This window comes from Staphylococcus casei (genome assembly GCF_030294405.1).
Classification (GTDB): Bacteria; Bacillota; Bacilli; order Staphylococcales; family Staphylococcaceae; genus Staphylococcus; species Staphylococcus succinus.
In genome coordinates this window covers 2,595,215-2,710,557 of record NZ_CP125718.1, presented here as the reverse complement: position 1 = coordinate 2,710,557, position 115,343 = coordinate 2,595,215, and the positions used below count along the sequence as shown (strand labels likewise).

At 33.9% G+C, this 115,343-nt stretch carries 99 protein-coding genes and 1 other annotated feature (2 of these 100 running past the window's edge); of the genes, 69 read left to right on the top strand and 30 right to left on the bottom strand.

What is annotated here, in order from left to right; translation table 11 throughout:
* Positions 1 to 203: the 3' portion of a MerR family transcriptional regulator gene (locus QMO72_RS13055; protein WP_083248575.1), read on the top strand. It extends 172 nt beyond the left edge of the window; 203 of the gene's 375 nt are visible here — the last part of the coding sequence; its start codon lies off the left edge, out of view; its stop codon occupies positions 201 to 203.
* Between the two features lie 42 nt (positions 204 to 245).
* Here the strand turns inward: QMO72_RS13055 and QMO72_RS13050 are convergent, their stop codons facing one another.
* Positions 246 to 1,007, bottom strand: coding sequence for an SDR family oxidoreductase (locus tag QMO72_RS13050; protein ID WP_103266897.1), 762 nt, complete (start codon positions 1,005 to 1,007; stop codon positions 246 to 248).
* Between the two features lie 208 nt (positions 1,008 to 1,215).
* Here QMO72_RS13050 and QMO72_RS13045 point away from each other — a divergent pair, with 208 nt between their 5' ends.
* Positions 1,216 to 2,028: a MerR family transcriptional regulator gene (locus QMO72_RS13045; protein ID WP_103266899.1), complete on the top strand. Its 813-nt coding sequence runs from the start codon at positions 1,216 to 1,218 to the stop codon at positions 2,026 to 2,028.
* Positions 2,029 to 2,100: 72 nt separating this feature from the next.
* Positions 2,101 to 3,591: an MFS transporter gene (locus tag QMO72_RS13040; protein ID WP_103266901.1), complete on the top strand. Its 1,491-nt coding sequence runs from the start codon at positions 2,101 to 2,103 to the stop codon at positions 3,589 to 3,591.
* Between the two features lie 120 nt (positions 3,592 to 3,711).
* On the opposite strand, the gene lepB is transcribed toward QMO72_RS13040, so the two are convergent.
* A complete protein-coding gene (gene lepB, locus QMO72_RS13035; RefSeq protein WP_103266902.1) occupies positions 3,712 to 4,296 on the bottom strand; it encodes a signal peptidase I in 585 nt (194 codons plus the stop codon).
* 687 nt (positions 4,297 to 4,983) lie between these two features.
* Between lepB and QMO72_RS13030 the strand changes: the two genes are divergently transcribed.
* Together QMO72_RS13030 and QMO72_RS13025 are read left to right on the top strand one after the other, a co-directional pair.
* Complete coding sequence (locus QMO72_RS13030; RefSeq protein WP_103266904.1) at positions 4,984 to 6,291, top strand: NtaA/DmoA family FMN-dependent monooxygenase; 1,308 nt, start codon at positions 4,984 to 4,986, stop codon at positions 6,289 to 6,291.
* 1 nt (position 6,292) lies between these two features.
* On the top strand, positions 6,293 to 7,846 hold the full coding sequence (locus QMO72_RS13025; RefSeq protein WP_103266906.1) for a BCCT family transporter: 1,554 nt from the start codon (positions 6,293 to 6,295) through the stop codon (positions 7,844 to 7,846).
* Between the two features lie 128 nt (positions 7,847 to 7,974).
* Here QMO72_RS13025 and ldmS read toward each other — a convergent pair whose 3' ends face one another.
* Positions 7,975 to 9,183 carry an L-aspartate--L-methionine ligase LdmS gene (ldmS, locus tag QMO72_RS13020; protein ID WP_103266908.1) on the bottom strand — a complete coding sequence of 403 codons (1,209 nt, stop codon included), beginning with the start codon at positions 9,181 to 9,183 and terminating at the stop codon, positions 7,975 to 7,977.
* 919 nt (positions 9,184 to 10,102) lie between these two features.
* Between ldmS and QMO72_RS13015 the strand changes: the two genes are divergently transcribed.
* The 10 genes from QMO72_RS13015 (at position 10,103) to QMO72_RS12970 (ending at position 20,744) form a co-directional block, all read left to right on the top strand.
* Entirely contained in the window at positions 10,103 to 10,897 is a 795-nt protein-coding gene (locus QMO72_RS13015) for an SDR family oxidoreductase (RefSeq protein ID WP_103266241.1), read from the top strand.
* A gap of 23 nt (positions 10,898 to 10,920) precedes the next feature.
* The gene (locus QMO72_RS13010; RefSeq protein ID WP_103266240.1) at positions 10,921 to 12,804 is read left to right on the top strand and encodes a BglG family transcription antiterminator; all 1,884 of its coding nucleotides are present in this window, start codon (positions 10,921 to 10,923) and stop codon (positions 12,802 to 12,804) included.
* A gap of 3 nt (positions 12,805 to 12,807) precedes the next feature.
* Complete coding sequence (locus tag QMO72_RS13005; protein ID WP_103266239.1) at positions 12,808 to 13,281, top strand: transcriptional regulator GutM; 474 nt, start codon at positions 12,808 to 12,810, stop codon at positions 13,279 to 13,281.
* Positions 13,265 to 13,816 (top strand): PTS glucitol/sorbitol transporter subunit IIC, encoded by a 552-nt coding sequence (gene srlA / locus QMO72_RS13000; RefSeq protein ID WP_103266238.1) that lies wholly within the window; start codon positions 13,265 to 13,267, stop codon positions 13,814 to 13,816. The genes QMO72_RS13005 and srlA overlap by 17 nt, the downstream gene beginning before the upstream one ends.
* Before the next feature lie 10 nt (positions 13,817 to 13,826).
* Positions 13,827 to 14,837, top strand: a complete 1,011-nt coding sequence (gene srlE, locus QMO72_RS12995) for a PTS glucitol/sorbitol transporter subunit IIB (protein WP_103266237.1) — start codon at positions 13,827 to 13,829, stop codon at positions 14,835 to 14,837.
* Positions 14,838 to 14,849: 12 nt separating this feature from the next.
* Complete coding sequence (locus QMO72_RS12990) at positions 14,850 to 15,200, top strand: PTS glucitol/sorbitol transporter subunit IIA (RefSeq protein ID WP_103266236.1); 351 nt, start codon at positions 14,850 to 14,852, stop codon at positions 15,198 to 15,200.
* A 353-nt stretch (positions 15,201 to 15,553) separates the two neighbouring features.
* On the top strand, positions 15,554 to 16,981 hold the full coding sequence (locus tag QMO72_RS12985) for a sugar porter family MFS transporter (RefSeq protein WP_069824600.1): 1,428 nt from the start codon (positions 15,554 to 15,556) through the stop codon (positions 16,979 to 16,981).
* A 108-nt stretch (positions 16,982 to 17,089) separates the two neighbouring features.
* Positions 17,090 to 19,003: a 3D-(3,5/4)-trihydroxycyclohexane-1,2-dione acylhydrolase (decyclizing) gene (gene iolD, locus QMO72_RS12980; RefSeq protein ID WP_103266235.1), complete on the top strand. Its 1,914-nt coding sequence runs from the start codon at positions 17,090 to 17,092 to the stop codon at positions 19,001 to 19,003.
* A gap of 20 nt (positions 19,004 to 19,023) precedes the next feature.
* Positions 19,024 to 19,881, top strand: a complete 858-nt coding sequence (locus QMO72_RS12975; RefSeq protein ID WP_069824602.1) for a sugar phosphate isomerase/epimerase family protein — start codon at positions 19,024 to 19,026, stop codon at positions 19,879 to 19,881.
* Between the two features lie 26 nt (positions 19,882 to 19,907).
* Complete coding sequence (locus QMO72_RS12970) at positions 19,908 to 20,744, top strand: sugar phosphate isomerase/epimerase family protein (RefSeq protein ID WP_069824603.1); 837 nt, start codon at positions 19,908 to 19,910, stop codon at positions 20,742 to 20,744.
* A 33-nt stretch (positions 20,745 to 20,777) separates the two neighbouring features.
* Here QMO72_RS12970 and QMO72_RS12965 read toward each other — a convergent pair whose 3' ends face one another.
* Positions 20,778 to 21,536 carry a DeoR/GlpR family DNA-binding transcription regulator gene (locus QMO72_RS12965; RefSeq protein WP_103266234.1) on the bottom strand — a complete coding sequence of 253 codons (759 nt, stop codon included), beginning with the start codon at positions 21,534 to 21,536 and terminating at the stop codon, positions 20,778 to 20,780.
* Positions 21,537 to 21,713: 177 nt separating this feature from the next.
* Here QMO72_RS12965 and QMO72_RS12960 point away from each other — a divergent pair, with 177 nt between their 5' ends.
* The 7 genes from QMO72_RS12960 to QMO72_RS12930 are packed head-to-tail and all read left to right on the top strand — an operon-like array spanning position 21,714 to position 28,789.
* Positions 21,714 to 23,168, top strand: coding sequence for a CoA-acylating methylmalonate-semialdehyde dehydrogenase (locus QMO72_RS12960; RefSeq protein ID WP_103266233.1), 1,455 nt, complete (start codon positions 21,714 to 21,716; stop codon positions 23,166 to 23,168).
* A gap of 15 nt (positions 23,169 to 23,183) precedes the next feature.
* Complete coding sequence (gene iolB / locus QMO72_RS12955; protein ID WP_103266232.1) at positions 23,184 to 24,002, top strand: 5-deoxy-glucuronate isomerase; 819 nt, start codon at positions 23,184 to 23,186, stop codon at positions 24,000 to 24,002.
* An 8-nt stretch (positions 24,003 to 24,010) separates the two neighbouring features.
* Positions 24,011 to 24,973, top strand: a complete 963-nt coding sequence (iolC, locus tag QMO72_RS12950) for a 5-dehydro-2-deoxygluconokinase (protein ID WP_103266231.1) — start codon at positions 24,011 to 24,013, stop codon at positions 24,971 to 24,973.
* Between the two features lie 47 nt (positions 24,974 to 25,020).
* Complete coding sequence (iolE, locus tag QMO72_RS12945; RefSeq protein ID WP_103266230.1) at positions 25,021 to 25,932, top strand: myo-inosose-2 dehydratase; 912 nt, start codon at positions 25,021 to 25,023, stop codon at positions 25,930 to 25,932.
* Between the two features lie 13 nt (positions 25,933 to 25,945).
* Entirely contained in the window at positions 25,946 to 26,806 is an 861-nt protein-coding gene (locus QMO72_RS12940) for a ketose-bisphosphate aldolase (RefSeq protein ID WP_241965975.1), read from the top strand.
* A 21-nt stretch (positions 26,807 to 26,827) separates the two neighbouring features.
* The gene (locus QMO72_RS12935; protein ID WP_103266229.1) at positions 26,828 to 27,835 is read left to right on the top strand and encodes a Gfo/Idh/MocA family protein; all 1,008 of its coding nucleotides are present in this window, start codon (positions 26,828 to 26,830) and stop codon (positions 27,833 to 27,835) included.
* A 15-nt stretch (positions 27,836 to 27,850) separates the two neighbouring features.
* A complete protein-coding gene (locus tag QMO72_RS12930; protein ID WP_103266228.1) occupies positions 27,851 to 28,789 on the top strand; it encodes a sugar phosphate isomerase/epimerase family protein in 939 nt (312 codons plus the stop codon).
* 118 nt (positions 28,790 to 28,907) lie between these two features.
* Here the strand turns inward: QMO72_RS12930 and QMO72_RS12925 are convergent, their stop codons facing one another.
* Positions 28,908 to 29,429, bottom strand: a complete 522-nt coding sequence (locus QMO72_RS12925) for a hypothetical protein (protein ID WP_103266227.1) — start codon at positions 29,427 to 29,429, stop codon at positions 28,908 to 28,910.
* Positions 29,430 to 29,529: 100 nt separating this feature from the next.
* On the bottom strand, positions 29,530 to 31,455 hold the full coding sequence (locus QMO72_RS12920; protein ID WP_103266226.1) for a coiled-coil domain-containing protein: 1,926 nt from the start codon (positions 31,453 to 31,455) through the stop codon (positions 29,530 to 29,532).
* Between the two features lie 685 nt (positions 31,456 to 32,140).
* Between QMO72_RS12920 and QMO72_RS12915 the strand changes: the two genes are divergently transcribed.
* Together QMO72_RS12915 and QMO72_RS12910 are read left to right on the top strand one after the other, a co-directional pair.
* A complete protein-coding gene (locus tag QMO72_RS12915; protein ID WP_046836983.1) occupies positions 32,141 to 32,440 on the top strand; it encodes a hypothetical protein in 300 nt (99 codons plus the stop codon).
* A gap of 284 nt (positions 32,441 to 32,724) precedes the next feature.
* Entirely contained in the window at positions 32,725 to 33,624 is a 900-nt protein-coding gene (locus QMO72_RS12910) for an ABC transporter substrate-binding protein (protein ID WP_103267082.1), read from the top strand.
* A gap of 66 nt (positions 33,625 to 33,690) precedes the next feature.
* Here QMO72_RS12910 and QMO72_RS12905 read toward each other — a convergent pair whose 3' ends face one another.
* Complete coding sequence (locus QMO72_RS12905) at positions 33,691 to 34,524, bottom strand: aldo/keto reductase (RefSeq protein WP_103267083.1); 834 nt, start codon at positions 34,522 to 34,524, stop codon at positions 33,691 to 33,693.
* Positions 34,525 to 34,854: 330 nt separating this feature from the next.
* Here QMO72_RS12905 and QMO72_RS12900 point away from each other — a divergent pair, with 330 nt between their 5' ends.
* From QMO72_RS12900 to QMO72_RS12840, 13 genes are all read left to right on the top strand, one after another.
* Positions 34,855 to 36,276 carry an APC family permease gene (locus QMO72_RS12900; RefSeq protein WP_103267084.1) on the top strand — a complete coding sequence of 474 codons (1,422 nt, stop codon included), beginning with the start codon at positions 34,855 to 34,857 and terminating at the stop codon, positions 36,274 to 36,276.
* A 121-nt stretch (positions 36,277 to 36,397) separates the two neighbouring features.
* Positions 36,398 to 36,850 (top strand): MarR family winged helix-turn-helix transcriptional regulator, encoded by a 453-nt coding sequence (locus QMO72_RS12895; protein WP_103267085.1) that lies wholly within the window; start codon positions 36,398 to 36,400, stop codon positions 36,848 to 36,850.
* A gap of 44 nt (positions 36,851 to 36,894) precedes the next feature.
* Positions 36,895 to 37,509 (top strand): FMN-binding negative transcriptional regulator, encoded by a 615-nt coding sequence (locus QMO72_RS12890; RefSeq protein ID WP_103267086.1) that lies wholly within the window; start codon positions 36,895 to 36,897, stop codon positions 37,507 to 37,509.
* 121 nt (positions 37,510 to 37,630) lie between these two features.
* The gene (locus QMO72_RS12885) at positions 37,631 to 37,990 is read left to right on the top strand and encodes a DUF1304 domain-containing protein (protein WP_103267087.1); all 360 of its coding nucleotides are present in this window, start codon (positions 37,631 to 37,633) and stop codon (positions 37,988 to 37,990) included.
* A 133-nt stretch (positions 37,991 to 38,123) separates the two neighbouring features.
* On the top strand, positions 38,124 to 38,498 hold the full coding sequence (locus tag QMO72_RS12880) for a nuclear transport factor 2 family protein (protein ID WP_199196677.1): 375 nt from the start codon (positions 38,124 to 38,126) through the stop codon (positions 38,496 to 38,498).
* 319 nt (positions 38,499 to 38,817) lie between these two features.
* Entirely contained in the window at positions 38,818 to 40,191 is a 1,374-nt protein-coding gene (locus tag QMO72_RS12875; protein WP_103267089.1) for an MFS transporter, read from the top strand.
* A gap of 214 nt (positions 40,192 to 40,405) precedes the next feature.
* Positions 40,406 to 40,789, top strand: coding sequence for a hypothetical protein (locus QMO72_RS12870; protein WP_103267090.1), 384 nt, complete (start codon positions 40,406 to 40,408; stop codon positions 40,787 to 40,789).
* A complete protein-coding gene (locus QMO72_RS12865; RefSeq protein ID WP_103267091.1) occupies positions 40,782 to 41,342 on the top strand; it encodes a hypothetical protein in 561 nt (186 codons plus the stop codon). The genes QMO72_RS12870 and QMO72_RS12865 overlap by 8 nt, the downstream gene beginning before the upstream one ends.
* A gap of 243 nt (positions 41,343 to 41,585) precedes the next feature.
* Entirely contained in the window at positions 41,586 to 43,160 is a 1,575-nt protein-coding gene (gene fadX / locus QMO72_RS12860) for a fatty acid degradation protein FadX (RefSeq protein WP_103267092.1), read from the top strand.
* A 17-nt stretch (positions 43,161 to 43,177) separates the two neighbouring features.
* Positions 43,178 to 44,704 (top strand): long-chain-fatty-acid--CoA ligase FadD, encoded by a 1,527-nt coding sequence (gene fadD / locus QMO72_RS12855; protein ID WP_103267093.1) that lies wholly within the window; start codon positions 43,178 to 43,180, stop codon positions 44,702 to 44,704.
* An 81-nt stretch (positions 44,705 to 44,785) separates the two neighbouring features.
* Positions 44,786 to 45,994 carry an acyl-CoA dehydrogenase FadE gene (gene fadE / locus QMO72_RS12850; protein WP_103267094.1) on the top strand — a complete coding sequence of 403 codons (1,209 nt, stop codon included), beginning with the start codon at positions 44,786 to 44,788 and terminating at the stop codon, positions 45,992 to 45,994.
* Between the two features lie 54 nt (positions 45,995 to 46,048).
* Positions 46,049 to 48,307: a 3-hydroxyacyl-CoA dehydrogenase/crotonase FadB gene (fadB, locus tag QMO72_RS12845; RefSeq protein WP_103267095.1), complete on the top strand. Its 2,259-nt coding sequence runs from the start codon at positions 46,049 to 46,051 to the stop codon at positions 48,305 to 48,307.
* Positions 48,308 to 48,341: 34 nt separating this feature from the next.
* Positions 48,342 to 49,532, top strand: a complete 1,191-nt coding sequence (locus QMO72_RS12840; protein WP_103267096.1) for a thiolase family protein — start codon at positions 48,342 to 48,344, stop codon at positions 49,530 to 49,532.
* A gap of 154 nt (positions 49,533 to 49,686) precedes the next feature.
* On the opposite strand, the gene QMO72_RS12835 is transcribed toward QMO72_RS12840, so the two are convergent.
* The 6 genes from QMO72_RS12835 to QMO72_RS12810 all read right to left on the bottom strand — a co-directional run bounded on the left by QMO72_RS12835 (position 49,687) and on the right by QMO72_RS12810 (position 58,933).
* Positions 49,687 to 51,528: an assimilatory sulfite reductase (NADPH) flavoprotein subunit gene (locus tag QMO72_RS12835; protein WP_103267097.1), complete on the bottom strand. Its 1,842-nt coding sequence runs from the start codon at positions 51,526 to 51,528 to the stop codon at positions 49,687 to 49,689.
* Positions 51,529 to 51,856: 328 nt separating this feature from the next.
* A complete protein-coding gene (locus tag QMO72_RS12830; protein WP_103267098.1) occupies positions 51,857 to 52,597 on the bottom strand; it encodes a cyclase family protein in 741 nt (246 codons plus the stop codon).
* Positions 52,598 to 52,619: 22 nt separating this feature from the next.
* Entirely contained in the window at positions 52,620 to 54,869 is a 2,250-nt protein-coding gene (metE, locus tag QMO72_RS12825) for a 5-methyltetrahydropteroyltriglutamate--homocysteine S-methyltransferase (protein ID WP_103267099.1), read from the bottom strand.
* On the bottom strand, positions 54,863 to 56,704 hold the full coding sequence (locus tag QMO72_RS12820) for a bifunctional homocysteine S-methyltransferase/methylenetetrahydrofolate reductase (protein WP_103267100.1): 1,842 nt from the start codon (positions 56,702 to 56,704) through the stop codon (positions 54,863 to 54,865). The genes metE and QMO72_RS12820 overlap by 7 nt, the downstream gene beginning before the upstream one ends.
* A complete protein-coding gene (gene metC, locus QMO72_RS12815) occupies positions 56,658 to 57,833 on the bottom strand; it encodes a cystathionine beta-lyase MetC (protein ID WP_103267101.1) in 1,176 nt (391 codons plus the stop codon). Before metC ends, QMO72_RS12820 begins: the two co-directional genes overlap by 47 nt.
* Positions 57,830 to 58,933 (bottom strand): PLP-dependent transferase, encoded by a 1,104-nt coding sequence (locus tag QMO72_RS12810; protein WP_103267102.1) that lies wholly within the window; start codon positions 58,931 to 58,933, stop codon positions 57,830 to 57,832. The genes metC and QMO72_RS12810 overlap by 4 nt, the downstream gene beginning before the upstream one ends.
* 63 nt (positions 58,934 to 58,996) lie before the next feature.
* Positions 58,997 to 59,374: a binding site (T-box leader), on the bottom strand.
* A gap of 191 nt (positions 59,375 to 59,565) precedes the next feature.
* On the opposite strand from QMO72_RS12810, the gene QMO72_RS12805 reads away from it, so the two are divergent.
* The 13 genes from QMO72_RS12805 to add all read left to right on the top strand — a co-directional run bounded on the left by QMO72_RS12805 (position 59,566) and on the right by add (position 73,093).
* Positions 59,566 to 60,402, top strand: coding sequence for a ParB/RepB/Spo0J family partition protein (locus tag QMO72_RS12805; RefSeq protein WP_103267123.1), 837 nt, complete (start codon positions 59,566 to 59,568; stop codon positions 60,400 to 60,402).
* 276 nt (positions 60,403 to 60,678) lie between these two features.
* Positions 60,679 to 61,824 carry a globin domain-containing protein gene (locus tag QMO72_RS12800; protein WP_103267103.1) on the top strand — a complete coding sequence of 382 codons (1,146 nt, stop codon included), beginning with the start codon at positions 60,679 to 60,681 and terminating at the stop codon, positions 61,822 to 61,824.
* 416 nt (positions 61,825 to 62,240) lie between these two features.
* The gene (locus QMO72_RS12795) at positions 62,241 to 62,966 is read left to right on the top strand and encodes a phosphoadenylyl-sulfate reductase (protein ID WP_046836960.1); all 726 of its coding nucleotides are present in this window, start codon (positions 62,241 to 62,243) and stop codon (positions 62,964 to 62,966) included.
* A gap of 192 nt (positions 62,967 to 63,158) precedes the next feature.
* Positions 63,159 to 64,982: an assimilatory sulfite reductase (NADPH) flavoprotein subunit gene (locus QMO72_RS12790; protein ID WP_103267104.1), complete on the top strand. Its 1,824-nt coding sequence runs from the start codon at positions 63,159 to 63,161 to the stop codon at positions 64,980 to 64,982.
* A 17-nt stretch (positions 64,983 to 64,999) separates the two neighbouring features.
* Positions 65,000 to 66,706, top strand: a complete 1,707-nt coding sequence (locus QMO72_RS12785; protein WP_103267105.1) for an NADPH-dependent assimilatory sulfite reductase hemoprotein subunit — start codon at positions 65,000 to 65,002, stop codon at positions 66,704 to 66,706.
* 22 nt (positions 66,707 to 66,728) lie between these two features.
* Positions 66,729 to 67,502, top strand: a complete 774-nt coding sequence (cobA, locus tag QMO72_RS12780) for a uroporphyrinogen-III C-methyltransferase (protein ID WP_103267106.1) — start codon at positions 66,729 to 66,731, stop codon at positions 67,500 to 67,502.
* A 14-nt stretch (positions 67,503 to 67,516) separates the two neighbouring features.
* Entirely contained in the window at positions 67,517 to 68,254 is a 738-nt protein-coding gene (locus tag QMO72_RS12775; RefSeq protein ID WP_103267107.1) for a sirohydrochlorin chelatase, read from the top strand.
* Positions 68,255 to 68,290: 36 nt separating this feature from the next.
* On the top strand, positions 68,291 to 68,902 hold the full coding sequence (locus QMO72_RS12770) for an NAD(P)-binding protein (protein WP_103267108.1): 612 nt from the start codon (positions 68,291 to 68,293) through the stop codon (positions 68,900 to 68,902).
* A gap of 23 nt (positions 68,903 to 68,925) precedes the next feature.
* Positions 68,926 to 69,837 carry a sulfite exporter TauE/SafE family protein gene (locus tag QMO72_RS12765; RefSeq protein WP_069824639.1) on the top strand — a complete coding sequence of 304 codons (912 nt, stop codon included), beginning with the start codon at positions 68,926 to 68,928 and terminating at the stop codon, positions 69,835 to 69,837.
* Positions 69,838 to 69,860: 23 nt separating this feature from the next.
* Entirely contained in the window at positions 69,861 to 71,039 is a 1,179-nt protein-coding gene (gene sat / locus QMO72_RS12760; protein WP_103267109.1) for a sulfate adenylyltransferase, read from the top strand.
* A gap of 18 nt (positions 71,040 to 71,057) precedes the next feature.
* A complete protein-coding gene (gene cysC / locus QMO72_RS12755) occupies positions 71,058 to 71,666 on the top strand; it encodes an adenylyl-sulfate kinase (RefSeq protein WP_103267110.1) in 609 nt (202 codons plus the stop codon).
* Positions 71,667 to 71,772: 106 nt separating this feature from the next.
* Positions 71,773 to 71,967: a hypothetical protein gene (locus QMO72_RS12750; RefSeq protein WP_103267111.1), complete on the top strand. Its 195-nt coding sequence runs from the start codon at positions 71,773 to 71,775 to the stop codon at positions 71,965 to 71,967.
* A gap of 148 nt (positions 71,968 to 72,115) precedes the next feature.
* The gene (add, locus tag QMO72_RS12745) at positions 72,116 to 73,093 is read left to right on the top strand and encodes an adenosine deaminase (RefSeq protein ID WP_103267112.1); all 978 of its coding nucleotides are present in this window, start codon (positions 72,116 to 72,118) and stop codon (positions 73,091 to 73,093) included.
* An 81-nt stretch (positions 73,094 to 73,174) separates the two neighbouring features.
* Here the strand turns inward: add and QMO72_RS12740 are convergent, their stop codons facing one another.
* Positions 73,175 to 73,795, bottom strand: coding sequence for a class I SAM-dependent methyltransferase (locus QMO72_RS12740; protein ID WP_103267113.1), 621 nt, complete (start codon positions 73,793 to 73,795; stop codon positions 73,175 to 73,177).
* 426 nt (positions 73,796 to 74,221) lie between these two features.
* Here QMO72_RS12740 and QMO72_RS12735 point away from each other — a divergent pair, with 426 nt between their 5' ends.
* Positions 74,222 to 74,818 carry a phosphatase PAP2 family protein gene (locus tag QMO72_RS12735; protein WP_241966264.1) on the top strand — a complete coding sequence of 199 codons (597 nt, stop codon included), beginning with the start codon at positions 74,222 to 74,224 and terminating at the stop codon, positions 74,816 to 74,818.
* Positions 74,819 to 74,985: 167 nt separating this feature from the next.
* Positions 74,986 to 76,341, top strand: coding sequence for a glucose transporter GlcP (gene glcP, locus QMO72_RS12730; protein WP_103267114.1), 1,356 nt, complete (start codon positions 74,986 to 74,988; stop codon positions 76,339 to 76,341).
* 96 nt (positions 76,342 to 76,437) lie between these two features.
* Here the strand turns inward: glcP and QMO72_RS12725 are convergent, their stop codons facing one another.
* From QMO72_RS12725 to bioD, 9 genes are all read right to left on the bottom strand, one after another.
* Complete coding sequence (locus QMO72_RS12725; RefSeq protein ID WP_103267115.1) at positions 76,438 to 76,908, bottom strand: DMT family transporter; 471 nt, start codon at positions 76,906 to 76,908, stop codon at positions 76,438 to 76,440.
* An 11-nt stretch (positions 76,909 to 76,919) separates the two neighbouring features.
* Entirely contained in the window at positions 76,920 to 77,351 is a 432-nt protein-coding gene (locus tag QMO72_RS12720; protein ID WP_069824646.1) for a DMT family transporter, read from the bottom strand.
* A gap of 68 nt (positions 77,352 to 77,419) precedes the next feature.
* Positions 77,420 to 77,737, bottom strand: a complete 318-nt coding sequence (locus tag QMO72_RS12715) for an ArsR/SmtB family transcription factor (RefSeq protein ID WP_046836945.1) — start codon at positions 77,735 to 77,737, stop codon at positions 77,420 to 77,422.
* Between the two features lie 87 nt (positions 77,738 to 77,824).
* Positions 77,825 to 78,181 (bottom strand): MmcQ/YjbR family DNA-binding protein, encoded by a 357-nt coding sequence (locus tag QMO72_RS12710; protein WP_103267116.1) that lies wholly within the window; start codon positions 78,179 to 78,181, stop codon positions 77,825 to 77,827.
* Positions 78,182 to 78,415: 234 nt separating this feature from the next.
* Positions 78,416 to 79,825, bottom strand: coding sequence for an amino acid permease (locus QMO72_RS12705; RefSeq protein ID WP_103267117.1), 1,410 nt, complete (start codon positions 79,823 to 79,825; stop codon positions 78,416 to 78,418).
* 628 nt (positions 79,826 to 80,453) lie between these two features.
* Complete coding sequence (locus tag QMO72_RS12700; protein WP_286093195.1) at positions 80,454 to 81,134, bottom strand: 6-carboxyhexanoate--CoA ligase; 681 nt, start codon at positions 81,132 to 81,134, stop codon at positions 80,454 to 80,456.
* A complete protein-coding gene (locus QMO72_RS12695) occupies positions 81,135 to 82,259 on the bottom strand; it encodes an aminotransferase class I/II-fold pyridoxal phosphate-dependent enzyme (RefSeq protein ID WP_107553791.1) in 1,125 nt (374 codons plus the stop codon).
* Between the two features lie 6 nt (positions 82,260 to 82,265).
* Positions 82,266 to 83,639, bottom strand: coding sequence for an adenosylmethionine--8-amino-7-oxononanoate transaminase (bioA, locus tag QMO72_RS12690; protein ID WP_103267118.1), 1,374 nt, complete (start codon positions 83,637 to 83,639; stop codon positions 82,266 to 82,268).
* Positions 83,614 to 84,306: a dethiobiotin synthase gene (gene bioD, locus QMO72_RS12685; protein WP_103267119.1), complete on the bottom strand. Its 693-nt coding sequence runs from the start codon at positions 84,304 to 84,306 to the stop codon at positions 83,614 to 83,616. The genes bioA and bioD overlap by 26 nt, the downstream gene beginning before the upstream one ends.
* 230 nt (positions 84,307 to 84,536) lie before the next feature.
* On the opposite strand from bioD, the gene QMO72_RS12680 reads away from it, so the two are divergent.
* A complete protein-coding gene (locus QMO72_RS12680) occupies positions 84,537 to 84,884 on the top strand; it encodes a VOC family protein (RefSeq protein WP_103267120.1) in 348 nt (115 codons plus the stop codon).
* Positions 84,885 to 85,132: 248 nt separating this feature from the next.
* Here the strand turns inward: QMO72_RS12680 and QMO72_RS12675 are convergent, their stop codons facing one another.
* Both QMO72_RS12675 and QMO72_RS12670 read right to left on the bottom strand, forming a co-directional pair.
* Positions 85,133 to 85,957: an acyl-CoA thioesterase gene (locus tag QMO72_RS12675; protein WP_103267121.1), complete on the bottom strand. Its 825-nt coding sequence runs from the start codon at positions 85,955 to 85,957 to the stop codon at positions 85,133 to 85,135.
* A gap of 364 nt (positions 85,958 to 86,321) precedes the next feature.
* Positions 86,322 to 86,696 carry a winged helix-turn-helix transcriptional regulator gene (locus QMO72_RS12670; protein WP_069824656.1) on the bottom strand — a complete coding sequence of 125 codons (375 nt, stop codon included), beginning with the start codon at positions 86,694 to 86,696 and terminating at the stop codon, positions 86,322 to 86,324.
* 119 nt (positions 86,697 to 86,815) lie between these two features.
* On the opposite strand from QMO72_RS12670, the gene QMO72_RS12665 reads away from it, so the two are divergent.
* Complete coding sequence (locus QMO72_RS12665) at positions 86,816 to 88,003, top strand: MFS transporter (protein WP_103267122.1); 1,188 nt, start codon at positions 86,816 to 86,818, stop codon at positions 88,001 to 88,003.
* A 176-nt stretch (positions 88,004 to 88,179) separates the two neighbouring features.
* Positions 88,180 to 89,376: an amidohydrolase gene (locus QMO72_RS12660; protein ID WP_103267125.1), complete on the top strand. Its 1,197-nt coding sequence runs from the start codon at positions 88,180 to 88,182 to the stop codon at positions 89,374 to 89,376.
* A 138-nt stretch (positions 89,377 to 89,514) separates the two neighbouring features.
* Here the strand turns inward: QMO72_RS12660 and QMO72_RS12655 are convergent, their stop codons facing one another.
* On the bottom strand, positions 89,515 to 91,176 hold the full coding sequence (locus tag QMO72_RS12655) for an MDR family MFS transporter (RefSeq protein ID WP_433963170.1): 1,662 nt from the start codon (positions 91,174 to 91,176) through the stop codon (positions 89,515 to 89,517).
* Positions 91,177 to 91,676: 500 nt separating this feature from the next.
* Between QMO72_RS12655 and mbcS the strand changes: the two genes are divergently transcribed.
* The 3 genes from mbcS to QMO72_RS12640 all read left to right on the top strand — a co-directional run bounded on the left by mbcS (position 91,677) and on the right by QMO72_RS12640 (position 95,715).
* Complete coding sequence (mbcS, locus tag QMO72_RS12650; protein WP_103267727.1) at positions 91,677 to 93,254, top strand: acyl-CoA synthetase MbcS; 1,578 nt, start codon at positions 91,677 to 91,679, stop codon at positions 93,252 to 93,254.
* A 310-nt stretch (positions 93,255 to 93,564) separates the two neighbouring features.
* A complete protein-coding gene (locus tag QMO72_RS12645; protein WP_103267726.1) occupies positions 93,565 to 94,746 on the top strand; it encodes an FtsW/RodA/SpoVE family cell cycle protein in 1,182 nt (393 codons plus the stop codon).
* 54 nt (positions 94,747 to 94,800) lie between these two features.
* Positions 94,801 to 95,715 (top strand): LCP family protein, encoded by a 915-nt coding sequence (locus tag QMO72_RS12640; RefSeq protein WP_103267725.1) that lies wholly within the window; start codon positions 94,801 to 94,803, stop codon positions 95,713 to 95,715.
* Between the two features lie 81 nt (positions 95,716 to 95,796).
* Here the strand turns inward: QMO72_RS12640 and melB are convergent, their stop codons facing one another.
* The 3 genes from melB to QMO72_RS12625 all read right to left on the bottom strand — a co-directional run bounded on the left by melB (position 95,797) and on the right by QMO72_RS12625 (position 99,764).
* Positions 95,797 to 97,167, bottom strand: a complete 1,371-nt coding sequence (gene melB / locus QMO72_RS12635) for a melibiose:sodium transporter MelB (protein ID WP_103267724.1) — start codon at positions 97,165 to 97,167, stop codon at positions 95,797 to 95,799.
* Between the two features lie 235 nt (positions 97,168 to 97,402).
* Entirely contained in the window at positions 97,403 to 98,701 is a 1,299-nt protein-coding gene (locus QMO72_RS12630) for an alpha-glucosidase/alpha-galactosidase (RefSeq protein WP_103267723.1), read from the bottom strand.
* Positions 98,702 to 98,879: 178 nt separating this feature from the next.
* The gene (locus tag QMO72_RS12625) at positions 98,880 to 99,764 is read right to left on the bottom strand and encodes an AraC family transcriptional regulator (protein ID WP_286093194.1); all 885 of its coding nucleotides are present in this window, start codon (positions 99,762 to 99,764) and stop codon (positions 98,880 to 98,882) included.
* Positions 99,765 to 99,986: 222 nt separating this feature from the next.
* On the opposite strand from QMO72_RS12625, the gene QMO72_RS12620 reads away from it, so the two are divergent.
* The 8 genes from QMO72_RS12620 to ychF all read left to right on the top strand — a co-directional run bounded on the left by QMO72_RS12620 (position 99,987) and on the right by ychF (position 110,712).
* A complete protein-coding gene (locus QMO72_RS12620) occupies positions 99,987 to 100,970 on the top strand; it encodes a choloylglycine hydrolase family protein (RefSeq protein WP_103267721.1) in 984 nt (327 codons plus the stop codon).
* Between the two features lie 131 nt (positions 100,971 to 101,101).
* The gene (locus QMO72_RS12615; protein WP_103267720.1) at positions 101,102 to 102,199 is read left to right on the top strand and encodes a low temperature requirement protein A; all 1,098 of its coding nucleotides are present in this window, start codon (positions 101,102 to 101,104) and stop codon (positions 102,197 to 102,199) included.
* Between the two features lie 465 nt (positions 102,200 to 102,664).
* Positions 102,665 to 104,194, top strand: coding sequence for an NADH dehydrogenase subunit 5 (locus QMO72_RS12610; protein ID WP_103267719.1), 1,530 nt, complete (start codon positions 102,665 to 102,667; stop codon positions 104,192 to 104,194).
* A gap of 1 nt (position 104,195) precedes the next feature.
* A complete protein-coding gene (locus QMO72_RS12605) occupies positions 104,196 to 106,802 on the top strand; it encodes a DUF2309 domain-containing protein (protein WP_103267718.1) in 2,607 nt (868 codons plus the stop codon).
* A 183-nt stretch (positions 106,803 to 106,985) separates the two neighbouring features.
* Positions 106,986 to 107,369 carry a Na-translocating system protein MpsC family protein gene (locus tag QMO72_RS12600; RefSeq protein ID WP_069824668.1) on the top strand — a complete coding sequence of 128 codons (384 nt, stop codon included), beginning with the start codon at positions 106,986 to 106,988 and terminating at the stop codon, positions 107,367 to 107,369.
* Between the two features lie 1,124 nt (positions 107,370 to 108,493).
* Positions 108,494 to 109,378: a mechanosensitive ion channel family protein gene (locus QMO72_RS12595; protein WP_103267717.1), complete on the top strand. Its 885-nt coding sequence runs from the start codon at positions 108,494 to 108,496 to the stop codon at positions 109,376 to 109,378.
* A 20-nt stretch (positions 109,379 to 109,398) separates the two neighbouring features.
* Positions 109,399 to 109,614 carry a DUF951 domain-containing protein gene (locus QMO72_RS12590; RefSeq protein ID WP_046836920.1) on the top strand — a complete coding sequence of 72 codons (216 nt, stop codon included), beginning with the start codon at positions 109,399 to 109,401 and terminating at the stop codon, positions 109,612 to 109,614.
* On the top strand, positions 109,615 to 110,712 hold the full coding sequence (ychF, locus tag QMO72_RS12585) for a redox-regulated ATPase YchF (RefSeq protein WP_069824670.1): 1,098 nt from the start codon (positions 109,615 to 109,617) through the stop codon (positions 110,710 to 110,712).
* A gap of 146 nt (positions 110,713 to 110,858) precedes the next feature.
* Here ychF and QMO72_RS12580 read toward each other — a convergent pair whose 3' ends face one another.
* The gene (locus QMO72_RS12580) at positions 110,859 to 111,665 is read right to left on the bottom strand and encodes a GH25 family lysozyme (RefSeq protein WP_103267716.1); all 807 of its coding nucleotides are present in this window, start codon (positions 111,663 to 111,665) and stop codon (positions 110,859 to 110,861) included.
* 430 nt (positions 111,666 to 112,095) lie between these two features.
* Between QMO72_RS12580 and rpsF the strand changes: the two genes are divergently transcribed.
* The 3 genes from rpsF to QMO72_RS12565 form a co-directional block, all read left to right on the top strand.
* Entirely contained in the window at positions 112,096 to 112,401 is a 306-nt protein-coding gene (gene rpsF, locus QMO72_RS12575; RefSeq protein WP_046836917.1) for a 30S ribosomal protein S6, read from the top strand.
* Positions 112,402 to 112,419: 18 nt separating this feature from the next.
* The gene (gene ssb, locus QMO72_RS12570) at positions 112,420 to 112,941 is read left to right on the top strand and encodes a single-stranded DNA-binding protein (RefSeq protein ID WP_046836916.1); all 522 of its coding nucleotides are present in this window, start codon (positions 112,420 to 112,422) and stop codon (positions 112,939 to 112,941) included.
* A gap of 492 nt (positions 112,942 to 113,433) precedes the next feature.
* Positions 113,434 to 115,343, top strand: the 5' portion of a protein-coding gene (locus tag QMO72_RS12565; RefSeq protein WP_103266565.1) for a non-ribosomal peptide synthetase. 14,887 nt of this gene lie beyond the right edge of the window; the window shows 1,910 of its 16,797 coding nt (coding positions 1-1,910); its start codon is at positions 113,434 to 113,436; its stop codon lies beyond the right edge, outside the window.

Sequence of the window (115,343 nt, the reverse complement as noted above, 5' to 3'; positions counted from 1 at the left end):
TGGGAGCTACAATTAAAGAAATTAAAAGCCTATTATATGATCATGATGAAAATGACATAAATGATAGGATGATTGAAGATTTAATTAAGTTTTTGGGTGAACTTGATAGTAGACTCACACGAAATATTAATGAAATTGAAAATCAAAAAGTAAAGATCCAGAAAAAAGTTTCAAGACTAGAAAATGTATTGAAAAATAAATAAAGACGAACCCGTATCTTTATCATGCGGGTTCGTCTTTTTATACTACCAAGCAACGTTACCTTCTTTATTGCTAAAGGTCATGTTAATAGAATTGTCTTCACTTTTAGCTAATTCTACTGTGCGTATTACGCCTTCTTCAACAGGTCTACCGCCCATTGCTTTGGCTAATTCTGGCGTTGCGCCACCAAACTCTGTAGCCACCATGCCTGGGCATACAGCATTTACAGTAATATTTGAATCTTCCCATGTTTGTAGTTCTTTTGCTAATCGAATTGTTAGCATATTGAGTGCGGCTTTGGAAGCTTGGTAACCGACTGCACTCGCATCATAAACTTCTGAACCGACTGTGGTTGCGGCACTTAATGAACCCATTGTACTAGAAATATTAATAATTTTAGCTTGAGGGCTTTGGCGTAGCAAAGGCAGCATTGCTTGTGTCACATCGACTACCCCAAAAAAGTTTACGTCAAAATCTTTGCGCATAATATCAGTTGATAATTGGGAAGGATTTTCAAAATTATCTAAAGCTATCCCAGCATTATTAATGAGTATGGAGAGATAGCCATAGTTTGTTTCAATATATTTTACTGCTGACGCAATAGTTGTTTGATGCGTCACATCTAATAAAATATATTCGGCCTCAATGCTACTATCTTTAAGTTTATTTACAGCGAATTCTCCTTCTTCAATACTTCGAGTACCAACTAAAATATGTTGACCAGCATGACCAAGTTCTTGTGCAATTTGAAAGCCCATACCACGATTTGCTCCAGTAATGAGTGTTACTTTTTGATTTGTATCCATATATAATATACCTCCTATAATGATGATATAGCTGTAATATACTAGGTTCGTCTAGGGCGAAGTCAAAATAAGACTATAAATGTTGTGACTATAGTATGTAAAAATAATTTGTTTCAGTTTAGGAAAAAGGTAAAATATGAATGAGCATTGAATAGGAAGTTAAGTAAATTAAAATGCTTTATGACAAATAAATAGAACGAGGATAAATATGAATTTAACAGAAACACTATTTACTACAGGGGAATTTGCCAAACTATGTGACGTAAAAAAACAGACACTCTTCCATTATGATGAAGTGGGTATATTAAAACCGGAATACAGAAATGAAAAAGGGTATCGATTTTATTCGTTAAAACAAATGGAAATCTTTAATGTCATTGAAATGTTAAAGAGTTTAGAGTTATCGCTAATTGAAATTAAAGACTTTTTAGCTTCTAGGTCAATAGCTGAATCAGTACAATTGTTAAATACTAAAGAACACGAAATAGATTTGAAAATAAAACAAATGGAACAATTAAAAGCATCTATAAAAAACAAGAGAAAGTATTTGAAGGAATCATCTGAAGCGGACTTTTCTACTATTAAAATAGTTGAATTACCTCAAACTTATTATTTAATTAGTGAAGATTTGAGTCAAACTAATATTAAATCTTCTTCGCAGTTGCTGATGAATTTTATTAAAAAACATCATTTAGATTTTGGTTATCCTATTGGCGTTATCATAAGAAAAGAAGATATTAAAAATGAAAATAATGATCATTTAGCTAATTTTTATACACAAATAGAAAACAATAGATATGACCCACATTTAGTTAGAGATGCAGGACAATATGTGATTGCTTATCATGAAGGACATGATAATTTATTATATCAAACACATAGAAAAATTGACGCATATTTACAGAAGGCGGGATATGAAATAGTTGGAGATAGCTTTGAAGAATATGCCGTTGATGAGATTAGCACAGATGGTCCTGATAAATATGTAACTAAGATATCGATGGAGGTAGTAAAGTATTAAAAATTTTCAACACCTACTTGACTATATGGTTACCGTATAGTTTATATTTTTGATTAGGAAGTAGGTGACAAGATGAATATCAAAAAATACCTTATCTTAATGCTTGTTTCGAGTGCATTATTTTTAATAGTCATAGATATGACTGTTTTATATACAGCATTACCATTATTGACTCAGGATTTACAAGCAACAGCAAATCAAAAGTTATGGATCGTTAACGCATATGCATTAGTGGTAGCAGGCTTGCTACCAGGATTAGGAACATTAGGCGATTATGTGGGTTATAAAAAGATGTTTCTTTTAGGATTGACTATCTTTGGGGGCGCGTCATTATTAGCAGCCTATGCAACTACACCGAATATACTCATTTTAGCGAGAGTCTTTTTGGCGATAGGAGCCGCTTCAATGATGCCGCCGACACTCTCAATTATTAAATTGACATTCATAGATGCTCAAGAACGTACGTTAGCACTAGGTATATGGTCAGCAATCACTGCAGCAGGTGCCGGTTTAGGGCCAGTTATTGGTGGATTATTATTACGATCTTTCTCATGGCCATCAGTATTTATCATTAACATCCCTGTAGTTATTGTTGTGCTAGTTCTTTCAGTAGTGTTTATACCAAATAATCAAATGAAGAAAACAGGACGTTGGGATTTTGTAAGTTCTTTACAAATTATGATTGGCTTAATTAGTTTAGTCTACGGAATCAAAGCAGTAACACAGCAACATAGCACGGTATGGATTAGTATATTAGCATTTGTAATAGGCGTATTGGCAATAACATGGTTTATTAAGAGACAAAATAATTTAGAAAATCCTTTGATTAATTTAAAGATATTTAAAAACTTAAATTTCACAAGTGGCACACTTGTAGCCATCGTAACATCATTTGTACTTATAGGATTTGAGTATATTTTATCGCAAAGACTTCAATTGGTATTAGACTTAACCCCGTTACAATCAGGTTTGTCTATTATGGCGATGGCTGCTGCTTCACTTATAGGTGCCATTGTGGTCGGTATGATACTACCCCAATATGGGTTGTTTAAATTACAGTGCATAACGTTAATCATTTCATTTATAGGTATCTTTTTGTTCTACTGGGTTTTAGATATGAACTTGCTTATCCAAATCATCATCTTAATGATATTAGGTGGTGGCTTAGGTGGTGCGATGACTTTAGCGTCAAATGCGATTATGACTAATGTAGATGATAAAGAGTCTGGCATGGCAGCTTCTATAGAAGAAGTGTCATTCGAATTCGGAGGATCTTTAGGGATAGCGATTTTAGGAGGATTGTTTTCTGCTTTATATAGCTTATCGTTTGAATTCAGTGGGAAGGCTATAAACTTATCTAAGGCTAAAGGAAGTTTAGATGAGACGATTATGCAGGCTGAACAGCTATCACCAGAAGTAAGTAAACAATTAATTGCTGCTGGTAAGGTGGCATTCGATCACTCCTTTTCACTCATTATTATGATTGGCAGTCTGGCACTGATAGCTACAATACTTTTAATTATATTTTTAAATACAAGAGAGAAAAAAATATCACATTATTAATATATGCAGTGAACCCCCATCCTTAACAAACGAGGATAGGGGTTTTATACTGGGATGATTTACGAGTGAGGTGAAATAAGTATGTCAGTGGTATCATTTGAGGGCAACGTAATAGTAATACTATTTATTTATTTTATTAAAACTGTCAGGGTAAAAATTAAATTTAAGATTACTCAATGGCAACCATCTCAATGCGACTTTACCTACAACTTTGTCTGTAGATAATAATCCTAAAGTTCTACGGCTATCATTGCTTATAAATCGATTATCTCCTAAAACTAAATACTTTCCTTTAGGAATCACTTTTTTACCGCCAGAATACTTTGTATCTGCTACATCAAAATTTTCAGTAAGATACTTAGTCATTTTGTTTTGTTTGTTTAGTTTTAAATAAGGTTCTTTAATATATTTTCCATTAATATATAACTTATCCTTTTTACTTTCCACAGTGTCACCGGGCTTACCGATAAGTCTTTTTATGTAATCTGAATTTTTTGTTGCATGGAAAACAATGACATCCCCACGATTTATCGTATTTAGGGATTTAGACATTTTATTGATAATTAACTTGTTATCTTCCTGGAAGGTGGGTGCCATGGAGCTTCCTTTCACAGTATAACCCGTGAACATAAAGGTGGTTACAATCCAAGCAATGGCTATACCGACTATGATGGATACTATCCATTCTGTAATATTTTTCTTCATAAGAAAAAGACCTCATTTCATTTGTATTTATCAAATTTTTATATAATTAAACATTACTATTAAAAATATGATGAGTCTATATGTGTTTTTTTATTAATCTTAAAAAAATATATTGTGTTGTATTTTAGAGGGAGCACATGCCATTTTATTTTAAGTCATATTCAGTGAATGTGCTGAATATGAATAGTGTCATTGTTATATTTGAATATGTTCCTATACACCGATTTATAAAAAGAGTATATGGATGACACATACGAAAAAATTCTATCTATTAGAATAGAAGCTATTTTCACATATGATATTAATTGAAAAGAAAAGAAGCCAAAACGCTTAATAAATATGAGCATTTTGGCTATTTTTATGAATGATGCAGTGGTTTGAAAAGTAAATATGAATTTGTGAAAAGTATGTTGTTTTAAGAAAGCGAATTGCGTGCAAGGAGAAAGTGGGCTATAATCTTTACTTCAAGTGTTTTGTCAGTGACAATCGTTGTTTTCTTGTCACTCTCATCAATATCTAGCTGTTTTTGGCTATGTTCGCGCATGGTGGCAAAGCTCTATAATTTAAAATGCTATATATTTTTATGCTTAAAGCTTAAATTTTTGAAAATAAAACTTTATTTATAATTAATTTTTGATAGGCTTATAAATAAGTTTTTAATTTGGTAATAGACTCATGGAGGTTATTATGACAAAACAAATGCATTTAGCTGCGCTTATTTATAGTACTGGTTTACACCAAGCATCTTGGAGGCTCCCCCAATCTCAAATTGAAAAAATTGGAACGATTGAATATCAACAAGAAATCGCACAAATAGCTGAACGTGGATGTTTAGATGCGATATTTTTAGCAGATGGTCAGTATGTCTCGGGTGAACATACAGGGAATATATCTTATTTTTTAGAACCAATTACGACATTAACCGCCATTTCTCAAAAGACTCAGTATATTGGTCTCATTGCTACGATATCTTCCACATTTTATGATCCATATAATGCGGCACGCCTGTTAGGGAGTTTGGATCATATGAGTCATGGCAGAGCAGGTATGAATATTGTCACGTCACAATTAGATATAGAAGGTCAAAATCATTCGTTAGAAAAATTACCTGACCTTAGTGAGCGATATGATAGAGCTGATGAGTTTGTGAGTGTACTTAAGCAATTGTGGAAATCATTTGATTCAAAGGCTTTGATTCACGATAGAACAACAGGACAAGGGATAGATTTTTCATTCGTTAAAGAAATTAATCATCAGGGCAAGCATTTTCAAATCAAAGGCCCTATTAATTTACCTTCGAGTCCTCAAGTATTTCCAGTGTTATGTCAGGCGGGTACTTCACTACCTGGAAGAGACCTTGCCGCCAAACATGTAGATGTCATTTTTTCTATTGCATGGAATAAAATGGATGCCCAATCTTTTTCTGAAGATTTGAGTAAACGCACGGAGGCATATCGCAACATTGAAGAAAAACCACTTATATTACCTGGATTAACAGTTTATGTGAGTGATACTGTCGAAGAAGCACAGAGTAAAGTTGATGAATTAGATCAATTTATCAATATAGAACACAAACTGAAACAAATTGAGCGTAGTATTGGTCAAGATGTTTCACATTGGGCAATGGATAAAAAAGTACCAGAGTTATCTCCTTATGATAGCTTAACAGTAAAAGTTGGCTCAAAGGCACGCTATGAAGCGATACGTAATGCAATAGAGACGGAACATCTCACGTTGCGTGATTTAATCAAACGTGTAGATACATGGATGGGTCATAAAACGATCATTGGAGATCCTACAAGTATTGCAGATACAATGCAGGCGTGGTTTGAAGCGGATTGCTGTGATGGATTTATACTTATGCCTCCGACATATCCAGATATGTTTGAAGCATTTATAGATAAGGTCATTCCAATTTTACAAGAACGTGGATTATTTAGAACAGAGTATAAAGAATTAACTTTGAGAGAACGGTTAAAAAGAGAGGTAGAATAATATTAAAGATTCTTATTGGAAAGATAAATTAGATTGGCCTGTATTTCTTATTAGTGGTGGCATACTTGTGTTATTTGTCATTATGTCATCGCTATTCACTAAAGTAACTTCGAACTTTGTACACAAAGGTTTTGAGCTTTCGATAACTTATTTTGGAGCATTTTGGCAGGTGTTATTACTTGCGACATTTGCTGTAGGTCTATTTTTAGCTTTTTCCAAGTATGGTCGTGTAAGACTAGGTAACGTTTCTGAACCAGAAATGGGTTATTTCAGATGGGCAGCTATTGTTATTACATCAGGACTGGGCGCAGGGGCTATATTTTGGGCTGCAGCTGAACCAATGTATTACTTTATGGATGTACCGCCTACAATGGATTCAAGCATTCAAGATAAAAGCACAGCAGCGATTCCTGCTGCGATGGCACAAAGCTTTACGTCATGGGGCTTTACTGCTTGGGCAGTGTACGGTGCAGTAAGTGGTATTATTATCATGTATGCACACTATAATAAAGGCATGAAAATGAGACCAAGAACATTACTATACCCTGTGTTTGGAAAGAAAATTGAAAATAATAAAACAGGTTCAATTATAGACGTATTTTGTATTTTAGGAGCTGTAGCTGGAACGATTGGGACGATTGGATTCTTTGGATTCCAATTTAGTTACTGGTTACATAGTATTTTCGGTATACCTGATAGCTTAATTACACAAGTATTATCGGTCGGTGGACTTATGATTATTGTGACAATCTCTGCTACGACAGGTATAGATAAAGGCATTCAATTTTTAAGTAAATTAAATGTGTGGCTCGCACTTGCAGTTGCAGTATTTATTTTATTAATTGGTCCAGGACGATTTATTATTGATACATTTTTAAATTCATACGGTGTTTACCTTACACACTTTTTAGAAATTAGTACATTTAGAGGCGACGATAAATGGGCTGGATCATGGATGCTTTTCTTCTTTGGTTGGTTTATAGGTTATGGTCCTTTGATGGGTATGTTAGTAGCACGAGTATCAAGAGGGCGTACAATTAGAGAAATTTTCTTACTTGTTTCAATCGTTGCAGCTGTAGTTTCTCACTTATGGTTTTCTATCTTAGGGGGAAGCGGTCTATTTTATGAAACTAAAAATAGTGGTGCCATCAGTGGTCCATTATCTGATAATGGATTACCAGCAGCAGTTATTTCAATAGCTACAAATTTACCTTTAGGTACGATGTTAGTGGTGGCTTTATTACTTCTAACGCTAATATTTGTTATAACTACTGCAGATACGATGTCATATTCAATTTCGATGTCAGTGACAGGTGAGGGAGACCCGCCTAAAGTAATCAGATTGTTTTGGGTTGTTATTATGGCAGTCATTTCGATTATTTTAATTAATATAGGAGAAGGTAGTATTGATGCGATACAATCCTTTATTATTGTCACCGCAGTGCCTATATCGATTATTATGCTACCTGTGGTTTGGACGGCGCCTAAGATTGCGCATGAATTAGCAGTTAAACAAAACATTGTTGAGGATAAGTCTAAAGAAAAAGTAGAGTAAAATAGTGACGACTTAAAGTGAGTTTCACTAGTGTTCAAACATATTAATAACCCCTCACTCTATATAGAGTGAGGGGTTATTAATATTATAAATACATACCGAAGAATATAAATTTTAAAGGGAAAATATCAGTTATTTATTAAACTTGCATCTATTTCTTTTAAGAATTGTATTTCAGCTTTTTCTAGGTAGTCCTTGCTACCTCCATGCCAAATACCACAAAATCTTGATTTAATACCATCTTCGCTATACCAATCCCCATCATAATACGCGATTGGAAATAAAATCCCTTTTTGGACATATTTAAGAATAGTATTAAAAAACAATTTATTATCACAAGGAGAGATATAAGTGAAAAATTTATGATGACCACTTTTTAACATAGGTTCTAACATTAATAGGCTTGTTGAAGCATTTTGTCTAAAATTCAAGTCTATTGCATATATATTTTCATTTTTATCAACCAATAAATCAAAACCAGCGACGCCTAAATAGCCTTTATCAACGGCTGTTTGCATAATTTCTTTGCCGGCTTGAACAACTGCTTGAGGAACATGTTCTATTTTATGATTACCTTGATAGTGCCCGGCTGTATCAGTGAGTTGTTCAGTAGCACCTAAAAATATCAGACCTTGGGATTTTGAATAAGCATATTGAACCGAATAGTTAATTATAGCTTCTATTTTTCTTTCTATTATTATCGTTTTAGATACATTTTGAGCATTTGAAATTTTCATTTTTGCACTTTTAAGGTCATTATTATTATGACAAATCATCACGCCATTCCCGCCAGATGTTGGTAAATCATCGCCAATCTTTAATACAAAAGGAAACGACCATCTAGACATAGCACTTGAAAAGCGTTCTATATTGATGACCTCTCTATCAGGCAAGTATTTATTATTTGTCCATTCTGCAAGTCTAGATTTGTTATTTAAAGCAATAAAAAGATCTTTATCCACACCATAATGACGATTACTCAAAACGTCTTCACTGTGTGGATACTGAAACAAAATTTTATTTCCATCCTCATAAGCTAACTGTTGAATTAAACATTCGTAACTATATTTATCATCAAAGGTAAAAATATTTTCAGGGATTTCTAAACCAACGAGCTCAAACAAAGAAGTGAGTTTCTCAGTAACACTAGCCTGGTGAACAAGCATAGGTAGTTGATCAGCAATGAGAATTTCACGACCTGTTAAATAATTTGATTGATGTTCTTCATTTGATAACCATGGGTTGGAGTCATAAGAAGGTCTTGATGTGTATGCGACCCCCGTCCCGTGAAGGTTGCTCAGTGTTAGTAGTGCACTTGTATTAATTTTATTGTTCATTTTAATCACCCTTTATTATTAATACGAACCCAATTGTATTAAAAATATATCTATTAGATTTCATCTTAATATTATTTTTTTAAAATAAAGCGCTGTAAAATTATAAAGGCAACGTCATTTTAGTTATCAAGGTCATGTTGCATCCTATATAGTTTCCTTTATTAAGAAATTCAAACATATTCCAATAATTTAAAAAAAGTATACAGAATAGCCTATGAATTTTTTACAGTGTTATATTAATTAAATGAATCATTTATGAATGGAAATGTATGTTACATTGCTAAAATCCAACTTAATAGTAAGTGCTTGTATAGATTATATAAAGTAAAAAATATATGATAAATCGCTAGTTAGAAGGGAACAGGCATACGCTAAAAGATAAAGAGATTAGTAAAAATATAAATTTTAAACGAGGGCAAATATACGAGTGATACAGTAACGAATATTAAGGTATTTTGGAAGGTCTTAAGAAGTATGGTATTTCATCAGGAAAAGCTTTATTTCCGTCAATAATGAAAGAGCAATGCTGTGTTATAAAATTAAAAACTTAATTTCTTATCAAATTCCCAATCATTTGATAATCAAACGTTATTCGTAAAAAATTCATTGTAAAAGAAAGATTTAAATAGGGGAATTTATTAATGTGTATATATACATGATACAACGGATATGAAAAATAGGACAGTAAACTGATATTAGAACTCAAAACTTATTTGAAAATAGGATTTGGGTTTCTTTAAGTTTAGTGTATCGATTTAAAAATCATACTAATTATTTTGTACAGATTCTAACAGTAATAATCAATTTAAAGTCAATTATTTGTACTTTTTCCAAAACTTACATAAAACTTTGTATTAATTATGTAAGCGAATACAAATACAATGATAACAAGCTTATTACAAATTAGGAGGATTTTTAGATGACTAACTGGTTAGAAATTGAAAGTAAAGTGGTAATTGTAACAGGTGGAAGTTCTGGAATAGGAAATGAAATCGTAATTAATTTATTAGAAAATGGTGCGATTGTATATAATGCAGATTTAAAAGATAACAGTTTAAATAAAAAAAATTATCACTTCTTACAAGTGGATGTAACAAATAGAGACATTGTACAAAAAGCTGTAAATGAAGTTCATGACAAAGAGGGGAAAATCGATGTTTTAATTAACAATGCGGGTATAAATTTACCAAGACTATTACTAGATTCAGCTGGAAGCCATCCAGAATATGAAATTAATGATAAAGATTTAAATTTGATGTTTGATGTAAATTTAAAAGGACCTATATGGTTTAGCCAAGCAGTTACTAAACACTTCATTCAACAAAATTCAGGTAAAATTATCAATATTTCAAGTGAAGCAGGTCAAGAAGGTTCCGAAGGACAAAGCTTATATTCTGCTACAAAAGCGGCATTAATTGGGTTAACCAGAAGTTGGGCCAAAGAATTAGGTAAATATAATATTAATGTTGTGGCAATAGCTCCAGGGATTATTGAAGAAACGGGATTAAGAACCAAACAATATGAAAAGTCATTGGCATATAGTAGAAATATTACTGTAGATCAATTGAATGGAGATTATTCTAAATCAATTCCTTTAAGAAGAGTAGGGAAATTGAAAGAAATTTCGGATTTAGTATGTTACTTGAGTTCAAATAAATCAAGCTATATTACAGGAACTACGATTAACATTTCAGGAGGTAAATCCAGAGGATAATCCCATCAAGTTAGGGGAGTACAATGAAGTTAAATAGAAAGCATATAAAAATAATACAATTACTGCTTAATAATCATACTTCAATAGAAAGATTATCATTTCTTGTGGAAGTTTCAGAGCGCACACTATTAAATTACATTAAACAAATTAATGATTACTTTGATAATATGATTGCTATTACAAAGACTCAACAAAATTTAACGATATATATTGAAAATGAACATCAATTCTTAAATCAATTAGATGAGGTAATCGAACTTACAGAAAATGCATACTCTGAAAATGGTAATAAGATGGAAACCATATTTTTTCAAATTTTGAACAACAAAATACGCACTATAGATGATATAGCGGAATATACTTTTATGAGTAAGACGAGTGTGAGTAATTTATTGAAAGATATGAAAGCAGAGTTGGAAGTATACGAGGTTTCAATTATTGGTAAACCTAACGTAGGGTTATATATCAGCGGTAGAGAATATGATATTAGAAAACTAATTATAGAAAAATTTTCCAATAAATATTTAAATATAGAAATGGACTTACAACTGCATGAGCAATTACTCGAATTAAAAAAGGCGCTTAAATTAGATGAGCAAACTTATCAACGGTTAGTGATAGCAATTAAAGTGACAATTGATCGAATAGATGAAAAAGCATTTATGGATAGGGAGCTTACCATAGATAATAACGTCTTTGTATCTAACGATTACAAAGCCATTGATTTTGTGAAAGAATATTTAACAGAAAATTATAAAAATTTAGATATTAACAAAGAATTGATACTAGTTGTTATTCAATTAATGGGAAGAAGGGCTACCATATTGGACGAGTTAATTTCGTCTTCTGAAGCAGCTTTAATTGATGACATTATTGCGCACACGATTGATGACGTTATTAAATATTTTGGCATAGAAATAGACGATGGATTATTTACAAAAGATATCAGGTTACACATTAAATACTTAATTAATCGGATTATTTTTGATATTAGGCTACATAACGAAAGTGCAATTGAAATGAAAAAAAGATTTCCGTTTGCATTTGAGTTATCTAAAGTACTAGGTGAAAACATTACAAAAGCGTTAAAGTTAAAAGTTTCTGAAGAAGAACTAGGATATTTAACGATATATTTTAGTATCTATTTAGAAAAATTAGAACAAGAAGTTAAAGATATTTCTAAAGTAGCTATATTAACTGATTATGGGCTAAGTGTTTATAAATTATTAAAAAATAATGTGATTAAATTATTTGGTAAACAGGTTGAAATCACTATGATTGAAAAAGCGGATTTTAACGAAGAAGATCTAGATAATTATGAAATTGTAATATCAACAGTTAAAGAAAATAGATTGTTTAATCGAATTATTTATATAGAAGATGCTTTTGACGAGCAAGTACTTAAACTGAAGGTGGAACAATTTTTAATTTATAAAGATTTAAATCGTAAAAATATTTTTAATAAAAGTGTAATTGCGGACTGTATGACTGAAAATGATTTGTATTATTTGGATAATAAGTCCACATATCAAGAAATGATAGCGATGATGGCTGATGCGTTGTATGCGCAAAATAAAGTAGATAAAGATTTTAAAAAATGCATTATAAATAGAGAAAAAAGCAAGTCTACAATAAATAGAAAATTAGGGTTTCCGCATGCAAGCCATAAAAAAAGCAGTATTTGTATAAAAATCATACTTTTAGAGAATGGTTGTGCTGATTATCCAGACTTAAAAATTATAGTCCTTATCGCTACACCTGAAGAAACAATGAACGAAGCATTATTAATTCGGATATACGAAGAAGTTTTAGCATTATCAACAAACACGTTTTTAATCAGTAAATTTTCACGCAATACGAACTTTTATGAATTTAAAACACTATTAAATCAAGAAATGAAGGGATAAATTATGTTCTTTATTTTGCTAATTGTATTAGCGGCTATCGGATTTGTCGTACAACATTTACTGGGCTGGTTACAAATAAAAAATTTCACTAAAAATTATACAGAATTACGTTATAAGGGGAAAGTTGCTATTGGTAGACGTCCATCGGTATTCAAATCTGGAACGCTCGTCTTATTACAGCTAAATGGGAAAAATGAAATTGAAGATGCGCGTTACATGCAAGGGGTAACAGTGTTTAGTAAGTTCAAACCTATAGAAGGTTTAGAAAATCTAAAACTCAATAAAATCACAGGAAAAGATTTAACAAATTTCAACAAATTATTAGTCAAAGCAATCTTAGATGCTCAACACACGCTAAAAGTTGTAGAAAGCGGTGGAGAAATTGAGAAGATACCTTCACCAATGATGAAAGCAGTAAAAAAAGTAAATAATATTTTTAAAAGTGAAAGGGGTATGAAACATGGATTACGTCGTTAAATTTGCTGAAGCGTTTATAAAATTATTTCAGACTGGTGCAGATACATTTATAGATTGGATGGGTACGATTGTCCCTTTAGTACTTATGTTACTTATAGCGATGAACACACTCATTCAATTAATTGGTGAAGAGCGTATCAATTTTGTTGCACAAAAATCTGCTAAAAACCCATTAATGCGTTATTTAGTATTACCATTCTTAGGATCATTTATGTTAGCCAATCCGATGGTTCATTCATTAGGACGATTTATGCCAGAAAAATATAAACCAAGTTATTTTGCATCAGCTTCACAATTTGCACACACGAGTAATGGATTGTTTCCTCACATTAATCCAGCAGAATTATTTATTTTCTTAGGAATAGCGAATGGTATTCAAAAATTAGGACTACCAACTACGGATCTAGCTGTACGTTACCTATTGGTTGGTTTGTTAGTGAACTTTATTGGTGGTTGGGTTACAGATTTCACAACAAGCTTTGTAGAAAAACAACAAAAAGTAAAATTAAGTAAAGAGATTAAATTAGAGGGATGAGGTGAAATAAATGAATAAAAAAGTAAAAGTGGTTAAAGGTTCTGGAGGATTTGGAGGGCCGTTAACATTTGGCGTTGAAGGAGACAAGAAGAAATTAGTTTATATCACAGGTGGTCATAAACCTGAGATTGTGGATAAAATTTCTGAAATTACAGGTGCAGATCCTGTAAACGGCTTTGAAACATCAGTCCCAGAAGAAGAAATCATGGCTATCGTTATTGATTGTGGTGGAACATTAAGATGCGGTATTTATCCTAAAAAAGGTATTCCAACCATTAATATTATGGCCACCGGCAAAAGTGGTCCGCTAAGACAATATATTACGGAAGATATATATGTTTCAAACGTTGATGTCAGTCAGGTTTCAGAACTAGGTGCAGAAGAGGAAACAGCAGTGGTTAGTACTTCAACAGAGACACAAAATAAAGAAGCGACTAATAGCATGTACTCAAAAGACAAAAAACTTATGGAAACGCGAGCTGAACAAGAACATGTAGGTATTTTAACTAAAATTGGACTTGGAGCTGGTAAAATTATTAATACCTTTTATCAAGCGGCAAGGGATGCTGTAGATACAATGTTACATACAATCATTCCTTTTATGGGATTTGTAGCATTATTAATTGGTATTATTCAAGGCTCGGGTATCGGTAAACTATTTGCTCAAGTTATGTCACCACTTGCAGGTAATATATGGGGATTATTAGCTATCGGATTGATTTGTTCATTGCCATTTTTAAGTCCTTTATTAGGTCCAGGTGGAGTGATTGGTCAAGTGTTAGGTACATTGATTGGTGTGGAAATTGGAAAAGGCAATATCCCACCGCATTTGGCATTACCAGCATTATTTGCAATTAATACTCAAAATGCTGCTGATTTCATACCTGTTGGGCTCGGTTTAGCAGAAGCTGAAACTAAAACAATAGAAATTGGTGTGCCTTCAGTTCTGTACTCCAGATTTTTAAATGGTGTGCCTCGGGTTTTCATTGCGTGGCTTGCAAGTTTTGGGTTATATAAATAAAGGAGAGATAAAATGTATAAAACAATTGTAAAAGAGATAGGACAAGATGCTAAAGCATTTGAAGAAGAAAAAATGGTTATATTATTCGGTGATAATGCACCAGATGAGTTAGTTGATTATTGCTATATTATTGATATTAATGCAGTTGAAGGTACCATTACCGAAAAACAAAAATTATATATAGATCATCATGTTTTTGATATTACGAAGGTTGGCTCAGCAGTACAAGACAATTTAGCTAACCTAGGTCATATCACACTTAAATTTGATGGTAGTGATACTGCAGATCAATCAGGCACATTATATTTAGAAGACACGAAGGTACCAGAAATGACTAAAGGTACAGAATTGAAAATTCAATAAATAAATAGTTCAAATTAAAAGCAAATGATTTTAGATGTCAAGAAAGTTAACATATAAAGGTTGTTGTAATAATGGTTATTTAACGATTAAAAATAAAGCTAGTTAAATAAGTTTTTACCGCTATTATATTTTACGGATTTTTAATAATTAAATATATTGATGTAAAGCTCCTACAAACCACTTTAATTGTAGGGGTTTTTTCATATTTAGTGTAGGTGGAAATACTATTTTTGAGCATATGAAATCATAAAAATAATTGACTGTAAGCGCTAACAGTATTACTATGTTATTAAATGTTGGTAATGTTTTAGTGTTGTTTTGGGTTTATATTCCGTAAATAAGAGGTGTTTCACATGGAAAAATCAGAAGTTGACATAAAAAATGGCAAAATGAAGAAAATTACAATCATTGCAACGTTTGGGGGATTACTGTTTGGTTTTGACACTGGCGTTATAAATGGTGCTTTACCGTATATGTCATTGTCTAATCAATTGGATTTAACGCCTGCTACTGAAGGATTAGTATCAAGTTCTTTAGTATTTGGGGCCGCATTTGGAGCTATAGCTGGTGGTAGGTTATCTGATGCATTAGGAAGAAAGAAAATGATTATGGTCTTAGCCATTATTTTCTTCTTTGCAACATTAGGTTGTGGACTTGCACCTAATGTAAGTTCTATGGTGGCCTTTCGTTTAATACTAGGATTGGCGGTTGGTGGTGCATCAGTTATTGTTCCGACGTTCCTTTCTGAAATGTCTTCGAAAGAAAAGAGAGGACGAATGGTAACGCAAAATGAATTGATGATTGTTTCAGGACAATTAATGGCTTATGTTATCAATGGTATTTTAGGAAATTTAGTAGATAATCCTGGTATATGGAGAATCATGTTACTAGTCGCTACGATACCAGCAATCATACTATGGTTTGGTATGTTAAGAGTACCTGAAAGCCCAAGATGGCATGCCAGTAAAAGTAAGTATTGGCCAGCTTATACAATATTAAGAACACTTAGAGATGAAAAAACAGCAGCAGAAGAAATAAAAGAAATTAAAACAGTTATTGATAAAGAGAAATTAATAAAAGAAAAATCCAAAAATGAATTCACAAAACCGTGGGTTCGAAAAATATTATTTATTGGTATTGGACTCGGCGTGGTACAGCAAATCACTGGTGTGAATTCGATCATGTATTATGGTACAGAAATATTAAGGAATGCTGGTTTTGGGACTAAGGCAGCGTTAATTGGAAATATCGCTAATGGCGTTATATCTGTATTAGCAACCTTTGTAGGTATTTGGTTATTAGGTAAGATCGGGCGCCGTACCATGTTATTAACGGGACAAATTGGGATTGTGTTTACGCTTATTTTATTAAGTATATTTCCAATATTTTTAGCAGGGACGCCTATACTACCATTTGTGATATTGTTGCTTACTGTAACATTTTTAGCTTTTCAACAAGGGTGTGTATCTCCAGTAACATGGCTAATGCTTTCTGAGATATTTCCAATGAAAATTAGAGGTGTAGGTATGGGCGCTAGTGTATTCTTTTGTTGGATTACGAATTTCTTAGTTAGTTTATCATTCCCAGTATTACTTGGTCATTTCGGTTTAGCATCAACATTTACAGTATTTGTTGTTTTAAATATTTTAGCAATCGTCTTTGTTAAGAAAGTACTTCCAGAGACGAAAGATAAGTCGTTAGAAGAAATAGAAGAGCATTTTAAATCAGCCAAGAAAAATAGCAAGATTGTGAGTGAGAAATTGGTTGAAGAAGCTAAATAAAATAAAAAGATCAATAATATCGATTAACTGAAAGCGTTAACAATTATATTATGATAATAAGTTGATTATGTTTTGGTATTTTATCTTCATTGATGGAAGGATGGTTATATGGAAGAGAAATTAAGATTAACAACTGGACAAGCTTTGGTTAAATTTTTGAAACAACAATATATATGTGTTGATGGTGAAGAAAAGCCTTTTGTTGAAGGTGTGTTTGATATTTTTGGCCATGGCAATGTAATGGGTATTGGGCAAGCATTAGAAGAAGACCCAGGACACTTAAACATTATTCAAGGTAAAAATGAGCAAGGTATGGCTCATGCGGCAATCGGCTTTAGTAAACAACGTTTGAGACGTAACATTTATGCAGTGACTACGTCGGTCGGTCCTGGATCGGCTAATTTGACCGCGGCAGCAGGAACGGCGCTTGCGAATAACATTCCTGTATTATTACTGCCAAGTGATACATTCGCTACAAGACAACCGGATCCAGTATTACAACAGGTTGAACATGAATCTAATTTAACTACAACAACAAATGATGCTTTAAAGGCGGTTTCTAGATATTGGGACAGAGTCACACGTCCTGAACAATTAATGTCCAGTTTGATTAGGGCGTTTGAAGTCATGACGAATCCAGCACAAGCAGGCCCAGCAACGGTTTGTATTTCTCAAGATGTACAAGGTGAAGCGTTTGATTTTGACGCTACGTTCTTTAAAAAACGTGTACACTATATCGATCGTCCTGAACCGGTTGAACGAGAAATAGCATTAATGACTGAAACAATTAAACAAAGCAAACAACCTGTAATTCTTGTAGGTGGTGGTGCAAAATATGCCGGTGCACGCGAAGAATTGATTGAAATTTCTGAAAAGTACAATATTCCTTTAGTTGAGACGCAAGCTGGTAAATCCACTGTAGAGGCGACATTTAAAAATAATTTAGGTGGCATGGGTATTACTGGAACATTAGCTGCCAATAAAATTGCTTATCAAGCAGATTTAGTCATAGGGATTGGTACTAGGTATACTGATTTTGCTACATCGTCTAAAACTGCATTTAACTTTGAGAAAACGAAATTTTTGAATATAAACATTAATAGAATGCAGGCATATAAGTTAGATGCAATACAAGTTATTGCTGATGCTAAAGCCACACTTCAACAATTATTAAAGCATCTAGATAATTATAAAACAGAATATGAACATGAAATTGTTGAAGCTAAGCAAGAATGGGAAAAAGAACGAGAGCGTTTAAGTACCATTAAGTATGATAGAAATCATTTCGATCCAGAAATAAAAAATCAGTTTAACCAAGAAGTATTAAATGAATACGCCGATGCTTTGAATACCGAATTAACTCAGAGCTCAGTCGTGTTGAAAATTAATGATGTCGTTAATCCTAAAAGTAATGTAATCACCTCAGCGGGTTCACTTCCTGGTGATATGCAACGTCTGTGGAATGCAACACAACCAAACACATATGGGGTTGAATATGGATATTCATGTATGGGTTATGAAATTTCTGGTGCATTAGGTGTGAAATTAGCTGATCCGGCTAACGAAGTATATTCATTTGTAGGAGATGGAAGTTTCCTTATGTTACATTCTGAATTTATCACCTCACTGCAATACAAGAAGAAAGTGAATATATTGCTATTTGATAATTCGGGGTATGGGTGTATTAATAATTTGCAGATGGAAAATGGTGTTAATAGTTATCACACCGAATTTAGAACTTCGGACAATGAAATATTAAATATTGATTATGCAAAAGTAGCTGAAGGTTATGGTGCCAAAGTATATAAAGTGTATTCATTAGAAGCATTAGAAGAAGCACTTAAAGATGCAGAACAACAAGATATTAGTACGTTGATTGAAATAAAAGTATTGCCTAAGACAATGACAGATGGTTATGAGAGCTGGTGGCATGTAGGTATACCAGAAGTTTCTAATTCGAAAGACATACAGGCTGCACATGATTTGAAAGTGGGAAAGTTAAAGAAAGCTAAACAATACTAATTAATAGAGGAGAATATGATATGAAATTAGCATTAGACCCAGCAATGTACACAGACTTATCAATGAAAGAAGTGATAGACAAAGCAGCAAGATTAGGATATGAATATATTGAGCTTTCTCCTAGAGAAGATTTTATACCGTTTTATAAATACCCAAAAGTTGATAATAGTATGATAAAAAATGTTAAGAAATGGTGTAGTGACGCGGGGGTCCAATTATCATCGGTCTTACCAGTGATGGCTTGGTCGGGGCCTGATGAAGAAAGACGGCAAGGTGCAGTCCGTAATTGGAAACGTGCGATAGAGATAGCGAGTGATTTAAATGTAGAAGTCATGAATACAGAATTTAATGGAAATAAATATGAACCTCAGATTTGTGAGGAAAAATTTATTAAATCTATGGATGAGCTACTACCAATATTTGAAAAAGAAGGAATAAATTTAAATTTACAAGCACATCCTTATGATTTTATTGAGCGTAATGATGAAGCCTTAAGAATGATTAGAGGATTAAATAAAGAGTGGATAAATTTAGTGTATTCTACTTCACATACGTTCTTTCATGACGACGGTACAGGCGATATAGCGACAATGTTTGATGATGCAGGGGATAAATTACAGCATGTGTTATTCTCTGATACATTAAATCACACTGTTGCGAATGGCTTACGTTATATTGTGAATCCACCTGACGCTGAAGTGACTGTGCATCAGCACCTTAATATTGGTGAAGGTGAAGTAGATTTCGATACGATATTTAGAAAATTAAAAGAAATGAAATTTGATGGCATCGCTACGAATTCAGTTTTTGCTTGGGTAGATAAAGCTGATGAATCAGCCACTTTTATGTTGAATAAATTAAAGAAAGAATTATTTTAATACCATAATGATAGTTGAGGTGATTTATGAAGTTAGGATATAATGTTGCGACTACAAAAGAAAATGCTACTTTACAACAAGAGTTGGAATTATGCGAGAAGCATGGTTATGATTTTATTGAAATACAGATGGATAAGCTTCCTGAATATTTACAAGAACATTCTTTAGAAGATATGAAACAATTTTTTGATACGCATCAGATTAAACCTTTAAGTTTAAATGCGTTACAATTTTTTAATAATAGAAACGAAGCGGATTATAAAGTCGTTTTAGATACATTTAAAGAATGGTTAGAAATTGCTGAATATTTAGGTGCTCAATATATTGTAGCAGTTCCGTTAGTTACTGAAGAAAAAATATTACAAGCAGATATTCATAAAAGTTGTGTCAATGTGTTGAAACAGTTGGCTTTGTTAGCCGCAGAATATGATATTAAACTCGCTTTAGAATTTCTTGGGGCGCCATATGCAACAGTTAATACTTTTAATCAAGCGCATGCCATTATTGAGGACATTAATGATCCTAATGTAGGGATAGTATTGGATTTCTTTCATTTTCATGCTATGGGTTCACGCTTAGATGACTTAAAAAATGGAAATATTGATAATATATTTTTATTGCATATCAATGATGTCGATGACTATCCGATAGGTATTTTAACAGATGAGGATAGATGTTTCCCAGGATTAGGCGCTATTGATATTCCTGGTATATTATCTACATTGAAGGATATGGCATTTCAGGGTGAATATATATCTATAGAATTGTTCCGCCCAGAATATTATCAGATGCCTGCGGAAGATGTGATTAAAAAATCTAAAGAGACTATGATAGAAAGTGTTCAACCATATTTTACATTGTAAAAACAAAAATTCAGTAGCAAAGCTACTGAATTTTTATGTTTCAATCGTTATATTTTTAGATTTAAAGTATGCAGTAAAATCTTTGGAAGGTAATTTATCTGTGATTAATGTATCAAGTTCATCGCATTCCATGAATGTTAACAATGTTGATTTGCCCATTTTTGTATGATCTGCGAGCGCATATACAAGTCTAGATCGAGATACGATGAGTTTTTTGATGATATTTTCTTCTAGTTCTGCATTTGTTAACCCATTATGAATGTCGACACCTGTGGCAGCCATAAAAGCTTTATCGATATTGAGCTTTTCAATAAGTGTATTAGATTCAATCCCTATAAATGAACGTGTTCTATACTTATACTTCTCACCAATTACTAGTAAAGAAACATTTTCAAAAAGAGCGGCTTTATTGATGACATCTAGACTATTAGAAATGATTGTGAAAGGTAAATCTGTATCAACATAGTCTAAGATATGCACAGTTGTTGTCCCGGTATCAATATAGATGACATCGTTAGCTTGAATGTGTTTAGCAGTAGCTTTAGCAATGTGGATCTTTTCATCATAATGTTCGATATTTCTCTTAGAGTAGTCCACGGCTTGAGAAATTGAACTTTCTATAGATTTCACACCACCATAAACTTTTTTTACTTTATTTGTATCAGCTAGAACGGCTATGTCACGACGTATTGTATTGATTGAGACATTAAAATAGTCGCTGAGTTCGTCGATTGATGCTGCTTTATTCTCGTTAATGTAAGATTCAATTGCGTGTATTCTTTTGGTTTTCATATTTATACCTCCGATAATTATATAATATACAACATTCTCATATTACTCAACAGTTGATTAAAAAATGATAAAAATTTGACAAAAAATAACCATTTATATAAAATAACCAATAAGTAATCAATATGTTACCAAGATTATACTAAAAAATGGAAGCGCTTTCCAATAGGAGGAATTATAATGGCAGAAGTTTTGAAGAATTATATTAATGGTGAATGGATTGAATCAGATTCTAAGGAAACAATCGATGTTTATAACCCGGCGACAAAAGAGGTTATTGCAAAAGTTCCTGTATCTACAAGAGCAGAATTAGATCACGCAGCGGAGATTGCACATAATGCATTCCAAGAATGGAAAGAAGTCGCTGTACCTAAACGTGCACGTATATTATTTAAACTCCAACAAATTTTAATCGACAATAAAGAAGAATTAGCAGAAATCATTACTAAAGAAAATGGTAAGAGTATAGGTGAAGCATTAGGAGAAGTGCAAAGAGGTATTGAGAATGTTGAATTTGCAGCTGGTACACCGTCATTAATGATGGGAGATTCATTATCAAGTATTGCAACAAACATTGAAGGAACGAGTTATAAATATCCAGTAGGTGTCGTGGGAGGTATTACACCATTTAATTTCCCAATGATGGTACCTTGTTGGATGTTCCCGATGGCGATTTCTTTAGGAAATACATTTGTAATGAAACCTTCCGAAAAAACACCATTACTTGTTAACAAATTAGCACAATTCGTAGAAGAAGCAGGCTTTCCAAAAGGTGTATTCAACGTAGTACACGGTGCACATGATGTTGTAAACGGCATTGTAGAAAATGAATACATTAAAGCAGTTTCTTTTGTAGGATCTAAACCAGTAGGTGAATATGTATATAAAAAAGCGACTGAAAATCTAAAACGTGCACAATGTCTGACAGGAGCTAAAAATCATACCATCATTTTAAATGACGCAGATATTGATTCAGCTGTTAAGGATGTCATTGGTGCGGCATTTGGATCAGCAGGAGAACGTTGCATGGCTGCAGCAGTTGTTGCAGTGCAAGAAAATGTTTACGATGAGTTCAAAGAAAAATTAGTGAATGCAGCCAAAGACATTGTTATAGGCAATGGATTGGAAGATAATGTGTTCCTTGGACCTGTAATTAGAGAAGAAAATAAAGCGCGTACGTTAAGTTATGTTGATCAAGGTGTCGAAGAAGGTGCAACACTCGTCCTAGATGGTAGAGAAGGCAACAAAGACGAGGGATACTTTGTAAAACCGACCATCTTTGAAGATGTAACTACGGATATGAAGTTATGGCAAGATGAAATCTTTGCACCCGTATTATCACTTGTGAAAGTAACAGACTTAAAAGAAGGTATTGCACTAGCAAACCAATCAGAATTTGCTAACGGTGCATGCTTGTTTACAGATAGCGCTTCATCAATTAGACATTTTAGAGAAAATATTGACGCAGGTATGTTAGGCATCAATTTAGGCGTTCCAGCACCTATGGCTGTCTTTCCATTCTCTGGATGGAAATCATCATTCTTCGGTTCACTACATGCCAATGGTAAAGATAGTATCGATTTCTACACGCATCGTAAAGTTGTGACAGCACGTCATGGAGAACCTCAATATTAAGGAGTGGATATAAATATGGCTCAATTATTGAAAAAACCTGTACAGCATCCTTTAAATGATGCTGTACAAATCATACAAGACTTTAAACCAGAAGATGTTAACTTAAAATATACGGGGATTAAAATTTTAGACATTCAAACATCAGGCATTTACGAAGAAACAACGCAAGGATTTGAAATCTGTATTGTTGCATTGACTGGAAAAATTGATGTATCTGATGGAGAAAGTATTTACAAAGATTTAGGAACAAGAGATTCAGTATTTGAAAAAATGCCTACAGATAGTATTTATATTTCAAAGGATCATCATATTCAAATATCAGCAGTTAAAGATGCTAGGGTCATTATTTGTTATGCGCCGTGTGATGAAGGTAGACCAACAGAACTTATTCCAGCGCGTAGCAATGGTGTTGAAGATAGAGGTAAATATGCGAATCAACGTCATGTCCACAATATCTTACCAGATACGCACACAGCCAGTGAAAAATTGTTGGTTGTCGAAGTTTATACGGATCAAGGTAACTGGTCAAGTTATCCACCACATAAACACGACGAGGACAACTTGCCGGATGAATCATTTCTTGAGGAAATTTATTATCATGAAATGAACCCAGAGAAAGGATTTGTGTTCCAACGTGTTTATACGGATGATCTTTCATTAGACGAGACAATGACTGCGCAAAATGGAGATGTTGTCATAGTACCTAAAGGCTATCATCCAGTAGCTGTACCAGATGGATATAATGGTTATTACTTAAATATAATGGCTGGACCTAAAAAAGTATGGAAATTTAACAATCAAAAAGACCATGAATGGATTATTGATAGAAAGTAGGGAGAGGTATGACAACTAAAAAAGATATCGTAGCTATCGGACGTGCTGCAATTGATTTGAATGCTGTAGAAATAAATAGACCAATGGAAGAAACTGAAACATTTCGCAAATACGTAGGTGGGTCACCAGTCAATATTAGTATTGGAGCTTCTAAATTAGGATTAAATGTAGGACTTATAGCGAACGTATCAGATGACCAACATGGTCGTTATATTACGAGCTATCTGGATAAACTAGGTGTAGATACTTCACAAATTCATATCGATGAAAATGGTCATAAGACAGGTCTAACATTTACAGAAATTAAAAGCCCTTCAGAATCTAATATTTTAATGTATCGAGAAGAAGCATCAGATTTATACTTGGAACCGGAGCATGTCTCAGAAACCTATATTAAAGAAAGTGAATATCTATTAATATCAGGGACTGCATTAGCCCAATCCCCATCAAGAGAAGCTGTGTTAAAGGCATTAGCAATTGCTAAAGCGAATGCTGTTAAAGTTGTGTTTGAAATAGACTATAGACCATACACATGGAAGACTTTTGAAGAGACTTCGATTTATTATGAATTAGTCGCGCAACAAGCGGACATTGTTATTGGTACAAGAGATGAATACGATATGATTCAAAGTTATCAAGATAAAACCGATCAAGAAATTGGCGAAACTTTATTTGAAAATCATCCTGAGCTTGTTGTTATCAAACATGGTGTTCAAGGCTCAAAAGCGTACACTAAAGCAGGTGAATATTTTGAAGGGAAAGCATTCAAAGCAAAAGTGATTAAAACATTTGGCGCAGGTGATTCCTATGCAGCCGCGTTTTTATACGCGCTAGTAAAAGGTAAATCGATTGATGAAGCATTGAAATATGGTGCGGCTTCTGCAGCTATTGTCGTAAGTAGCCACAGCTCATCAGAAGCTATGCCAACAAGTGAGACTTTGGAAAACTATATTAGTGAGCACGAGAGTTAAAAAAATTACGACAAAATGTAAGCGATTTCTAAAAGGCGGATGATTTTATGATTCAAAATATACGTTATGGATGTGCACCTATCGCGTGGACGAACGATGATTTACCCGAATTAGGAAGTGCAAACACGTTTGAACAATGTATTAGTGAAATGGCTTTAGCTGGATATGAAGGCACTGAAATTGGTAATAAATATCCTAGCAATCCTTCAGTGTTACGTGAATACTTAGAACCGAGAGGGTTGAATGTAGCGAGCGCTTGGTTGAGCTTATTTCTAACGACAGAAAAATTTGAAGTGACGGAAGCGGCCTTTATTCAGCATAGAGATTTTTTATATGAAGTAGGTGCAAAAGTCATTGTCGTATGTGAACAAGGTCAAAGCATTCAAAAGGATTTGAATAAATCTATATTTACAGATAAACCTCATTTCACAAATGATGAATGGCATAAGTTACTCAGAGGTTTAGAAAAATTAGGTACATTAGCGAATGAAAAGCATATGACACTTGTTTACCACCCACACATGGGAACAGGCGTCCAAACAGATTTAGAGATACAGAGGTTAATGGATAATACAGATAAAAATAAGGTGTCGTTGCTTTATGATACAGGACACTTGGCGCTATCTGGTGAAACGGCGATAGATATTTTTAATAAATATAAAGACAGAATTCATCATATCCATTTTAAAGATATTAGGAAGCATATCGCACAAGAGGCAAAGTTACAAAATGATAGCTTTTTAGCAAGTATTAAAAAAGGCATATTTACAGTTCCAGGTGATGGCTACATAGATTTTGCACCCATTCTAAAGGCAATAGAAAATAATAACTACCAAGGATGGATTGTAGTGGAAGCCGAACAAGACCCTGAACAAGCGAATCCATTTATATATGCTAAAAAAGCAAAAGACTATTTAAATAACATTCAACAGAATCGTGAAGAAAAATACATTTCCTAAGAGGGGGAATTTTTTGGAAAATCATATGATTCATTACGCAAAAGATCAAAGTTTTGCCGTGCCACAGATGAATATAAATGGTCTGATATGGATTGAAGGTGTGTTAAGCGCAGCTGAAAAATTAAATGCGCCTATTATTATCGGTACAACAGATAAGAATATTGAATATTTAGGCGGATATGATTTTATCTATCAAACAATTAAAAATAAAATAAAAGCGATGCAGATTACAGTACCTGTCTCAATTCATTTAGACCATGGGCTAACAGTAGAAAATTGTAAAAGTGCTGTAGATGCTGGTTATGATTCGGTCATGTTTGATGGTTCAAAGTTATCAATTGAAGAAAATATCAAACTGACTAAAGAAGTAGTGGATTATGCGCACGCTAAAGGTGTCATAGTTGAGGGTGAAGTCGGCGCAGTTGGTGGTGAGGAAGACGGGTTGATTGGACAAGTGAGATATGCAGATATAGATGACTGTATTGCATTAGTTGAGCAAGCAAATATCGATACACTTGCGCCTGCACTAGGTTCTGTACATGGTAAATATCAGGGAGAACCTAATCTAGGATTTGAAGAAATGGAAATTCTAGGTCAGAAAATAGACATCCCATTGGTACTGCATGGCGCTTCAGGTATATCAAATTCAGACTTGCAACGTGCAATAGACTTAGGTCATGCAAAGATTAATTTCAATACAGAAATTAATATCTCTTGGAGCAATCAATTAAGAGACACTTTAAATGAATCGGAAGAATTGTTTAACCCGCAGAAAATTTTAAAACCCAGTATTGGAGCTATAGAAAAAACGGCTGAAAGAATTATCAATATATGTGGTGCAAATCAACAAAATAAAGTATTTACTCAAAGATAAATGACTGGAGATGAAATAGTTATGGAATTAAAAATAGGTGTAATTGGTATAGGCGCTATGGGTAGAGATCATGTTGAACGTATAAATGAACGTGTAAATGGAGCAAATGTTACGGCAATTAGTGACATCAATAAAGATGTTGCCATCGCATATGCTAAAGAAATTAATGCAACATTTTTTGAAAATGCAGAAGATTTAATTTCATCAGAAGATGTTGATGCAGTGCTTGTTACATCATGGGATCCAACACATGAAGGCTATGTGCTTGAAACGATTAAACATAATAAACACGTATTTTGTGAAAAACCCTTAGCGCTTGAGTCATCAGGTTGTACAAATATTGTAAATGCAGAAGTAGAAAAAAATAAGCGTTTTGTACAAGTAGGATTTATGCGTAGATATGATAGAGGTTACGAAGAAATTAAACGCGAATTACAAACGGGATCTCTAGGAGAAACGTTGCTCGTACATTGCACGCATAGAAATGAATCTGTTGATGAGAGTTATAATACGCCAATGGCAGTTGAAAATACTGCGGTCCATGAAGTAGATGCTTTGAGATGGTTGTTAGAAGAAGATTTTGTCACTGCCGAAGTACGTTTACCTAAAAAACAAACGACACGTACACATCCAGATTTGCACGATCCACAATTAATTTTATTAGAAACAGAATCAGGTACTGTGATTGATTTGGAAGTATTTGTAAACTGTCAATTTGGCTATGATATTAATTGTAAAGTAGTCTGTGAGCAAGGTGAAATCGGATTGACGAATCCAACATACTACAGTGTTAAAACAGAGAGAAAAGATTCTACACGTGTCCCAAGTGATTGGAAAGAAAGATTCATTTCAGCTTATGATAGAGAATTACAGTTATGGGTAGATGGTGTAAAACAAGATCATATCACAGGGCCTTCAGCTTGGGATGGTTATATGGCATCAGTTACAACAAATGCATGTTCAGAGGCAAGAGATAGCGGTAAAATCGTAGATATTAAATTTGAAAGCAAACCAGAACTCTATAAATAGAATAAGGGTGATTATATGAATTTATCATATGTTACAGATAGTCTCGCACATTTGTCACTTGAGGAAGTATTGCAGAAAATAACACGACAAGATATTTATCATATTGAACTGGCTACTGGAGGGTGGTCTCCAGCACCGCATTTGAATATAGACAACTTATTAAATGATAAGACAGAATTAAGTGCGCTTAAAGATTTATTATCGAAGTACCATGTTCAAGTTGTAGCATTAAATTGTTCAGGCAATCCATTAGATCCAGGTACATTAGGAGATGAGCATAGAAAAATCACTGAACAAACGTTTGAGCTAGCAGAACAATTAGGTGTGAAAAAGATTGTGATGATGAGTGGTTTGCCGCCAGCTTCTCCGAATGATGAGGTGCCGAATTGGATTACGACTACAGTGAGTTGGCCGCCACAGTTAAAAGATGCCCTTGAATATCAATGGAATGAAGTAGCGATACCATATTGGAAAAATTTAGTTGAAATTGCAAAAAATCATGGTGTGGAGAAAATAGCATTGGAGAATTTCAGCATGCAATTAGTGTATAATGTTGAAACGTTACTTAAATTAAGAAATGCAGTAGATCCAATCATTGGAATGAATTTAGACCCAAGTCATTTACTTTGGATGGGTGCAGATCCAATACAATGTGCACGTGCATTAGAAGGTGCAATTCATCATGTACACGGTAAAGATGTCCGCATCGAAAAAGGTTTAGCTGATATTAATACTGTGTTAGAAACTAAAGAAATAGAAGATGTTAAAAACCGATCGTGGAATTACGTAGCTGTGGGTTATGGTCAAGATTTACAATGGTGGAAGACCTTTTTCTCAGTAGTACGCATGGTGGGGTATGATGATTTTGTCTCGTTAGAAATGGAAGATTTAACAATGTCTGCAGAAGATGGTGTCGATGCATCGATTGCCGCCTTAAAGCAAGTAGTTGTTTGATAATCATGTAAAATTAAAGTATTTCAATCAGATATGCTTTATGAGGTTTCATAAAGTAACCATAAATGAATATAAAAGCCATCACTACATTATATAGTGATGGCTTTTGTATTGATTATTATTTAGTATCATTATTAATCTGTGCTTGTAATGATTGAGTATTGGATTGCGATATACTAAGCAAGTATTTCGCTTTAGCTAGTGATTGCTTACTGTCGTTATAGGATAGCTCAGTGCGTTTAGATAGTACTACGAGCACAACAGAACTGATTAATGCGATGACTGTAATGATAATAAATGGTGACACCATGCTAGTTGGATTGACAAAGAAAATGATGGAAGCGGTAAGCGTTGATATCACAGCGATTGCAATTAATATTAAGGTTGCATACATATAACGTGTCGCTTGTTTTAAATCGTTCCGAAACACTTCTTTATGTTGGTTATAGTGAAGATTATTTTTATGTAACTTTAAATCTTCGTTAGCATCAATGGCTTGTGCAAAATCTGAGACTTCTTTATTTTCATCTTGTTTCAATTGATCAATGATGGGTTGATAGCCAAATGTTAGCGCAATTTTCTTTTCTTTTTCTGTACCTTTTGCGAGATGGTTTAGTTCGTCTAATTTTTTTTGGTTCATTGTTTCTCACTCCCATATTGTTTATTTAATATTCATTTCAGTTATTAAGTTAGTGCGATATGAATGCACTTATGGTTAACAATAGGTTTTCTAAACAGTGTTATTTATCTTTTGGAGTTTCTGCTTTGTGTGAACTTTGAACACTTGTAGGTGCGTCTTCATGACTGTCTTGTGCATTAGCAACGTGACTACCAAATAAAGTGGCAGAACCTAATACTGCACATAAGAAAAGGCCACCTAACCAAGTAAAGAATGTTGGTTTTTTGCGTCTTTCATAACGTTTCGCCATATCGGCATCGTCGTCTAATAAGTTGCCAACATCCATGTTTTGCGGTGCGACTACTTGATTGAAATTTGATTGGTTTGTTTCATTGTTAGCGAAACTTAGTGCTTGTTGTTTGATTTCCATCGCACGTGCAGAAATACTTAAGCTCGTTTGGTTACTCTGTTCAAGCTGTTGATTTAAACGATCTAAATGAGTTCTATTATTTTGCAGTTCCAATTCTTTTGAACGTATAGATTCATTTTTATCAGTGTTTTCACGTTTGGCTTTTTCTAATTCGACTCTGAGATAATTAATTTCATCTGTCATTTGTGAATCTTTTAATTCATAGTCGTTTACTTTTTTATCGACTGCGAGTTCTAAGCGTTCGTTGAAGGTTTTTTCGTTGTGAATTAAGTCTTGTTCTAGCTTACTAATTTCGCTTCTTAGTTTATCGACATCTTCAGTTCTTTTCTGGATTAAGGTTGCTGCATCTTGATCCATAATATTTTTAAGCTCTGATTTCTTTGTATCAATTGTTTCTTGATGATGTTGAATAATATCATCAACGATTTTAGAAATATGCAATTCGTAATTATTTTTCACATCTGCATTTAATACTTTAATCTGGTTATGGTATACGTTATTCGCTTTATCAGTTAGTGATTTTTCATATTCACGAATACGATTATTTAGAAGTGGTCGTTCTTCTCTTTCTATTCTTTCAATCATATCTCGACGGGCTTTATCAGCACGGTCATTTTTATCTGCCTCAAAACTCTTTTCTAATTTTTGAGTATGATCTTTAACTTTATTTGGAATAACACTTAATGCATCATCTAATTTGCTTTCTATTTCTTTATAGGCTTTGTTATATTTTGAGTCTACAGATTTATAGTTGCGCATTTTATCTGCTTCAATACTTTTACTCCACAAATCAGTAACGAGTTGATTGAAGATACTATTGATAACATCTTCTCTCTTTTTTTGTAAGACAAATAGTTTGTCATTTTTCGCTTGATTGAAATCATCTTGTGTTAATTGTTCAAGTTTTTTGTATGTTGGTAGTACTTTTTCGTCATAGTCTTTATTATCAACGATACTTCTGAATTCTAACTCTTCATTATCTAAATAGACTTTATCTATAAGTGAATTAAGTGTGTTATATAAATTATCTTTTAATAGCTTAATATCGGAAAGATCCTCGCCATTATTAACTGTTTTAATAGATTTAATATGCTTTTGTTTGTTTGTAAGAGCGGTATTTTGATTAACGTCTTTTTTATCTCTTTCTTGAATCAGCTTAATAATTGCATCTTTCAGTGGCCCTAAAGTATCTAAGGATAAGCCTTTACTCATATCAGAAATACCAAAATCGGGCATGTTTGCTTCTTTTAAAATGTTATTATTAATAACTTTTAACTTGAATTGATCTTCTGAAGGTATGTAAACTCTAAGTCCAAAATTACAGTCAAGTCGTTTATTTTCCTTTATGTTGAGTAAAGAAGTTAAATCTGTAATGCAGTATTCATGATCTTCGAATATTTTGAAAGGTTCTTTCTCGTCTTTATGGTCTATAGTTACATCAAAAGATTGCACTATTTTAGAAGAACATAAGATTTGTTTAAAACATTCTACGGCATTACCTTTTGAAAATCCTTCTCTTAGTGCGGGCGCAGCGATTGGTACAATATAAATGTCCGTCTCCCCTGCGAGTACATGGTCCATATCTAAAGAACTAATATCTAAAACGTTATTGCCCATTACATGTCATCCTTCCATTCGGTTATTGTTTAAAATGCTATGAATATACTGGATTGTTTCATATTATATTTAATCGTGTTTTCAGGAAGTAAAATAATAATTGGTTTAATTATTGTTTTTGTGTGTAAATATCTATTAATAACTGATAATTCCTAATTATCAGATGTTTATAATAACATATTAATACAATATATAATATAAAAATTAGAAAGAAAACATTTATTTACATTATTAATTTTAAAATTATAATTCAAAAGTATTTTTTATTACCTTTTAACTGATTTTTAAAAAATAACATACCAAAAAATATATGAATTACAATTATGTTGTGTGGAACTATAGTTTATAATTGAAATGTAATGATTGTGTTTTACTTTGGAAAGATATAATTACAAACATGGTTACATAGTCATTATAGAGGTATAATTTCAGTGCTTATGGTTTAATATTTAGAAAAATAATGAGCAAAGAGGTTGTATTTACCTATATGTAATATTACACTTAAATCAATATCAATTCTGTGTGATTTATTATCATTACATAAAAAATTATTAATCGAATCATGATACATATGATCAAAGTCATCCAGATCATTTAATTTCAATCCATAAACTAATGACAGCTAAGCTTTATAGTTAGTAGCAGTAGGGTTTTGCATAATGCGCATAAATTAGGAGGGATTCAAATGGTTGTTCGTGATAATAAACGTATCAAAGTCAAACGACTCAATGAAACGCGTTCAAGTGGTATTTCTGTCATGATTGAAGAAGGCGGTTTAGGAGCCGATCAGTACTATCAAATTGAAAAGCAAAATGCGAAAACATCAGAAGAACACTTACATCAGTTTGAACATGAGTTAACAGAAATGACTAATGTGGGATTAATTGATTTACTGACTGTAAATGCCCAAGAAAGTACGAATAAGGACTATAGTGAAGCTTTAAAAGCAATTCAGTTAGAAGTGTTACATCGCATGGAATCATGAAGATCAATAGCAATTAGACAGAAAGTATCTGTGCTATAAATTATCCTCAATAATAGGCTGTTACTAAAGTAGATTAAGGACTTTAGTAGCAGCTTTTTTAGATTGTAATAGCGATTGAGTGCATACATGGTTAACATAATCATGTATGCATCACAGATATAATTCGATCTCAATAGTGAGGCTTAAATTGATAGATTTACTAAAAGCTATTGCTGATTAATAATAAAAAGAATAAAATATAAATGATATTGATAATCATTTTCAAAAGTAGAAGGGGCACATTTATGAAAAAATTTATAACTTTTATTATTTTAGTAACATTATTATTAGCTTCTTGTAGCCATCAGAGTAAGTCAGAGAAAAGCCAAGATACAAGGAGTTATGAATTAGATAGTGGTAAAAAAGTAGACATACCCAAAAAACCTAAACGCATTGCAGTAATAGCAAATACATATGCTGGTGGATTGAAATATTTAGGTGCGAACATTGTGGGCGTGACTAAAGATATTGACAAGAGTGACGTACTTAAAGAGAAATTTAAAAACACCGAGAAATTCAATGAAAATGATGTAGAAAAGGTTGCAAAGCTCAAACCTGACTTAATTATTGTAGATACTACAGATAAAAATATCAAAAAGTATCAAAAAATAGCATCTACAATTCCTATTGAATATGGGAAAAAGGATTATTTAGATACACAAATTGAATTAGGGAAAATGATTGGGAAAGAAGAAAAATCAAGACAATGGGTGAAGGAATGGAAAGCTCAAACCTCAAAAGATTCTAAAGAAATCAAACAACAAATTGGTGAAAATGCAACGATTTCTATTTTTGATGATTTTAGGAAAACAATTTATGCATTTGGTAAATCTTGGGGGCGCGGAGGTGAAGTGGTTTATCAAGCTTTTAATCTGAACATGCCCAATGCTTTAGAGAAAGTTGTTAAAAAAGATGGATGGAAAGAATTATCTCAAGAAAAATTACCTCAATATTCGGGAGATTATATTATTACGATGAGTGAGGGAAAATCTAAACCTGAATTTGAAAAGAATAATATTTGGAAAAATATTCCGGCTGTTAAAAATAATCGTGTAATCAATGTTAAAGCAGAGACATATTGGTTTAATGACCCTTACTCTTTAGATTATATAAGAAAAGAAGTCAAGCAACATTTAATAAAATAAATTAATCATAAATAAAAGGCATATCAGATTTTAAAAACCTGATATGCCTTAATTAGATATTAAAAATTAACCATTAAATTCTAATGGATTAGGTCCGATGCGTTTATTTTGATTCAAGGCATCGATACGTGCAATCTGTTCTTCAGTTAATGAAAAATCAAATACGTTTATATTTTCTTCTATTCGATGTGGTGTTACGGATTTTGGAATTGTTACGACACCATGTTCAATATTCCATCTAATGACTACTTGTGCAGCTGATTTCCCAACTTCTTCAGCAATAGCATTGATTGTTTCATCAGTTAAAATTTCAGCGTTCATCAGTGGAGACCAAGATTCCATGTGAATGTCTGTTGTTGCTAAATAATTTCTTAATGATTCTTGTGTAAAGTACGGGTGAAATTCAACTTGATTAATCACTGGTTTAATAGAAGTTTGATTTTTTAATGCTTCTAAATGCTCGATGTTGAAATTACTTACACCAATATTTTTTACTTTACCAGCTTCATATAATGACTCCATACCTTTCCAAGTATCAATAGTTAATGCTTCATCTGTACCTGGCCAGTGAATAAGATATAGGTCTAAATAATCAAGGCCTAAGTTATCTATAGAAGTTTGATAACCTTTGATTACATTGTCTTTACCATATTGATCCAACCAAAGTTTAGAAGTGATGAATAAATCTTCTCTTTGTATACCAGCTTCGGCCATACCCTCTTGAATGCCAAGACCTACCATTTCTTCGTTGCCATAAACTAATGCTGCATCGATACTACGATAACCATTTACGATTGCATGTTTGACTGCCGCTTTAGCTGTGTCATCATTTTCGACTCTAAATACACCTAAACCTAATTGTGGCATTGTATTGCCATTATAAAATTTGATATTTTGCATAATTACACTCCTTTGTATTAGATAGATGTACGTGCATCTAAATAAATTTCATAATTACTATTGTAAGCATTATAGAAAGGAAATGAAAGTACGCACTTTTAAGTAACCAAGAAAGCATAAGCATATTTGGGGTTTTGCATTATAAATATGACCGCTCATCACCCGTTATCATAGCTAATATCAAGCAATCATTAAAAATTTATCTAGGTATTTGAACTTGGAAAGTATAGGTATTATTTAGAAGTTAATTCAAACTAATATGTACATTATATTTAAAAATGATTATACTTAAAAACATGTTTGTTTTTAATACACAAGGAGTAATACGAAATGAATATAATGAGTAGAATATTTCGGAAAGAAGAATTATCGCGTTATCAAAATAAAGATGCGCATTTAGAACGTACACTACGAGTTAGGGACTTTTTAGCTTTAGGTGTTGGAACCATTGTTTCGACAGCAATTTTTACTTTACCGGGCGTTGTTGCAGCAGATCATACGGGACCTTCTGTGAGTTTGTCGTTTTTAGTTTCAGCGATTGTTGCTGCACTTGTAGCATTTGTCTATGCTGAAATGGCTTCGGTAATGCCATTTGCAGGATCTGCATATACATGGATTAGCATATTGTTTGGTGAGTTTTTTGGATGGATTGTAGGTTGGGCACTTATTGCAGAATATATGATTGCAGTGTCTTTCGTGGCATCTGGATTCTCAGCAAATTTACAGGGGTTATTAAAGCCCTTCGATGTTTCGTTACCGAATGCACTGGCGAACTCTTTAGGTACTCATGGTGGTGTAATGGATGTGATTGCAGCTATCGTTGTAGTTATTACAGCTTTGTTATTAGCTAGGGGCGCTTCAGAAACAGCGCGCGTTCAAAACACTTTAGTAGTATTAAAAGTATTAGCAATTTTTCTCTTTATAATAGTAGGCATAAGTGTCATCAATATTGGACACTATATACCATTTATTCCTGAATATAAAGCTACAGCTGCTGGATCATTTGGTGGCTGGCAAGGTATATACGCAGGTAGTTCTGTAATATTTATTGCCTATATTGGCTTTGATTCTATCGCTGCTAATTCAGGGGAAGCGATTAACCCACAAAAAACAATGCCATTAGGAATTCTAGGTTCATTAGGTATTGCTGTAGGATTATTTGTAGCAGTTTCTCTTGTATTAGTAGGCATGTTTGATTATACAGCATATAAAGATAATGCAGAGCCTGTGGGCTGGGCATTACGTACGAGTGGTCATGAAACTGTTGCTGTCATTGTTCAGGCTGTGTCAGTTATTGGGATGTTTACTGCTTTAATCGGTATGATGCTTGCTGGGTCACGCTTATTGTATTCGTTTGGGCGTGACGGTATTTTACCTTCTTGGTTAGGTAAACTAAACAAGAAGAACTTACCAAACCGTGCTTTATTTATATTGACAATCGTAGCTGTTATAGTAGGCTCTGTATTTCCTTTTGGCTTCTTAGCCCAACTGATTTCTGCAGGTACGCTTGTAGCATTTATGTTTGTTACTATTGGTCTATATGCTTTACGTCGTAGAGAAGGTAAAGATTTACCGAAACCCGCTTTTAAATTACCATTATATCCAGTTATGCCAATAATCATATTTATATGTGTATTTGCAGTGTTTTGGGGATTAAGTGGACAAGCGAAATTCTATACGATGCTTTGGTTCATTATAGGAATCATTTATTATTTGTTTTACATTTTAAAAAGTAGCTTTAAAAAGAGATAAAATAGTACCATTTTAAGCACCTATCACATAGATAGGTGCTTTTTATAGATTTATTAAGTGCGTAAATGAGTAATATGTTATAGTGGTATTATATTGCAAACGCAACAAAAGGAGTGTGTTGATGAAAGATATATTAAGAGATATTGGGGTTATTTCTAGAGCATTAGACTCTATAAGTAATATTGAATTTAAAGAAATAGATTTAGCAAAGGGACAGTTTGTTTATTTGGTTAGAATCTATGAAAATCCAGGAATCATACAAGAACAGTTAGTTGAAATGTTGAAAATTGATCGTGCCACAGCTTCAAGAGCGATTAGTAACTTAGAAAAAAACGGTTTAATTATTAAAAAGTCTGGTGAAAATAATAAAAAAAATAAACTACTGTTTGCTACAGACAAAGGAGAAGCGTTATATCCATTCATTATAAGAGAAAATGAATATTCTAATGCAGTTGCGTTAAAAGGTTTTTCTGAAGAAGAAATTAAAGCGTTAACGGATATGCTGAAAAGGGTTAAAGCGAACATATCTAATGATTGGTCATACGTTAAAAAAGGACACAAGAGAATTTATTAAAAAAGATAAATATCAAACAGATTATATCATTAAGGGGGAAAAATATGTATATACCAAATCATTATAAAGAAAAAGATATACAAGAAATTAAAAGATTTATGATGCAACACCAGTTTGTAACTGTCGTCTCTACAGATAATGGTAAGCCATTAGCAACACATGTGCCTATTAATATAACTGAGGACGAGGAATCTCTTTATATTTCAGGGCATTTTGCAAAATCTAATGCACAATGGAAAACCATAGAGCAAGCAGATCAAATATTAGTCATATTCCAAGGACCACATAGTTATATATCTGCTACGTGGTATGAAGAAGAAGACGTCCCTACATGGAATTATCAAAGTGTTCATGTGTATGGTAGAGGCAAAATTTTAACCGAGCAAGCATTAAAGCAAGATCTATCGTTATTATTAGATAAATACGAGAAGCATCGTTCGAATGGAATGACTTGGGATAATATGTCAGAGAAGACACGAAAACAAATCCAAGGTATTGTTGGCTTTCAAATAAAAGTTTTAGAAATTAACGCTGCGTATAAATTAAGTCAAAAACGTAGTGACCAAGATAAAAGTAATATCATTGAGGCACTAGAAAGTTCTGAAGATGACTTAAATAACAAGGTAGCTAAAGCAATGAAAAGATGTATCTTTGATTAAATTATAGAAAATAAGCTGCTTTAACATGTTTGTTGGCATATTACGATTCAACCTACTGGCAGGTACAGGGAAAGTGCAGTAAAATATGTAAAACAAATGTAATTATAAAGGGGAGTCTAAAGTGAGTGTGATTTCTATTATATTAACAGTATTAGTGGCAATTGAATTCTTCTTTATTATGTATTTAGAGACCATTGCGACGGGTTCTAAAAGAACAAGCAAGGTATTTAATATTAGTGAGGAAAAATTAAAAGATGAAAATGTTAATGTCTTATTAAAAAATCAAGGCGTATATAATGGTGTGATTGGATTATTATTGTTATATGGTGTTACCTTTGCAAGTCATCCTAAAGAGATGGTGGCTTTACTTTTAATTTACATTATAATAGTAGCAATTTATGGAGGACTAACGAGTGATAAAAGTATTATCCTCAAACAAGGTGGTCTACCAATCGTTACTTTGTTGTCATTATTAATTTAATGCACTTTGTATAGTTAACCTGACAGTAGTAGTTAAACCTTATTGTTGATTAATTATCAGGAAATCGCTCTATAGTGCGTTATGATAATCGAGCGTACATTTGAACATATGTTAATAAAGGAGGATGAAAAAAATGGATACATTAGATGCATATTTTAAATTATTTGATGAGGCAAGATATAGCGAAACTAGTTTTGATGCTTTGGTTGCATTATTTAGTGAAAATATAACATTTGTACTTAATGGTCATGCTTATCATGGTAAAGAAGCATGGGTTAACTTTGTGAAAAAAGTATTTGAAATGAATGAAGATTTAAAACATATGAGTAATGGCTGGCATCAAAAAGATGATGGCAGTTATGAAGCGAAATGGGCGATTTGTGGTAAAAGATATGCTACGGGTGTCTATACACAAGAAGGTATTGATATCGCTAAACTAGATAAAGATAACAAAATCAGTTACTTAGAAAATAAACCTTACGATGCGAACTTATTTTCATCTATATAAGTTACGATGTAATAATCACTTACATTTGAGTAGGTGGTTTTTTTATGTGCTATTTTAAATAATTATAAAATCAAGTACTATAAAATATCGCTGATGTGATAATATCTATCTAGTGCGTATTTTTCCAATAGTTACGTGCTTGTAAAGAAAAAATAAGGTGATATAAACAATTTTTTAATTGTTAAGCCTGTCACTCTATTAAGTATCAGTTCTTACGTTGACAAGATGTGTGGTAAAAGTCTACGCAATAATAGCGATACCGAGCCGTATCATATATGTTAAATTATGCGCCAATATAGATTAGGAGGCGTTATACACCATGAGTACGAAGCAACATTCAGAAAATAAATTGATTTTAGCTATAGTATTAAGTATATTAACGTATTGGCTTTTTGCCCAATCGTTTATTAATATATCGACTCAAGTTCAACAAACATACCAAACTACAACGGGTATAGTTAACTTATCTGTGAGTCTTACATCTTTTGCAACAGGCATATTTATGGTTGGTGCGGGAGACGTGTCAGATAAAATAGGTAAATTAAAAATGACCTATATAGGTATCATTTTAAGTATTATTGGATCCTTGTTGATTATCATATCTAGTGTTACTGCACTATTAATCGTAGGTCGAATCTTTCAAGGTTTATCTGCAGCAATATTATTACCAGCAACCGTAGGGGTATTAAATGATCAATTTAAAGGAAAGGCGTTGCGCAGAGCTTTTAGTTATTTAATGATTGGCAGTGTGGGTGGTGTAGGATTTGCATCTGTCATAGGTGGTCTTATAGCGACGTATATCAATTGGCAAGCTAATTTTATAGTTTCAATCATTGTAGCCATCATCGCCTTTATCCTTTTATTAGGGACGAAAGAAGAAGCAAAAGAAATTATTGATAAAAGACCGTTTGATTATATGGGGATGTTCCTTTTTGCATTGCTCATAGGTAGTATCACTTTATTTGCGACGCAAGGCTTTGAACAAGGTTGGCTAAGTTTATTTTCTATCATATGCTTGCTTGTGTTCATCATAGCGACTGTTTCATTTATTATATATGAACGACATAAAAATGCGCCATTTATTGATTTTTCCTTATTTCAGCATCGAGGTTTTGTAGGTTCATCGATGAGTAATGCGGTATTAAATTCTGGGATGGGTACGATGACAGTATTTAATATATACGCACAAACAAAAGTGGGGTTAAATGCATTTCAAACAGGATTAGTAACCGTACCTTATGTCATTATGGCTATATTAATGGTTCGTTTAGGTGAAAGGTTATCATTGCGTTATGGAGGGAAACCTATGTTACTTGTGGGTCCGCTATTTCCAGCGATAGGCATTATATTTATTAGTTTAACGATATTACCATCACATTGGTATGTAGCAGCTGCAGTATTTGGCTTTGTTATTTGTGCGATAGGAAATGGCTTATGTGCTACGCCAGGATTAACGATCGCGATATTGACCATACCTGATGAAAAAGTGGGACTTGCTTCGGGCATTTATAAAATGTTTGCAACACTTGGTAGTGCCTTTGGTATCGCACTCAGTACGACTGTTTTTGCGATATTACAAACTTCATACAATATAAGCATTGCTGCAACATGCACATTTTTAATAATGATGAGTATTATGATCTTAGGCGTAATATTGACTCAAATAATTATTCCGAAAAATATAAAAGCATAGACTCGAAAAATATGAGCTTATTACGTTAAATAGTAAACATGAATATGGACAGCGTTTGGGAAGAAATCTCCTAGACGCTTTTTTATAATATACAATTGTTTTAATGACAAACATCAAACAAAAAACGATATATTAATTTTAAAAATAAAATTCGTATCTATTAACTTTTTTTAAATAAAAATTTGCTACAATGTTATATAGAAGGAGGAATAGAATGAAATTAAAAAGCATAGTTGCATTAGTTTTGATAGGCACATTCGCACTTGCTGGATGTGAAGATGGGGAAGAGAAAACACCTAAAAAAGAGGCGCTGCATAAAAATAAGCATGAACTTGTTTATTTTGAACAGCTAGCAAATGGTGATGAAGATTATCCTAGAGTTGAAATAGCATATAAGGATAATAATGGCAAAACACATACATATACGGCGGCAGGCGATAAAGTTTATGAACATATTTTAAAAGGTAAAAACAAATCTCCTTATGTCGTTAAAGATGGTAAGAAGTACCATGTTTATAGAACACCATATATGACATATGATAATAAAGAAATAGAAGGTGAAGTTAAAGACAAAGGTGAAGTAGATAGCCATGATTAAACGATTCGGTTTAATATTGATTACGTTAGTCACCTTGAGTACTTTACTTTCACCAATAACAGAAGCCATTGGAACAAGTAGTGGGGCGAGTACATCATCTTCAAGTAGCGCTTCGAGTAGTGCATCATCCTCAGGTGCTAGAGGTAGTATGAATTCGAGTGCAGCGCGTACAAGTGTGAGAGCAAGTATGAATAATGCTAGAAGCTTATCATCACAGCGAGCAAATGCCACGTTGAGTAAATCAAGCTCACTTGCAAGGCCACATACCATATATAGCACAGGTAGTTCGTACCAAGATCAACGTCGTGCTGCTATGTATTTTAATAATTCACTATTTTATTGGATTGTTATGAATAATCATAATATAAACATGCACAAACAACAGCAACTATTGAAACAAAATATGCGCCCGAAAGAAAAGCTATATACGATTACAGTAAAAGGTAAAGATCACAAAGACCATGTATTAGTAGTTACAAAAAAAGATTACGACACTATTCAAAAAGGCGCCCATGTAAAATATAAAAATGGGGAAATTAAAGTGGTTTCGTAAATTATTGAAAAAGTAATTAAGGTGAACACAAATGAATTTATCATTTGTGTTCTTTTCTTATGCAAAAATTATCAAATTATATAAAGAGTGAATCCATTTGTTATGTTTTTGTAAAATTTTAAATTTTTGCATAATTTTCAATAATAATGGTATATTACATTTAAGGGCTTACATAATTAAAAAGGAGAGATAAAAACATAAAAATAACCTAGGTTGGATTATACAAAGATAGGAGATTACTGTATGAAAATTATTTCATTTTCTAATTTGAAAGATATCATTAATTCGGGTGATGTCATATCAATAGCAGCTTTATCATCTGGCAATTTACCAACTGAAATACTTAAAGCAATTGTTGAACAACACGATAACTGTAACACACCTCAAGACCTGACAATAATGTTAACGAATGATATTAGTGATTATCGGGGTGATAGTTATGATTTAGATTCTTTTGTGACACGAGGCATGGTAAAACGACTGATTACAAGTATTATTACTGCTGCACCTGAAACGATTCGTGCTATGCGTAATAATGAAATTGAAGCATATTATTTACCACAAGGTGTTATTGCAACACATTATCGAAGTCAGACCGATGCTTCTCCAGGGACGATAACCAAGATTGGACTCAATACAAATGTAGATCCGAGATATTCTGGAGGCAAGGTCAATGCAAAGACTACGGAGGATTTAGTATCTTTGATTGAAATTGGAAATCAAGATTATTTGAAGTATCATTTTCCAGAAGTAGATGTAGCATTACTGAGAGGAACATATGCCGATACTCAAGGTAATATTTTTATGACTCATGAATCTCATCTGGGTGAAGGATATAGTGTAGCAGCCACCACGCATAAAAATAACGGTAAGGTAATTGTTCAGGTTAAAGAAATGATTCAGAGTGGAAAATTTAATCCAAGCGAAGTATTTATTCCGGGAGAACTTGTAGATTATGTCGTAGTGAATGAAGATCCAAACTATCATCGACAGGCGATTCAATCCTATTATGATCCGGCACTTTCAGGACATTATCAAATTACTGAGATGCGAGAACCCTATCTAGATTTAAACACCCGTAAAGTTATTTTGAGACGATCTGCTCAACTATTACTTGAAGGTGATGTGGTGAGTATTGGTTTTGGCATAAATAATGAATTATCCAATGTGTTAATTGAGGAAGAGGCAGATCATTTGGTTCAACTCAATATTGATACTGGCGTCTTCGGTGGCATTATCGGAAGTAGAGATTACTTTGGAATGAATTACAATTTAAGTGCCCGCATGAGACATGACCAGACGTGGGATTTTATCTATAACGGTGGTCTTGATATTGCTTTTTTAAGCTTTGCAGAAGTCGATCAACATGGTAATGTAAACGTCTCTAAATTTGGGGATAAAATGAACGGTTGTGGAGGGTTTATCGATATCAGTCAAACAGTAAAAACGATAGTCTTTTCAGGTGCAATGGTTGTGGGGGGTCAACTTAATTATGACGATGATGGTGTGCATATAACAGCACAAGGTCATGCCACTAAATTTGTTGGAGCAGTGGGGAGTATGGACTTTAATGCTGAATATGCCCAAGAGTTAGGCCAGGAAGTGTATTTTGTCACTGAGCGCGCAGTGTTTGAATTGACAAAGCAAGGCTTAAAATTAATTGAAATTGCAGCTGGACTAGATTTAGACCGAGATATTTTAGCAAATATGGACTTTAAACCGTTAATTGCCGAAGAACTTAAGGTTATGGACAAAGCCATGTGTCACCAGCAATGGGGAGGATTGGCTCACGAGATTAAATCGGAGTATCGTCTATAAATGAGGGGGAGAAAAATATGAACTATGACTGGATAAGAACTAGGGCAGATTTTGATGAGGTAAAAGCAGCAGTCATCGATCCAATGAAAGGTACAGAATGGTCATATCAAGATATGAATGCACGTGCGGATAATCTAGCTAACTATTTACACGATCAAGGTATTGAACGTGGAGATGTAGTAGGTATATTTGCACCTAATGATGTTGCAATTCTAGATTTATTGTTTGCTTCATTTAAATTAGGTGCCGTATATTTACCAATAAATTGGAGATTAAAGCCACAAGAAATAGAAAGTGTCATAATCGATTCACAAGTGAAAATGATTTTCTATGCAGCGAAACATCTATCAAGTTTGCAAGGTATCGCAGATGATTTGGTGCATATGGATATTGATTCACAAGAATATGATGCCATAGTGGACCCAAAACAGCATAGTCCCTTTAAAGCAGCAGATTTAGAGAGCGATGATTTAGCAGTATTAATGTATACCAGTGGCACAACGGGGTTACCCAAAGGGGTTATGTTTACGTACGACTCATTTGTTAATAATCCTATTAATTTAATATTAACTTATAGAATAGATGCGGATTATAGAACGATTATCGCTACGCCCATGTTCCACGTGTTAGGGTTTAATGATTTAACCTTACCCTTATTGATGGCAGGCGGTACTGTGATTCTACAACGCTACTTCAATGGCGAGGCATTGAATAACTTGATGGAGGCATATCAACCCAACTATTTAATTTTAATACCAACAATGTATTATGCCATGCTTGTAGCGGATAATTTTAATCCTCATCATTTTGAAAACCTAGACTTTTTGATTCAAGGGGGTTCAGCTCCATTGCCTGGCGTACAGAAAAAATTTAATGCCATGGGGCACTCGATTATTAATGGATATGGGTTAACAGAAGCGCCACTTGTCATGGTCAACACACCAGAAAACGGCGTGAAAAAACCTGGTAGTATTGGTAAACCTGTAATGTTTATCGATATTCGAATATTCGATGAACATTATGAAGATGTTGAAGTTGGTGAAATTGGCGAATTAGCTGTGAGAGGTAAAAATGTAACACCAGGGTATTGGAACAAACCAGAAGAAACAGCCAAATCCTTTAAAGATGGATATTTTTTAACAGGTGATTTAGCTAAAATCGATGAAGATGGAGATGTGTTTATTGTTGACCGTCGTAAAGAGCTCATTATTACTGGTGGTGAGAATGTGCTCCCATCTGAAGTTGAAACAGTATTATCAGAACATCCATTAATTGCACAATGTGTCGTACTTGGTTATGAGAGTCCTAAATTTGGAGAATCTGTTTCCGCAGCAATCGTATTGACAGAAAATGATTCAGATTATGAACAAAAACTCGACGATCACATGAGAGAGCGATTAGCAGGTTATAAAATTCCAAGAATGTATTTAAAAGTCACACACATGCCACTTAATTCAACATCGAAACCTGATAAATTAGAGTTAAAGCAATTTATGAATAAAAAAGCGCATGATGAACATCAACAAGATGATGAATTAGTATAAATCTTCAAAAATGAAAAAGGCAGTTCAAATTTTTTTGTACAAAAATGTAAGCGATAACAAATAGAGGCGGAGGTTTTATTTATGTCAACAAAAGAAGCGCTTATTCAAACACTATATCCAGAAGATGTTTTAAGTGTGGCAAAGGATTTAACAGAAGGTGAAGTAAAGTTATTAAAACAGCTGAATGATTTACTAGAAGATAAATATCGAGATTCTATTAATGAACATTGGGTCAATGCAACTGAGCCTGAAGATTATTTCGAAGAGTTGGGTAAATTAAATTATTTTAATAACCCCTTACTGTTTGAAGGACGTGAAGATGCACGGACACCAAGTCAATTATTCCAATTCTTTATGTCTTATACAGTCGCTAAATTCGATGTATCATTAGCAACGCTTTTAGGTGTGCATCAAGGATTGGGGCATAACGCCTTCCTATTCGGAGGTAGCAAAGAACAAGTTGCATACTATATTCCTAAGTTACAGTCTCATGAGTTAAGAACATGTTTTGCTTTAACTGAACCTGAACATGGCTCAGATGTTGCCGGAGGATTAGAAACAACTGCTAAAAAAGAAGGAGATAAGTGGATTATCAATGGCGCTAAAAAGTGGATTGGTGGCGCTAATGTAGCAGATGTTATTCCGTTATTTGCAGTAGATGTTGAAACCGGAAAGCCCAAAGGTTTTATTATTGAACCCCATCAAGAAGGGGTCGATATTGATGTCATTCAACACAAAATTGCATTGCGTATTGTGCCGAATACCAATATTAAATTGAATAATGTGGTGGTCACAGAAGATAAGAGACTACAGAATATTAATAGCTTTAAAGATATAGCAAAAGTCTTGTACTCTACGCGTGCAGGTGTTGCATATATGGCTACAGGCGCAATGGCTGGAGCATTACGTGCAACAAAAGATTACGTCACTAAGCGTAAACAATTTGGTAAAGAAATTAGTAAATATCAATTAATCCAAGAAAAGCTAGCCATGATGCAAGGCAACTTAGCGCAGGCTATGGCAACATGTGGTCAACTCGCACGTATGCAAGCCAAGGGTGAATACGATGAAGTTGCAACATCTACTGCTAAAATGATGAACGCTTTAAGATTAAGGGAATCTGTAGCGATGGGACGTGGTATCACAGGGGGCAATGGTATATTAGCTGCTGAATATGATATCGCTAGATTTTTCTCAGATGCTGAAGCGGTATTCACTTATGAAGGGACACATGAAATTAATGCACTCGTGATTGGTAGATTTATCACTGGAGATTCTGCGTTTATCTAATCAGGTGAATATATAAACAATAACTATAGAAATAATCAATTTGGAGGGTTTTATATGACGATAAGAAAAGCGACAGTGCTAGGTGCAGGAACGATGGGTAGTCAAATCGCAGCACTCCTTGTCAATGCAGGCTTGAAAGTGAAGTTACTGGACATGGTGATAGATGAGAATGAGCCTAATAAAATTTCGAAAAAAGCATATGAAATAATCACTAACCCGAAACGTCCACAATTATTTGATTTATCATTTGCATCAAATTTAACATATGGCAACTTTAAAGATGACTTAAATTCACAAGATGATGCAGATATATATATTGAAGCAGTTAAAGAAGAAGTGAGTATTAAACATCATATTTGGGATGAAGTGAAAGCTATAGCAAAAGACAAAGCAATCTTTGCAACGAATACATCTGGCATACCTATTGAAGCCATTGCAAACGTATTTAACGATAGTGATAAAGAGAGATTTTTCGGTATGCATTTCTTTAATCCACCACGTATTATGAAATTGGTTGAAATTATTCCTAACGCAAAGACGTCCCCAGGAGTGTTAGAACGGGTTCAAGCATTTGCGGAAGATGTTCTAGGTAAAGGTGTGATTGTCGCAAATGATGTGCCAGGATTTGTAGCCAATCGCGTAGGGACGCAAACAATGAATGACATTATGTATAGAGGCGAAGCACAAGGTTTTTCTATTACAGAAATAGATGCTTTAACTGGACAGAGTATTGGGCGTCCGAAGATGGGCACCTATGGTTTGTCAGATTTAGTTGGATTAGATATTGCTACAGCGGTGATTAATGGTTTACAACAAGTGCCAGAAGAGCAACATTTCTTCCATGATACAAAAATTGCCGAAATATTAGTAAATCGTGGTGCTTTAGGTAATAAAACAAAACAAGGTTTTTATAAAAAAGAAAATAGAAAAAGGCTTGTGTTTGATCCTGAACAAGGTGATTATGTAAAACCACAGCCACCACAACTTGAAATTTTAAGTGCGTTTAGTAAAGATTTAGCCTCAAATTTAGAAGTCATATTTAATGCACAAGATGACGTTGGGGTGTTTTTATGGGAGACGTTGAGAAATAATTTCTATTATTCTGCAATTAACGTTCCTAAAGCTGCCGTAGATTTTAAAGATATTGATCGCGCTTTAATTTGGGGATTTAACTGGAAAAAAGGACCATTCCAATTATGGGATTTAATTGGTTTCGATCGTGTGAAAACACGTATGAAGCAAGAATTAGGGCAATTGCCAGAATGGATAGAACAGCGCAATAAACCATTCTATAGTGAAGATGAAACGATTGAACGTATTACACCTGTGTCACAATATGTGGACAGTGAAATATGGAATAGATCAGATTCTAATTTGTCTGTAGCACATAAAGACCAATTGCTATTAAAATTACAAAGTAAAAATAATGTGATTACTGGAGGATTTCTTGATGACTTATTAGAATCCATTAATAAGTTAGAAGATGAAGACTTTAGCAGTATGGTTATCTACGCAGAGGGAAATAACTTTAGTGTCGGCGCGAATTTGTACCAAATGAAAAAAGCACACGAAGAAAACCAAGTGGTATCGGAAGTAGGAGCTATGGTCGAAAAATTGCATTATATTTTCGCTAGACTCAAACATGCATTGAAACCAGTCGTTACCGCTGTTCAAGGTAGAGCACTGGGCGGGGGCTGTGAATTAGTATTACACTCTCCTTTTGTTGTAGCTGCAAGTGAATCCTATATTGGTCTTGTGGAAACAGGTGTGGGTCTACTACCAGCTGGTGGCGGCCTTGCTGAATTGACGGATCGCGTATTACGTACAAATCATAAAAATGATGATAAACAAGCACAAGTGACAAATATACTGATGAATGTAGGGTTTGCTAAAGTATCGACCAATGCGTATGAAGCAATCAGATATGGCTATTTGAGAGACACAGACACCGTGATATTAAATATGGAAAAACGGGTTGAAGTTGCTTTGGACCGCGCACGTTACGAAGCAGCAACAAACTATATTCCAACACCAAAATCACAGTATATTGCTTTAGGACGCGATTTTAAAGCATTAGCTGAAGGTCAGCTTGATGCACAACGTCAGGGCAACTTTATCAGTGACTACGATTATGAAATTACGTTAAAAGTAGCGGAGGTATTATCAGGTGGAGACATACCTCGAAACACATACGTCAACCAACGCTATTTACAAACACTTGAAAAAGAAAGATTCTTAGAACTTCTACAAAATAAAAAAACGTATGACAGAATTTCTCACATGTTAGAAAAAGGGAAGCCGCTACGTAATTAACCATAGAATGGTAAACAAGGAAGGATGAAGTGAAATGCGAGAAGCATATATAGTAGCTTATGGTCGCTCAGCAGCTGGTAAGGCGAAGTTAAATGGGGCAATGGCTCATGAAAGACCAGATGAGGTTGCCGCTAAAGTATTAAAAGGCGTATTAGAAAGAGTAGGGGGCGCATTCGATTCAAGCATGGTAGAAGATGTTATCGTTGGAAATTCGTTTCCAGAAGGGTTACAAGGGCAAAATATCGCGAGAGCAATAGCACTCTTAGCAGGAATGCCCAAAGAAGTACCTGGTCAAACAGTGAATCGTTATTGTTCATCAGGCCTTCAAACTATTGCCCATGCAGCGAATCAGATCATCGCTGACCAAGCAGATGTCCTTGTAGCAGGAGGTGTCGAATTGATGAGTGCAGTACCAATGGGAGGTAATGAACCAACAAATAATCCCATTCTGCAAGATAAAGATTCAGGTGTCTCATATCCAATGGGCCTTACTGCTGAAATGGTGGCTGACACTTATAATGTATCTAGAGAAGATCAAGATGCTTATGCTGTACAAAGTCATCAACGCGCGAAAGAAGCGCAATTAGCCGGTAAATTCACAGAGGAAATCATTCCCATTGATGTTAATAAAGTCTCTTATAATCAAAATGGCCCTGTAGTTAATAAAGCGATATTTAAAGAAGATGAATTAATTCGTCCAGATACTACTGTAGAAGCGTTAGCTCAATTGCCAACAGTGTTTAAGGCTGACGGCACAGTGACGGCAGGGTCTTCAGCCCCTTTGACAGATGGCGCTGGTTTTGTAGTAGTGATGTCGGGTGAAAAAATGAAAGCGCTAGGTGTAAAACCTATCGCACGCTTTGTTGGATTTAAAGCAGTAGGTGTCGATCCTAAATTAATGGGCATAGGACCGGCGTATGCTATTCCGGAAGTGCTGAAAGATGCAGAGTTGAATATAGATGACATGGATCTTGTAGAATTAAATGAAGCATTTGCTTCACAAACACTCGCTTCAATTAGAGAAACAGGCTTAGATATGGCTAAGACTAATGTCAATGGCGGTGCAATAGCTTTAGGTCATCCACTTGGAGCGACCGGCGCAATGCTCGTGGGTAGATTGCTTTCAGAGATGAAGAAAAGACCAGGCTCCAAGTATGGTATGGTCACGATGTGTATTGGTGTCGGTATGGGTGCCGCTGGTATTTTTGAATATGTAGGGAACTAATATAGCAATATGTTAAGTTAACAACAAGTCATAATTAGAAAACACCTTAAGGATAGAGGGAAAACCCGTTCCTTTAAGGTGTTTTTTATGATGCTTTTTAATTTAATCTAAATCATTTGGACGTAACGGAAAATATAGCATTGCAGAAATATGATTAATAAACATCACGCAGGTAACGTTGATTTTTAATTAAGTCACTTAAATAGTGCTCAGCTTCGATTTCATCATAATTTCCGTGATGGGTTAGTACATTTATTAAGGCGTTGTGTACACCCTTAGCCATTTCATCTTTATCACCGCACAGATAAATGGTTGCACCTTGCGATAACCAACGATAAAACGCTGCACCGTTTTCTTCTATACGATGCTGAACGTAAATTTTATTATCAGTATCACGTGAAAAGGCTAAATCTAATTTGCTGAGTACACCGTCCTTGAGCCAAGTCTCTAAATCACTTTGATATAAGTAATCAGCATAGTAATTTTGATTTCCAAAGATTAACCATTGAGATCCTTTCAATCCTAATTGTGCTCTTTGTTGGAGATAGGCTCTATATGGCGCAATCCCTGTACCAGCGCCTATCATAATAACCGGTGTCACTTCATCGTACGGGAATTTGAAATGTGTATTTTTCTTGATGAAGACAGGCACCGTATCTCCAGTGTTCACGCGTTCAGCAAGTTGTACAGAGCAAACACCTAAACGTTCACGGTGATGTGATTCATATCGAACTACACGTACAGTAATATGAACGCTATGAGGATGGACTTGGTTACTGCTTGCAATAGAATATTCTCTTGGCGGTAATTTTCTTAATAATTGGTTTAACATATTGGGTTCAAGTGATACGGGTGAAAAATCTTTAATTAAATCAATAAAGTCTCGACCCTCAATATAGCTTTGAACCCAATCACTTTTTTGTACATTTGCATTTAACATTGGGTTTCTAAATAATTCAGCTGCTTGATTTACCAATGAAGGTGTTAACTTTGAAATTTCAAAGTAGTGTGTTAATGCTGCTCTGACTGTCCAGGGTTGTGCGTCTTTTCCAATATGAATCATCGTATCAGGTTGCCATCTTAAAGTTTCTAGTACATGCTCAACGAGAGCGGGATGATTTTCAGGAATGATAACTAAACTATCACCAGGCTCATAAGATTCGTTGTATCCCTCGAGTGATAACTCGAGATGTCTGACCTCCCTTGTGGCATTCGGAGCTGTTAGTACAGCATTTACAAGGACTTCAGCGTGAAATGGGTTGACTTTAGAGTATGCCTCGTCAGACGCTTCAATCGCGACATGTGACTCCACCGAATCATCGATAGCAGAATGATTGGGAGCGTTTTGAGAAAGTAGGTTTACCATATCTGTCATCCATTTTTCAGCGGCATCTTCATAGTCGAAGTCACAATCTACTCTATCAGCTAAACGCTGTCCACCGAGTTTACCCAGAATTTCATCAAATTCTTTACCTGCTTGGCAAAAGTCTGGAAAATCTTGGTCTCCAAGTGCTAACACCGAGAATTTCAAATGCGCTAACATGGGTGCTTGATCACTGTGTAAGAATTCGTGAAAATCTATAGCGTTGATTGGAGGCTCTCCTACACCTTGAGTTGAACAGATAATGAAAAGATAAGTTGTATTTGGTAGCTCATTTTGTGGAAAGTCATCCATATCCCACAAGTGGACGTTGAAATGATGTGATTTTAATGTTGCTTCGAATTGATCTGCAATTTCTTCAGCATTGCCTGTTTCTGTTCCAAATAAAATGTTGATTTCTAACGGTTCATCAGAATGAGTACCCGATGCTTTGGTAGAGGTATCAGTTTCGCTAATATTTGAAGATGCAGGCATGATTGTTGTATCTTGATCATCGGAATGAAGTAAATAACTACTTAACCAATGTTGTTGATTTGTCGTAAGTGTTGGTAAAAGTTGATTTATAAGACCCAATTGTGTTTGATCAAAAGGGGTGTTTTTGTCATTAAGTTTCAAAGCAGTCACCTCGTTTTAGTTTTTCTTAAGAAAGATGGTGAAAATTTCATATCATTACTATTTGAAATTTATAAAAATTATAACATTATTGAATATGTTTATTAATTATTTGTGATTTATGTAATGTTTAAAGGTATAAGTTATCTTTATAATTTTAAGATAGAAAACCCCAAATCATTCTGAGTTAAAGAAGATTTGGGGTTCGTATATTTAGAAAGGAGATGATCATTTATAAGAAGGGCTCAACTTCTTATAAATTAATAATATTTAATGGCTAGAGTATGTTTGTTGCTGAATTGCATTTTTTGAAGTCATTCTAGAGTGACTTTTAAGGCTTAATAGCAAAAGCGCGTACCGGAAATCCAGGTGCATCTTTCGGTTTAGGGCTAATAGTGTAAATGATAGCACCTCGTGTTGGTAATAAATCTAAATGAGTGAGTAATTCAACCTGAAATGTATCTTGACCTAATACATAACGTTCGCCAACAATATCACCGTTTTTAGCTACATCTATAGAAGCATCTGTATCAAAAGTTTCATGTCCTATGGCTTTAACATGACGTTCTTCAAGGAGATATTGTAGGGCATCTAAACCCCAACCTGGTAAATGAAGGTTACCCTTGCTATCTCTATTTTCAAACTGTTCGATGTCAGGCCAACGTTTGGACCAATCGCTGCGCAAAGCAACAAAAGTACCAGGTTCTATCTTGCCATGAGCTGCTTCCCATTGTTCAACATGTTTGCGCGTTAATATGAAATCAGCATCTTTAGCTACTTCTTGTGAAAAATTTAAGACAACAAGTGGTAGGGCAAGTTCTTTTAAATCGAGTTCATGTAAATACCGTTTATGTTCTACAAAGTGGATTGGGGCATCAATATGTGTACCATATTGACTGACAATGTTCCAATTTTGTACATAAAATCCATCATCTGCTACGTTAAATAATGTTGAGACTTTCGCACGCTCAAATTCACTGAAGCATGGGATGGTTTCATCAAATGTGTGGGTCAAATCGACCCACGTTGATGATTTTAATTGTTCTAATTGATTCCATAATGGATAACTCATGTCTATCACCTGAATTCAGTTATTATTGAACAGTCGCTGAGTTTGTCGTCTTACGTAATTTATCAACTGAATTGACTAGTACAGTTAAGGCTTCTTTTACTTCGTCTTCTTTACGTGTTTTTAGACCACAGTCTGGGTTTACCCAGAAAAGGGAACGGTCAATTTCTTGTAAAGCACGGTTAATAGCTGCTGTAATTTCTTCTTCAGTCGGAATACGTGGACTGTGTATATCATAAACACCTAAACCGATACCTAAATCATATGTGATATCTTCGAAGTCTTGGATTAAGTCACCGTGACTACGCGAAGTTTCAATGGAAATTACGTCTGCGTCTAAATCATAGATAGCATGGATGATTTGTCCAAACTGAGAGTAACACATATGTGTATGAATTTGTGTTGCATCTGCCACTGAAGATGTAGCGAGTTTAAAGGAATGTACAGCTTTATCTAAATAGTCAGCATGATACTCTGAACGAAGCGGTAATCCTTCTCTTAATGCTGGTTCATCTACTTGAATAATCTGAATGCCAGCTTCTTCTAAAGCGAGCACCTCTTCATTGATTGCTAAAGCGATTTGATCTTGTACTTCTTCACGGAGTAAGTCTACGCGTTCAAATGACCAGTTTAAGATGGTTACTGGACCCGTTAACATACCTTTTACAGGTTTGTCTGTTAAACTTTGGGCATACAATGTTTCTTTGACTGTAAGTGGCTCAGTCCATTTAACATCTCCATAAATAATTGGTGGCTTAACGGCACGAGAGCCATATGATTGAACCCAACCAAACTTAGTTACTAAGAATCCTTGTAGTTTCTCACCAAAGAATTCTACCATGTCATTACGTTCGAACTCTCCGTGTACTAAGACGTCTAAGCCTATATCTTCTTGGATTTTAATCCAACGAGCAATCTCATTTTTTAAGAATGTTTTGTAATCTTCATCTGTAATACGGTTGTTCTTCCAATCTGCACGTTGTTTACGTACTTCTTGAGATTGTGGGAATGAACCAATCGTAGTTGTTGGTAAATCAGGTAAGTTTAAAAGCGCATCTTGTGCTTTTTTACGTTCAGCAAATACAGATTGTCTTGAAGTGCGGACGCTATCGAAATCATATTCAAGATTTTTGAATGATTGATTTTGGAAACGCTCATAACGTGCTTTCAGTTCATTGTATTTAGTATCATCATTTTCATTAAATAAACGTCTTAATGCATCTAATTCATCTAGTTTTTCAGTTGCGAAACTTAGACCTTCTGCAATAGATTCATCAAGTGATTCATCATCTAATGAAACTGGTACGTGTAATAATGATGAGGAAGGTTGGATGACAAGTTCATTTGTATTGTCGGATAATGTTTCAATAAGTGCTTTTTTAGCTTCAATATCAGCTGCCCAAACGTTACGTCCATCAATAATACCCGCATAAAGCGTTTTAGAGTTATCTAAATCGCCAGCTTTAATTTGTTCTAAGTTAAAGTTACGGTCATGAACAAAGTCTAGACCTAAACCTTTTACAGGTAAGCTATTTAAGAATTTTAAATTAACGCGTTCAAAATAAGTTTGAATGACAAGATGCTCGCCTAAACCAGCTTCAGCGAAATAGTCGTATACAGCTTTTGTGATACTTTCGTAATCTGAACTATCATCTTCAACAAGTACAGGTTCATCAATTTGAATATATTCTGCACCAGCATCTACTAATGATTGCAATACTTCTTTATATAAAGGTAATAATGTATTTACTTTTTCTTCGAATGATTGGTTGCCACCTTTAGATAATTTAACAAACGTAACAGGGCCAACAATTACAGGGTGTGCATTAACATTTAAAGATTTTGCATAGTTAAAACGTTCTAACAATACATTGCGATTTAATTTTGGTTCTGCCTTATCCCATTCTGGTACGATGTAGTGATAATTTGTGTTGAACCATTTTATTAAAGCACTTGCAACATGTTCTTTATTCCCTCTAGCGATATCAAACAATAAATCATCATCTATTTCTCTACCTTGGAAACGTTCAGGAATAATGTTAAATAGTAAAGAAGTATCAAGAATATGGTCATAAAGTGAGAAATCACCGACTGGGATACTTGATAAGTTATAGTTTTTTTGTAGTAATAAATTTTCTTTATGCAAATCTGTTAACTGTTGGTGTAATGTGTCTAAATCTACTTTATTTGACCAGTAACCTTCGATTGCTTTTTTCCATTCTCTTTTTCTACCTAATCTTGGGAATCCTAAATTTGATGTTTTAATTGTCATAATATTGCCTCCTGTTTATTTGAAGTAATTTGTTTAGAGTATGCTGCAAGTTCTAATGTGTATTCGACACTTTGAAATGGGGTGATTAAGTACAAACCATTAAAATATTCGTGTACAGTGTCGATTAAGTCTTTTGAAAGTTTAAGACTTAATGCTTTTGTTTTTGCTTTATCATTTTTAACGGCTTCGAATTGCTCTAAAATTTCATCTGATAACTTGATGCCAGGCACTTCGTTATGTAAAAACAGTGCATTTTTATAACTGGTTACGGGCATAATACCGATAAAGAATGGAGCATCTAAATGTTTCGTTGCTTCATAGACCTCTTTGATTTTTTCAGCACTATAGACTGGCTGTGTAATAAAATAGTGCATGCCACTTTCTAATTTCTTTTCTAATCGTCTGACTGCACCATCTAATTTTTTTACATTAGGATCGAAAGCACCTGCGATGTTGAAGTTTGTCTTCGTCTTCAGCGCATCACCATCAGTGTTGATTCCTTTATTGAAGCGTAGTGCAATTTCGGTCAACCCTTTGGAATTTACATCGTATACGTTAGATGCGCCGGGTAAATGACCAATTTTAGAAGGATCACCAGTAATGGTTAGAATTTCATTGACTCCAAGTAGTGATAACCCTAATAAATGAGATTGTAATCCGATAAGGTTGCGATCTCGACACGTAATATGTACGAGTGGCTCTATAGCGTATTGTTGTTTAATGACACTGGCTGCTGCAATATTACTGATTCTGACAGTTGCGAGTGAATTGTCGGCTAGCGTCACTGCATCAATATTAGCGTCATCAAGTTTTTTGATATTTCTGAAAAATTTATCTGTATCTAGGTGCTTCGGTGTATCCAATTCAACAATGATTGTTGGATGCTGTTTGACTTTTGATGTTAAAGTTTGTTGGTGGGAAGTTGTATTGGAACGACTACTTTGTTTGGTAATGGGTATAACTTTTTTATCTGAAACGGGTTTTAAATCTTTTACAGACGATTTGATAAATTGAATGTGTTCAGGTGTAGTACCACAACAGCCGCCGATTAAGCGTACGCCTTCGTTAATGAGTTGTTGTGCAACTTTGCCAAAGTAGGCAGCGTTATCGCTGTATCTAAACTCACTATTTTCAATATCGAGTAAACTTGCATTAGGGTAGCAAGAGAGATAAGCACCTTCAGGTAATTCAATATGTGAAAATGATTGCTGCATATGGTGTGGACCATGATGACAATTTAATCCAGTAATGTCAGCACCACTTGCGGCGACTTGCTTTAATGCAGTATTAATTTCTGATCCGTCTCTGAGATAATTGGTATTTAAAGCTGTTAGCTGTGCAATGATAGGGATATCATATTTGCGTCGTGTTGCTTTAATAATATTGGTAAGTTCTTCTAAGTCATAATAGGTTTCGAACAGCAGACCATCAACACCAGCTTCTACTAAAGTATCAACTTGTATTTCGGTATGGTATTGTATTGCAGATAAGCCTAACGCGTCTTGTTTGATTCCTCTAAAACCACCTACAGTTCCGAGTATGAATGTATCATTATTTGCAGCTTGTTTAGCAATTTGAACGGCAGCTTGATGGATATCTTTGACTTTATGTTCTAACCCAAATACTTTTAATTTTTCAAAATTCGCACCATACGTATTGGTCTGAATGATATCAGCACCAGCTTCAATATAAGATTGGTGAATGCGTTGGACTTTGTCAGGATGTGTCAGATTGTATGCTTCTGGACAAGTATCTAAACCTTCAGAATAGAGGATGGTCCCAATAGCACCGTCAGCGACGAGTATGTTGTTCTTCAGTTTGTTGAGTAGTTGACTCATTGAAAGCCTCCTTCAATGCATAATTTAAATCTGCAATTAATTCTTCAGGTTGTTCTAAGCCAACGCTAAGTCTGAATAAACCGAATGTAATGTTACGTGCTTCCCTTACTGCCTTAGGTACTGCGGCATGAGACATTGTAGCTGGATGAGAAAGTATCGTCTCTACTCCTCCAAGACTTACGGATACAAGCGGAAGAGATAATGCATCTACAAATGCTTGTGCTTTGGTTTCATCTTTTAATCTGAAACCTAAAACTGCGCCGCCATGACGCGCTTGAGATAAGTGTAACTTATCATTACCTGGGTAATATACTTCAGCAATTTCTTCGCGTTGAGATAAAAAAGTATAAAGTTTTTGTGCATTTTCAACAGATTGATTAAATCTAACAGGCAACGTTTTTAAATGTTTTGCTAATGTCCAACTATCTTGGGCTGATAATGCAGTACCTGTTCCGTTTTGTAATAAGTAAAGTGCGTTTGCAACTGTTTCATTATTTGTAATAGCTACACCAGCAATAATATCGCTGTGGCCACCTAAGAACTTCGTTGCACTATGCACAACAATATCTGCGCCAAGTGCTAAGGGTGATTGTCCCAGTGGTGTCATAAATGTATTATCAACGGCTACTAAAAGCTTATGTTGTGTGGCAATGTTTGCCACACCTTTAATATCTGTGATTTTGAACAGCGGATTAGAAGGTGTTTCAACATAAATTAATTTAGTGTTATTTTGAATGGCTTGCTCGATTTCATTTAATTCTGTTGTATCTACTGTCGTAAATTGAATGTTAAAGCGTGTTAAAATTTGCTCGGTTAACCTGAAAGTACCACCATACACATCATCGGGTAAGATAACATGATCTCCAGCATTTAAAGTAAGTAATACTGCTGAAATGGCTGCAATACCTGAAGCATAAGCGAAAGCATAATCCGCATCTTCAAGTTTGGCTAATTTCTCTTCTAGTAATGCACGGTTTGGATTACCACTTCTAGCATAATCATATGCAGCATCGCCACCTAAAACTTTTTGATGGAATGTAGAAGAATCATACAAAGGAGGATTGGCTGAATCGTAATCTTTCCCTCTATGTGCATCAAATATCAATTCGGTTTCTTTGGATAAACTCATGAAATCACTCCTTCTTTAGATTTTTCTAATGCTTGAATAATATCTTTTTCAATATCTTCATAGTTTTCTATACCGATAGATAATCTAAGTAAATGTTCGTCGATACCACGTTTATCTTTTTCTTCATCTGGCATATCAACATGTGTTTGTGTATAGGGGAAGGTGATAAATGTTTCAGTACCACCAAGACTTTCAGCGAAAATGCAGACGTCTAAGTTTTCTAAAAAGCGATTAGCTTTATAAGATTTGTTGAGGCGTAAGCTGAGCATGCCAGTACGTCCGCTATATAGGACTTGATCAATCGCCTCTAAATGCTTACATCGCTCTGCTAATAATTTGGCATTATATTCTGAACGATCCATTCTAAGATGTAATGTCTTTAAACCACGTTGTAGTAAGTAGCTATCGAAAGGCGATAGTGTAGCACCAATCATGTTGTGTAAGTCTGCAAATTGTGTTGCTAAAGCTTCATCTTTAACTGTTACAACACCTGCCAATACATCGTTATGGCCACCGATGTATTTAGTAGCTGAATGTAAGACAATGTCTGCGCCTTCTTCTAGTGGTGTTGAAAGGTAAGGTGTTAAGAATGTGTTGTCTATTATGGTTAATAAGTTGTATTCCTTACTTAAGATATAGTATGGATCTACATCGACTTCAATCATTTGCGGGTTTGAAATAGGTTCGATAAACAATGCTTTTGTATGTTCTGAAACGCTTTGTTTTACGTCTTCATAATTTAGGAAGTCTACATACTTGAATTGGATGCCATATTGTTGCTCATAGAAATCAAAGAGTCTGAATGTACCACCGTATAAATCGAAAGACACTAATATTTCGTCACCTGATTTAAACAAGTTACAAATAAGTTGAATGGCTGCCATGCCACTAGCAGTGGCAAAAGATGCGACCCCACGTTCTAATTTGGCAAATGATTCTTCAAATGCTGAGCGTGTAGGATTTTTAGTTCTTGTATAATCATAGCCTGTTGATTCACCTAAATGAGGGTGCTGGTATGCTGTTGATAAATAAATTGGATTCGCAATCGCTCCGGTATGATCTTGTGATAAAGCAATTTGCGCGAGTTCAGTATTTTTCATAATAGATAACCTCCTTGTTAAAAATAAAAAAGCTTCCGTCCTTTAAACCCGAATATATCGGATGTAAAGGACGAAAGCTTAGCTCGCGGTACCACCTTTGTTTGTTACCTTATCACTAAAGTAACCTTACCCAGTACGCCAAAATGTTAACTTTATAACGTAAACTGAATCATGCCATCGCAGCCTCGTTAAAAAATAAAACCCATCTTAAAGTGAAATAAAATGAGTACTAACGAAGTATACGACGCGTGGATAAATCCAGTACGCCATTGAACAAAATGTTAATACTGTATCGCTATAACGGGCGATCCCGTTGATACCTCATATTGGCATCAACACTCAAAGGCCATTTTCGAACTTTCTTTCCGCGTCTTCTTTCAGCGTATCAAAGACTCTCTGTGTCAGCAGTGTAAGTTTTACTTTCCTTATTACTGTGTTTCGTATTTGCAATTTCTTAATTTGATATACCTAAGATTACACACTAGAATTTATTTTGTCAATAACTTTTCAGAAAATTTAGATTTAACTAATTATTTAGCGTTTGTATTATGTGTCACAACAAGGATGATATAATAAAATCATAAAAAATTAATTTGAAAAAATATAATTAATACTGGAAGTAGGTGTCTAAAATCACAAATCCTGAAGATCAAAGATTACAATTAGAACCAAATGCGCAAGTCCAAAATATTAAAGTGAATTTAATAAAAGCCAATCCTTACCAACCACGTAAAACATTTGATGAAGCACGTTTAGAAGATTTAGCGGGTTCGATCAAAGTCCATGGTATTCTCCAGCCCATTGTTCTGCGAAAAACAATCAATGGTTATACCATTGTCGTGGGTGAGAGAAGATTTCGTGCTGCTCAAATTGCAGGATTGAAAGCAATACCTGCAATTATAAAATCATTAACAGATGAAGACATGATGGAATTAGCCATTATTGAAAATTTGCAAAGAGAAGATTTAAATGCAATAGAAGAAGCGGAAAGTTATCGCAAGCTTATGGATGATTTAAATCTAACACAACAAGAAGTGGCCCAGCGTCTGAGTAAATCGAGACCTTATATTGCGAATATGCTTCGCTTATTACATTTACCTGAAGATGTGGCAGATTTGGTCAGAGCAGGCACTATATCAGGAGCGCACGGAAGGACATTATTAACTGTAAAAGATACGCAAAAGATGCGTAACATTGCAAAGCAAACCGTCAAAGAATCTTGGAGTGTACGATACTTAGAAGCATATGTACATGAACAATTTGGAAATAAAGTTAAAAAGACGCATCCACCTGAACCTAAAGTAAAACCCAAATTGATTCAACAGCAAGAGCGTCAATTAAAAGAGCAATATGGAACAAATGTATCCATCTCTACAAATAATAAAAAGGGACAGGTTACATTTGAATTCAAATCTGAGGCTGAATTTAAGAGGTTAATCCATCAGTTAAATGATAAGTATCATAAATAATATCGACACGCAGTAAGTCCCTTGCAGTTTGATCATATTACTAAGGGGCTTATTGATTGTATGTATAGGTGATAAGGGTTCACTTACCTTTGGAATGAAGTGTTGCTCATAATCATAAAAATTTTAATTATTCTACATAATTTAAATTGTGTAGGAAAAAATATTACAATTTTGAGAAAACGTATTGTGATCATTTTGTGAAATTAAGGTGAAGTGATTGTAACTATTGGGATTGGGTACAATAATGGTGGTGAACGAGTAAATAGGAGGGGTTATATGTTAACTCAAGAAGAGATACAAACAATAAGAGAAACTGTTCCATTACTAAAAGAAAAAGGGCAAACAATTACAGCTGTTTTTTACAAGCGCTTGTTTGAACAACATCCAGAACTAAAAAATGTATTTAATCAAACGAACCAGAAAAAAGGCTTACAATCTTCGGCACTTGCTATGGCAGTACTAGCTGCAGCAGAAAATATTCAGGATTTATCACCAATTGTCCCAGCCATTATGCCAGTCGTTTATAAACATTGTGCATTACAAGTTAAGCCTGAACAATATGCAATTGTAGGTGAAAATTTAATTTGGGCGATTGAAGAAGTTACAGGGCTCAAAGATGAAGACCCAGTCATCCAAACATGGGTAAAAGCTTACGGTGAAATTGCAGACGCGTTTATTGGATTAGAACGTGAAGTCTATAACCAAATGGCGTGGGATGGTTTTAGACCATTTGAAGTGGTTGATATCACAGAAGAAACTGAAGAGATTAAATCATTTACTATCACATCAGCTGATATTGATTTGAGTCAATTTATTCCAGGTCAATATATCACTGTAGACATCGAAAGTGAAAAACTACCATACAAAGCTAAAAGACATTACTCTATTGTAGATGGAGATAAGGATTTCTTGACGTTTGGTGTTAAAAGAGATGTTACAGATGAGCATGAAGGAGAAGTATCAACCATACTACATGATGAAATAGCGATTGGAGATACCTTATATTTATCTGCCCCAGTAGGTGGATTTAAACTAGAGCACAAAGCCAACAAGCAACTATTTTTAGGTTCTGGGGTAGGCGTAACACCACTTGTATCTATGTACAAAGAAGCGGTAGATGCAGGGTTAAAAGCAACATTTATACAGTCTACAGCTAACGCTCAAAATATAGCTTTTGAAGAAAAAATTAAAGCTATAGCTAGCCAATCTTCACAAGCTGAAGTCATTAATCATTTACGTGATCAAGATGCACGCATTGATGGGGAACAGCTAAAACAATATATTGATGATGATACAGAAATATATGTCTGTGGAGGAGATACATTCCTAAAATCAATTATCGAGGAATTACGCACACTCGGTGTATCTATGGATAACGTACATTTCGAAACGTTCATTCCAAGATTAAGCTTTTCGGCTTAAAATTTTGTATATAATATAAAGCGCCGCAAACAATTAATATTGTTTGTTGGCGCTTTTTTGTTATGATTATATATAACATCATAGGCATAATTAGAATTATTATAAAAAATACAAAAATTTTAGAATTTTTTGTGAATAGCGTAACCACAGGGTTTAAAGACTTTAAAGAAATCCTAGTTTATTGTTATTATTTTTTAGAAATTATTATTAAGAACGCTTGAAAATAAGCGTTTAAAGCGCTTTAGTGATAGATTTTTGAAGCTTTTTTAAGAAGTGTTTAGTTTTAAATATGCACTTGACATAAAATTTTACAATCAGTAAAGTGTGTATCATAATTATTTTCTAATAATTCTAATAACGAAAATGTAGCGTGGGCAATTAAAGAGTACATTAAAGAGAAGGGGATGAACCCATTAATGTCACAGGGAAAAATTACGTATGAACATTTCAATGCAGAGGTTTTTGATTCATTGGATATTTCTGATGAAACAAAAGGTGCGCGAGAAGTTATAGCATGGGCCTATGAAACGTATGGAGATTCAATTATTTACTCATGTAGCTTTGGTGCAGAAGGTATGATACTCATAGATTTGATTTATAGCGTTAAAAAAGATGCGGAAATAGTATTTTTAGATACAGATCTTCATTTTCAAGAAACGTACGATTTAATAGATAGAGTAAAAGCGCGATATCCAGAATTGAATATTAAACTTAAGAAACCTGACCTTACTTTGGAAGAACAGTCAGAACAATATAACCCGGCGCTTTGGAAGAATGATCCCAACCAATGTTGCTATATTCGAAAAATTAAGCCACTTGAAGAAGTATTATCCGGTGCAACTGCTTGGGTTTCAGGCTTACGTAGAGAGCAGTCACCAAGTCGTCAAAATACAAACTTTATAAATAAAGATGAAAGATTTCAATCAGTAAAAGTGTGTCCATTAATTCACTGGACGTGGGATGATGTATGGGATTACATTAAGAAGCATGACTTACATTACAACGAATTACATGATTTTAACTATCCAAGTATTGGTTGTATTCCTTGTACAGCCGCTGTTTCAGGTTCTGGAGATTCACGTGAAGGAAGATGGAACAATTCAAGTAAAACCGAGTGTGGCTTGCATACGACGCGACCATAAAATAATACGCGCATATTTTTTTAAATACAAACCTTAGTAAACTAATCAGTTATATAGAGTTACTAATCGTTTTAATGTGCATATGATACTGCAAAGGTATGCCTTTTAACGGGAAAGGTTAAACCCGTCAATTCAGTGATTAAGTATTAAATAATTAAGAAATGAAAATAGACTATATGAGGTGAACTTGCTGTGAATTTATCTGTAACAAACAGTCCATTCAACGAAGAACAAGCAACACAACTGAATCAAATCATCCAAAATCTTACACCTGAACAACAGACATGGCTTAGTGGTTATTTAACTGCTAATCAACAAGCACTGGCTAATAGTTCAGCACCGTCACAACAAGTGGCAGAAAATGTATTGAATAATGAACCACAAGCTATGAGTGATAGACATATTACAATACTATATGGTTCTGAAACAGGAAATGCACAAAGTTTAGGCGAAATATTTGCAGATCGACTTGTAGAGCATAATTATACAGTCAAACTTAGTGCGATGGATGATTTTAAACCAAAAGACCTGAAAAAAGTAGAGGATTTATTTGTTATTTCATCTACTCACGGTGAAGGAGATCCACCTGATAATGCATTGTCTTTCCATGAATTTTTACACGGCAGAAAAGCGCCTAAATTAGAGGGCGTCAGATTCTCTGTATTGGCTTTAGGCGATGAGTCTTATGAATTCTTTTGTCAGACGGGTAAAGATTTCGATAAACGTTTAGAAGAGCTTGGTGCTGAACGTATCATAGAGCGACAAGATTGTGATATTGATTATGATGACATTGCCGAAAAATGGATGAACACAAATATAGAAAAGTTAAATAGTAGCTCAGGAGTTACGCAAACGGTGACATCTACTGAAACAGTACAATCTGCAAAAGAGAAACGTTATTCTAAATCAAATCCGTATGAGGCAGAAGTATTAGAAAATATTAACCTCAATGGTCGAGGTTCAAATAAAGAGGTTAGACATGTTGAGCTACTGCTTGATAATTACGGCGAAGAATATGAACCAGGCGATTGTTTAGTAGTATTACCACAAAATGATCCTGAAGTAGTGTCGCAGTTAATTGAAACATTAGGATTTGATGAGACAGTAGAAGTCACAATAAATGATGATGGAGATACATTGCCATTACAAAAAGCTTTGACAGAACATTTTGAAATTACTAAGTTAACCAAACCGTTATTACAAAAAGCAGTAGAATTACTAAATAATGAACAGCTAACAGCAAAAATAAACGATGCTGAATGGATTCAAGCATATATTGATGGTAGAGATTTAGTGGATTTATTCACAGATTTCCCTTCGGAGGCATTTAAACCTGAAGCGTTGCATCAACTATTGAGAAAATTGCCACCAAGAGAATATTCTATTGCGAGTAGTTACAAAGCAAACCCAGATGAAGTGCATATTACTGTAGGCGCGGTGAGATATCAAGCTCATGATAGAGATCGTAAAGGTGTTTGTTCAGTACAGCTTGCAGAGAGAGTGCAACCAGGCGATACAATTCCTATATATTTGAAGAAAAATCCAAACTTTAAATTCCCATTCGATGAAGAAACACCAGTGATTATGATTGGTCCGGGAACTGGAGTCGCACCATTTAGATCCTATCTACAAGAACGTGAGGAATTAGGATTAACAGGTCAAACTTGGCTATTCTTCGGAGAACAGCATTTTACAACCGATTTCTTATACCAAACAGAATGGCAAACGTGGCTTAAAGATGAAGTGCTTAGCAAACTAGATTTAGCCTTTTCTAGGGATACAGATGAAAAAGTATATGTGCAGCATAGAATTGCTGAACAAAGCGCAACCTTTTATGAATGGTTGATGAATGGCGCTAAATTATATGTATGTGGCGATGAAAAACAAATGGCGAAAGATGTTCACCAAACGATTCGCTATATATTGGAGCAAGAAGGCGGCATGTCTGAAGTAGACGCAGAAGCGTATCTTACAGAAATGAAAAAAGAAAAACGTTATCAACGGGATGTATATTAAGAGAAAGGAATGATAGCATGGCTGATCCGAATTTAAATTTTTCAGAAAAACTGGATGAAATGGAACGAATCAAAACGGAAAGTAACTATCTTCGAGGTACTATTGAAGAAGGTTTAGCAGATAGAATTACAGGTGCAATTGCTGAAGATGACACTAAACTTTTAAAATTCCATGGTAGTTATATGCAAGACGATAGAGATCTTCGTGATGAACGTCGTAAGCAAAAGTTAGAGCCAGCATATAGCTTTATGATAAGAGTGCGTGCTCCAGGAGGCGCTTCAACTGCAGATCAATGGATTGCGATGGATGATATTGCCAATACGTATGCGAATGAAACAATTAAATTAACAACGAGACAAGCATTTCAATTTCATGGCATTTTAAAAAGAAATTTAAAACAAACGATGTTCGATATTAACCAATCTTTATTAGATACATTGGCAGCATGCGGCGATGTTAACCGTAATGTCATGAGTAATCCTAACCCTTATCAATCAGAGGTCCACGCTGAGGTTAATCAAATTGCTAGTGATATCAGTCGACACTTGTCACCACAAACGCAAGCGTATCATGAAATTTGGCTTGATGGTGAAAAGGTATTGGATACAAGTGAAACAGAAGAACCACTTTATGGAAAAACGTATTTACCACGTAAATTTAAAATAGGTATCGCGGTGCCACCGTCAAACGATATTGATGTGTATTCTCAAGATATTGGGTTAATATCGATTCTTAAAGATGAAAAGCTTATTGGATTTAACATCACAGTCGGTGGCGGAATGGGAATGACGCATGGTAATACCAATACTTACCCACAAGTTGGGCGACTTATCGGTTACTTCCCGAAAGAACATGTGATAGATGTTTGTGAAAAAATATTAACCATTCAAAGGGATTATGGTAATCGACAAGAGCGTAAAAATGCACGCTTTAAATACACAGTTGACCGTTATGGCACGGAGTGGGTTACAAAAGAACTTAACAAGCGCTTAGGTTGGGAATTAGAAGCACCACATCCATATCACTTTGATCATAATGGAGACCGTTATGGTTGGACTGAGGGCAGTGGCAAATGGCACTATACACTATTCGTTCAAAATGGACGTGTAAAAGATACAGAAGATTATAAATTAAAAACAGCTTTAAGAAAAATTGCTGAAATACACACAGGTGATTTTAGACTAACGCCAAACCAAAATTTAGTTATTGCTAGTGTAGATGAAACGAAAAAACCTGAAATAGAAGCTATTATTGATGAATATGGTCTTACAGATGGCAAGCACTATACTGGATTAAGACGTAATTCAATGGCTTGTGTTGCATTCCCTACTTGTGGTCTAGCAATGGCTGAATCCGAACGTTATTTACCTTCACTTATTACTAAAATTGAAGAGCTATTAGACGAAGCTGGATTAAATGATGAAGAAATTACAATTCGTATGACAGGATGCCCTAATGGGTGTGCAAGACCCGCATTAGCAGAGATTGCATTTATTGGTAAAGCACCTGGAAAATATAATATGTATTTAGGAGCTAGCTTTACAGGTGATCGTTTAAATAAAATATATAAAGAAAATATTGGTGAAGAAGAAATCTTAGAAAGTTTAAGACCTATATTATTACAATATGCAAAAGAAAGAAATGAAGGAGAGCACTTTGGAGACTTTGTTGTACGTGCAGGTATCGTTGATAAAGTTACAGATGGCCAAGTGTTCCACAGTTAAAAATTGAGAAAGTGGTGACAGGATGGGCAAAGTATTTTTAGTAGGCGCAGGGCCTGGTGATCCTGATTTGATTACAGTAAAAGGCTTGAAAGCTATTGAACAAGCCGATGTTATTTTATACGATCGTTTGGTAAATAAAGCGTTATTAGATCATGCATCACCAACAACAAAGTTTATGTATTGTGGTAAAGACCCTAACCGTCATTCCTTACCTCAAGAAGATACAAATAAGTTACTTGTAAGTTTAGCGAAAAGAGGGCTTACTGTTACGCGATTAAAAGGTGGAGACCCTTTTATCTTTGGTAGAGGTGGAGAAGAAGCGGAAATATTGGCAGAAAACCATATTCCTTTTGAAATTGTACCAGGTATTACATCTGGCGTTGCAGCACCAGCTTATGCAGGAATTCCAGTTACTCATCGTGATTATAGTTCATCAGTTGCATTTGTTACAGGTGTTATTAATAAAGGCATAGACGAAGATTCGTATTGGAAACATCTTGCGCTCGGACCCGAAACACTATGTATATATATGGGCGTCAAAAAACTGCCTGAAATCAGTGCATTGTTGACTAGACATGGACGTCCTAAAGGTACACCGGTAGCTTTAGTCCATCTTGGTACATCAGAGTATCAAAAGACCGTCGTTGGCACGTTAGATAATATCGTTGAAGTTGCAAAAGATATTGAGAACCCAGCGATGATTGTGGTTGGAGAAGTCGTTAAACTTAGAGAACGTATCAGCTGGTTTGAAGAAATGCCAGTTGAAGAAGCAGTTGCTAAATTAACTTATCAATAATAGGAGGAATTAATATGAGAGGTGTCTTATATGTGAGCCATGGAAGTAGGGTCGCAGAAGCCGTTACAGAAGCCGTGTCCTTTATCGAATTAGTCAAAGCGCAAGTAGATGTCCCTTTGCAAGAAACGTGTTTCTTGGAATTGACAAGCCCCAATGTGTCTCAGGGGTTTCAACGATTGGTAGACAAAGGCGCGACTGAAATTTCGGTAATACCGGTCCTCTTGTTAAGTGCAGGGCACTATTTTAGAGATATTCCAGCTGAAATTGAAGCAAACCAATTAAAGTATCCATATGTCACTGTGACATATGGGGAGCCATTGGGTGTACAACATCGGTTAACTGAGATCCTTAAGCAGAGGATTGATGAAACCAACATAACACCGAACGAAGATGCAAAAATATTAGTCGTTGGTAGAGGAAGTTACAATCCCCAAACTCAGAAAGATTTGGCGACAATAAAGACACAGTTATACGAGATGAGTCATTTATCTGATATTGATGTTTGTTATTTAGCAGCTTGTAAACCGTCATTTGAAGATGCACTTGAAGCGGCAGTAAATGCAGGTCATTCTCAAATTTTCATCGTGCCATATCTTTGGTTCACTGGCATTTTAGAAAGACATATTGCAACAACAGTAGAGCGTTATCAAGTAGATAGTGATATCATTCTTTGTCATAAATTAGGACATCATGAACACTTGCAACAAGCATTGAAAGATCGCGTAGAAGAAACCTTTGAATATGTTACGTAATAATTAAAATCGCTATAGTTAAAGGGGAAATGACAGATGCCATTGATGCCATTAATGATTGATATATCAAAGAAGCATATTGTCGTAGTTGGTGGAGGACGGGTTGCTGAACGTAGAATAAAGACATTGATGACTTACTCAAAAGATATACATGTTATCAGCCCAACGGTGACTGAGCACTTGCAACAATTAATTGAATATTCTGATATAAAGTGGTCTGAAAAAACCTTTGAAGTTAAAGACGTAGAATATGCTGATTTGATTGTAGTAGCTACAAATGATGATGCTACAAACCAACGCGTTTTACAATCTAAACCAAGCCACGCAATGATTAATATGGCTAGTGAAGCTATGGCAGGAGATGTCATATTTCCAAGTATATTTCAACGAGGAAAATTAACGATTAGTATATCTACAAACGGAGCAAGTCCTGGTTTAACTGCGCAACTTTTAGAAGAATTTAATCAAAGGTTTGATCGTGATTATGAAACCTATGTTGATTTTTTATATGAATGCAGACAACGTATAAAGCGTAGTGAATTATCATCTTTAAAGCAAAAGCGCTTTTTAAAAGAAATTTTAGCAGATGATTATTTATCTCATCATAAACAACGTGAAGTTAGAAATTGGTTAGATTCAGTAATCTAAATTAATAGAAAGGAGTACGATGCATGCATAAATTATTTATATTTGCACTTGCTGGTTTTCTTGCACAATTGATTGATGGGTCCCTTGGTATGGGCTTTGGTGCATCATCTTCATCAATATTATTAACATTTGGTGTTGCACCAGCGATTGCTTCAGCGACAATTCATTTCTCTGAAATTGCGACAACTGCAGCCTCAGGTACATCACACTTAAAATTTGAAAATGTGCATAAGCCGACTTTAATTAAGTTAGCTATTCCGGGTGCAATAACAGCATTTATAGGCGCAGCGTTCCTAAGTAATATCCATAGCAATTTAATCAAACCATTTATTGCTGTGTTCTTATTAACTATGGGGCTTTATATCTTGTATCAATTCTTATTTAAAAGAAATGAGCAGCTTTCAGACGATATAAATCCCGACAAAGGTGGTCGTTTTTCTATGGTACCTCAAGGCGCGGTGGCCGGATTTTTAGATGCAGTTGGCGGCGGTGGCTGGGGTCCAGTTAATACACCACTCTTACTTGCTCAGAAAAAGTTAGAGCCTAGATATGCTATTGGTACTGTATCTGCAAGTGAATTCTTTGTAACGCTTTCTGCTTCTCTTGGCTTCATTATATTTTTAGGTTGGAGCCAAATTAATTGGGGACTTGTAGTGTCATTAAGTGTAGGTGGCATGCTTGCAGCACCAATAGCGGCATGGTTTGTCAAAATATTACCTATGAATATCTTAGCTGTATGTGTGAGTGGATTAATTATCTTTACTAACAGCAGTTCACTACTAAGTGTATTTAGTACAAGTACAACATTATCAGTAACGATAAAAATAGCACTTATTATCATTTGGATAGGGCTCATCACTTTTGCGCTATATCAAAATAAAAAACTACCTTTTTCATTATCTAAAAAAAAAGCTAACGTTAATGAATTAGATTAAAAACTTAAGAAGGAAGTGTAAACATGACAGTAACAAATAAAATTATTGAAAATACAATTAAACCACACGGTGGAGAATTAATTAATAGGCAAGTGGACCAATCAGAAAAAGAAGCATACATTGTAGAAGCCAAATCTTTACCTTCAATTACGTTAAATCCTTGGAGTTTATCAGATTTAGAGCTCATCGCTATTGGTGGTTTTAGTCCGTTAACAGGATTTATGAATAAAGCAGATTATACAAGCGTTGTAGAAAATGTACACCTAAGTAATGGGTTAGTATGGAGTATTCCAATTACATTACCTGTAACTGAAGATGAAGCAAACCAACTTGAAATAGGCTCACGTGTCGCTTTATATGGGGAAGATGCACATCTATATGGTGTACTTGATTTAGAAGAAAAGTATACATATGACAAAGAAAAAGAAGCAGAATTAGTATACGGAACAACAGATGTAGATCACCCAGGTGTAAAGAAAGTTTATGAAAAAGGGAATATTTATCTTGCAGGTCCTATTCATTTGCTTGATCGTCCTAAACATGATGAATTTGTTGATTACCATTTAGATCCTGCAGAAACGAGACAATTGTTTGCTGATTTAGAATGGAAAACAGTCGTAGGCTTCCAAACACGTAACCCTGTGCACCGTGCTCACGAATATATACAAAAAGCAGCATTAGAGTCAGTTGATGGTTTATTATTAAATCCTTTAGTTGGTGAAACAAAATCAGATGATATTCCTGCTTCGGTACGCATGGAGAGTTATGAAGTCATCCTTAAAAATTATTACCCAGAAAATAGAACACGATTAGTTATTTATCCAGCAGCTATGAGATATGCAGGGCCAAGAGAAGCAATATTACATGCAACTGTTAGAAAGAATTATGGTTGTACGCACTTTATAGTCGGCCGCGATCATGCTGGGGTGGGCGATTACTATGGTACTTATGAAGCACAAGAATTAATTTCAAAATATGAAGATGAATTAGGTATCCAAATATTGAAATTTGAACATGCATTTTATTGTAAAGCTTGTGAGAATATGGCAACCGCTAAGACATGTCCGCATGATGCGTCTTCACACTTGCATCTTAGTGGAACAAAAGTACGTGAAAAACTGAGAAATGGGGAACCACTACCTAAAGAATTCTCAAGACCAGAAGTTGCAGCAGTACTAATTAAAGGATTACAAGAGAAATAATAATTAAGGGGTGTAAAGATGAGTACAGTTAATAATATTACTTGGCATAATTCAGAAGTGAAAAAAGAAGAGCGACAACATCGTAATAAACATAAAAGTGCTGTTATTTGGTTTACTGGATTATCAGGTTCTGGGAAATCAACGGTTTCTGTAGAACTAGAAAAAGCGCTATTTAATCAGCAAGTCAATACGTATCGCTTAGACGGAGACAATGTTAGACATGGTCTTAATAACAATCTAGGATTCACCCCAGAAGATCGTAAAGAAAATATTCGACGTATTGGTGAAGTAAGTAAATTAATGGTGGATGCCGGACTAATAACTGTCACTGCATTTATTTCGCCATACCAAGAAGATCGTGATGCAGTTCGTGCCTTGTTAGAAGATGATGAATTTATAGAAATTTATACACAATGTAGCTTGGATGAATGTGAAGCAAGAGATCCTAAAGGGTTATATAAGAAAGCGAGAAGTGGTGAAATACCAGAATTTACTGGTATCAATGCACCTTACGAAGCACCATCTAACCCAGAAATTGTAATAGATACTGAGAATAACACGGTAGAAGAATCGGTACGTTATATTATTTCTTATTTAAAATCACATGCATATATTAAGAATAAATAATTCGTTTAAATGAGAGGTAGCAACACAAGTATCGAATACTTATGTTGCTACCTCATACTTTGTGCGATGGAATAAAAAGAAGTTATTTGTTGTGAGGGGGAGTTGTGTGGATATATTAAATCAAATTGCTTTTGTCTTTCTGATTATTTTGGTTATCAGTGTGTTCATAGGTATAATGCTCATCAATAAAGGACAACAACGTCGTCGATTTAAGGTAGAATTAAAAATCATTGTAATCTCGATGATTGTTTCATTGATAGCTATTGCTGTATTAATCGGTACATCTAACTTTTTAGCTTAAGTTAAAAAATTAGAACTATAATCACATATGATTGGTATAGATAAATAGTTTTCAAAATGTTATAGTAAAGCAATAAAATTTTGAATAAGTACTGCCATTTGTGATAAAAATTATAGATGATGGCTTTGAAGTAAGGAAGGTTTCAAACATGAAGAAGTGCATAAAAGATATATCTAAAGTGGAGCTTCATTGCCATTTAGATGGTTCTACCAGTCTAGGTTTAATAAAACAACTTGCCGACGAACAAAATATAGTGTTAGATGAACGAAATTTACTAGTGAGTGAATCATGTGATAGCTTAGATGAGTATTTGAAATGTTTTGATGAAATATTAAAAGTGTTGCAGACAAAGGATGGTTTACAAAGAGCTGTTATCGATGTTGTGCAACAAGCAAGCGAGGATAATGTAAAATATATTGAAATTCGTTTTGCACCTTTATTACATATGGAACAAGGATTGACGATAACTGATGTTTTTGATGCTGTAGAATCTGGGGTTAAGTTAGCGATAGCGAAGTTCGATATTAAAGTGAATTTGTTAGTTTGTGCCATGAGACAACAAGATACTGCGATAAACGAGCAATTATTTGATGATTTACGTCAACGTAATAGCGATGTGGTATGTGGTATAGATTTTGCAGGGCCGGAAGCGGCATTTCCACCTGAAGCGATTCACTCTACGATTCAATATGGATTAGATAAAGGTTTTAATCTTACCCTTCATGCCGGTGAATGTGGATGTATGCACAATGTAATGGAATCTATTAAATTAGGGGCCAAACGTATTGGTCATGGTGTTGCAATTAATCAAGATGAAACGGCTTTACAAGAAGTTAAGATGAACGATGTACTTTTAGAAATGTGCCCTAAAAGTAATATTCAAACAAAGGCGATTCCTGATCTTAAAGCATTAAATATTCCTTATTTAATTAAAAATGATATTCCATTCATCATAAACACAGATAATCGTACGGTTACACAGACATCATTAAATGCAGAATATGAACTACTGATGGAAAATCAAATGATTACTTTAGATCAAATTGAATATATTAATCAGAGAGCTGTGCGCTATGCATTTTTATCTGATGATGAACAACAGCAATTAAAAGTAAAAATGAAGTAATTATATTTAAAACTTATAATATAGAGAGGGCCATCCGATTTTTATCTGATGGCCCTCTTGTTTTTTATATTAAAGCGTAGCTTAGTACTGTGTTGGACTATTTTTAATTCCCGTTGCAATAAAAAGGCTAGCATCGTGATTCATAAACAAATTTTTCCCACTATAAAATATGTGTGTATCAATATCTGTTAATCCGAGTTGCGTATAAACATGTTTGATATCACTTTGATTAAACCCATTATAAACATTTGGATGAAATACCTGTTCATTTTTATTAAAATCGACAATGACTAACATGCCATTTGGATTTAAGTGAGCGTATAATTGACGCAATAAGGATTCATAATCACCACTGTGAAGCAACACAAGTGATAAAAAGATAACATCATAGGTTTGATTTAAAAGTGAGGTATCTAACAAAATATTACCAGTTTGCGTGTGAATATGGGGGATGCCAAGTTCAGCACATTTATGTTCAAAGACCTCAATCATTTTAGGAGAGGCATCCATTAAAGTGATAGAATCAAAATAATGCTCAATATTGAATGTAACTAAACCTGTGCCACCACCGTAATCCAATAGTGAATGATATTTTTTATTTTCGAATAGCTTACTCACTTCGGTCGAAATAATTTCAGCGAGATATATTCTATCAGGGCCATCATATTTTTCAGCAATTTGATCAAAACGGTCTTTGTTCACGTTAAAACTCCTTTAATATTTTAGGTTTCATCATTAAATAAAAGTGTAGCATTATTAATGAGCTATTATAGACATTTTATATCTATAATAGATATTAGCACAGGATATGAGTATAAACAATTATGATATCTTGTGTGAACTAGAACAGGGATATCTAACAAGATATATTTGTATATGTTAGATGTGAAAGCAAGCGTTTATTAGGTAGTCCTAAAGTATGATTGAGATGAAGCGAATAATTTGATTAACTAGAATTTAATGGTCGAAATTCATGATATACATATAGACGTGCATTTATTTCATAGAAAGGTAAATACAAGAATTTAAAGTTATTAAATAGGTCACTTAAACGGATATGCTTGTACATATGGGGGACAGGCTTTATCCGGACAACTAAGCGTAAATTAAGAAAGGAACATCATTCAAGTGCAAAATTATTTGAAAATGATTACTGCTAGTGTATGCTTTTTAATATTATTCATCTGTATACATTTGAGTTTAACAGAAAGTATAGACACGCTAGTATATCAAACATTACGTGATGTAATTACATCACAAGGGATTAAAATATATCTAGATGTGATTTCTAGTGTATTTTCACCATTGAATTGTTTAATCATGATATTGTTTATTTTAGCGGTATTATTCTTCTATAATAAATTCAAATTTTGGTGGTATGGTTTGTGGTGTTTTAGTGTATTTTTAATAGGAACATTTTTAAAAAATGTCATTCAACGCCCAAGACCGAGCGTGGATATAGATGGCTTTAGTTTTCCTAGCATGCATGTATTAAGTGTATGTCTTTTGGTAAGTCTAATACTTCTCTTGAAACGCAACAAAGTACTTTATATCTTTGGCTTTGTATTAATCATCTCAATCATGGTCTCTAGAATATATTTACAAGCACACTATTTTACAGATACGATAGGGAGTTTACTAGTGATGGGGACGATGATTCAAGCGATACGATTAAGTCGCCAAAGTGATTTGCGTTTTTATAAAACGGACAGTATAGCTAAATGAAAATAAAAAAGTAATAAGATTTAATATAGGAAGGATATTCATCATTCAAATGGATATCCTTTTTAATATGGATTGAACTTTAACGTGAAAAAATTTTTATTTATAATTGAAACGCTTACATATTAGGATTATAATTAACAAATAACTTTAAAGGGGTTGTAAATAATTTGAAATCTAATAAAAGTTTAATCTTTATATTGGGAGCACTGGGTGGATTATTGTATGGATATGACAACGGTGTTATCTCAGGCGCATTGCTATTTATTCATGATGATATTCCACTGAATAGCTTTACAGAAGGGCTAGTTGTGGCATCAATGTTAGTCGGTGCGATTATCGGTTCAGGTGGTAGTGGACCCTTATCCGATAAAATTGGGAGAAGACGATTAGTTTTGATTATCGCAATTATTTATATTGTGGGGTCATTGTTATTAGCTTTAGCACCTAATATGCCAGTACTGGTAATGGGACGTTTAATTATCGGATTAGCTGTCGGAGGCTCTATGGCAACGGTACCTGTATATTTATCAGAAATGGCACCTACAGAATATCGTGGTTCACTTGGATCATTAAATCAATTAATGATTACAATTGGTATTTTAGCGGCATACTTAGTCAATTACGCATTCGCAGATATAGAAGGTTGGAGATGGATGTTAGGTTTAGCAATTGTACCTTCTATTATTTTATTAGTGGGTATCGCATTTATGCCTGAAAGTCCAAGATGGTTACTTGAACATAGAAGTGAAAAGGCTGCGCGCGACGTTATGAAAATTACATTTAATAATGACGAAGAAATTAACACTGAAATTAAAGAAATGAAAGAAATTGCAGCCATTTCAGAATCTACATGGTCTATCTTAAAGTCGCCTTGGTTAAGACCAACATTAATTATAGGGTGCATATTCGCATTATTCCAACAAATAGTTGGTATTAATGCCATCATATTTTATGCGCCAACGATTTTTAGTAAAGCAGGTTTAGGTGAAGCAACATCTATTTTAGGAACAGTAGGGATAGGTACAATCAACGTACTTGTAACGATTATAGCTGTATTTATTGCGGATAAAGTAGACCGTAAAAAATTATTAGTTGTTGGTAATATTGGCATGGTTTTATCATTATTAGTAATGGCTATTTTAATATGGACGATTGGTATTGAGTCGTCAGCGGGTATTATTATTGCCTGTCTATCATTGTTTATCGTATTCTTCGGCATGACTTGGGGGCCAATTCTATGGGTAATGTTACCAGAAATGTTTCCAATGCGTGCACGTGGTGCAGCGACAGGTTTAGCAACGCTTGTATTGAACTTTGGTACATTATTAGTTGCCCAACTCTTCCCAGTTTTAAACAGTGCTTTAAGTACCGAGTGGGTATTTTTAATCTTTGCATTTATCGGCGTGTTAGCGATGATCTTTGTAATTAGATATTTACCTGAAACACGAGGACGTAGTTTAGAAGAAATAGAATATGATTTAAGAGAAAAAACAACAGGTGTTGACCCTGCAAAAATACAATAAAAATGATTAAATTAAAACACAGTAACGCATAGTAGCGTTACTGTGTTTTTAACGTTGTAGCAAATTACATATTAATGTGTGCGTTGTGTAATGAAGTTAATTGATAAGCTTTTCTTCTGCACTATTTTTTATATCTGCTTTATATATTAGACGCAATGCAATAATCATAATGATAAGTGCTATAATTCTTTTTAAATCAAAATGAATTGTCATGCCTTCAAACCAACCGAAATGGTCGATAACCATACCCATTGTTAACTGTCCGATAACTGCAGAGATATTAGCTGCTATAATGCCTATTTTAGGGATAGCTACAATAGTTAAAAATAGATATCCTACCCCAAACCACACTGCGCTTAATTGCCATTTGGGCGCATGGAAGAAATCTAAAAAGCTACCTTGTCCAAAAAATAATGTAATAATAAATAAAATAATGCCGCCAGTAACAAATGTTAAAAATGCACTTTCTAATGTGCCTGCTTTTTTACTAAATGATCCATTGACGGCTGACTGTGTACTCAGTGTAATACCTGCGATGAGTGTTATGATTACTAAAATAAACTGCATGTTTGATCCTCCTAATAAATTAATGTGAGCGCGATAATCATTAATATGATAGCTACTATTTTTTCGATTCTTAGTGGACGTTTTTCGCTACCTAATAATCCAAAATGTTCTATGATGGCACTCATAATCATTTGTCCAACAACAACACTACCCATCGCTAGTCCAACACCAATTAGGGGAATACTAATGACTAATACAGTTAAGTATATGACACCTAGTGCGCCACCTGTTAATTCCCATTTGGGTGCTTTAATAGTATAAGAAAGTGAGCCTTTGCCTAAAAATAATAAAGCGATGCCTAATATAATAGAACCAATTGAAAAATTATATAAACTACTTTCTAACTTTCCGATATGATCCCCTAAAACTGCATAAATGGCACCTTCTGTACTTAAAAATATACCTGCTATAATTGCGATAATATAAAACACAAACTTGTTCACTGAATACCCTCATTTCTTGAATTCTTTATTTCGCGAATTAACGAATTACAAAACATAAAAAAAGACTCCTAAAAGTCTTTTTTTATTAATTCGGCTAACTCATTTAAAGTAGATTCGTTTCTACGATAATATGTCCATTGACCATGTCTTTCTGATTCTAATAGACCCGCTTGTTGCATCATTTTTAAATAATGAGAGACTGTTGACGCTGACATATTTGCTTTTTCTTGAATATCTCCGACACATACGCCACCTTTTTCACTTAAATTTTTATTTAAATGCGAACTAGGTTTTTCGAAATGCTCTAATGGATTTTTAAGCCAAACTAATATATCAATCCGTGTGCGATTACTCAAAGCTTTAAAAATATCTACTAAATTTTCCATACACGTATACTATTCGATAATGTTCGAAATGTAAAATTAAAGTTTTTGAAATCTTAATTTTTTAGTTTTTTTAAACAGCAGGAGGCATTAGGAAGTTAATGCAAAACTTTCTGCTATCAGATCTTGAATTTCATGTAAGTTATCTATTTCATTTAAATTAATGCTAATCCAATTAGATTTATCCATATGATAGGCGGGATAAATACCTTTTTTCTTACGTAAAGGACCAATAAATTCTTTAGGCGCTTTTAAATTCAATATATCAATTTTTTCATTGCCAACTAAGTTTAATTTATCCTTTGAAATATCCATAATTAAGCCAAACCATTTACCATTATGATGATGTCTTAGAACGGCGTAATTTGGGTATTTTCCCCAAGGATAGTCAGGGTGTATATGATAGCTGTCTTTAGCTAAATCAAAGATTTGTGTTCTGTTTATCATTATTTTAACCACCTTAATATATTCATATTTTATGTACCCTAGAATGTCAGCAATATATACATTTCGGTTATAGTAATTTAATAAGGCCAAACTATTTTAGTGTTAGTATATATGCGCGAAAATATCGATTGAAAAGTAATCATTTATAATAAAAAAACAGCTAAAATCTGATGATTATCAAAAATTTTAGCTGTTTGCTTATATTTTAGAAAACGTATTGCGATAAGTGAATGATTAATCGCTCATTTGATTAGAAGTCAGTTCCTTATTGGCTTCTAAGGTTAAGCTTTTAAGATTGTTCTTTTTTCTTTTAAAACGTAAATACATTAAGGCAGTAGCAATGAGCCAAATAGGTAAGAAGTATACTGCTTTTCTTGTATCAGATGAAAAGAACAATAAGACAAATACAAAAAAGAAAAAGGCTAGAACAAAGTAGCCAGAATAATGGCCACCTTTTAATTTAAATTTGTTATGTTGATGTTCTTTTGGATTTGAACGTGCATATTTAATGTAAGATATAACGATTAGAACCCATACGACTAAATATAATACTGTGGAAATACTTGTGATATAAATGAATAATTGCATAGTATTAGGAAAAATAAAGTTCAACATTACTGCAATGAGCAATATAGAAGTTGAAATGAACATGGCAATATGTGGAACGCCATGTTTATTTGTTTTTTTCATGATAGATGGTGCTTGTTTATCATGAGCTAGACCATATAACATACGACTATCAGAAAAGATACCACTATTGGTAGCTGACGCCGCTGCTGTTAAGACGACAAAGTTAATAGCGCTAGCCGCAAATGGAATACCAATGAGCGCAAATACTTGTACAAATGGACTATGATCAGGAGAAATACGATTCCAAGGTGTAATCGACATGATGATAATTAATGAACCTACATAAAATAGTAATATCCTGATAGGTACACTGTTAACAGCACGTGGAATGGATTTTTGTGGGTCCTTTGTTTCACCTGCTGTAACTCCGATTAACTCAATACCAATAAATGAATAGACGGCCATTTGGAATGACATTAGAAAACCATGCGTACCATGTGTAAACACGCCATTTTCATATAAATTAGAGAAGCTAGCTGTAGTATTATCGCTTTTAATGCCTAGGAAAATAAATGCTAAACCTACGATGATTAAGAGAACAATAGTGATAATTTTAATCATTGAGAACCAAAATTCTATTTCACCAAACAATTTGGCACCTAATGAATTAAATGCCATTAATAATAGTACGATAAATAGTATCGTTAGCCAGTTGGGTATTGCTGAAGACCAATAACTCACGTAAGAGCCCATGGCAGTTAGGTCTGACATACTTGAAGTAATCCAACTCATCCAATAAGTCCAACCGATGAGAAATCCTGCATACGGTCCTAATTGGTCATTCGCAATATCTACGAAAGATTTATACCTTGTATTACTAAGTAAGAGTTCACCTAGACCACGCATGAACATAAATAACACTACACCGATAATTAAATAAGTAATGATAATAGAAGAACCAGTTAAAGCAATCGTTTGACCTGAACCTAAGAATAGTCCAGTACCAATAGCGCCCCCAATTGCAATTAACTGGATATGTCTATTACTTAATCCCCTTTGAAGTTGATTTGACATGAAATGACTCCCTTGTTTGCAAAGATGCTAATGTTTATTGTCCATATTATTTGAATTGTCAGCATATTGCAAATTTTAACTAATATTAATTTTATTGAAATGCTGTTTTAATTAATAATTATTTAAAATTAATTATTTTCATAAATTTAAGTGTAATATTACTTTTAGAGATAACTAATTGAAATAAACTTATCAATAGCGTCCTAGCTTAATATAGTTACGTTTTATACATTTAATCACTTTTAATACTAAAATGCGTTGGCACGTATATATATGTATTATTATTATTTTTGAAAATAGTGAATAAATGGGAATAATAAGGTTGATGTACGCTTGGTATACCTTCTGAATAAATATAATATATATTCTAAGAAGCTATAGCGCATGGAAGGGGATAATGTGAACGTAAAATACAACTTTGTTTTTATCATATTCATTATGTGTTGTACTTTTTTAGTAATGGACATATTATTTAAGGAATCATTGGGATTAGTTAAAATTTAATTTCTTAAATGTGCTTTAATAAATAAGAATTTTTGAAGATACCCAAGCAAGTGACAAGCTTATCTATCTCATGGTGTCACTTGATTGGGTATCGTGGTGCCTGAACCTTAAAAATAATTTTAAATCAATAAAGAATGCATTTTGGTGTACATTCTAGAAACTGTATATAGTCACTCATATTTAAATCGTCATCCACAAAGATAATTCTGCCTCCATGACGTGTACCGGTTTCCTTTATATTAAATATACGGTGATAACCTAGCTGCTTTGTTGCGTAGTAGCCAGTCGTATAATTTAGATCGTCAGAAACGCACAATTCACCATACACACCTTTAAAGTGTGTTGTACATGTCGCGATAGAAATGGCATCTTTAATTCTGTCGCTTAATTTACTGGAGTGTATAGAAGTGAAAGAAAAGTTGGTAACTCGCACACCTCTTTGCCCAGTAGTATCTAATCTTTTTCCAGATTGTGCAGATAGTATAATAGCACCTGTATATAGCACATCGTTAAAAATATAGGATAACCCTTTTTTCAAAGCTAATGAAGAGACATTGCTTTGTGCTACAACATCTTCCAATTTTGTATTGACTGCATTGTGTCTTACCAACGAGTGTAAGTGTGTTAAGGGGTGAGTGATTTTTTCTATTTTCAAATTCAGGAAATCAACTTCACCATTCTCATGATAAAATCCTTTTTCAAAAAATCTTTGAATCGTCGCCGCAATATTTTCTGCTTCACACATTGTTTCACCACCACTGATATGGTTTTGTTGATAACTAGACCTCATTTTAATGCTGTACATTCAAACCACTCCCTGGATATAATTTTTAATTAATCTTAAAAGTACATCTATATCTTTCTTACTATGGAAATAAGAAAGTGAGATACGTAGGGTTGGAACTTCAACTGTTGGGTATCTCAAAAGGCTTGTAAATAAGCCGTTATCATATAAATATGTATGTACTTTCTCTGTAGATTTAAGGCATGGTAAAATAATATTTTTTATCGGTGAAAGGGAGGCCACTTGATGATTGAAAAGCACCTGATATTGCTCATTAAAGTAACGGCTTAAATCTAACAACTTTTCCCTTCTAGTATTACAGTTAATAACATATTGAAAATTTGTCATAACATGATATAAATTGAATATTGGTAAGCCACTTGAATAAATCACAGCGCGCCCTTTGTTGATGATAAGTGTTTTAATGTCTTTAGAACTTAAAATCACCCCTCCATGCGCACCCCAAGCTTTAGACAAACTTGAAGTGAGTATATCAATACCTTGATAACTTTTAAAAAAGTTTAACCCCAATCCATGTGAGTCATCAATGATAAGTAAAGTATTACTGTATTTGTTTTTAAGATTAATTAAATGTTGTAAATCTACGATGTTACCATTGGTTGAAAAGACACTATCTGAAACGATAAGTTTTGTATGAAATGGATATTGTTGCAATTGCATTTCCAATGCAGTGTAATCTAAATGTTGATAAATCACCTTGTTTAAGTCACTGAGTTTAATCCCATCTATAATGCTCGCGTGGTTTTTTTGATCTGAAAATACGACCACATCTTCATCTTTAAAAATATTAAAGACTGCTAAGTTTGCATCATATCCACTATTAGTAATGAAACAATCTTCAAAACCAAATGACTGGCTTATAGATTTTTCTAAGTTGGAATAGACAACAGAATTACCACTAATCAATCGAGAACTAGATAAAGTATGACTAAATTGTTTCGAAAACGCTTGGAAAGACTCTAAATTTAAGTTGAATTGTCCAATTCCTAAATAATCGTTTGAAGTGAAGTTGATGTAATTTGTCTTGTTTATGGTAATGTATTTTCCAGATACTTGAGTTATATTTTTTAAAGTTCTATATGTGCCATTCGCTTTAATGTCATGTATGATTTGTTGGATATCCATGCTCAATTACCTCTGATGCTCAGGATCATTTGTTTTACCTAACGTTGATATCAGGACTTTTTTGAAAATATTGGTCATTTTTTTAATCTCTCTCTCAGACATATTGAGAACTGGCACGAAGGTAATAACGTTTTCTAGATTTCGTATCATCAAGCCCTCTGCTTTACACTGACTAATGATTTCTTCAACACGCTCTACATCTAGGGGTGTTTTATATACTTTATCTGACACCAATTCAACGCCAAACATGAGTCCTCTCCCTCTAATATCTCCCACGTGTTTATGGTCTTTTAATTCAAATAGTTTTTCAGATAGTATTTTCGATGTTTTTTGAATATGGCTAATCAGTTTTTGTTGTTCAAAGAGTTTAATGCTTTCCAAAGCCACAGAACATACGATTTGATTTCCTGTATAGGTATGACCATGGAAAAATGTTTTTTCTTCATGTTTATCACTTAAAAAAGCATTATAAATGCGTTGTGATGTTAAAGTCGCAGCTAAAGGTAAGTAGCCACCTGTAATTGCTTTGCCCAGACACATAATGTCTGGTTGAACATCTTCATGGTTACATGCAAACATTTCACCAGTTCGTCCAAATCCCACGGCTACTTCATCACAAATGAGCAAGATGTCATATTGTCTACACAAACGTTCAACTGCTTTTAAAAAACCTTGTGGATGCACAAATAGACCTGTCGCACCTTGTATGAGTGGTTCGATGACAAATCCTGCAATTTCATCAGCTCTAGATATTAAAATAGTTTCAATTTGTTTTAATATGGCTTGCATCATTTCATTTTCATTTTTATAGGTGCTTTGATATAACGAAGGACTCTCTACTTGTATATTTTCAAAGATTAGGTCCTTGAAAATTTTATGAAAACTATCAATGCCACCTACACTTACCGCACCTAATGTATCGCCATGGTAACCATTGTGCAAGGTTAAAAATTTATTTTTCTTCGCATATTTATGTTTATCTTTATTTTTCCAGTACTGGTAAGCCATTTTAATGGCGATTTCTACAGAAGCGCTCCCAGTATCGGAATAAAATACTTTGGTTAACTTTTGTGGCGTTATGTCTATCAGTTTCTCAGCTAGCTTAATAGAGGGGATATTCGATGACCCTAAAAGTGTTGAATGAGAAATTTGATTTAGTTGCTTTTGAATCGCTTTATTTAAGCGCTTATTGCGATGACCATGTGCATTAACCCAGAGAGAAGCATAGCCATCTAAATATTTATTTCCTTTTGTGTCATATAAATAGCTTCCCTTACCTTTTTCTATAATGATAGGATCAGTTTTACCATATACGCCCATTTGGGTAAATGGGTGCCAAACGTAGGCTAAATCTTTATTTACTAAATCGTGGTTCTTCATGGTTTATAGCTCCTTTTAAAGTAGTAATAAATGTTTTAGAAAAATCATTATAATTAGCGTTTTTTGAGAAAGTATAAACATCTTTCTGTGTAAGTTTTTCAATTGTATGTTTATTATCTAGTTCAACTGAACTATCGGTATATTGATTCATGATTAATATATTAGATGGTAAATGCATGTGATTTATAAAATGTTGATGGACCATGGCATCACTAATAGCACCAAGTTGAGATGGTAAAACACTCAAAATCATATCAGCAGTATCACGTATTAAATCAGCCGTCATATAAAAGTTATTTTCATTTTCATGTATAGGAACTGCTATTCCACCAGCACCTTCAATTAAGATGACATCAAATTGTTGTTCTAAAATATTAAGCTTTGATAATATTTTCGTTTTATCAAATTGTTGATCAGTTTCGCGTTTAAATGCGAGATGTGGAGAAATGGGATCTTTAAACTTATATAGTGACGTGACTTGATAAGCTAAATGACATTCCCGTTTGTATATTTCTAAATCTGGGTATGTGCCGTCCTCAAGTTCTTCGGTTTGAAGTGGTTTAAATATACAAACGTTATAACCTTCCGCTTTTAATAAATGGTATAGATGAATCGTTATGTAAGTTTTTCCGATGTCTGTATTTGTACTTGTTATAAATATTTTCATAAATGACCTCGCTAATTTAAGAATTTCTATATTTATAATAAAGCTTTTTTACCTTAAATGTAAACTTATATTTATAATAAGTTTACATTTAAGGGGTGAATGACTTTGAAATCGCTGTTTAGAAATAATATTGATATGGAATGGATTATATGTGTAGGAATTTTGAGTTGGTTGTATAATCGTTGGAAGTGCTATAATGTGAGCGATATAGATCAAAAGGAGATGTGACGATGGAACTAAAACATATTAATTTAACAGTAGATAATATAGGAGAAACACGTAAATTTTTACAGACTTATTTTGATTTTACGTTAAAGACAGAAGCGGGGAAAAATCCAGAAGTATTGCTCGGGAAAGATGGTTTTATATTAACTTTAATGCAGGGCAAAGATGTGAGCTATCCTAAGACTTTTCATATTGGGTTCCCACAAAAATTAAAAGAAGATGTCGATCATATTTATACGTCACTCAAGGTAGCTGGTTATCAAGTTCCAGAGCCTAAAGTAACACCACATGGATATACATTTTATATCAAAGCACCGGGAAACTTTATGATAGAAGTATTAGCATTTGTATAAATGCTACATTAATAAAAAATACAGAACCATAGGTTAAAAGGCTCTGTGTTAAGATTGTCAGCAAATTCTACAACTTTGTGGTTATTTTTGAGCATGTTTATCGTGGATATAGTGCTTCGGTAGAGATAGCACACAGCATTAACTTCAATCTTCAAAGTGGTATCATGGGTTGAAAAATATTTTGAAGGTTATGGATATTATTCAAAATTTATATTTAAGACTAAAGAATATGATTGATTTATGCGTCTTTATTCTTTGTAATAGACAAATTGAGATGAGGTAGCGAGTAGGTCGCCTTTAGGAGACCATATTTCTGCAGTTTGATCAAAAAAACCATTGTGAAATTGATTTGCAGTTGCATGTCCTAATATGACTTCATTGCCATATGTTTGAAGTTGCTTTGCATCAACATGGAAATAAATCGTGAGCGAAATTGTTCCAATAGGCACAATTTGTTTGCGGCGTACATAAATTCGCGGAAAAAATGCGTCACAAATAGCAGTCAGCGATAGGAAATCGATGTTGCGTTTAGGCTCATCATGAATCCATTGTAACGTCGCAGATGAGGGTACTTCGGTTTGCACATGATGTGAAAATGCTGATGGCAATCCTTGAATAATTTTAATGTCATATTGTTGTACCCAAGATGGCAGCCCTTTTGAAGAAATTGGATATGCCTCTTCAGGATTGGGCACAGCAGGGAATTTTCGCTCTGTTGAAGACCAAGTCTCTCTTCTTTTTGCAAATACTGCAGTTCCTGTAATGACAATTGCATCATCTTGAAATAGTTCAATAAACCAATGTTGGGTAGCGCGATTTGTTCGAGCTGGGGTAGCTTTGATTTCAAAACTACCATCAGAAATAGGTGCAGCATAATTGATGGTTAAAGACACAGGATCTCCAATATGTTCAGTGTGTTGTAAGACTGCGTTAAGCATCGTCGCCGCAGTGATGCCCCCAAAAGGTCCTACCATATTAGCATAATGGTCTGAAGTATGACCCAAGTAATGGTCACCCTTACGAGTTAATTGTGTTGCGATATCAAGCGGATGATTTTCTTTAATAGATTTCATAAGCATGCCTCCAGTAATTCAAACGGATATCTTCCTATTAGTTCATATATAGCCTTAATGTAAAATGTTAACCATAGGGGTTTTTGATGAACTTAAATATTAAAGTCACCATTTTATAAATTAATTTAAAAATTTAACTAAATAAGACACTAGAACCATTAAATACAGATGCAGCACATTGTGAGTTTATAGGACACATGGAGATTTTTGGGTTTTGGATGATAAACGTAGACACCACACTTATATTACAAGCGTGGTGTCTGTAGTCTTTAGTAGCCGTTTAGGCTATATAATGATTGTTTGAAGATTTACTTGAGAGGTCATGAGTTTTAACCTGAACTTTTTTATAATTTAAAGAAGTATGTTAATGCGGTATATTGATATAATCTTGTTGTGCCAAAGAAACAGATTCACCTTGTTGGTGCATCTTTTCAACATGAAACTCGCCCCAATAACAAAGCGACGAAAGAATTTTACCGAGTGATTGCCCATATTCTGATAATTCATATTCTACTTTTGGTGGTACTTGATCGTAAACAATACGATTGATGATACCATCTTTTTCTAATTCTCTTAATTGCTGTGTTAACATTTTTTGTGTGATTGTGGGAATCGCGCGTTTTAATGCAGATGTTCGCATTAGGCCATTATTTTGTAAATGACATAGGATGACGGGCTTCCATTTGCCTCCGATAACATCAATCGTTGCTTCTACACCTATATTATAAGTCTTGCTCATGACTCAACCTCCTTATGGGTACTAAATAGTACCTATAGCACTTTAAAGTGCGTACTTCCTATTATTATATGTGTAGCTTATATTAACACATATACAAAAATAAAAGGAGTAAAATTATTATGAATAAAAACAAATTTGCCATATTAGCTTTAGCAATGTCTGCTTTTGCAATTGGAATGACAGAATTTATTAGTGTTGGATTATTACCGCTTATTAAAACAGCATTTAATACAACAATTCCGCTTGCAGGATTGACTGTATCATTATACGCAGTTGGAGTCACACTTGGTGCACCATTGCTTACGCCATTAACGAACAAAATAAAAAGGAAACACTTATTAATAGGTATTATGTTGGTATTTATTATTGCTAATACATTAGCGGCATTATCTACAACTTTTACTATGTTATTAGCTATGCGTATTTTATCAGCATTAATGCATGGTGTATTCATGTCTATAGCAACTGCTATTGCCAGTGATTTAGTTACACCAGATAAACGTTCGAGTGCAATAGCGATGATGTTTACTGGGTTAACAGTAGCGACAATTACAGGAGTACCGATTGGAACATGGATTGGTCAACAATTTGGTTGGGAAATGTCATTTATTACCATTGCTGTTATAGGACTCATCAGCTTAATTGCAAATATATTTGTGGTGCCAAATGATTTGAATGAGGACGATCAAGCACCGATGTTAGAGCAATTAAAAGTGTTTAAAAATAAATCTTTAATGATGGTATACTTGATTACTGCTTTGGGATATGGTGGTACATTTGTGGTTTATACTTATTTGACGACATTGTTAACAGACGCCTTGCATTATAGTGATGATGCAGTTGTCATATTATTGGTGGTTTATGGGGGTATGGTTGCTATAGGCAATACAATGGGTGGAAAGTTAACAAATCATCATCCAACCAAAGCACTAATTAGTATATTTTCCATTCAAGCTATTGTATTACTACTTGTTGGTATAACAGCCACACATCACACATTAGGTACCATAGCCATTTTAGTCATGGGGTTATTCGCATTTATGAATGTCCCGGGGTTGCAACTCATCGTAGTATTGTTTGCTGAACGAGAAAATAAAGCTACAGTCAATTTTGCATCAAGTTTAAATATAGCCTCTTTTAATATTGGGATTACATTAGGATCTGTCATTGGAGGGTATGTACTAAATCAATTTACTATTACAATGACGCCTTACTTTGGATTCATAATGGTCATAGTAGCAAGTGCAATGATGTATGTGATTTATAAAAAAGAAAATGAAATACAATTAAAAGTATCAAATGGATAATATAGAGTTATTTTTCTTCTGTTGTATAGTTATAATATATATTTGCTTTGAAAAATCAATTATCAATTAACATGAATACCTTTTCATAATTAATTATCTTTGAATTAATTCGAGAAAAAACTTAAAATTGAAATTGAGAAATATATATTTAAAACTAATGAGAGAAGTGAATGTTTATGAACGTAAGAGATGCATTGTTTGAAAAACTAGAAAGCAAAGAGAGTGACATGGTCAAACATAGACGCTATTTGCATCAACACCCTGAGTTATCATTTGAAGAACAGCATACTGCGCAATATATTAAAGACTTTTATAAGGGCAAAGATGTGACTGTGACACAACCTGTTGCTGAAAGTAATGCTGTCATTGTAGAAATCAAAGGTGGTAAATCAGGAAAAACAATTGGTCTACGCGCTGACTTTGATGCTTTACCAATTAATGAAGAAGCTGACGTGCCATTTAAATCTTTAAATGAAGGCGTGATGCATGCATGTGGTCATGATGCACATACAGCTTATTTATTAGGTTTAGCAGATGCTTTAATTGATATTAAAGACCAACTTGCTGGTAACATAAAAATTATTCATCAACATGCTGAAGAAATGCCTCCAGGCGGTGCAAAACAAATCGTAGAATCTGGTGTATTAAGTGACGTCGATGAAATTTATGGTATCCACGTAGCTCCAATAGTAGGACCAGAAGTCATTGCTTATAATAAAGGAAATGCATTCTCAGGTAGTTCTACATTCACATTAACAATTAAAGGATTAGGTGGTCATGCTGCTAGTCCCCATAAAACACGTGATGCATTAGTTGCAGGTACCAATTTCGTTAATACATTACAAACCATTGTTTCTAGAAGAATTGATCCATTAGAAATGGGTGTCATTACAGTTGGTGCATTTGATGCTCCAGGTGGCTCAAATGTTATCCAAGATACCGTGACAATTAAAGGGACTGCACGTTATTTAAATAATGATTTAGAGCAATTTATGTATGATGAAATTGAAAAAGTGGCGAAAAGTGTAGCTGTTGGGTTTGATATCACATATGATTTAGATTATCAATTTGGCTACCCAGTACTATACAATCATCCTGAACAAACACAAAATGTTGCAGATGTGTTAAGTACAAGTACTGGTGATTATTTTGAGCATTTAGTAGAAATCCCACCAGTGACTGGATCAGAAGATTTCGCATATTATTTAAAAGAAATCCCAGGTACTTTTTATATTGTAGGCTGTAAACCAGAAGAAGTAGAAGAACCATATATGAACCATCATCCTAAATTTGAAGTGAATGAAGATGCATTGCTAGTTGCAGCAAAATCATTAGGCGAAATTGCTTTAAATCGATTAGCTGCTAGAGAATAAATCACTCGTAGATTAACAAAGGAAGTAAATTCAAACAGCTGAATTCACTTCCTTTGCTTTTAAGTAATGATATAACTCGCAATATATAAAGAAGCCTTACAACGTATATGTCGTAAGGCTTCTTTATATTTCTTATAATTATAATGTTCGACGTGCGGGTTTGGTTTCGTCTGATAGTTTAATTGATAATAATAATGCTATGACTGAAATACCTGTTGCAACCATAAATGTTACGTTAACACCATGAATAATACCCTCAATACCTTTGTTAGGAATTGCTGATACTGACATTAAAGTAATAAATACAGCTGTACCAATAGCACCTGCCATTTGTCTAAAAGTATTGTTCATTGCAGTTCCGTGCGCAATGAGATGGTTAGGTAATTGATTGATCGCTAACGTTGTCATAGGCATCATAACCATTGAAATGGATATCATACGTAAGGCATTACCTGTTGCAACCATAAATGTTACGTTAACACCATGAATAATACCCTCAATACCTTTGTTAGGAATTGCTGATACTGACATTAAAGTAATAAATACAGCTGTACCAATAGCACCTGCCATTTGTCTAAAAGTATTGTTCATTGCAGTTCCGTGCGCAATGAGATGGTTAGGTAATTGATTGATCGCTAACGTTGTCATAGGCATCATAACCATTGAAATGGATATCATACGTAAGGCATTACCTGTTGCAAGATAAGTGAAGCTCGTGTGTGTCGTAAGGAATGCGAAAGGTACTGTGGAAGCCACTAAGACGACCAAACCTATACGTGCAAGCCATTTACCACCGAATCTATCAAATAAATAACCTGTTATAGGGTTCATAGCCCCCATAATAATGGCACCTGGTAATAATACTAAACCAGATTCTAGAGCAGAAAAATGTAACATGTTTTGCATATATAACGGCAAAATAATATTTGTAGCAATTAATACGCCAAATACAAACATACTTAGTACTGTACCTAATGTATAAATACCATAGCTAAATACTCTAAATTCAAGCATTGGCTCTTTCAGTTTTAATTGACGACGAATAAATGTCACTAGTGAAATTATTCCGATTGCGAGTGGGGCGATAAAATTAATACTTGCCCATCCTGCTTCTCCAACAGTACTAAAACTGTATAAGAGACCGCCAAAACCTAATGTTGATAGGATGACTGAAGTGATATCTAATTTTGGATTTGTTGTTTCTGTAACGTTTTTCAAAAGGAAAAATGATGTGATGATAATAACGATGGCTATAGGAAGTACAACGTAGAAGACACTTCTCCATGATAGATGTTCTACTAAAACACCTGATAAAGTTGGTCCAATCGCTGGGGCAAAAGCTATGACTAATCCAAATAGTCCCATTGCTGTCCCGCGTTTTTCTACTGGAAATAGTAAGAATAAAATTGTCTGCATAAGTGGCATCATAATACCAGCACCTGCAGCTTGTAATACACGTCCAATTAACAATGTTGAGAACTCAGGTCCAACAGCACAAAGTAATGTACCTATGGAGAATATACCCATTGCGGTTAAAAATAACTGCCTCGATGTGAAGCGTTGAATTAAAAATGCAGTAACTGGAATCATTATTCCGTTAACTAACATGAAAATAGATTGTAACCATTGTACTGTACTTTCCGATACTTGAAGATCTTTCATAATTGGTGGTAACGCTGTACCAAGCAATGTTTGGTTCAAGATCGTAATAAAGGCCCCTGATAACAGTACGATAAACAAGGGAACTCTTTTTTCTACATGAAATGTTCCGTTTTCGGTCAATAGACTCACTTCTTTCATAACAAATTACACATTAGGACATTGTACCATTTAGACAGTAAATAAAAAAGTTTTCTGTTTGTGAATTTTAATATTTATATATTGAAAATCAATGATTTAATATTTTATAGACTAAAAAGCGATAAATATTTAAATTTTCTGAAACTTATTTTTTTAAGTTTGTATTTATTTTGTATAATGTCACCTTAGTAGGTTTATAGGTACATAGAGATATGAACAAATGGTTTGTTTCATCTTTATATTTATAGTTCAAGGATAAAATTGTTAAAGCAATCTTATATATACATTAGTAATTAAGAAAAGATAGTATACTGTAAATGTTATTAATAAAATAGGAAACGCTGTGAAGTCAAAATCATATCTTTTTACATATGAAAAGTTTAAAATTATCATGAAAATGTGTTGTAATATTTTGAAAAATTAAACTGAAATGTCTTTGTGGGATATAATTACAGCGAGAAAAACTGAATCAAAGATATGTGATTTAAGGAGCGTAAGAAATGGATAAAAAAGATTTGATTGCACCAGAACAATATAATATTGTTAGCGAAATTGAAAAATTTGCAGTAGATTCAACGAAAAAAGCTGTTATTTTTGAAGATGAAGCAGGTGACAAAAAAGAAGTGACATATGCATCCCTTATAAAAAATGCAAATAAAGTAGGGAATATGTTTTTAAATCATGGCTTAAAAAAAGGTGACAAGGTACTCATAATGATGCCGCGTTGCATCGAAACTTATGAAATCTATCTTGCGGCATTAAAATTAGGTATTATAATTATTCCTAGTTCTGAAATGTTACGTACTAAAGATTTACAATATAGAATTACACATGGTGAAGTCAAAGCTATTGTTGTTACAGCAGATGGTATTAATGAATTTAAAGCAGTAAAAGAATACGATGCTTTAACGAAGTTTATCGTTGGTGGTAAGCTAGAGAATTGGTTCACAGTAGAAGATGAAAAGGCTACAACAACAGATCAATTGGATATTGTTGAAACATCGCGTGATGACGTAGCATTGCTTTCATATACTTCTGGCACAACAGGCAATCCTAAAGCTGTTGTACATTCACATGGTTGGGGTTATGCCCACATGCAAATGGCACCAAAACATTGGTTGAGTATTGAAGCAGATGATCTTGTGTGGGCTACAGCTGCACCAGGTTGGCAAAAATGGGTGTGGAGCCCATTCTTATCAATAATGGGATCAGGTGCGACTGCATTTGTATATAATGGTAAGTTCAATGCTGAGAAATATTTAGAATTACTACAAGCGTACAAAATTAATGTCCTGTGTTGTACACCTACGGAATATCGCTTAATGGCCAAGTTACCTAATTTAACTGATTACAATTTAAAACATTTGCATAGTGCGGTTTCTGCGGGAGAACCTCTCAATAAAGAAGTTGTTGAGAAGTTTCAAAATAACTTTGACCTTACAGTTAGAGACGGCTACGGACAAACTGAAAGTACGTTATTAATTGGATTCTTAAAAGGTACAGAAAGTCGTCCGGGTTCAATGGGTAAAGCAATTCCAGGTAGTCATGTAACGGTGATTGACGATAACGGTAATTTTGCTGAAACTGGTGAAGTAGGTAATATTGCAGTACCCGTGGATTTACCTGCACTATTTAAAGGATATTATAAAGATCCTGAACGTACAGAAGAACCTAAAATAGGTGAATATTTTACTACGGGTGACTTAGCTAAGTTAGATGAAGATGGATACTTTTGGTTTGAAGGACGTAAAGATGATATCATCATCAGTTCAGGATACACGATTGGGCCATTTGAAGTCGAAGACTCACTTACTAAACACGCTTATGTTAAAGAATGTGCTGTAGTTGCAAGTCCACATGAAATTAGAGGAAACATTGTTAAGGCATTCGTCATTCTTCAAGATGATGTTGCAGCTGATGAAACAACGATTAAGACACTACAAAATTATGTGAAACAAGACGTCGCTCCGTATAAATATCCAAGAGCAATTGAATTTGTAGAAGACCTTCCGAAGACAAACTCTGGAAAAATTAGACGTATCGAGTTAAGAGAAGCGGAAAAAAAGAAAAAATCATAAGTGATATGAAATCACCAATGTAAGCAAGGTGAAGCTGATACGAATAGAGCGAAAAGAAGCCTGAGATGTAATGCTATTTTACATCTCAGGCTTTTATTATTGTCTAATATGCTAAGTTTTTATATTGATACAAACTGATAAAGTAAAAAACTAGGAAATTGAGATGAAATTTCGCAGGCTATTATTTATATTTTTGAAATTTTAAATGTTTTATAATCAAAAAAATATTTAGGTGAGCCTAAAGTATGATTGTGTGCAAATAACAAGTATGTTTAACTTGAATTTAGATGCTTAGAGGGGGATAAACAACATGAAAAAATTTATAAAATATTTGCAAGAAAGGAGTGGGAATTTAGATTTAAGTTTAATTATAGGCTATGCATTGCTCGGTATTATTGGCGTTATCATGGTCTATAGCGCGAGTATGGTGTCTGCTTCTAAAGGCACATTAACCAATGGAGTACCCATTGCAGCAAACTACTTTATGAAAAGACAATTTTTATTTTTTATGATGGGATTTATTATTATTTTATTTATTAGTATGTTTCTTAACATTAACATATTAAAAAAAGTGAGCGTTCAGAAATTCATAGTACTAGCCACATTAGCTTTATTAGTGTTAACGCTTTTAGTTGGTAAAGAAGTCAACGGCTCAAAAAACTGGATTAATTTAGGCATATTTAGTTTACAGTCCTCAGAATTTTTAAAACTAACTTCTATTTTTTATCTCTCTTACATTATTGATAGGTGGCTTTCGATTAAAAGAGACTATAAATTGAAAAATTTGATTCCTCCGTTAGGGATTTTAGGCATAGGGTTACTATTTGTGTTAATGCAAGGTGATTTAGGGGGAACGCTCCTTACAGTTGCCATTATTGCATCGATGTTAATGTATTCTGACATTAAAAATAAAATAAAGGTGCAAATATTCACTATAACTTCTATTCCGACAGTTTTATACATACTTTATACACTCATTTTTGATGCTAAAAATCTATATAGAATGAAACGGATCAAAGTAGTGTTAGATCCATTTAAATATGAAAATGGTGACGGATACCAACTGACCAATGCTTTGACATCTATTAGTAACGGTGGATTGTTTGGTCGAGGTTTAGGAAATGGCATTTCAAAATTAGGATATTTACCTGAGCCACATACCGATTTTATTTTTACTGTTATTTCTGAAGAAACTGGATTGATTGGAGTACTATTTATTCTAATGATTTATGGTTTTATATTATTCAAAGGCCTTACTTATGCAAATAAGACGAATAATCATTTTTATAAATTGATTTGTATAGGTGTTGTGAGTTATTTATTTATGCAAGTATTTATAAATTTAGCAGGGATTTCTGGCATGATTCCATTAACTGGAGTAACTTTACCGATGTTGAGTTACGGAGGGTCTTCTATAATGAGTATTAGTATTGCATTAGGAGCTATGATAGCAGTTATAAGAAATATAAAAAGAGAAGCTATTGTGAAATGAATAAAGCGATAGTACCACGATGATGAAATATATAAATAGCGAGGAGGAAACTCGATGAAATTATCGAAGAAAGGTAAAATCGTTTTGGCTTTATTAATAGTTGTGATAGCTATATGTGCATTTTTGACATATAAAATATTGCATTTTAATAATGCTATCCACGATTCAAGCGACAATAGCAAAGCGTTAAAGCAAGTCCAGAAAAAAATTAAAAATAAAGATCCTATTTCAATAGCGATATTTGGGGTTGATTCTGATGTTAAAAGAGCCAAAGCAAATATGGGACAAAGAACGGATACATTACTTATCGCTTCAGTGAATCCTGAAAATAAAAAAACAAAATTAATAAGTATACCTAGAGACACAAATAGTAAGATTGTTGGGTATGGCGATCGTGAAAAAATCGCTCACGCATATGCTTATGGTGGTCCTAAAACAGCGATAGATACAATTGAAAATAATTTTGATGTACCTATAGATGCTTACGTCACTGTTGATATGGATGGTTTTGAAAAGGTCATAGATATCTTAGATGGTGTAAATGTTAAAAGTAATGCAACCTTCGAGTACAACGGATCTAAGTTTCAAAAAGGTGATTCATTACATCTTAACGGCAAAGCTGCATTAGATTATGTTAGAAGTCGTAAAGAAGAAGGCGCTGGAGGCGATGAAGGTAGGACAGCGCGTCAAAGACAAGTTATCGCTGCAGTGTCTCAGTCATTGAGTGATTCGAAAAGTCTCATAAAATTAAACAAAATACTTAAAGTAAGTGAAAATAATGTTAAAACAAACTTTAATGTGGCTGATTTAAAATCGCTGTATAGTCATTATAAAGGGGCAACTCAAACGATAGATAAAATTTCTATAGATGGTGAAAATGAAGTGGAAGATGATGGTATTTGGTATTTTGAACCAGATATAAATGATAAACAGCAAAAAATAAAAGTATACAAAGATAATTTAAAGTAGCAGGGTGATGAGGAGTTGTATCTTATCCAAATTTCTCGATGCTCTGAATATAAAGACACAAGTCATGACTTGTGTCTTTATTTATCCTTTTTTGCTTTTTCTCAAATTTAAAACATTTACTACATCTTTAATATAGGCGCCCTTTAAATGATAGCTCCATCTATAAATAGCATAACTTGCTAAAATACAAATGATGGGAAGGACAATCATAATAAACCGTAGACCATTTTTCGTAAGATCACTTTGCTGACCACCAGGTTCATAACCGAATAGGGTTAGACTCCATCCAGTGACTAACCCAGAGACAGCCATAGCTGTTTTCATTAAGAATGTTTGAGTTGAAGTAATGACGCTTTCGTTTCTTTGTCCGAACTTTAATTCACTGTAGTCTATAACATCCGCAATTGAAACAGTAATAATTCCCATTATCAAACCAGAACCTATTTTGATGAATATTGTACCTAGGATTACTGGTAATATAGCTTTAGGTGCCGTATAACTCGCAATGAGCAATATGATTAATCCAAAAATAAGACTGATTGTTGCGAGAGGAAAGACGCGTTCTCTTGTAAGTAGTTTTGATACTTTAGGAAACAGGAAGAGCGCAATGATTTCCATAAATCCCATACCATTGTAAAGCGCAAATAAAAATTTTGATTCAGCCACATAGCTGAAATAATAAATAAGTACATTGCCGATAAATTGTGTGCTTAAGAAAAAAGTGACAATAATGCCGATATAAGCCAGGAGTTCTTTATTCGTAAATAAGATTCTCCATATATCTTTGAACCTAAGTGTAATACCACTTTCAATATTAGTAGGTGCTTCTTTGACGTTTTTAACAGTGATACCAATTGTTAAATTGAAAAATAATATGATAATAATAGTTAAAATAAAAAATCCAACAGACTGATTTCCATTACCGAACAATTTATCTAGGTAAAATACAGCAGATAAACCAATAGACCCAAGAATCAGGTTTGCTAAACTCGCAAAGATACGTGGTATGACTGACACTTCTTCACGTTCGGTAGGATTATTTGTGAGATTTGGTAACCAAGACCAGTAAGGCACATCCATCATAGTATACGTCATGCCCCACAAAATATACATAATAGAAATAAATACATATAAAGCAGTGCCAGTTAATTCGAAATTAGTAAATAAAATTAGTGTGATTACTGAGTTTATCAGTGTTCCAATAATTAACCATGGTCTAAATTTACCCCATTTTGTTTTGGTCTTATCTACTATCATCCCCATAATAGGGTCATTAATGGCGTCCCAAATACGAGCAACAAAATACAAAGTGCCAACAAAACTTGCTGCAATGCCTAATATATCAGTGAGATAATACATGAGATAAATACCGATCAAGTTAACCACTAGATCTTTACCAAATGCCCCAAAGCCAAATGAATATTTTTCTTTCTGTGTTAATTGCTTTTGCAATGCTATCACCTCTTGAGTCATTCCAACCAATATTATAAGTGTTTATATATGAGGGCTGGATGCCCTCATATAAATTGGTCTAGACTTAATTAAACTATCAATTTTGAGTACAGTACTTCTATGCATTTATGGATACTGGCGAACGATTTAATTTAATGTTTATAGTAATAATCGTATTTTCACCCTCCATCATTTGATAGCGTTAATCTAGTTACTGCGTATCTGAATGGAATAATTATTTATATTTTGGTAACCCATCCCCATGTGCTTCTATTAAATCATCACATAATGAGATGATGTCGTTGATAGATAATTCAGAGGCCGTGTGTGGATCTAGTAACGCTGCTTGATAGATTTTGTCTTTTTGTAATGTTAAAGCAGCTTCAATCGTCAATAATTGTGTATTTATATTGGTTCTATTAAGGGCAGCAAGTTGTTCAGGAAGTTTACCTATATAAGTTGGTGAGATGCCACTTGCATCAACTAAACAAGGCACTTCAACGACGGTGTTTTCAGGTAGATTACTAATTAAACCGCCTGTATTCAAGACATTTCCACCAATTTTAAAGGGTTTATTGGTTTCCATAGCTTCAATAATATATGAACCGTATTCATGTGAACGTTCGTGTGTGAGATGTTTATCATTAACAATATCATCGCGCATTTGTTTCCAATCCTCAATTTGCTTTACGCAACGACGTGGATATTCATCTAAAGGAATATTGAAATTTTCAATGAGTTCAGGATAGTTACTTTTAATAAAATAAGGATGATATTCTGCATTGTGTTCAGATGATTCAGTAACGTAGTAGCCAAATTTATCCATCAATTCAAAGCGTACCATGTCCTCATGTGTAGTTTGTTGTTTTGCTTGCGCACGCTTTTTAATTTCTGGATAGAGATCCTTACCGTCTCGTGTGATTTCAAGCAACCATGCCATGTGATTGATACCAGCAATTTTCCATTGAATATGATCAGTAGGCATTTCTAATGACTCAAGTAGGTCATGTGCACAGACTTGAACACTATGACATAAACCAACGGTCTTAATACCTTCTTGTAGCATGATGTTTGTTAATACCGCCATGGGATTGGTGTAATTTAAAAACCAAGCATCTGGACAAACCGCTTTGATGTCACGAGCAAAATCTTGTATGACAGGAATGGTTCTAAGATTACGGAAAATACCCCCGATGCCCAATGTATCAGCAATCGTTTGGCGTAAATGATATTGTTTAGGCACTTCGAAATCTATAATTGTAGAAGGATCATAACCTCCAACTTGAATTGCATTTATGACATATTTTGCTCCTCTCAAAGCTTCTTTACGATTGTGGTAAGCCTTGATTTTAACAGTTGAATTTAGATTTTCTTTTAGATTGTTTAACATGCGTTCTGAGTCTTTTAAACGTTCGTCATCAATATCAAATAAAGCAAATTCAAAATCTTGTAAAGATGCTACAGTCATGCAATCTCCTAAAACATTTTTTGCGAAAACTGTACTGCCAGCACCTAGAAATATAATTTTATTCATATAAGCCCCTCCTAAAATGAGATGAATGATTGTTATAAATGAAAGTGATATTTTATTCGAAAATTCAGATAAATGAATCTGCACTTTTTCGATGGCTATAGCTTATCTATAGATTAGTGGCTTTATAAGTAACATTCAATCGTAAATAAATTGAAAAAGGGTAATATATTGCTGTCCATCAGTCGATAAATATTTTGTTTACTGACATAATTGTTTTCTCTTTTCGATAACGGTTTGGTGAGACGCCAACAATTTTTTTGAAAACTTTACTAAAATAATTGCTTGAAGTGTATCCAACTTCTCGGGAAATACATTCGATATTTTTCTCATTAGATGATAATAAAAGTAGTGCCTGTTTTATTCTAGTTTTTGTTAAATAATGAATAGGTGTTTCTTTTACTATGATTCCAAATTGGCGAGTGAAGTGGTATTTCGATAAGTTTGAGACCTTTACAATATCATCTAATGAAATATCTTCATGATAATGTCTTTCAATAAATTGTATTGCTTTGACGATTGGAAGAGGGAAGTCATTGGCTTGTTGATGCCCATATTCCACATGTTCTAAGCATTTCATAATAAATGTATAGGCGCAGGACGAGGCTTCATAGCCATGATTGATGCCAATAGTCTCTAATTTTTCTAAAGTATCTATGATGTGTTTGATTGGTTCGGAATGTATAGATAATTTTAATATTTGGCCATAAGTATCCATGATATGATGGCATAATTCAGCAGCTACTTTGCCGTATATTGTAAAATACAAAAACTCCCATTCATTTGAATCTTTGGGTAAATAGTAGCAATGGTTACTTGGCACATGTACTAAGAATGCATCTTCAGGTTCTAAATGGAATGTTTCATGTTCGATTTGGATAGTCCCTTTACCTTTTAATGTGTATTGAAAAATGTATATATCTTTTTCACCACGTTTGCAACCATGCCAACGATAATCATGTGTTTTTCTCAACTCGTAACCGACGGCATTTAATCCAGCAACCTTATCTTGATAGTCTCCTTTGAATCTAAAACCGTATGAATTGTGTTTTATTAATTTTCCCAACTTAGTATCCCCCCAATAGTTATTGCTAATATTACCATGGTTTATTGTTTGAATAATAAAGAAATAGAAAGCGGTTCTCATTTTTAGCAAGTCATTGCAATCGTTATAATATTTTACTCAAAGAGTAGCTATAGTCGTATCCTATGGTGTGTGCTAAAATTCGAGATAACGTAAAATGATATTGCATGATTTAAATACAGTAAAGATATTGGAGGCAGTTTTATGTGTACAGGTTTTTCTATATTATCTCCGCAAAAAGTTAATTATTTAGCGAGGACAATGGATTTTGATTTTGAATTTAATGGGATTCCTATCGCTGTTCCCTCCCGTTATCATTGGGAATTTGATATCGCAGGAATCCATCAAATGCAATATGGCTTTATAGGTACAGGTGTAATGGTAGGTAAGTATCGATTTGGTGATGGTGTGAATGAACATGGTTTAGCAGTATCAAACCATTATTTCACTGGTGAGGCGAGTTATGCTGAAGAACTGCGTGAAGATTATTTTAATATGGCGCCAGAGGAGTTTATATTATGGGTGTTGGGTTTCAATGATTCTATAGCCATGTTGAAAGAAAAAGTTAATCAAGTCAATATAGTGGCCTTGGAAAATAAAGCGTTAGGTAAGGTCCCACCGTTGCATTTTATTATCACTGATGAAACTGGAGCGACGATTTCAATTGAACCTAATCACGGATTACTCGTAGTCAAAGATAATCCTGTACATGTACTAACTAATAATCCCAAATTAGAATGGCATTTAGAAAATTTAAGAAATCATGTGCATGTATCACCAGTCAGTGGACAACAAAAGCAATTTGGCGAAAAATTATTCAGTACGCTTGGCGTAGAAGGGGGCACACATGGTTTACCTGGTGGTTTCACTTCAGAAGAACGTTTTGTAAGAGCGGCTTATTTACGTCATCATTTAGAATTAGATACAGAGCAGGAATTTAAAAATTTAAATAACTGCTTTAAAGTTCTCGATAATGTGAGTATACCAAGAGGTGCTGTAACAGAAAATGGTGTTGCACATTATACGCAATATCAATGTGTGATGGATTGTAAACATCGTTCGTATTTCATCAAACCATATAATAGTAGTGATGTATTCCAAGTAGATTTAAATGAAACGCTATTAAATAAGAAGGAAATCACTTATTTTTCGCTAGATAAGCCATTCTCTACGCAACGTTTAAATTAAGTAGAGTGCCATTTTGAAAAGGTTAAAGTAATAATATAATTCACCCTATCATGAAGCCAAATGAGCACTTTGGATATGTAAACGATGACGTGAATTATGTTGAATATATCAATAGCGTAAGAGGTGTGTTTATGAAAAAGAAAGAAGTTAGTATGTCAGAGCTGTTCTTTGATCTTGTATTCGTATTTGTGTTTACATCTATTAATCAAACAGTAGAAGGTGTGTCTGAAAATCTTGCATCCATTGAAAGTCTTGGAAAAAACTTTATGATGTTTCTGATATTTTTTGCAATATGGGTTTATAGAACATTATTGGTGAATCGCTTTTTTGAACAAAAGTGGTATCAATATTTGTTTGTATTTATAGATATGTTTTTAATACTATTACTATCTAAATCAATTAATGAAAACTTTCAAGTTACATTTAAACCCTTCGTGATTATTTCAGCAATTATCTTTTTAAGTATTGCGATTCAATACCTCATGAACTATAAATTGAACCAGACATCAGTTACATTTAATTTGGTAAAGGTTTATGTAACGGGTCCTGTGATGATGATTTTTATATCATTAGTAGCGTTATACTTACCGAAAGGTGTCAACTTTTGGATATATTTTATTGGTATCGTTATAATGGCTGTTTTTCCAATATTATTCCTCAAAGTATCAAAAGATAATCCAGTATTCTTTGAACATTTTTCAGAACGTTTAAGCTTATTTATCATTTTGTTGTTTGGCGAGGGCATAGTTCAGATTGTTAATAATATTCATATACAACATATAGAAATATTAGATTTGGTATATTTTATTTTGGTCATTAGTCTATTTATGATTTACACATTACATTATAAAAAAAGCCTAAATCGTCAACATAAAGCTGCAACTGGATTTGCAAGTGCATACCTACACTTAGTACTTGTCTTTACATTAGATTTTATATTCTTAGTGATGAATAAAGTGTTGGCAGGGCACTCACTAAGTGAAATAGAAATTTACGTTTACACAATTGCCTTTTGTGTATTTTTGTTAGCGATATTTGTAGATACGATGTTGCATAGTTCAGTGATTAAACATAAAATCCGCTATATTGGACTCATTTTTATCGCAACAATTATTGGCTTATTAGTTACAAACATCTATTTAGTAACGATTATAGAAATTATTGGAATTTTGGCGCTTTGCTTAATCTTTTATACAGAAAAAAATCATACTAAAAAGCCATTACACTAATGTGTTAAAGTGTTTGTGGTGATGATATGTCAGAAATTTTGACGTAAATCAGCTGTGCTTTGATAAGTGAAATTCTTGACAATTACGAATATTAATTATAAGTTATAAACATTCAATAAAAATATTATAGTCAGTGAGTATTGTTTTTTATGAGTTTGGAGCTTTAGCAAAGTGTTAATAGAAATATTGGCAATTTGAAAAGGTGGACGATATAACATAGAGAATAAAAATCATACGGCTAATGATGTAAAACATAACTTTAACTATAAAGCTTAAAAGTAAATATAGGTAGCAAAGCAAAACATTTTGCATAGAAATGCGTTGTAATGAAGCCGACAATAATAATAAATCAACTGTGATTTATTATGTATTGTTGGCTTTTTTTAATGAACCTAATGCTCAAATGGACAAAATACCAGTACAAACGTAAATAAATTATCATTTCTTAGACAGGAGGAAGCCATCATGCTTACATCGTTCAATGTATCCATATTATTCATCATATTTTTTATCGCACTTTTAATGTCTATTATAAGTGGACTTGTTTTTTTAAATTCACGTATGCCACTTTCATACGTACGTATACATATTTGGTTCATAGCGCTTCCTCCATTTGTAGCATTTATTGGACTTATCTTCGCCCATAAAAATATGGCAGTCGGTCTCTGGTATTCGGATGTACTCTCTTGGTTAATGTCATTTTTTGTGTTAATTATTGGTGTCATTATCCAGCGTTATTGTGTGCGTTATTTAATGGGAGATCGTAGTTATAGAAAATATTTTACTTTATTTACTTTGACAACAAGTTTTGCAGCAACGGCTTGGTTAACAGGTGACTTACGTATCATGGTCATAAGTTGGGGGTTAACATTAGCGTGTTTAACTATACTTATTAGTTTGACAAGTGCTTGGAAAGTGACGAAGGCAGCTGCCAAAGTTACTAGAAAATTATTCTTGTTAAGTTGGATCGCTTTATTAATTGCAGTGCTATGGATAGCTAGTCTTACTGGAGAATGGCAGTATATAGACATCTTTACCAATACGAATTTAGGCCAAATAAATGGATGGGAACGATTTGGTATTAATTTACTCATCATATTGGCGGTGATGATTCCGGCAGCGCAATGGCCATTTCAAAGATGGTTGATAGAATCTGTGGCTGCACCTACGCCAGTATCAGCAATCATGCATGCAGGTATTGTAAATGCAGGTGGGATTATGCTGACGCGTTTTTCACCATTATTTAACGGTGACATTGCTACACTCATTCTATTATTTTTTGCAAGTGTTTCTGTATTGATGGGAGCAGGTATTAGTTTAGTGCATGCCGATTATAAACGTCTTTTAGTTGGGTCAACGATAGGGCAAATGGGCTTCATGTTAATCCAATGTGCATTAGGGGCATATATACCAGCAATTATCCATTTGATTTTACATGGTTTGTTTAAAGCAACGCTCTTTTTACGTTCAGGTTCAGCAGTCCGTCACTTTAGTGTGCCGAATCGAGCTAACGAAAGGATGTCTTATCTGTGGATCATATCCGGACGTGTATTAGCATTGCTCATAGGTTTAGGATTTTGGTTAAGTGCTCCAGAAGAAGGTTATCGTATCGTTAGTGGATTGATATTGGCTTGGTCACTATCTGTATCTTGGACACAACTCGTCGCATTTGGTGAAGGTAAATTTGGGCGCATCATAGGCTTGGCGCTCTTAATTGTTGTTGGTTCAGTTTATTATCTCGTGCATCATTATTTCTCAGTCGAATTGCATACGATTTCGTTCCAAAGCGTGCAACCACCGACATTTGTAATTATAGTTGTCGCAATGATCCTCTTACTTGGTAGTGTAATGAGTACTTGGGTGGCACGTCATCGTTCTTCTACTGCGTTTTCAATCATGTATCTATGGCTTGTACGCTTAGGTGATGCCAAACCAGAGACAGTCGAACGTCATCCAAATTATTTAAAAAAATATATTTCAAAAGGAGGACACTAAAATGGGAGAAGCAAGAGAAACGTCACAACAACAGGCTATTGAGGATTTTGATATGATTTCATGTGCTAGCAATGCAAGTAAGGTTATTGTGCCTTTATCGCCCATTTCGGTGTTTGCAGCACGCAGTCCTTGGTCTAAATTAGAACACAAGACCTTTGATGAAGTAGCACAAGGTTTGAAACAAGCACGTGATGTAGATATGTACCCAGCGGTGGCAACGATATTAGAAGCTAAAAAACAAGGCGAAATAGATGAAGACGTGTTAACATCTCTATTTACACAATGGTTAGAAGCGACAAATATTGTCATACCAAGAGCACAAGCAGAACAGTTTGGACGTAACGCATTAAAGTTAGAGCCTTTGATTGCGACGAAAGCAGAGCAACAACAACTTGAAGAATTATCAAGTGAGTTGAGGGAAATATTTATAGATAATAATGAGCCTGAAACTATAACCCCATTAGTAAGTAGTTATGTATTAGATGAAGATGACAAAAAAGTCATTGATACAGTAGATTATCATATTATCAAATGGTGTAAACTCTATTTTGATGATGCTCAATCAGGCTGGACGATGCCAAATAGAGAGCGGGGATTGTTCTCGGCATGGAAACGGTTGGTTAAACATGATCCAGCATTAACGAAATCGCAACGACTACGGTTAAAAAACTTGCCTAGTCATCCAGAAGCATTAATTGAGGTTGTATTATCCAAATTACAAATTACTGAAGAACAAACACAAACGTATTTTGAAAATCACTTACTGTCGTTACCAGGTTGGGCGGGGATGATATTGTGGGAAGAAGAAAATAATACGCATGTAGATGGTTTGCTATTATCATACCTAGCCATTCGTTTAGGTATGGAATGGTCCTTAGTAGAGCCATACTTACCTGTGAGTCAACCCGATACACGTTCATCGATACAAATAGAGGACTGCATTCTATCATGGTCAAGATGGGGCGGTATTTCGCTAAAAGAGTGGAGCATGCTTAACTCATATGAACAAAAGCAATATATTATATTTGCAACGCAGCTTAATCAGCGCGAATGTCGTAAACTTTGGTTAGAAGCTTGGGAAGCAACTTATAATCAGCAGATGAAAGAAATGATTGTTTCACAGCAATTAGACCAGCAACAAAAGGAACACACGAAAGTACAAATGGCATTTTGTATAGATGTGAGGTCTGAACCATTTCGTCGTCAAATTGAACACGCAGGGCCTTTTGAAACAATAGGGATAGCTGGATTCTTTGGTCTACCCATTGAAAAATGTGAGTTGGGTAACCATCATAGTCACCCGTCGCTGCCAATCATGAATCAACCGCTTCACAAAATTAAAGAGTACACTTTAAAACGAGAGCCAACCGCATTTCAACAGCGTAAACATACGCTTGAATCAGTTACTTACACATTCAAGAAAATGAAACAAAATGCATTGCCAAGTTTGCTATTACCTGAACTCAGTGGTCCTTGGCTAACATTACAAATGTTTTCACGCAGTTTTATGCCAAAGCATGCAGGTCATTTGATGCGTAAATTCTACGCTAGATGGTTACATAAACCAGATGATACAACGTTAACGCTTAACCATCAGCACCATTATGAAGACGGATTGCCTGTAGGATTTACTGAGGAAGAAAAGGTAACATATACGCGCGATGCCTTACGATTAATGGATTTAACATCCGATTTTGCGCCTTTAGTTGTATTTTGTGGGCACGGAAGTCACAGTGCAAATAACCCATATGCGGCTGCCTTAGATTGTGGCGCTTGTGGTGGAGCAGCAAGTGGCTTTAATGCGAAAGTGTTAGCACAACTATGTAACTTGCCTGAGGTGAGGTATGGCCTGGTACAAGAAGGTATTGTTATTCCTGAATCTACAGTATTTACAGCTGCAGAACATAAGACTTCTGTAGATGACTTACATTGGATTTATGTACCAGAATTAAATGAAGCGGCGCAAGCATCATTTGAAATGATACAAGCAGCTATGCCTGCTATTAGCTATACAGCAAACAAGAAACGCTTGGCAACATTACCACACAATACATCGTCACATAAGCATCCTGTAAGTGAAGTCCATAACTTAACGAATGATTGGAGTGAAGTGAGGCCAGAATGGGGTCTTGCTAAAAATGCTGCATTTATTATTGGTCAACGAGAATTAACAAAAAATAGTGATTTACAAGGACGGGTGTTTTTGCATAATTACGATTGGCAGCACGATAAAGATGGCAGTATTTTAGCTACTATTATCAGTGGACCAGCTACCGTGGCACAGTGGATCAACTTGCAATATTATGCCTCTACAGTCGCACCACATTATTATGGTAGTGGTAGCAAAGCGACACAGACTGTAACATCTGGTATAGGTGTAATGCAAGGTAATGCGAGTGACCTGATGACTGGCTTACCATGGCAATCGGTTATGTCGTCTGATAACAAAATGTATCATTCACCGATTAGATTATTGGTTGTAGTGCAAGCACCTCAGCAATGGATTGCACAGATTTTAGAAGAAAATAAAGCATTTCAACAAAAAGTTAAAAATGGATGGATCAGACTTGCGAGTGTAGATGAATTTGGCCAATGGCAAGATTGGTAATAATCAAAAAAGGGATCAACCTAGTATTAAATACATTGAAAATTAAAAAGCGCAAAATTACTTCTAAATAATTATCATAGAAGTATAGAGAAAAATATATAAAAATGATAATGTTATCTTTGTTGATAACACTTTTCTAACTTATGTAAAATTAAATTTGCTTCTACAGGAGATGCATACGATATGAAAACAACTAAAGGCACTTATGAGTCTGAAATCAGCAAAGCAATTACACAATGGGAAAAAGACTTCCTAGGCCGCGGATCTCTTTCTGTAAAAACAGATATATTGCGCGATATGATAATCGTAAGTTTACAAGGCGTATTAACACAAGCAGAATACAAAGTTTGTGAAACAAATGAAGGCTTATTAACAATTAAAAAAACACGTTCCAAATTAGTAGAATCGGGTATAGAAGCGCTTAATGATATTGTACTATCCGTCACAGGTGAACAAGTTAAAGGTTTTCATACAGATTTAAGTTCACGCACAGGTGAACGTGTAATGATTTTTAAACTTTACAATGATTTAGAAAAACAATTCTCAGAACAACATAAGTCATTATAAAATAATATCCCTCAATTTATTGAGTTCCTTTCAATAAATTGAGGGATATTTTTATATATTAAAAACGCTACAATCGTTAATTATTGAACTGTTAAAGATAAATGCCATAAAAAAATGCACTTACCGATGTAAGGGTCAGTAAGTGCTTGTTACTTATAAGTATTAGGAAACGTTATGTACTAAAAAGACTAATGTTATATAAATAATAGGGTGTTAAAGAATCATAATTTTTAATTAGCGCTCTTAGTGCGTGCGTTTATTTATAATGATAAAACGTTTGAATTTAAGTGTTTACTTATAGAACGTCATAGTATTTTGAATTAGTATTTATGTAATGTAAGCGTTGAAGTATTTAATACTATGATAGAAACACTGTTAGATATATTATCCTAATAATTTAACTAATAATGACACTAATGATAATAATTCCATGTTTATTTCCCTCCTTTGATGTTTAGAACTATATTGAAGATGCAGCTTGAAAATGATCAAGCTATTTAAAGTAAAGCATATGTCACATCTCCTTTATCAGAATATTACAACTATTGACAACGGATGTGTTGGAAAATCCCTGGATGTTTATATTTTATGCCAAACTGTTAATATTTTTAATTAATCAAAATATAATTTTCATTTAAAAAAATTAACTAAATATACAATATAAATAAATTGATTGGAATATTAAAAGTAACTTGTCTATCATTTAGTTTTAAGAAGTTTGTTCATAAATGATAAATAATATGGTTTTATAAACACTTGTGTTCTAGTTGTTATATATAGTAATATTACTGACTGGGTGTTAAAGAATCATAATTTTTAATTATGGTTCTTTTTCTTTTGTATTTTTTTATTTAAAGTCATATAGCCTATTGCGCGAAGAACTTTGTGAAAGAATTTATAAATTACAATAGTTGATGGTGTTGATTTTAAAATAAATACTTAAATGTGTTGCTCAATGTGCATAATTAATATAAAATAATGAACGTTTGAAATTTATATAGTGAGATAGTTTGATGAGGATATACTTTTAGGATAGTACAATTAGAGCTGAAGTTGGATTTGTTTCATAGAAAAAATAGTTATAATAGAATGATCATGTGTCTCGTTTTAAGGAGGAAATAGAATTGAATCAAGTTAAAAGTATCTTTTATTCATTAATAGAACCTTTAATGAAGCCAGAAACATATCAAACGCTAATTTCTAACATCGTTATGATCGTTGTATATATCATAGTTGCATGGATAGTCTTGCGTTTTATTAATAAGGGGATAGAGCAATTCTTTAAAATTCAAAATAAAGGTAAAAAGGCAAATAAAAAACGTTCAAAAACATTAGTATCACTCATTCAAAATGTAGTATCATATGTAGTATGGTTTATAGTGTTGACGACAGTGTTAAGTAAATTTGGCATCAGTGTTGAAGGTATCATTGCAAGTGCTGGTGTTGTGGGTCTAGCCGTTGGGTTTGGCGCACAGACAGTCGTGAAGGATATCATTACAGGTTTCTTTATTATTTTTGAGAATCAATTTGACGTAGGCGATTATGTTAAAATTAATAGCGGTGGTACAACAGTGGCAGAAGGTACTGTGAAATCAATAGGTTTAAGGTCTACTCGAATTAATACAATTACAGGTGAATTAACAACTTTGCCGAATGGTAGTATGGGTGAGATCACAAACTATTCGGTAACGAATGGTGAAGCTATTGTAGAAATTCCTATTTCTGTGGATGAAGATGTGGAACAAGTTGAAAGTATTTTAAATCCACACTTTGAAGCATTACGTTCTAAATACTATTTATTTATATCAAACCCACAAGTCATTGGTATTAATTCAATTACGAGAGATGAGATAATGTTGAGTGTCTCTGCAGAAACGATACCTGGTGAAGGTGCAGCTGGTGCAAGAATTTTAAGGAAAGAAATTTTAAAATTATTCAAATTGGAAGAGATTAAAGTACCGCAACCTATGATGGTACAATATGATCCTAACCAACAAAATAACGTATAGGGTTTCGGAGGTGTGATAGAATGACATCCAATTACGGTTTAAATGATATTGTAGAGATGAAAAAACAACATGCATGTGGTACGAATCGTTTTAAAATCATTCGCGTAGGTGCAGACATCCGAATAAAATGTGAAAATTGTCAAAGAAGTATTATGATTCCAAGACAAACATTTAATAAAAAACTAAAAAAAATATTAGTATCACATCAAGATACTGAAAATAAGGAGAATGAATAAATGGCTTTAACAGCAGGTATTGTTGGTTTACCCAACGTAGGTAAATCTACACTTTTCAATGCAATTACAAAAGCAGGTGCGCTTGCAGCAAACTACCCATTCGCAACAATTGATCCAAACGTAGGTATCGTGGAAGTACCAGATAGTAGATTGAATGTGCTAACTGAAATGGTACAACCAAAGAAAACACTTCCGACAACATTTGAGTTTACAGATATTGCAGGGATAGTAAAAGGTGCATCTAAAGGTGAAGGATTAGGAAATAAATTCTTGTCCCATATCCGTGAAGTAGATGCGATTTGTCAAGTCGTGCGTGCATTCGAAGATGACAATGTCACACATGTTTCTGGACGTGTAGACCCGATTGATGATATCGAAGTGATTAATATGGAATTAGTATTAGCCGACTTAGAATCTGTAGAAAAAAGATTACCTAAAGTTGAAAAAATGGCAAGACAAAAAGATCCCGATTCAGTTAATGAAGTGCGTATTTTAACTAGAATTAAAGAAGCATTAGAAGAAGGTCAACCTGTAAGAGGATTAGAATTTACAGAAGAAGACCAGAAATATGTAAATCAAGCTCAATTATTAACATCTAAAGAAATGCTCTATATTGCGAATGTTGGAGAAGATGAAATCGGCGATGAAGATAATGAAAAAGTTAAAAAAATCCGTGAATATGCCAATGCAGAAGAATCTGAAGTTATCGTTATTAGTGCGAAAATAGAAGAAGAAATTGCTACCTTGGATGATGAAGATAGAGAAATGTTCCTAGAAGATTTAGGTATTGAAGAACCAGGTTTAGACCGTTTAATTCGTACAACATATGATTTGTTAGGTTTAGCAACCTATTTCACAGCTGGCGTACAAGAAGTACGTGCGTGGACGTTTATAAAAGGTATGACAGCGCCACAATGTGCTGGTATCATCCATACAGACTTTGAACGAGGCTTTATACGTGCCGAAGTGACGAGCTATGAGGATTATGTAGCATATGATGGTGAAAATGGTGCCAAAGAAGCAGGTAAACAACGCTTAGAAGGTAAAGAATACATTATGAAAGATGGAGACATCGTACACTTTAGATTTAATGTTTAAACAATAAGATCGATTAATTTATATTAGGTGTTCAGACGATATGGTTTCGTTTCTATCCTAAATAGTGTGGTTAATAAAAAAGTCCTATCTGATTTTCAAAATCGGATAGGACTTTTTTATTTTAGAATGCATTCTTTTTATGCGTTTTAAGAAGTAAACCAATCTGGACTTACACCTGGTCCTGTATAATTTGCATCTACATTTTGGTCTAATTCAGGTGAATGATAAGCATCTGTATACTGCCATAATACGTGTTCGCGAGTTGGTTCATCTGGATTGTAATTTGCAATCCAAAATCCATCATAGTCACCCACAGAATTGGAAGCATGTTGAGTCATGAAGTTTTCGTAAGAATAAAATAGGACTTTCTTATTTCCTGCTAATCCCTTCATTTCATCATACCATGCAGATGTACTTTCATCTGTAGTGCCAGATGTTACAAAATTTTGCTCAAAGTCATTAATGTAGAAGCTCGCTTTTGGAGCACGATTATATAAAGTTTGTGCCTCATAGCGCGCATCATCTGGATTTTCATACATACTATAAGAATAGACGCCGAATTTCATATTGTATTCATCTAATAAAGCGGAATTATGTTCTAAAGTTGCATCAACTTTTTCCGAACCATATTGAGCACGAATAATAATAAAATCATAGTTCGCTTTTAGCTCTTTGACTTGATTAGCAGTTAAATCACCTTGCCATTCAGAGATATCAAGGATACGTTCGCCATTTGATGTTGCTCCTGCTTCAGGTTTGATGTTATTCGAATCACCTGTTGCATTCTGTTTTGAGAATTTTTCAGGATGCTTCTCAATATACTTCTGATAACCATAACCCATGGTACCTTTTTCGCTTGTAGTATTCTCAGCAGCTTGTGCTGAGTGAAAAGTGAAAGCTGAAGCGAGAATAACACTCAATGAGACTAAACTTTTTTTAATTGTAGAAACCATAACTTACTCCTTTGATATGTTTGATATTATGCGAATGTGGCTAATGACGAAATAAAAAAATATAAAAACTGAACATAGTTGATATGCTATTAGAATTAAAGTTATTTAGCAACCTTGCCTTGAAAGATATTAAATTTTTATTTAATTTAAATGGTGTAAAAAATAAACAAAAGTATATTCTCTACTATTATGGAAGTATAAGCATAATCATAGATTTAAATTTAAGGTTGTAAATGGAAATGTGTCATGGCATACAAGGAATAATGTTTCATATGAAACATTATTAAATAATTGTTTTTTGGTGTGTCGATAATCATTGTAAAATGTAATACCCTATGCTATAATTCTTGATTGTGAGTAATGAAAATTATTCCTTGCTTGTCGCAATTGATGACGAGCCGCATAGACCACAAGGAGGTGCAATTATAAAATGAGAACATATGAAGTTATGTACATCGTTCGTCCGAACATTGAAGAAGATGCTAAAAAAGCTGTTGTTGAACGTTTCAACGGAATTTTAGGTACGAATGGTTCAGAGGTATTAGAAGCTAAAGATTGGGGCAAACGCCGTTTAGCTTATGAAATTAATGATTTCAGCGAAGGTTACTACAATATCGTACGTATCCAAACTGAAGATAATGAAGCTACTGACGAATTCCAACGTTTAGCTAAAATTTCAGACGATATCATCCGTTACATCGTAATTCGTGAAGACGAAGATAAGACTAGAAAATAATAATTGGGGGTCGTTTAAATGATAAATAGAGTTGTTTTAGTTGGTCGTTTAACGAAAGATCCAGAATATAGAACAACACCCTCAGGCGTGAGTGTTGCGACTTTTACCTTAGCGGTAAACCGTACGTTTACAAATGCGCAAGGGGAACGCGAAGCAGATTTCATAAACTGTGTTGTTTTTAGAAAACAAGCAGATAATGTAAATAACTACTTATCAAAAGGTAGTTTGGCTGGCGTTGACGGTCGCATTCAATCACGTAGCTATGAAAACCAAGAAGGACGTCGTATTTTTGTAACAGAAGTTGTTTGTGATAGCGTTCAATTCCTTGAACCTAAAAATCAAAACCAACGCCATGCTCAAGAAGGGAATAACAATTCTCAAGATTATGGACAAAGTTTTGGTGGTCAACAATCAGGTCAAAATACGTCATCTTATCAAAACAATAACAATAATTCATCAAATAATAATGCTCAATCAAACAATCCATTTGCCAATGCAAACGGACCGATTGATATTAGTGATGATGACTTACCATTCTAAATTTACAAACATTGTGTGAATGTTAATGTAAATGTAAAAGATTTAATTTAATATGTGTGATTGTATTATATGTGTGTGTGAATGTGTGAAATATAATACGATGAAAAGTACATCTTCAAGAAATTGAAGATGTACTTTTTTTAATACTTTAGCTATTTATTAAACGGTTTGATATCGATATAGGTTGGAAAAGAATGTTATGTAATTAATTATCTAAAAATTCAGTTTTATTTATATAGAATTTTGCGTAATTTAAACGTGTATTATTACTTTCTATATGAATGCAATTTAATGCTAATCTTTATTTTATAAAAATAACTAATTTACTTAAAAAACACAATGTTAAAATTTTATTAACAATGTTTGAGAAATTGATAAATGGGAATTTATTTTACTATATGCAAAATATAATACATATAATATGATTGAATTATACTTTAAATAATATTATTATAAGTTATGTACTGTATATCGATAGGAGGTTCGCTTTAATTGATAAAAACAAAATTATTATCTTATGCACAAAAAGAAATATTACAAATCGAACAATTTTATGAAAACACAAGTATTAATAATATAGCTGGTGTAGTTCATGTGGAAAATGGATTAGGATACGAAAAAATAAACGAATCCTTCAATAAAGTGATAGAACAACATGACACACTTAGAATTAGAATTACCAAAGAAGATGGGGATTACAAGCAATATTTAGTAGATTATGAACATCAAGATTTTGAATTTGTAGATTTTTATCAAGATGAAGTTGGCTATGAAAAATGGGTTAAAGAAACTGCGAGTATGAATATCTTTGCCTTGGATGAAGATCTATATAGAGTGATTATAGCGAAATGTCCAGATGGTCATTTAGGTATATTCTTGTTACAACACCATTTAATTAGTGATGCGTGGGGCGTAACGATTATCGTAGATAACCTCGTTAAAAAATTAGTTGATAAAGAGAATGAGGAGACTGAAAGCGCGACTTACTTTGAAGCAATTGCGACAGAGAATGACTACGAAACTTCAAGAAGATTTACAAAAGATAAAGATTTCTGGTTAGAAAAATTAGAAAATTTCGAAGATAACATCCTTTTTGAAAAGACAACGTTAGATAGTGCGGTAGGAAAAAGAATAAGTATTCACTTGTTAGATAAAGATACGGATAATATTAAACGCTTTTGCGAAGAAAATGAAGTAAGTATAAGTAACCTGTTTTCGGCGATAATGCATGTTATTAAACATAAAAAAACGCTTTCTAAGACTAATTCAGTTGGATTGCTCATACATAATAGGAATAATCGAAAAGAAAAAACGTCAACAGGGCTATTTTCAAGAGTTTTACCAATGATTGTAGAAATGGATAAAAATTTATCTGTTAAATCTTATTTGAACAAAATAAAATTAGAAAGTCTTAATGTACTGAAGCATAGAAAATACCCTTATGACTATATTGTAGAAAATAGTGGGAATAAAAAGGGATTAGTAGATTGTTTTGTGTCCTTCCAGAACGCACAATATGATTCAGAATTTATGAATGATGGCTTTACAGACGAATGGTTAGATAACGGAACAAATAACGCGCCATTGAGTGTGAATATAAGTAATAGAAGTAGTAAAAATGGTTTGGACATTGACTATGACTATCAAATTGATGTATTGGATGAAGCAGGTGTTTATCAATTACACGAAACGATTTTAAATGTGTTAAATAGTATGATTGAAAACCCTGAGCGAAAAATTAAAGATATTGAAATCGTTTCTGGCGAAGAACGAGAAATCATTTTAAATGACTTTAATAATACAGACTTAGCATTGAATAATGCACAATCATTCGTTGAACGATTTGAAGAACAAGTATCTAAATATCCAAACAAAACAGCCATCAAGTACGAAGGGGAAAGTCTGACTTATAAAGCATTAAATGCTAAAGTCAATCAAATGGCATATCGTTTACGTTCTGAAGGTGTGAAGGCTGATTCTCTTGTCGCTATTATGGCTAATCGTAGCTTAGAAATGTTAGTCGGTATCTATGGAATTATTAAAGCGGGTGGTGCATACGTGCCAATCGACCCAAATTATCCAGCAGATCGTATTAACTATATCCTAGAAGATAGTCAACCAACAGTATTATTAACAGATAATGCACTTCAAGAAGAGATTATATACGATAAAAAAGTAATTGATATTTCAGATAACGAAACAATAGCATCATTACCTTCTGACAATTTAGAACGTATTACAGATGTATCGAATTTAATGTATGTCATTTATACGTCAGGTACCACAGGTAAACCTAAAGGGGTCCTTGTTTCAGGTGAAAGCCTTATGAACCGCTTAAATTGGTTGATAGATAAATATCAAATTGGTAATGAAGATGTTGTATTCTTTAAAACGCCATTTAC

Bases quoted from the DNA above. Each gene is read 5' to 3' on its own strand.
- QMO72_RS13050 (WP_103266897.1), bottom strand. From the start codon at position 1,007: ATGGATACAAATCAAAAAGTAACACTCATTACTGGAGCAAATCGTGGT.
- QMO72_RS13045 (WP_103266899.1), top strand. From the start codon at position 1,216: ATGAATTTAACAGAAACACTATTTACTACAGGGGAATTTGCCAAACTA.
- QMO72_RS13040 (WP_103266901.1), top strand. From the start codon at position 2,101: ATGAATATCAAAAAATACCTTATCTTAATGCTTGTTTCGAGTGCATTA.
- lepB (WP_103266902.1), bottom strand. From the start codon at position 4,296: ATGAAGAAAAATATTACAGAATGGATAGTATCCATCATAGTCGGTATA.
- QMO72_RS13030 (WP_103266904.1), top strand. From the start codon at position 4,984: ATGACAAAACAAATGCATTTAGCTGCGCTTATTTATAGTACTGGTTTA.
- ldmS (WP_103266908.1), bottom strand. From the start codon at position 9,183: ATGAACAATAAAATTAATACAAGTGCACTACTAACACTGAGCAACCTT.
- QMO72_RS13015 (WP_103266241.1), top strand. From the start codon at position 10,103: ATGACTAACTGGTTAGAAATTGAAAGTAAAGTGGTAATTGTAACAGGT.
- QMO72_RS13010 (WP_103266240.1), top strand. From the start codon at position 10,921: ATGAAGTTAAATAGAAAGCATATAAAAATAATACAATTACTGCTTAAT.
- QMO72_RS13005 (WP_103266239.1), top strand. From the start codon at position 12,808: ATGTTCTTTATTTTGCTAATTGTATTAGCGGCTATCGGATTTGTCGTA.
- srlA (WP_103266238.1), top strand. From the start codon at position 13,265: ATGGATTACGTCGTTAAATTTGCTGAAGCGTTTATAAAATTATTTCAG.
- srlE (WP_103266237.1), top strand. From the start codon at position 13,827: ATGAATAAAAAAGTAAAAGTGGTTAAAGGTTCTGGAGGATTTGGAGGG.
- QMO72_RS12990 (WP_103266236.1), top strand. From the start codon at position 14,850: ATGTATAAAACAATTGTAAAAGAGATAGGACAAGATGCTAAAGCATTT.
- QMO72_RS12985 (WP_069824600.1), top strand. From the start codon at position 15,554: ATGGAAAAATCAGAAGTTGACATAAAAAATGGCAAAATGAAGAAAATT.
- iolD (WP_103266235.1), top strand. From the start codon at position 17,090: ATGGAAGAGAAATTAAGATTAACAACTGGACAAGCTTTGGTTAAATTT.
- QMO72_RS12975 (WP_069824602.1), top strand. From the start codon at position 19,024: ATGAAATTAGCATTAGACCCAGCAATGTACACAGACTTATCAATGAAA.
- QMO72_RS12970 (WP_069824603.1), top strand. From the start codon at position 19,908: ATGAAGTTAGGATATAATGTTGCGACTACAAAAGAAAATGCTACTTTA.
- QMO72_RS12965 (WP_103266234.1), bottom strand. From the start codon at position 21,536: ATGAAAACCAAAAGAATACACGCAATTGAATCTTACATTAACGAGAAT.
- QMO72_RS12960 (WP_103266233.1), top strand. From the start codon at position 21,714: ATGGCAGAAGTTTTGAAGAATTATATTAATGGTGAATGGATTGAATCA.
- iolB (WP_103266232.1), top strand. From the start codon at position 23,184: ATGGCTCAATTATTGAAAAAACCTGTACAGCATCCTTTAAATGATGCT.
- iolC (WP_103266231.1), top strand. From the start codon at position 24,011: ATGACAACTAAAAAAGATATCGTAGCTATCGGACGTGCTGCAATTGAT.
- iolE (WP_103266230.1), top strand. From the start codon at position 25,021: ATGATTCAAAATATACGTTATGGATGTGCACCTATCGCGTGGACGAAC.
- QMO72_RS12935 (WP_103266229.1), top strand. From the start codon at position 26,828: ATGGAATTAAAAATAGGTGTAATTGGTATAGGCGCTATGGGTAGAGAT.
- QMO72_RS12930 (WP_103266228.1), top strand. From the start codon at position 27,851: ATGAATTTATCATATGTTACAGATAGTCTCGCACATTTGTCACTTGAG.
- QMO72_RS12925 (WP_103266227.1), bottom strand. From the start codon at position 29,429: ATGAACCAAAAAAAATTAGACGAACTAAACCATCTCGCAAAAGGTACA.
- QMO72_RS12920 (WP_103266226.1), bottom strand. From the start codon at position 31,455: ATGGGCAATAACGTTTTAGATATTAGTTCTTTAGATATGGACCATGTA.
- QMO72_RS12915 (WP_046836983.1), top strand. From the start codon at position 32,141: ATGGTTGTTCGTGATAATAAACGTATCAAAGTCAAACGACTCAATGAA.
- QMO72_RS12910 (WP_103267082.1), top strand. From the start codon at position 32,725: ATGAAAAAATTTATAACTTTTATTATTTTAGTAACATTATTATTAGCT.
- QMO72_RS12905 (WP_103267083.1), bottom strand. From the start codon at position 34,524: ATGCAAAATATCAAATTTTATAATGGCAATACAATGCCACAATTAGGT.
- QMO72_RS12900 (WP_103267084.1), top strand. From the start codon at position 34,855: ATGAATATAATGAGTAGAATATTTCGGAAAGAAGAATTATCGCGTTAT.
- QMO72_RS12895 (WP_103267085.1), top strand. From the start codon at position 36,398: ATGAAAGATATATTAAGAGATATTGGGGTTATTTCTAGAGCATTAGAC.
- QMO72_RS12890 (WP_103267086.1), top strand. From the start codon at position 36,895: ATGTATATACCAAATCATTATAAAGAAAAAGATATACAAGAAATTAAA.
- QMO72_RS12880 (WP_199196677.1), top strand. From the start codon at position 38,124: ATGGATACATTAGATGCATATTTTAAATTATTTGATGAGGCAAGATAT.
- QMO72_RS12875 (WP_103267089.1), top strand. From the start codon at position 38,818: ATGAGTACGAAGCAACATTCAGAAAATAAATTGATTTTAGCTATAGTA.
- QMO72_RS12870 (WP_103267090.1), top strand. From the start codon at position 40,406: ATGAAATTAAAAAGCATAGTTGCATTAGTTTTGATAGGCACATTCGCA.
- QMO72_RS12865 (WP_103267091.1), top strand. From the start codon at position 40,782: ATGATTAAACGATTCGGTTTAATATTGATTACGTTAGTCACCTTGAGT.
- fadX (WP_103267092.1), top strand. From the start codon at position 41,586: ATGAAAATTATTTCATTTTCTAATTTGAAAGATATCATTAATTCGGGT.
- fadD (WP_103267093.1), top strand. From the start codon at position 43,178: ATGAACTATGACTGGATAAGAACTAGGGCAGATTTTGATGAGGTAAAA.
- fadE (WP_103267094.1), top strand. From the start codon at position 44,786: ATGTCAACAAAAGAAGCGCTTATTCAAACACTATATCCAGAAGATGTT.
- fadB (WP_103267095.1), top strand. From the start codon at position 46,049: ATGACGATAAGAAAAGCGACAGTGCTAGGTGCAGGAACGATGGGTAGT.
- QMO72_RS12840 (WP_103267096.1), top strand. From the start codon at position 48,342: ATGCGAGAAGCATATATAGTAGCTTATGGTCGCTCAGCAGCTGGTAAG.
- QMO72_RS12830 (WP_103267098.1), bottom strand. From the start codon at position 52,597: ATGAGTTATCCATTATGGAATCAATTAGAACAATTAAAATCATCAACG.
- QMO72_RS12820 (WP_103267100.1), bottom strand. From the start codon at position 56,704: ATGAGTCAACTACTCAACAAACTGAAGAACAACATACTCGTCGCTGAC.
- metC (WP_103267101.1), bottom strand. From the start codon at position 57,833: ATGAGTTTATCCAAAGAAACCGAATTGATATTTGATGCACATAGAGGG.
- QMO72_RS12810 (WP_103267102.1), bottom strand. From the start codon at position 58,933: ATGAAAAATACTGAACTCGCGCAAATTGCTTTATCACAAGATCATACC.
- QMO72_RS12800 (WP_103267103.1), top strand. From the start codon at position 60,679: ATGTTAACTCAAGAAGAGATACAAACAATAAGAGAAACTGTTCCATTA.
- QMO72_RS12795 (WP_046836960.1), top strand. From the start codon at position 62,241: ATGTCACAGGGAAAAATTACGTATGAACATTTCAATGCAGAGGTTTTT.
- QMO72_RS12785 (WP_103267105.1), top strand. From the start codon at position 65,000: ATGGCTGATCCGAATTTAAATTTTTCAGAAAAACTGGATGAAATGGAA.
- cobA (WP_103267106.1), top strand. From the start codon at position 66,729: ATGGGCAAAGTATTTTTAGTAGGCGCAGGGCCTGGTGATCCTGATTTG.
- QMO72_RS12775 (WP_103267107.1), top strand. From the start codon at position 67,517: ATGAGAGGTGTCTTATATGTGAGCCATGGAAGTAGGGTCGCAGAAGCC.
- QMO72_RS12770 (WP_103267108.1), top strand. From the start codon at position 68,291: ATGCCATTGATGCCATTAATGATTGATATATCAAAGAAGCATATTGTC.
- QMO72_RS12765 (WP_069824639.1), top strand. From the start codon at position 68,926: ATGCATAAATTATTTATATTTGCACTTGCTGGTTTTCTTGCACAATTG.
- sat (WP_103267109.1), top strand. From the start codon at position 69,861: ATGACAGTAACAAATAAAATTATTGAAAATACAATTAAACCACACGGT.
- cysC (WP_103267110.1), top strand. From the start codon at position 71,058: ATGAGTACAGTTAATAATATTACTTGGCATAATTCAGAAGTGAAAAAA.
- add (WP_103267112.1), top strand. From the start codon at position 72,116: ATGAAGAAGTGCATAAAAGATATATCTAAAGTGGAGCTTCATTGCCAT.
- QMO72_RS12725 (WP_103267115.1), bottom strand. From the start codon at position 76,908: ATGCAGTTTATTTTAGTAATCATAACACTCATCGCAGGTATTACACTG.
- QMO72_RS12715 (WP_046836945.1), bottom strand. From the start codon at position 77,737: ATGGAAAATTTAGTAGATATTTTTAAAGCTTTGAGTAATCGCACACGG.
- QMO72_RS12710 (WP_103267116.1), bottom strand. From the start codon at position 78,181: ATGATAAACAGAACACAAATCTTTGATTTAGCTAAAGACAGCTATCAT.
- QMO72_RS12705 (WP_103267117.1), bottom strand. From the start codon at position 79,825: ATGTCAAATCAACTTCAAAGGGGATTAAGTAATAGACATATCCAGTTA.
- QMO72_RS12700 (WP_286093195.1), bottom strand. From the start codon at position 81,134: ATGTACAGCATTAAAATGAGGTCTAGTTATCAACAAAACCATATCAGT.
- QMO72_RS12695 (WP_107553791.1), bottom strand. From the start codon at position 82,259: ATGGATATCCAACAAATCATACATGACATTAAAGCGAATGGCACATAT.
- bioA (WP_103267118.1), bottom strand. From the start codon at position 83,639: ATGAAGAACCACGATTTAGTAAATAAAGATTTAGCCTACGTTTGGCAC.
- bioD (WP_103267119.1), bottom strand. From the start codon at position 84,306: ATGAAAATATTTATAACAAGTACAAATACAGACATCGGAAAAACTTAC.
- QMO72_RS12680 (WP_103267120.1), top strand. From the start codon at position 84,537: ATGGAACTAAAACATATTAATTTAACAGTAGATAATATAGGAGAAACA.
- QMO72_RS12675 (WP_103267121.1), bottom strand. From the start codon at position 85,957: ATGAAATCTATTAAAGAAAATCATCCGCTTGATATCGCAACACAATTA.
- QMO72_RS12670 (WP_069824656.1), bottom strand. From the start codon at position 86,696: ATGAGCAAGACTTATAATATAGGTGTAGAAGCAACGATTGATGTTATC.
- QMO72_RS12665 (WP_103267122.1), top strand. From the start codon at position 86,816: ATGAATAAAAACAAATTTGCCATATTAGCTTTAGCAATGTCTGCTTTT.
- QMO72_RS12660 (WP_103267125.1), top strand. From the start codon at position 88,180: ATGAACGTAAGAGATGCATTGTTTGAAAAACTAGAAAGCAAAGAGAGT.
- QMO72_RS12655 (WP_433963170.1), bottom strand. From the start codon at position 91,176: ATGAAAGAAGTGAGTCTATTGACCGAAAACGGAACATTTCATGTAGAA.
- mbcS (WP_103267727.1), top strand. From the start codon at position 91,677: ATGGATAAAAAAGATTTGATTGCACCAGAACAATATAATATTGTTAGC.
- QMO72_RS12645 (WP_103267726.1), top strand. From the start codon at position 93,565: ATGAAAAAATTTATAAAATATTTGCAAGAAAGGAGTGGGAATTTAGAT.
- QMO72_RS12640 (WP_103267725.1), top strand. From the start codon at position 94,801: ATGAAATTATCGAAGAAAGGTAAAATCGTTTTGGCTTTATTAATAGTT.
- QMO72_RS12630 (WP_103267723.1), bottom strand. From the start codon at position 98,701: ATGAATAAAATTATATTTCTAGGTGCTGGCAGTACAGTTTTCGCAAAA.
- QMO72_RS12620 (WP_103267721.1), top strand. From the start codon at position 99,987: ATGTGTACAGGTTTTTCTATATTATCTCCGCAAAAAGTTAATTATTTA.
- QMO72_RS12615 (WP_103267720.1), top strand. From the start codon at position 101,102: ATGAAAAAGAAAGAAGTTAGTATGTCAGAGCTGTTCTTTGATCTTGTA.
- QMO72_RS12610 (WP_103267719.1), top strand. From the start codon at position 102,665: ATGCTTACATCGTTCAATGTATCCATATTATTCATCATATTTTTTATC.
- QMO72_RS12605 (WP_103267718.1), top strand. From the start codon at position 104,196: ATGGGAGAAGCAAGAGAAACGTCACAACAACAGGCTATTGAGGATTTT.
- QMO72_RS12600 (WP_069824668.1), top strand. From the start codon at position 106,986: ATGAAAACAACTAAAGGCACTTATGAGTCTGAAATCAGCAAAGCAATT.
- QMO72_RS12590 (WP_046836920.1), top strand. From the start codon at position 109,399: ATGACATCCAATTACGGTTTAAATGATATTGTAGAGATGAAAAAACAA.
- ychF (WP_069824670.1), top strand. From the start codon at position 109,615: ATGGCTTTAACAGCAGGTATTGTTGGTTTACCCAACGTAGGTAAATCT.
- QMO72_RS12580 (WP_103267716.1), bottom strand. From the start codon at position 111,665: ATGGTTTCTACAATTAAAAAAAGTTTAGTCTCATTGAGTGTTATTCTC.
- rpsF (WP_046836917.1), top strand. From the start codon at position 112,096: ATGAGAACATATGAAGTTATGTACATCGTTCGTCCGAACATTGAAGAA.
- ssb (WP_046836916.1), top strand. From the start codon at position 112,420: ATGATAAATAGAGTTGTTTTAGTTGGTCGTTTAACGAAAGATCCAGAA.